The organism is Clostridium sp. N3C (assembly GCF_900095445.1).
Classification (GTDB): domain Bacteria; phylum Bacillota; class Clostridia; order Clostridiales; family Clostridiaceae; genus Clostridium_AU.
Map to the genome: position 1 here is coordinate 1 of NZ_FMJL01000012.1, position 83,021 is coordinate 83,021.

The 83,021-nt window shown below is 33.0% G+C and carries 75 protein-coding genes, 14 tRNA genes and 1 other annotated feature; of the genes, 78 read left to right on the plus strand and 11 right to left on the minus strand.

Features of this window, described 5'->3' with window-relative positions:
- Positions 1-15: 15 nt before the first annotated feature.
- Together N3C_RS05475 and N3C_RS05480 are read left to right on the plus strand one after the other, a co-directional pair.
- Positions 16-91 (plus strand) — tRNA-Phe (locus N3C_RS05475).
- Between the two features lie 119 nt (positions 92-210).
- A complete protein-coding gene (locus tag N3C_RS05480; RefSeq protein ID WP_074365061.1) occupies positions 211-957 on the plus strand; it encodes a peptidylprolyl isomerase in 747 nt (248 codons plus the stop codon).
- A 120-nt stretch (positions 958-1,077) separates the two neighbouring features.
- On the opposite strand, the gene N3C_RS05485 is transcribed toward N3C_RS05480, so the two are convergent.
- Together N3C_RS05485 and N3C_RS05490 are read right to left on the minus strand one after the other, a co-directional pair.
- Positions 1,078-1,731: an HAD family hydrolase gene (locus N3C_RS05485; protein WP_074365062.1), complete on the minus strand. Its 654-nt coding sequence runs from the start codon at positions 1,729-1,731 to the stop codon at positions 1,078-1,080.
- Positions 1,732-1,859: 128 nt separating this feature from the next.
- Positions 1,860-3,206, minus strand: a complete 1,347-nt coding sequence (locus N3C_RS05490) for a [Fe-Fe] hydrogenase large subunit C-terminal domain-containing protein (protein WP_074365063.1) — start codon at positions 3,204-3,206, stop codon at positions 1,860-1,862.
- A gap of 434 nt (positions 3,207-3,640) precedes the next feature.
- Between N3C_RS05490 and N3C_RS05495 the strand changes: the two genes are divergently transcribed.
- Positions 3,641-3,715 (plus strand) — tRNA-Pro (locus N3C_RS05495).
- A gap of 56 nt (positions 3,716-3,771) precedes the next feature.
- Here N3C_RS05495 and N3C_RS05500 read toward each other — a convergent pair.
- Together N3C_RS05500 and N3C_RS05505 are read right to left on the minus strand one after the other, a co-directional pair.
- Positions 3,772-4,086: a hypothetical protein gene (locus N3C_RS05500; RefSeq protein WP_074365064.1), complete on the minus strand. Its 315-nt coding sequence runs from the start codon at positions 4,084-4,086 to the stop codon at positions 3,772-3,774.
- A 245-nt stretch (positions 4,087-4,331) separates the two neighbouring features.
- Positions 4,332-5,501, minus strand: coding sequence for an iron-containing alcohol dehydrogenase (locus N3C_RS05505; RefSeq protein WP_074365065.1), 1,170 nt, complete (start codon positions 5,499-5,501; stop codon positions 4,332-4,334).
- A 152-nt stretch (positions 5,502-5,653) separates the two neighbouring features.
- On the opposite strand from N3C_RS05505, the gene N3C_RS05510 reads away from it, so the two are divergent.
- Positions 5,654-7,018 (plus strand): MATE family efflux transporter, encoded by a 1,365-nt coding sequence (locus N3C_RS05510; protein ID WP_074365066.1) that lies wholly within the window; start codon positions 5,654-5,656, stop codon positions 7,016-7,018.
- Positions 7,019-7,201: 183 nt separating this feature from the next.
- Here the strand turns inward: N3C_RS05510 and N3C_RS05515 are convergent, their stop codons facing one another.
- From N3C_RS05515 to murC, 3 genes are all read right to left on the minus strand, one after another.
- On the minus strand, positions 7,202-8,986 hold the full coding sequence (locus N3C_RS05515) for an ABC transporter ATP-binding protein (protein ID WP_074365067.1): 1,785 nt from the start codon (positions 8,984-8,986) through the stop codon (positions 7,202-7,204).
- A complete protein-coding gene (locus tag N3C_RS05520; RefSeq protein WP_074365068.1) occupies positions 8,986-10,731 on the minus strand; it encodes an ABC transporter ATP-binding protein in 1,746 nt (581 codons plus the stop codon). Before N3C_RS05520 ends, N3C_RS05515 begins: the two co-directional genes overlap by 1 nt.
- A 472-nt stretch (positions 10,732-11,203) precedes the next feature.
- Positions 11,204-12,583 (minus strand): UDP-N-acetylmuramate--L-alanine ligase, encoded by a 1,380-nt coding sequence (murC, locus tag N3C_RS05525; RefSeq protein ID WP_074365069.1) that lies wholly within the window; start codon positions 12,581-12,583, stop codon positions 11,204-11,206.
- 279 nt (positions 12,584-12,862) lie between these two features.
- Between murC and purR the strand changes: the two genes are divergently transcribed.
- The 50 genes from purR to N3C_RS05775 all read left to right on the plus strand — a co-directional run bounded on the left by purR (position 12,863) and on the right by N3C_RS05775 (position 57,917).
- The gene (purR, locus tag N3C_RS05530) at positions 12,863-13,678 is read left to right on the plus strand and encodes a pur operon repressor (protein WP_074365070.1); all 816 of its coding nucleotides are present in this window, start codon (positions 12,863-12,865) and stop codon (positions 13,676-13,678) included.
- A gap of 100 nt (positions 13,679-13,778) precedes the next feature.
- Complete coding sequence (spoVG, locus tag N3C_RS05535) at positions 13,779-14,072, plus strand: septation regulator SpoVG (RefSeq protein ID WP_074365071.1); 294 nt, start codon at positions 13,779-13,781, stop codon at positions 14,070-14,072.
- 190 nt (positions 14,073-14,262) lie between these two features.
- A complete protein-coding gene (gene glmU, locus N3C_RS05540; protein WP_074365072.1) occupies positions 14,263-15,630 on the plus strand; it encodes a bifunctional UDP-N-acetylglucosamine diphosphorylase/glucosamine-1-phosphate N-acetyltransferase GlmU in 1,368 nt (455 codons plus the stop codon).
- A gap of 23 nt (positions 15,631-15,653) precedes the next feature.
- Positions 15,654-16,616 (plus strand): ribose-phosphate diphosphokinase, encoded by a 963-nt coding sequence (locus N3C_RS05545; RefSeq protein ID WP_074365073.1) that lies wholly within the window; start codon positions 15,654-15,656, stop codon positions 16,614-16,616.
- A gap of 291 nt (positions 16,617-16,907) precedes the next feature.
- Positions 16,908-17,594: a response regulator transcription factor gene (locus N3C_RS05550; protein WP_074365074.1), complete on the plus strand. Its 687-nt coding sequence runs from the start codon at positions 16,908-16,910 to the stop codon at positions 17,592-17,594.
- Positions 17,595-19,013, plus strand: a complete 1,419-nt coding sequence (locus tag N3C_RS05555) for a sensor histidine kinase (RefSeq protein ID WP_074365075.1) — start codon at positions 17,595-17,597, stop codon at positions 19,011-19,013. It abuts the gene before it with no gap.
- Positions 19,014-19,042: 29 nt separating this feature from the next.
- Positions 19,043-20,332, plus strand: a complete 1,290-nt coding sequence (locus N3C_RS05560; protein WP_083604438.1) for a S1C family serine protease — start codon at positions 19,043-19,045, stop codon at positions 20,330-20,332.
- A gap of 135 nt (positions 20,333-20,467) precedes the next feature.
- The gene (gene pth, locus N3C_RS05565) at positions 20,468-21,031 is read left to right on the plus strand and encodes an aminoacyl-tRNA hydrolase (protein ID WP_074365076.1); all 564 of its coding nucleotides are present in this window, start codon (positions 20,468-20,470) and stop codon (positions 21,029-21,031) included.
- A 27-nt stretch (positions 21,032-21,058) separates the two neighbouring features.
- On the plus strand, positions 21,059-24,595 hold the full coding sequence (gene mfd / locus N3C_RS05570; RefSeq protein ID WP_074365077.1) for a transcription-repair coupling factor: 3,537 nt from the start codon (positions 21,059-21,061) through the stop codon (positions 24,593-24,595).
- 57 nt (positions 24,596-24,652) lie between these two features.
- Positions 24,653-25,693, plus strand: a complete 1,041-nt coding sequence (locus N3C_RS05575) for a peptidyl-prolyl cis-trans isomerase (RefSeq protein ID WP_074365078.1) — start codon at positions 24,653-24,655, stop codon at positions 25,691-25,693.
- Between the two features lie 192 nt (positions 25,694-25,885).
- Complete coding sequence (gene spoVT / locus N3C_RS05580) at positions 25,886-26,440, plus strand: stage V sporulation protein T (RefSeq protein ID WP_074365079.1); 555 nt, start codon at positions 25,886-25,888, stop codon at positions 26,438-26,440.
- 204 nt (positions 26,441-26,644) lie between these two features.
- Entirely contained in the window at positions 26,645-28,180 is a 1,536-nt protein-coding gene (locus tag N3C_RS05585; RefSeq protein ID WP_074365080.1) for a putative polysaccharide biosynthesis protein, read from the plus strand.
- 29 nt (positions 28,181-28,209) lie between these two features.
- Complete coding sequence (mazG, locus tag N3C_RS05590) at positions 28,210-29,664, plus strand: bifunctional methyltransferase/pyrophosphohydrolase YabN (RefSeq protein WP_074365081.1); 1,455 nt, start codon at positions 28,210-28,212, stop codon at positions 29,662-29,664.
- A 273-nt stretch (positions 29,665-29,937) separates the two neighbouring features.
- Positions 29,938-30,213, plus strand: a complete 276-nt coding sequence (locus tag N3C_RS05595) for an HU family DNA-binding protein (RefSeq protein WP_074365082.1) — start codon at positions 29,938-29,940, stop codon at positions 30,211-30,213.
- A 98-nt stretch (positions 30,214-30,311) separates the two neighbouring features.
- Positions 30,312-30,572: an RNA-binding S4 domain-containing protein gene (locus N3C_RS05600; protein WP_074365083.1), complete on the plus strand. Its 261-nt coding sequence runs from the start codon at positions 30,312-30,314 to the stop codon at positions 30,570-30,572.
- An 87-nt stretch (positions 30,573-30,659) separates the two neighbouring features.
- Complete coding sequence (gene yabP / locus N3C_RS05605; RefSeq protein WP_143312606.1) at positions 30,660-30,953, plus strand: sporulation protein YabP; 294 nt, start codon at positions 30,660-30,662, stop codon at positions 30,951-30,953.
- Between the two features lie 31 nt (positions 30,954-30,984).
- The gene (gene yabQ / locus N3C_RS05610) at positions 30,985-31,359 is read left to right on the plus strand and encodes a spore cortex biosynthesis protein YabQ (RefSeq protein ID WP_242944047.1); all 375 of its coding nucleotides are present in this window, start codon (positions 30,985-30,987) and stop codon (positions 31,357-31,359) included.
- A gap of 90 nt (positions 31,360-31,449) precedes the next feature.
- Positions 31,450-31,737 (plus strand): FtsB family cell division protein, encoded by a 288-nt coding sequence (locus N3C_RS05615; RefSeq protein WP_074365085.1) that lies wholly within the window; start codon positions 31,450-31,452, stop codon positions 31,735-31,737.
- A 60-nt stretch (positions 31,738-31,797) separates the two neighbouring features.
- Entirely contained in the window at positions 31,798-32,202 is a 405-nt protein-coding gene (locus N3C_RS05620) for a S1 domain-containing RNA-binding protein (protein ID WP_074365086.1), read from the plus strand.
- 256 nt (positions 32,203-32,458) lie between these two features.
- Positions 32,459-32,544 (plus strand) — tRNA-Leu (locus tag N3C_RS05625).
- 6 nt (positions 32,545-32,550) lie between these two features.
- A tRNA-Met gene (locus tag N3C_RS05630) sits at positions 32,551-32,626 on the plus strand.
- Positions 32,627-32,631: 5 nt separating this feature from the next.
- Positions 32,632-32,705, plus strand: a tRNA-Met gene (locus N3C_RS05635).
- 33 nt (positions 32,706-32,738) lie between these two features.
- Positions 32,739-32,824, plus strand: a tRNA-Leu gene (locus N3C_RS05640).
- Positions 32,825-32,830: 6 nt separating this feature from the next.
- Positions 32,831-32,906: transfer RNA gene (locus tag N3C_RS05645), tRNA-Met, on the plus strand.
- A gap of 5 nt (positions 32,907-32,911) precedes the next feature.
- Positions 32,912-32,988: transfer RNA gene (locus N3C_RS05650), tRNA-Met, on the plus strand.
- Between the two features lie 489 nt (positions 32,989-33,477).
- Positions 33,478-35,853 (plus strand): stage II sporulation protein E, encoded by a 2,376-nt coding sequence (spoIIE, locus tag N3C_RS05655; protein WP_074365087.1) that lies wholly within the window; start codon positions 33,478-33,480, stop codon positions 35,851-35,853.
- A 189-nt stretch (positions 35,854-36,042) separates the two neighbouring features.
- Entirely contained in the window at positions 36,043-37,458 is a 1,416-nt protein-coding gene (tilS, locus tag N3C_RS05660; protein ID WP_143312607.1) for a tRNA lysidine(34) synthetase TilS, read from the plus strand.
- Positions 37,459-37,998 (plus strand): hypoxanthine phosphoribosyltransferase, encoded by a 540-nt coding sequence (gene hpt / locus N3C_RS05665; protein ID WP_074365088.1) that lies wholly within the window; start codon positions 37,459-37,461, stop codon positions 37,996-37,998. It abuts the gene before it with no gap.
- A 143-nt stretch (positions 37,999-38,141) separates the two neighbouring features.
- Positions 38,142-39,950 carry an ATP-dependent zinc metalloprotease FtsH gene (gene ftsH, locus N3C_RS05670; RefSeq protein ID WP_074365089.1) on the plus strand — a complete coding sequence of 603 codons (1,809 nt, stop codon included), beginning with the start codon at positions 38,142-38,144 and terminating at the stop codon, positions 39,948-39,950.
- Positions 39,951-39,995: 45 nt separating this feature from the next.
- A complete protein-coding gene (locus N3C_RS05675; RefSeq protein WP_074365090.1) occupies positions 39,996-41,666 on the plus strand; it encodes a formate--tetrahydrofolate ligase in 1,671 nt (556 codons plus the stop codon).
- Positions 41,667-41,831: 165 nt separating this feature from the next.
- Entirely contained in the window at positions 41,832-43,307 is a 1,476-nt protein-coding gene (locus N3C_RS05680) for a carboxyl transferase domain-containing protein (protein WP_074365091.1), read from the plus strand.
- Between the two features lie 15 nt (positions 43,308-43,322).
- Positions 43,323-43,670 carry an OadG family protein gene (locus N3C_RS05685; RefSeq protein ID WP_074365092.1) on the plus strand — a complete coding sequence of 116 codons (348 nt, stop codon included), beginning with the start codon at positions 43,323-43,325 and terminating at the stop codon, positions 43,668-43,670.
- Between the two features lie 78 nt (positions 43,671-43,748).
- Entirely contained in the window at positions 43,749-44,159 is a 411-nt protein-coding gene (locus tag N3C_RS05690) for a biotin/lipoyl-containing protein (protein ID WP_074365093.1), read from the plus strand.
- A gap of 116 nt (positions 44,160-44,275) precedes the next feature.
- A complete protein-coding gene (locus tag N3C_RS05695) occupies positions 44,276-45,055 on the plus strand; it encodes a type III pantothenate kinase (protein WP_074365094.1) in 780 nt (259 codons plus the stop codon).
- Between the two features lie 5 nt (positions 45,056-45,060).
- A complete protein-coding gene (gene dusB / locus N3C_RS05700; protein ID WP_278281031.1) occupies positions 45,061-46,032 on the plus strand; it encodes a tRNA dihydrouridine synthase DusB in 972 nt (323 codons plus the stop codon).
- A 241-nt stretch (positions 46,033-46,273) separates the two neighbouring features.
- Positions 46,274-46,756 (plus strand): transcription elongation factor GreA, encoded by a 483-nt coding sequence (greA, locus tag N3C_RS05705; protein ID WP_074365095.1) that lies wholly within the window; start codon positions 46,274-46,276, stop codon positions 46,754-46,756.
- Between the two features lie 19 nt (positions 46,757-46,775).
- Positions 46,776-48,284 (plus strand): lysine--tRNA ligase, encoded by a 1,509-nt coding sequence (gene lysS / locus N3C_RS05710; RefSeq protein WP_074365096.1) that lies wholly within the window; start codon positions 46,776-46,778, stop codon positions 48,282-48,284.
- Between the two features lie 757 nt (positions 48,285-49,041).
- Positions 49,042-49,245, plus strand: a complete 204-nt coding sequence (locus N3C_RS05720) for a DUF3887 domain-containing protein (RefSeq protein WP_074365098.1) — start codon at positions 49,042-49,044, stop codon at positions 49,243-49,245.
- A 21-nt stretch (positions 49,246-49,266) separates the two neighbouring features.
- Complete coding sequence (locus N3C_RS05725) at positions 49,267-49,476, plus strand: hypothetical protein (protein WP_074365099.1); 210 nt, start codon at positions 49,267-49,269, stop codon at positions 49,474-49,476.
- 114 nt (positions 49,477-49,590) lie between these two features.
- Positions 49,591-50,118, plus strand: coding sequence for an alpha/beta hydrolase (locus N3C_RS05730; RefSeq protein WP_074365100.1), 528 nt, complete (start codon positions 49,591-49,593; stop codon positions 50,116-50,118).
- A gap of 97 nt (positions 50,119-50,215) precedes the next feature.
- Positions 50,216-50,290: transfer RNA gene (locus N3C_RS05735), tRNA-Asn, on the plus strand.
- 162 nt (positions 50,291-50,452) lie between these two features.
- Positions 50,453-50,595 (plus strand) — tRNA-Asn (locus tag N3C_RS14990).
- A 103-nt stretch (positions 50,596-50,698) separates the two neighbouring features.
- Positions 50,699-50,859, plus strand: a binding site (T-box leader).
- Positions 50,860-50,906: 47 nt separating this feature from the next.
- Positions 50,907-52,298 carry a glycine--tRNA ligase gene (locus N3C_RS05740; RefSeq protein WP_074365101.1) on the plus strand — a complete coding sequence of 464 codons (1,392 nt, stop codon included), beginning with the start codon at positions 50,907-50,909 and terminating at the stop codon, positions 52,296-52,298.
- Between the two features lie 303 nt (positions 52,299-52,601).
- Positions 52,602-53,978, plus strand: a complete 1,377-nt coding sequence (gene murD, locus N3C_RS05745; protein WP_074365102.1) for a UDP-N-acetylmuramoyl-L-alanine--D-glutamate ligase — start codon at positions 52,602-52,604, stop codon at positions 53,976-53,978.
- Positions 53,979-54,122: 144 nt separating this feature from the next.
- Positions 54,123-54,620, plus strand: coding sequence for a shikimate kinase (locus N3C_RS05750; RefSeq protein WP_074365103.1), 498 nt, complete (start codon positions 54,123-54,125; stop codon positions 54,618-54,620).
- 177 nt (positions 54,621-54,797) lie between these two features.
- Positions 54,798-55,469: a metallophosphoesterase family protein gene (locus tag N3C_RS05755; protein ID WP_074365104.1), complete on the plus strand. Its 672-nt coding sequence runs from the start codon at positions 54,798-54,800 to the stop codon at positions 55,467-55,469.
- A gap of 284 nt (positions 55,470-55,753) precedes the next feature.
- Positions 55,754-56,545, plus strand: a complete 792-nt coding sequence (locus N3C_RS05760) for a ParA family protein (RefSeq protein ID WP_074365105.1) — start codon at positions 55,754-55,756, stop codon at positions 56,543-56,545.
- Positions 56,546-56,959: 414 nt separating this feature from the next.
- Positions 56,960-57,035 (plus strand) — tRNA-Phe (locus N3C_RS05765).
- A gap of 5 nt (positions 57,036-57,040) precedes the next feature.
- Positions 57,041-57,114: transfer RNA gene (locus tag N3C_RS05770), tRNA-Cys, on the plus strand.
- 293 nt (positions 57,115-57,407) lie between these two features.
- A complete protein-coding gene (locus tag N3C_RS05775) occupies positions 57,408-57,917 on the plus strand; it encodes a TM2 domain-containing protein (RefSeq protein ID WP_207648608.1) in 510 nt (169 codons plus the stop codon).
- A gap of 145 nt (positions 57,918-58,062) precedes the next feature.
- On the opposite strand, the gene N3C_RS05780 is transcribed toward N3C_RS05775, so the two are convergent.
- The gene (locus tag N3C_RS05780; RefSeq protein ID WP_074365106.1) at positions 58,063-59,007 is read right to left on the minus strand and encodes a magnesium transporter CorA family protein; all 945 of its coding nucleotides are present in this window, start codon (positions 59,005-59,007) and stop codon (positions 58,063-58,065) included.
- Between the two features lie 103 nt (positions 59,008-59,110).
- Entirely contained in the window at positions 59,111-60,271 is a 1,161-nt protein-coding gene (locus tag N3C_RS05785) for a zinc-binding metallopeptidase family protein (RefSeq protein ID WP_074365107.1), read from the minus strand.
- A 259-nt stretch (positions 60,272-60,530) separates the two neighbouring features.
- On the opposite strand from N3C_RS05785, the gene N3C_RS05790 reads away from it, so the two are divergent.
- The 8 genes from N3C_RS05790 (at position 60,531) to N3C_RS05825 (ending at position 65,798) form a co-directional block, all read left to right on the plus strand.
- Positions 60,531-60,743, plus strand: coding sequence for a sigma factor G inhibitor Gin (locus tag N3C_RS05790; RefSeq protein WP_074365108.1), 213 nt, complete (start codon positions 60,531-60,533; stop codon positions 60,741-60,743).
- A gap of 44 nt (positions 60,744-60,787) precedes the next feature.
- Positions 60,788-62,221, plus strand: coding sequence for an aminotransferase class I/II-fold pyridoxal phosphate-dependent enzyme (locus tag N3C_RS05795; protein ID WP_074365109.1), 1,434 nt, complete (start codon positions 60,788-60,790; stop codon positions 62,219-62,221).
- A gap of 19 nt (positions 62,222-62,240) precedes the next feature.
- Positions 62,241-62,921, plus strand: coding sequence for a dTMP kinase (locus tag N3C_RS05800; RefSeq protein WP_074365133.1), 681 nt, complete (start codon positions 62,241-62,243; stop codon positions 62,919-62,921).
- Between the two features lie 97 nt (positions 62,922-63,018).
- Positions 63,019-63,348, plus strand: coding sequence for a cyclic-di-AMP receptor (locus N3C_RS05805; protein ID WP_074365110.1), 330 nt, complete (start codon positions 63,019-63,021; stop codon positions 63,346-63,348).
- Between the two features lie 59 nt (positions 63,349-63,407).
- Entirely contained in the window at positions 63,408-64,352 is a 945-nt protein-coding gene (locus tag N3C_RS05810) for a DNA polymerase III subunit delta' (protein ID WP_074365111.1), read from the plus strand.
- 65 nt (positions 64,353-64,417) lie between these two features.
- Entirely contained in the window at positions 64,418-65,326 is a 909-nt protein-coding gene (locus N3C_RS05815; protein ID WP_074365112.1) for a PSP1 domain-containing protein, read from the plus strand.
- A gap of 9 nt (positions 65,327-65,335) precedes the next feature.
- Positions 65,336-65,539, plus strand: coding sequence for a heavy-metal-associated domain-containing protein (locus N3C_RS05820; RefSeq protein WP_074365113.1), 204 nt, complete (start codon positions 65,336-65,338; stop codon positions 65,537-65,539).
- Between the two features lie 88 nt (positions 65,540-65,627).
- The gene (locus N3C_RS05825) at positions 65,628-65,798 is read left to right on the plus strand and encodes an indolepyruvate ferredoxin oxidoreductase subunit alpha (protein WP_074365114.1); all 171 of its coding nucleotides are present in this window, start codon (positions 65,628-65,630) and stop codon (positions 65,796-65,798) included.
- 36 nt (positions 65,799-65,834) lie between these two features.
- Here N3C_RS05825 and N3C_RS05830 read toward each other — a convergent pair whose 3' ends face one another.
- A complete protein-coding gene (locus tag N3C_RS05830) occupies positions 65,835-66,473 on the minus strand; it encodes an MBL fold metallo-hydrolase (RefSeq protein ID WP_074365115.1) in 639 nt (212 codons plus the stop codon).
- Between the two features lie 301 nt (positions 66,474-66,774).
- Here N3C_RS05830 and N3C_RS05835 point away from each other — a divergent pair, with 301 nt between their 5' ends.
- From N3C_RS05835 to disA, 6 genes are all read left to right on the plus strand, one after another.
- Positions 66,775-67,230, plus strand: a complete 456-nt coding sequence (locus N3C_RS05835) for a CtsR family transcriptional regulator (RefSeq protein WP_074365116.1) — start codon at positions 66,775-66,777, stop codon at positions 67,228-67,230.
- Between the two features lie 11 nt (positions 67,231-67,241).
- The gene (locus tag N3C_RS05840; protein ID WP_074365117.1) at positions 67,242-67,766 is read left to right on the plus strand and encodes a UvrB/UvrC motif-containing protein; all 525 of its coding nucleotides are present in this window, start codon (positions 67,242-67,244) and stop codon (positions 67,764-67,766) included.
- On the plus strand, positions 67,767-68,789 hold the full coding sequence (locus N3C_RS05845) for a protein arginine kinase (protein ID WP_074365118.1): 1,023 nt from the start codon (positions 67,767-67,769) through the stop codon (positions 68,787-68,789).
- 31 nt (positions 68,790-68,820) lie between these two features.
- Entirely contained in the window at positions 68,821-71,262 is a 2,442-nt protein-coding gene (locus N3C_RS05850) for an ATP-dependent Clp protease ATP-binding subunit (RefSeq protein ID WP_074365119.1), read from the plus strand.
- 140 nt (positions 71,263-71,402) lie between these two features.
- A complete protein-coding gene (radA, locus tag N3C_RS05855) occupies positions 71,403-72,782 on the plus strand; it encodes a DNA repair protein RadA (protein WP_074365120.1) in 1,380 nt (459 codons plus the stop codon).
- A gap of 70 nt (positions 72,783-72,852) precedes the next feature.
- On the plus strand, positions 72,853-73,917 hold the full coding sequence (gene disA, locus N3C_RS05860; RefSeq protein ID WP_074365121.1) for a DNA integrity scanning diadenylate cyclase DisA: 1,065 nt from the start codon (positions 72,853-72,855) through the stop codon (positions 73,915-73,917).
- A gap of 91 nt (positions 73,918-74,008) precedes the next feature.
- Here disA and N3C_RS05865 read toward each other — a convergent pair whose 3' ends face one another.
- Complete coding sequence (locus N3C_RS05865; RefSeq protein WP_074365122.1) at positions 74,009-74,407, minus strand: nucleoside triphosphate pyrophosphohydrolase family protein; 399 nt, start codon at positions 74,405-74,407, stop codon at positions 74,009-74,011.
- A gap of 359 nt (positions 74,408-74,766) precedes the next feature.
- Between N3C_RS05865 and N3C_RS05870 the strand changes: the two genes are divergently transcribed.
- The 10 genes from N3C_RS05870 to N3C_RS05915 all read left to right on the plus strand — a co-directional run.
- Positions 74,767-75,876, plus strand: coding sequence for a PIN/TRAM domain-containing protein (locus tag N3C_RS05870; protein ID WP_074365123.1), 1,110 nt, complete (start codon positions 74,767-74,769; stop codon positions 75,874-75,876).
- 11 nt (positions 75,877-75,887) lie between these two features.
- Complete coding sequence (gene ispD, locus N3C_RS05875) at positions 75,888-76,577, plus strand: 2-C-methyl-D-erythritol 4-phosphate cytidylyltransferase (protein ID WP_074365124.1); 690 nt, start codon at positions 75,888-75,890, stop codon at positions 76,575-76,577.
- 305 nt (positions 76,578-76,882) lie between these two features.
- A complete protein-coding gene (gene proS, locus N3C_RS05880; protein ID WP_074365125.1) occupies positions 76,883-78,319 on the plus strand; it encodes a proline--tRNA ligase in 1,437 nt (478 codons plus the stop codon).
- 101 nt (positions 78,320-78,420) lie between these two features.
- A complete protein-coding gene (cysS, locus tag N3C_RS05885) occupies positions 78,421-79,821 on the plus strand; it encodes a cysteine--tRNA ligase (protein ID WP_074365126.1) in 1,401 nt (466 codons plus the stop codon).
- Positions 79,822-79,960: 139 nt separating this feature from the next.
- Positions 79,961-80,386 (plus strand): Mini-ribonuclease 3, encoded by a 426-nt coding sequence (locus N3C_RS05890; protein ID WP_074365127.1) that lies wholly within the window; start codon positions 79,961-79,963, stop codon positions 80,384-80,386.
- Between the two features lie 52 nt (positions 80,387-80,438).
- On the plus strand, positions 80,439-81,212 hold the full coding sequence (rlmB, locus tag N3C_RS05895) for a 23S rRNA (guanosine(2251)-2'-O)-methyltransferase RlmB (RefSeq protein WP_074365134.1): 774 nt from the start codon (positions 80,439-80,441) through the stop codon (positions 81,210-81,212).
- A 193-nt stretch (positions 81,213-81,405) separates the two neighbouring features.
- Positions 81,406-82,032 (plus strand): RNA polymerase sporulation sigma factor SigH, encoded by a 627-nt coding sequence (gene sigH / locus N3C_RS05900; RefSeq protein WP_074365135.1) that lies wholly within the window; start codon positions 81,406-81,408, stop codon positions 82,030-82,032.
- 69 nt (positions 82,033-82,101) lie between these two features.
- Positions 82,102-82,175, plus strand: a tRNA-Gly gene (locus N3C_RS05905).
- A gap of 6 nt (positions 82,176-82,181) precedes the next feature.
- Positions 82,182-82,257: transfer RNA gene (locus N3C_RS05910), tRNA-Thr, on the plus strand.
- Positions 82,258-82,358: 101 nt separating this feature from the next.
- The coding region (locus tag N3C_RS05915) for a GTP-binding protein (protein WP_143312608.1) at positions 82,359-83,021 on the plus strand (663 nt) is incomplete at its 3' end.

An 83,021-nucleotide genomic window follows, 5' to 3' on the forward strand; every position in this document is an offset into this window, starting at 1 on the left:
GCCAGGTTAGTATAAGGCCAGATAGCTCAGTCGGTAGAGCAGAGGACTGAAAATCCTCGTGTCCCTGGTTCGATTCCTGGTCTGGCCACCAAGAAAGCTTGAGTTATTAACTCAAGCTTTTTATTTTATAAGATCTTTAAGTAAAATTGACAGCTCATATAGGGAATGTTACAATTAAATGGATATATTAAAATAAAGGAGATTTTTTTTATGACAAATAATAAGGTTTTAGCGGTAGTTGAAGGTATTGAGATTACAGAAAACGATCTTAATGCAACTATATCAAGATTTCCTAAAGATAGACAGCAATTTTTGGCCACTGAAGAGGGTAAAAAACAATTACTTGATCAAATGATTATTTCTGTATTGATACATACTTACGCTGTAGAAAGTAAGTTAGACCAGAATACAGAATTTTTAGTTGAGCTTGAAAATACAAAAAGAGAGTTGTTAACTAGATATGCAGTAAGTAAGGTTATGGATCAGGCGAAGGTAACTGTAGAAGAAGCAGAAGCTTTTTATAAAGATAATATGAGTAGATTTTTACAAGAAGAAAGTATAAATGCTAGACATATATTGAATGGAGATTTGGAAAAAGCTAAAGAAGCATATGATAAAGTTAAGGAAGGTATGGATTTTGCAGAGGTAGCAAAAGAGTATTCAGTTTGTCCATCTAAAGCAAAGGGAGGAGAACTAGGATATTTCACTAAGGGTAGAATGGTTCCTGAGTTTGAGAAAGCAGCTTTTGGTCTAGAGGTAGGAGAAATTAGCGAACCAGTAAAAACAGAGTTTGGTTATCATATAATCCAAGTGATAGATAGAAAGCCTGCATACCTCAAAAGCTTTGAGGAGGTTAAGGATGAAATCTTAAATGGATTATTAAATGCAAAGCAGCAAATGGTGTACACAGATTTTGTTAGTACATTAAAGAATAAGTATACTGTGGAATATAAGTAATCTGATAGGTTCATCAATTAAAAGTATAAAAATGAAAATAAGCTTGTTTTTAGCAATAAAGCTAAGAACAAGCTTTAATTATATACTTACAGAAATCCTCTTATAAGATTTATAATTTTACTAAACTGCTTCCTTTAATTCAATAAAATCTGTAATAGTTTTATCTGCAGTTTTTAATATTTCATCCCATTGGTGACGGGCAGCCTGATCTAGTACACCTACTACTTTCATTCCAGCGGTTTTGGCTCCTAATATAGCAGGGAGTATGTCCTCAAATACTATGCATTCGGAAGGATTAACAGCCAATTTTTCAGCAGCAAGAAGATATACATCAGGAAAGTCCTTTCCCTTTGAAACTTCACTAGTTGTTGTTATGGCATCGAAAAGATCAGCTATGCCATTTTTATTTAGTACTATAGAAATTAAAGGCTCATAGTTGCTAGTAGCTAGTCCTATTTTTATACCGTTGTTTTTTAAGTAGGTTAAAAACTCTTTTGCCCCTTTTTTCAATTTTACATTGTTGCTGTATTCGCCAATAGCCATATTGTGCCAATCATCCTTTATTTTTTCTAAGGAATCTTCTAAATTAAATCGTTTTTTAAAGTATACTGCTGTTTCTTCAAAGCTTAGGTGTGCTATATCGTCTCTAAAACCTTTAGGCATTTGAAAGCCTTTTGCTTGAAGGTAGTCTACGTCAATTTTTTCCCATACCCACATAGAATCGATTAAAGTTCCATCTAAATCAAAAATTGTAGCTTTAATATTTGTTAGCATTGAATCACCTCATAACTATTATAACATAAAAAGCCCTAGAGGGCTTTTTATGTTATATATGATTATTAGCTTTCATATAGTTAAGTATGAGGAAGATTCGCATTTTTGAGCATGGATAAAAGCTAAAACTAAAAGGTTCTTTCTAATATCTTAGTCTTATTTCCTTCTATAATATCATCTATGGAGTTTATACCTATTCGTTTCAATACATCTATCATACGTTCACTATCTACAGAAACTTTAATTTCAGAGTTGTCGCAAAGTTCATTTAATCTATCTCTTCCTACTTCCATAGGTATTATACGTTTAGGACCACCTACACAGCCTCCAACGCAGCCCATACCCTCTATAAAGTTAGCATCAATTTCTCCATTTTGGAGTTTTGCTAACAACTCTTTGCAGTTGACAACTCCATGAGCTTGAACAGTACGTACCTTTTCACGTTTGTTTGGGAAAAGTCTTTCTACAGCTTCACTAACAGCAGTAGATACACCGGCTGTTCTTCCATATAATCGACCACCGCGAGAGGCATATTCTTTTGTAGGTGTTTCTGGTAACTCTGCGGGGTTTATTCCTAAGGCTTCAAAAATAACCTTTAACTCTTCGAAGGTTAAGACATAGTCGATATCTCCAAGGAGATCCTTTTCCTTAGCTTCAGCTTTTTTAGCAATACAAGGGCCTATAAATACTACCTTTGCTTCAGGATTAAGCTTTTTTAACACTCTTCCGGCAGCTATCATTGGAGATACGGAAGGAGAAACATGCTTAACCATATTGTTGTATACTTTACGAATCATAGCCACCCACATTGGACAACAGCAGGAAGTTATGAGGAAGTCTTTTTTATCATTTACATGATGATTAAATTCAACCGCTTCCTTAAGGGTTAACATGTCTGCGAAGAAAGCTACTTCAAACATATCTGTAAAGCCTATTCTCTTGAAAGCAGTTCTTAATTGGTTTAAGGTTACATTTTCACCAAACTGTCCATATATAGCAGGAGCTACTGCTGCTAGTACCGGAACTTTTTCTTTTAGTAAGTGAGCGAATGGAATAAATTCAGCCCTATCCATGATATGACCATTTTCACAGGCCTCAACACAAGTACCACAATCCTGACACTTTTCTACATCCAAATAGGTTTTGCCTGTTTCAGGATTAGTTAAAATAGCGTCAAATGGACAAGTGCGTTGACAATTTGTCTTACCATCCTCGCCTTTGCAGTTACAATCGCAGTCTGATACCCTATCCACTACCTTATGTTCAAGTTGATAGGCTGAAATAGCCTTTTTTAAGTTTTCTATGTAATTTTCATCATAATCCAAGTCTACTCCGCAAAGCATAGATATAGTTTTGCAAAGCTGAGATTTGTTAATGTCTTCTTCCTCCATTATTTTTTTTATACTTTCTTCAAAGTTATCATCATAATATGCCTTAACTATTTTTTTAAACAATTCCTTATGTTTGTCATGCAATTTAATCACTCCTAATATAAGTAATAATTTAACTATATCATATTTTAAGTATATCCAAAATTATAATTTTAAATTATGGTAGCAAAAAATATTTGTATGAATAATCTCAATACTTTTATGGAAAGATAAATTAAAATACTAATACTGAAGAGTGGTGATAGCTTTGTGTTGTTTTTTATTCTTAGTATTATTTGTGACTATTTTTACAATAGCCTTATGCAAGGCTGCAGGAAGAGCAGATCAATTAGAGGAAGGAATCAAGTGCGAGGAAGAAAGATAGTAATTGGTGGTATAACTATAAAAAGTGGCGACGGACTAGGTTGCCACTATTATTTTTTTATTTACTATTCATTTATAAAACTTTTGTATATTGCATAAATAATATTGATAGTATTTTTTTGCTGTGATAAAATATTATCATTAAATTGATAAAACGGGGCGTAGCGCAGGGGTAGCGCGCGTGCTTCGGGAGCATGAGGTCGCAAGTTCGAATCTTGTCGCCCCGACCAAGAAAATTAATAATAAAAATAAAAAAGTTCAGATTTAGATCTGAACTTTTTTATTTTTAAGAGTTACTTTTCTTATCTTCTGTTCCCTTTGTCGGTACTGTTGAGGCTACAAAGCCTACTAAAACAGATACTAGGGCTGGTGCTATGATATTTATGTAAGCCATATTTCTTGTTCTGCGTAAAATGTAGGTGGTTCCTCCTGTTATTATTAGTGAAGCTAGAAATATATAGATTATAAACTTTGCAAAGGAGCTCATTATTTTTTCATATATTCGATGTCGTGTTGGACCGCTTATAATAGCTTTAAAAATAAAAAAGAAAATAAATATAAGAATTGCGTTTGCGCCAGCAGATATTAAGAAGTTAGTCATGATAAATCTCCTTCCTTGCTTAAGCTTTTTAAAATCTTAATTCTTCCTATGGCGGGAGGTTATGATACTATTAACATCATAGTAGGGCATCTTTATATTGATATTCTTTGTAATTATTAGTATTCTTATGCAATGTCTTGTTAATTATATTAGGTATGAAAAAAGCTTCAGCAAAGCTGAAGCTTATAAATTTTATCTTTTAAGCAATAATGATGTAAACATTTACCATTAATAGTTAATAAAAATTATTTTGCTAACTTATAAATATTAATTATATCCTCTCTGTTAAGCTTGACAAAGTTACCTACAGTATGTTGTCCAAAGTTAGTACACTTGTCCGCCATTTCTTCGAATTTATCATCATTGATGCCTACTTCTGTTAGACTTACTGGTAGACCGATGCTTTTGAAAAATTCTATCATTCGGTTTATTCCCTCTAAAGCAATTTCTTCAGGTGAGGAGAAGTGAATATCCACATCCCAAACTCGAGTGGAGAACTGAAGAAAACGATTTAAATCATGGGTATATACATACTTCATCCAAGCAGGGAATATGATTGCTAATCCTGCACCGTGAGCAATATCATATAAAGCACTAAGTTCGTGTTCAATATCATGAGAAGCCCAATCACCAATGCGACCAGTATTTAATAAATTATTATGGGCAATAGTAGCAGACCACATAATTTCAGCCCTGTAGTTGTAATCTTCAGGAGCTTCTATTGCTTTTGGTACATTGTTTATAATAGTTTTTAAGGTTGCTTCACATAGCCTGTCCGTAAGTTCTACATTTTCTGTGTTTGTAAAGTATCTTTCCATAATATGAGCCATCATATCTGCGGCGCCACAGGCGGTTTGATAAGCTGGTAAGCTATAGGTTAGCTCTGGGTTTAAAATAGAGAATACTGGTAAAATATAATTACTGGTTAGACCTTTTTTATACCAGCCTTCTTCATTAGTGATAACAGAGCTATTGCTGGCTTCGCTACCGGCAGCAGGTATTGTCAATATAGTACCTACCGGAAGAGCTGCTTTAACTTTAGCTTTACCCATATAAAAGTCCCATACGTCTCCTTCATAAGGAACACCTACAGCAATGGCTTTAGCTGTGTCTATAACACTTCCACCACCTATTGCAAGAATAAAATTAATATCTTCTTCTCTGCAGAGTTTTATCCCTTGCCTAACAAGGCTTAATCTAGGATTAGGCTTTACTCCAGATAATTCAATGTATTCTATCTTGTTTTCCTTCAATGAGTTTATTACTCTATCATATAATCCTGTTTTTTTAATGCTACCGCCACCATAGCAAAGTAATACTTTATTACTATATTTTTTTACTTCGTTACCAACCTTATTTTCGGTAGATTTACCAAATATAATTTTAGTAGGATTATGAAATATAAAATTGTCCATTCCATCACTCCCTATAATTCCTCTTATATTAATTATACCTGCTTTTCAATAAATATGGAATCTATCTTTATAAGAATGTCTATTTATTTATCAAGAACCTGTGCTAGAATTAAGGTATGTTTTGAGCATTCATAGAAAAAAGAGGTGGAACTTTGGATCAAAGTATAAATAATGAAAAAAAATTAAGTCTTATTGTAATTACATGGCCTATTTTTATAGAAACCTTGTTAAGAATGGTTCTTGGTAATGTAGATACTTTTATGCTGAGTCATTACTCTGATAATGCTGTTGGAGCCGTTGGGATAGCAAATCAGGTAAATGGTATGATTATGTTAATATATACCGTAAGTTCTATAGGTACATTAATAACTATATCTCAGTATTTAGGTGCTAATCAAAGAAAAAAGGCTATTGAGGCTGCAGGTACAGCTCTGCTAATTAATTTAGTCTTTGGATTGCTACTAAGCTGTGGAATAGTTATTTTTGCTGAACCACTACTTAGACTTATAGATACACCAGCAGAATTAATGGATTATGCAGCTACATATTTAAGAATTGTAGGTAGTGTATCCTTTATGCAGGCCTTGCTTACAACTGCAGCAGCAATAGTAAGAAGCTTTGGTAAAACAAAGATTGGCATGTATGTGACTATGGGAATGAACATTTTAAATGTACTAGGAAACAGCCTATTCCTATATGGTTTCTTTGGCATTCCAGTATTAGGGGTTACAGGAGTAGCCATATCTACAGCTGTAAGTCAGTCTATAGGATTTTTATTCGTATTCTTTGTAATAATGAAAAGAATAGATATAAAGATTTCTTTTAAGGATATATTCCCCTTTAGAAAAGATTTGTCAAAGCAGATAATTTCTATAGGAGTACCTTCTGCTGGTGAGTCTGCAGCCTATCAGGTTTCACAATTAGTTATAACGGCTATGATAAATAACATGGGAGCCTTAGCGGTGTCTACTAAAATTTATACTATGAATATTTTATGGTTTGTAATGTTATTTGGAATATCTTTAGGACAAGGAACACAAATAATTGTAGGGTATCATGTAGGAGCTGGTGAAAATGATAAGGCCTATAATTCCTGTATAAGGAGCTTGAGATTGAGTCTTGTAATAGCGCTTATTGTGTCAACGATAATTGCAGTCTTTGGCGAGAGTTTAGTATCTATTTTAACAGATAATAATGATATCATCCATATGTCCAGTAAATTACTATGGTATTCTATTTTGTTGGAAGTGGGAAGAGTATTTAATTTGGTAGTTGTAAATGCTTTAAAGGCATCAGGAGATGCTACTTTTCCAGCAGTGATAGGAATTATATCTCCTTGGTTTACATCGGTGCTTTTATGCTATCTATTAGGAATACAGATGAATTGGGGATTAGTAGGGGTATGGATAGGGCTTATGTCCGATGAATGGCTGAGGGGTGTCATAGCCTTATTTAGATGGAAGACTAGAGTATGGGAAACTAAGAGATTAGTTACGGATCAGAAAGCATTAGTTTAGAAAGTGAGGATGATGGATTTTTTATCATCTGCCTAAGAAAAAAAGCTTTAAGTTTTATTAATACACAGTATAAGATAACACTGTCTGCTTTTTTATTGTGCAGTGGCTTATGAAAAATAAAAAACGGGGATTGCTCCCCGTTATAATTTTTTGAAAACTAAATTATATACTACATCAAATTTTTTAAGCTCCTTCATTCAAGAACTTATACTGAGACATATATAGGTTGTAGTAACTTCCCTTTAATTTCATTAACTGTTCATGAGTTCCGGATTCAATTATCCTTCCATCGTTCACAACCATGATTCTATTACAATCTCTTATAGTAGATAATCTGTGAGCTATAACAAAGGATGTTCTACCCATAAGTAGTTTTTGAATTCCTTTTTGAACTAGTCTTTCTGTAGCAGTGTCTATGTTAGAAGTTGCTTCATCAAGAATCAATATTCTAGGGTTAGCAAGTAAAGCTCTAGCGAAGGAAATCAATTGCCTTTGTCCCACAGATAATCGGGAACCTCTCTCATTAACATCGGTGTTATAGCCCTTTGGAAGTTTCATGATAAAGTCATGGGCATTTACTGCCTTGGCAGCAGCTATTACTTCCTCATCAGTAGCATCCAGTCTGCCGTAGCGGATGTTTTCCATAATAGTGGTTGAAAACAAGAAGGTATCTTGAAGCATTATTCCCATTTGACTTCTTAAGGATTCTAATTCAACATCCTTAACGTTAATGCCATCGATTAATACTTCACCGGATGTAGCATCGTAAAATCTGCTTATTAGGTTTACAATGGTGGTCTTTCCAGCACCAGTGGCACCTACAAGGGCTACTGTCTCTCCAGCAGGGATCTGAAAGCTTACATTGTCAAGTACAGTAACATTATCTTCATAACAGAAGCTTACATTTTTAAATTCAACTTTACCTTTGATTTTAGGCATTTTAGCTGCTTCCTCAATATCTTTGATATCAGGCTGAATGTCCATAATATCAAAAATTCTATCGGCAGCAGCAAAATTAGTTATTAATGTGTTGTAGAAGCTACTAATATTTAAAATTGGTCTCCAGAACATTCCGATGTATGAGGAAAAGGCAATTACGGTACCAACAGTAACACCCATTCCTATTAATTTTACGCTGTACCAATAAACTATTACTGTACCAATACCCCATGATATTTCAACTAAGGGCCAAAAAAGGTCGTTTAGCTTTACAGCATGTATGAAGGAATCCATCATTTCTTTAACTAACACAGCAAAGGTTTTTGAGGAATCCTCCTCTGTAGCATAACCTTGAACTATTTTTATGCCTGAAAATTGCTCATGGGTATAAGCATTCATATTGGAGCGTTTCATTCTGAATTGCTGCCATCTCTTTCTGCTTATGGTCTCAATAAGAAACATGGATACAGCTAAGAATGGCAGGATTGCCATAGCTAAAAGGGATAGCTTGTAATTCATGCTGAACATTACTATGGCTACACAGATCAAGCCTAAAAGCTCTGGGATAAAGTTAGTTATACTATTGTTAAAGAGTTCCTGCAGAGCATTTACATCACCAATTACTCTAGCTAAAATCTTACCTACAGGCCTGTTGTCAAAGAAAGAAAAGGATAGCTTTTGAATATGGCTATAAAGCTCATGGCGGATGTTTACCATTATATTATTAGTAACAGAGGCCATGGTTTTAATTCTTTTCCTTGAGGCCAAAAAGGCCAGATAGTTTAGGATTAACATGGCTAATCCTATAAGAAGAAGTCCACGTAAATCATTATTTGAAATATATTTGTCAATGGCTATTTTTAAGAGATAAGGGTTTAAAATTCCTACTAACATAACGAAGATTAATAGGAAAAGTACAAAGAACACTTTAAGCTTGTAAGGACCTAAGTATTTAAGTAGTCGTTTTGTTATCTCTATTTTAGAGTGTTTTTGAATATCTTCATCTTGTCTTACTGAATTTCTAGCCATTATACCACCTCACTTTCTACATCTTCAAAGTCCTTAAATTGGTCGCAGTATATATCATAATATCTTCCTTTAAGGGCTAGTAATTCATTGTGTGTACCTTTTTCAACGATTTGTCCATTTTCAAGGTATACTATCAAGTCTGCATTTTTAACCGCAGATATTCTGTGAGCAATAATAAAAGTAGTAGCTTTTTTGTTAAGGGAATTTAAGTTCTTAAGAAGTTCGTACTCAGTTTCCATGTCTAGAGCAGAGGTAGCATCATCTAAAATCATTATGCTGCCCTTTCTCACTAAGGCTCTAGTTATAGCAAGTCTTTGCTTTTGACCTCCTGACAGGCCTATACCTCTTTCGCCTATGATGGTATCAAAACCCTCTTCTAAGTCCTGTATAAACTCCATTGCACAAGCCATTTCACAGGCTTGGGCTATTTCTTCCATGGAGGCATTTTTATTTCCTATTCGTATATTTTCTAAAATGCTGTCTGAGAATAGAAAGGTGTCCTGAGGTACTACGGACATATTCTTTCTTAAAGTTTTAAGATCTAGATTTTTTACATTTACCCCATCGATGATGATAGAACCTTCAGAGGGATCATAGTATCGTCCGATAAGATTTATAATAGAAGACTTTCCTGAGCCAGTAGTTCCCATTATGGCTACAGTGCTACCAGGTTTTATGTCTAAGTTAATGTTGTTCAACACTTCCTGATCATTATATTTAAAGGTTACATTATCAAAAACTATGTGACCTTTAATTTCAGAAGGAACTACAGGATTTTCTATGTTCTTTATATCTGAATCTGTATCTAATATGGTAAAGATCTTTTTTGCTGATGCACTGTTTTGTGCCAACATATTGGTGAGCCAGCCTAGATTTTTCATAGGCCATACAAGCATAGAAATGTATCCTTGGAAGGCCACTAAAGTGGCAACGTCTAAACCTGTTGGGTCTTTACGAATGATTAGTATTCCTCCTATTATAATCATAACCACTTGAGCTAGGTTTGTTAGAAACTCAGTTTGAGGAAGATACTTAGCAACGATACCGGATTGTTCCATGTTGAGCTCATAGTTTTCTTTATTCATTCTTAAAAATTTAAAAATTTCATGTTTTTCTCTAGCAAAAGCTTTAACTAGTCTAACACCAGCTATGTTTTCTTGGGCAGTGGTGTTTAATATTGCAGCTTGATCGCTAATCTTATCGTAGGTTGTTCCAACTTTCTTTTCAAATACTATTGCTATATAAGCTATAGGAAGCATCAATACTAGACAGGCTAGAGCTAACTTCCAATTTAAATAGAATAGCAGTGAGGTAGCTAATATAAAGTAAATTATATTTTCTACGAATAGTCTTAAACCAAAGGAAATAGTTTTCCATATATTCTCTACATCCTCATTAATTCTTGACATCAATTCTCCTGTGTTCATGTTGTCGAAGTAACTGAAGGGCAAAGTTAGAATATGATCAAAGAGATCCTGTTTTATGTCTTTATTTACTTCTGCAGAAAGCACATCAAATAGATATTCTTTAACATATCCTAAGATGGTTCTTAATACTGACACCATTAGAAGTCCTAACAGGGCACCTAACAGTAGATTGGTTTTTCCTTGCTGTATTACATCGCCAACGATGATTTTTGCAAGGTATGGATTGAACATATCAGCAATTATGCCCATAAGCATGGCGATACTTGGTATAATGAGCAATGCTTTATGTTTTAGTACGTAGTTAAAAATTCGTTTCATTGATAATTCTCCCCCTTTAGTTAAAGTTTGTAGAGCTTAAATAATGTGTATCTATATGAGCATATTTAATAAAAAAGGCCATGGTAATCCATGGCCTTTAATACTCAGACTAAAAACTGAAAATTAAAAAGGCCATAGGCATTAGCCCATGACCATAATTTAGTCAATGATAGTATATTTCTAATTAAAGCACAACCTTTTATATCAAGGCTTGCTCTCTAGAGATAGGGCTAATGTCATCTTTGTATATGTAGAGTTATTAAAGTTCATTCTATTTACATTTTTATGATTTACTGCGTAATTTACTACGTACATTATTCCTACCTCCTTTAAATAATTTATAGTGCTTTTTTAAGCATACTACTACCTTTTTACTAAGTCAATAGTTTTTTTTGCTTTTTTTAGAAAGTTTCCTTTTTATCTCATATTAAATAGACAAGTATATAGGGATTTAAGGAGCTTTTTATTATAATTACTCTCTCAAGAAAGCTTCTCCAACTTTTACTATATCTCCAGCACCTATTGTTAGCACTAGATCTCCATCCTTTGTATTTTTCTTTAAGTAATTCTTTATATCTTCAAAGCTATGCAAATTAGTGCATTTTAAGCCTTTGGATCTTATTTTATCTCCTAAAGTATTGGAGCTTATTATACCTGTATCTTTTTCACGGGCAGCATATATGTCTGCAAGAATGATTTCATCAGCATCATAAAAGCTTTCAGAAAATTCATCTAACAGAGATATGGTTCTTGTATAGGTATGGGGTTGGAATACACAAAAAATTCTTTTATGTGGGATATTTTTTGCTGTGCTCAATGTAGCTTTAATTTCTGTAGGATGATGCGCATAGTCATCAATTACTGTAATACCATTTTTAATGCCTTTTATTTCAAATCTTTTGTGGGCCCCTTTGAAAGAGCTTAGTCCCTTTAAAATATGTTCATGTTCAACCTTTAGAGTTAAAGAGGCAGCGATGCAGGACAAAGCGTTTAAAACATTATGTTTTCCAGGCACGCTAAGAGTTGCTCTAAAGAGGAAAGTATCCTTATAAGTAACATCAAAGGAAGCACAAGCTCTATTATCAAATTCTATATTATGAGCTTGTAAGGTTCCCTTATTAAAACCATAGGATATTATATTGCAGGTATTGGTTTTATTCATTATATCATAAACATGTTCATCTTCTGCATTACCTATGAGGTAACCATCCCTTGGTATTAAAGATACAAACTTTTGAAAGGTCTCTTTTATGTGATTAATATCTTTATAGTAGTCTAAGTGATCTGCCTCTATGTTTAAAATTATACCTATATAAGGATAGAATTTTAAAAAGGAAGCTTTATACTCGCAAGCTTCAGCTATGAAGTATTCACTGTCACCAGTACGAACGTTTCCACCGATTAAGTTTAATTCTCCACCTACTAATATGGTAGGATCCACATCTGCGTCAAGCAAAATATGAGAGATCATAGAAGTAGTAGTGGTCTTACCGTGGGTACCGGATACCGTTACGTTGTATTTATGACCCTTCATAATAAGTCCTAAAAATTCTGCTCTATCCATCATAGTAAGTTTTAGTTCTTTGGCTTTTATGAACTCTGGATTATCTGGGGAAATTGCAGCGGTATATACTACGATGTCTGCGGAAAGAACATTTTCTGCATTATGACCAATATAAATGGTAGCACCCTTTTCTTTTAATCTTTCTGTTATATTAGAACTTTTCATATCTGAACCGGACACTTTATAACCGTGTTTAAGTAAAATTTCTGCTAAGCCGCTCATGCTTATGCCGCCAATTCCAATGAAATGGACTTTTTTATTGTAGTCTTTATTTAAATCGAAAGTCAAAATATCACTCCTTAGAATAATTATGTACCTTTAAAAATAGATTCTTTATTAATTATATACATTTTTATTAAAAAAAACACTAGATAACTGTATTCTTTTGTAATTATAAAAGCTAAGTTGAATCAAAAAAACAGATAAAAAATTACATATATTTTATAAGGTTCGGGGTGTTGTGGCACTAATTCCTACGTTACTGTTGATATTATTCGTGGATTGAAATAAAATATGAATAATGGTATTGTTGTTTAACAAAATATTGCTTTTAGTGTAGGTGATGATATGGAAAAGTTCAGTAGAAACAATAGGGTTTCGGCAATAACAAAAATACTTGTAGAAAATCCAAACAAGGTAATTAACTTAAATACCTTTACGGAAATGTTTAATGCGGCTAAGTCTACTATTAGTGAAGATATTGTAATGATAAAAAAAGCTTTTAGTGCCCTAAATATGGGAAGAGTAGAAACCATAGCTGGGGCTGCTGGAGGAGTTAAATATATTGTAGGTGTTGGGGAAGATGAGAGCAAAAGCTTTGCTAAGGAACTTTGTGAAATGATGTCTGATACTAGTAGAATAATTCCAGGAAATTTTATATATATGACGGATATTATGTATAATCCTGAGGTTATCCGGAAGGCTGGAGCAATTTTGGCATCCCATTTTATCGAAAGTACTGTGGATTATGTTGTAACGGTGCAGACAAAAGGAATTCCTTTAGCCTTTGAGGTGGCCAAAAATCTCGGAGTACAGCTAGTGATTGTAAGAAGAGATAATAAGGTAGCAGAAGGACCTACCGTTACTATTAACTATGTATCTGGGAGCAGTGGTAGGATTCAGAACATGTCCTTGCCAAAGAGGTCTATTCCTAAAAATAGTAAGTGTGTTTTTATAGATGACTTTATGAAGGCAGGAGGAACTGCACTAGGCATATTAGATTTATTAAAGGAATTTGAAAGTGAGCTTGTGGGCATAGGAATATTGGTTGATAATGTAGATACTCCTAAAAAATTGGTGAGAGATTATATATCAATTATTGATTACGCAGGCATAAATGATGAAGGAAAGGCTGTTTTTTTACCATCTAAACTGTATAGATAAACAATTTTCAAAAAATTTTATATTTTTTTAATAAAAAAAGAGGAAATTTGAAATGAATAGAGAAATAGTATAGCATAAAGCATCACGGAGGTGGATTGTAATGCAGATAACTGATGTTAGAATTAGAAAGATTGCAGCTGATGGTAAAATGAAGGCGATTGTGTCTGTGACCTTTGATAATGAATTTGTTGTTCATGATATAAAGGTAATAGAAGGACAAAATGGCTTATTTATAGCTATGCCTAGCAGAAAAACTCCAGATGGAGAATTTAAGGATATAGCACATCCTATTAATACTGAAACAAGAGAAAAAATTCAAAAAGCAATTTTAGAAGAATATGCAAAGGTAAAAAGTGAAGAAGAATCAGAAGCTGCAGAAAAAGTAGAAGAATAGTGATATATAAAAAGGAGTGTTAACTCCTTTTTATTTTTTGGGAATTTTCTAAAAACACTTAAAAGGTTGAAAAAAGAAGTGGGATAAAATATAATATATAAGGATGTAAAAACCTTATATAAAAAATACTATAAAACAGCTACAAAAGCTATTTTGTATAGTATGAAAGATCCAAAAATGAGGTGTTATTATGTATAAATGTGCTGTTATTCTTGCAGCAGGTGAAGGCAAAAGAATGAAGTCTGATAAACCAAAGGTTCTTCACAAGGTATGCGGCAAGGAAATGGTGAATCATGTTATTGACACAATGAGAGCGGCAGATTTAGAGGAAGTTAATGTTATTGTTGGAAAAGGAGCAGAAGAGGTAAAGGCTGAAACAGAGAGCAGAAAGGTTTCTTACAGCTTACAGGATAAACAGTTAGGAACTGGCCACGCCGTAATGTGTACAAAGGATTTTTTACAAGGTAAAAAAGGAGTTGTAGCTGTATTTACAGGAGATGCTCCTCTTATTAGAGAGGAAACCGTTCGAAAACTAATTAACTTTCAAGAAGAGGGTAATTATAGCGCTGTAATTTTAACTTCTATAGTGGATAATCCTAAAGGGTACGGTAGAGTTATAAGAGAGGGAAACAGTGTAGGAAGAATAGTAGAAGATAAGGATTGCAGCTCAGAGGAAGCAAAGGTAAATGAAATAAACGCAGGTATGTATGCCTTTGACATTGAAAATCTTTTGGAAAGTTTGGATAAGTTAACAAACAATAATGCTCAGGGAGAATATTACCTTACAGATGTTATAGGTATATTAAAGCAAGAAGGAAAAGCTGTAGGAGCTTTAGTTATAGATTTTGAAGAAACTCTTGGTGTTAATTCAAGAGTAGAGTTATCTCAGGCAGAAAGAATTATGCGGGAAAGAATTAATAATAAACATATGAATAATGGAGTTACTATTATTGACCCATTAAATACATATATAGATAGCGATGTTGAGATTGAAAAGGATGTTCTGATTTATCCAGGAAATGTTCTACAAGGAAAGACGGTTATAAAGAGCGGAGTCGTTCTTTATCCTAATAATAGAATAGAAAATAGTATCATTGGAGAAGGGACCGTAGTTCAGTCTTCTGTCATATTGGAAAGCACTATAGGAGAAAATACCACCGTAGGACCTTATGCTTATATAAGACCGGAAAGTCATATAGGAAGCAATGTAAGAATAGGGGATTTTGTTGAGATTAAGAAGTCTACTATAGGGGATAAAACTAAAGTTTCTCACCTTACTTATATAGGTGATGCAGAAGTTGGCAGCAATTGTAACTTTGGGTGTGGAACTGTAGTGGTGAATTATGATGGCAGAAAGAAATATAAGACTAAAATAGGTGACAATGTTTTTATTGGTTGCAATACAAATCTTGTTGCGCCGGTAGAGCTTAAAGATAATAGTTATACTGCAGCAGGATCAACCATAACTGAGGAAGTACCAGAGGGAAGTTTAGCTATAGCAAGAGCTAAGCAGATAAATAAAGAAGGTTGGGTAAAAAGAAGAAACTCAAATAAGTAGAAAAACAAAAGGAGGCTTACTAAATGATAACCCATGGTAAGAATATAAAAATTTTCACTGGAAATGCACACCCACAATTAGCTCAGGACATCGCAGACATACTAGGCGTAGAGTTAGGCAAATCCAAGGTAGGTAAATTTAGTGATGGAGAAATATCAGTAGATATTAATGAATCTGTAAGAGGTGCTGATGTATTTGTAGTTCAGCCTACTAATTCTCCAGTTAACGACAATTTGATGGAGCTACTTATTATGATGGATGCCTTTAAGAGGGCTTCTGCAGGAAGAATAACTGCGGTTATACCATACTATGGATATGCAAGACAGGATAGAAAGACTAAGGCAAGAGATCCAATTACAGCTAAATTAGTGGCAGATATTATTGCAACTGCTGGTGCAGACAGAGTGTTAACTATGGATTTACACGCTGCGCAAATACAAGGATACTTTGATATCCCTCTAGATAACCTAATGGGAGTGCCAGTACTTGCTAAGTATTTTATTGAAAAAGGCTATAAAGAAAATGATGATGTAGTTGTAGTATCACCGGACTTAGGCAGTGTTACAAGAGCAAGAAAGTTTGCAGATAAGTTACATGCACCTATAGCTATTATAGACAAGAGAAGACCTAAAGCAAATGTAAGCGAAATAATGAACATAATAGGAGAAGTAACTGGAAAGATAGCTATTTTAGTTGATGATATGATAGATACTGCTGGAACTATAACTAATGCAGCTAACGCTTTAGCTTATTTAGGAGCAAAGGAAGTTTATGCATGTTGTTCCCATGGCGTACTTTCTGGGCCAGCTATTGAAAGAATAGAAAAGAGTGCAATAAAGGAACTTATAATGTTAAATACAATTAATTTACCAGAGGAGAAAATGATAGATAAGATAAAGACTATTTCCGTAGCGTCAATGTTTGCAGAAGCTATAAGGAGAGTATATGACGAACAGCCTATCAGTAAGTTGTTTGAAGAAGCTTAATTAAGTAAGTATAGAAGATTTAGTTTAACTAGATCTTCTTTTTTTATGCAAATTGAATAGGCTAAAGAATTGAAAAGTTTTATATTTGGATTTCATACGGTTTTTGGTTAAAAAGTTGATAATAGTTAGCTTTATAAGTAAATAATTTGTAACTTTTTTATAATACTATGTTATATTAGGATATAAATGTGATAAATTAGAATTAAGATAATAAGGATATTTATAGTTGAAATTTTTACAACTGTGTTAAATAAATTGATTTGATGACAAATGTGAATGAGGGGTGTGCACATGGATGGAAAAATAGCAAAGGTACTCATAGTAGATGATGATGTTAATATAGCAGAAGTAATAAAGATGTACTTAGATAATTCTGGCTATTCTACAAGAGTAAGTAATGATGGAAGAGAAGCTCAAGAGGCTTTTAATGAATATAAACCGGATATAGTCCTTTTAGATATTATGCTACCTAGTGTAGATGGTATAGATGTACTTAAGTGGATCAGAAAAGATAATTCCACTCCAGTAATAATGCTCACTGCCAAGGGAGAAACCTTTGATAAGGTTTTAGCACTGGAATTAGGAGCGGATGATTATATAGTAAAACCCTTTGAACCTAAGGAACTTATTGCTAGAGTTAAGGCGGTTTTGAGACGATATAATACAGATAATACAAATAAAGAAGTTTTAAGCTTTGAAGATATGACTATAGATGCTAATTCTTATAATGTTATATATAAAAATGAAGAAGTTAAGATGCCTCCAAAGGAATTTGAACTTTTATACTTTTTAGCAAGTAATAAAAATAAAGTATTTACGAGAGAGCAACTATTGTGTGAAGTTTGGGGCTATGATTATCCTGGAGATTCAAGAACTGTAGATGTTCATGTAAAAAGATTGAGAGAGAAGTTAACTGGAGGGGCTAATTGGCAAATTGAAACAGTTTGGGGAGTCGGTTATAAATTTGAGGTGAAGTAGATGGGAAGAAGAGGTCTTGCCTTTAAAACCGTAGTAGTCTATACACTAATATCTACAGTATGTATAACAATCATGTGTAGCATACTATTTATTCGATTTAAGAATCATTATTATGATCAGAGGAAATATCAGATAGACATAATGGTAGATGGGATTCGTAATTGGATGGTAGAGGAAGCGGATTATGATAGTTCTATGTATTTAACTAAGTTAAAAGAAAGAATAGAGATAATTAGTGACTCTATAGAAGAAGACATGCTTTTCGTCAATAAAATAGGATTAGTTCATATAGTTTCTGATGAAAAATACAACACATTACTATATAGAAATTTCATATCTGAGGACTTTAATAAATTATCTTCAGGAAATAGTATAGAAAAGATTATAAGTAATAATGAAATTTTTTCTGAAAAAATGTATGTTTATATAGTGCCAGTCATAGAAAATGATGCCTTTCAGGGTGCTATAGTTACTTTTACTCCCCTTTACAATATGGAAAAACCTATAAGAAATATAGGATTTTTTATGTGGATAACTGCAGTAAGTATGATTGGAGCAACGGCATTTATTTTGTATAAGGCTACAACTAGAATGGTTGTAAGACCTCTTGCGGAGATAAATAAAGCTGCTCAAAAGATAGCAAAGGGAGAAGTTGAAAGAAGAGCAAATATAAATACAGGAGATGAAATAGGAGAGCTGGCCGCATCTTTTAATACCATGGCAGATTCCTTAGAGAAGGTTGAGAATGACAGGAGAACCTTTATATCTAATGTTTCTCATGAACTTAGAACTCCTATAACTTCTATAAAAGGCTTTATTGGAGGAGTGTTAGATGGAGTTATTCCTAAAGAAAAGGAGAAAGATTATCTTTCTATAGCCTATGAGGAAATACAGAGGCTAGCTAGATTAGTAAACGATTTGTTAGATCTTTCGGTATTTGATGCAGGAAAATTTAAGTTAGATATAGGTCAAATTGATATAAATGAAATTATAAGGCTATGTGTAATAAAGGCTGAAGCCAGAATAAATCAAAAAGAATTAAGTGTTGATGTTACCTTACAGGATGAACATTTATATGCATATGCAGATAGAGATAGGATAATACAAGTAGTAACTAATCTCCTTGATAATGCCATAAAGTATGTTAATGACAAGGGCAGAATAAGAGTAGTTACTAAAACTAAGGGGGATAAGGTTCTTGTATCAATATTTAATAGTGGACCGAAGATAGCAGAGGAAGATAAGAAGCATATATGGGAAAGATTCTATAAATCTGATAAATCACGTACTTCTAAGGTTAGTACTGGTTTAGGACTTCCTATTGTTAGAAATATTCTTACTCAACATGGTGAAGATATATGGGTAGAAAATGGGGAAAAAGAAGGAGTAACATTCTATTTTACATTAAGGAAAGCGTAAGCTTATTCTAGTTTAAGGGGTGGGGCTGCATGAGTAATTTTTATAAAGATTATGATGATTTAAATAGGACTACAAGAGTTTTAGAAAATCTATCGGACATTCGTAGAGACTATGGTAGTATTAAAAGTGGCTCCAATATAAATAAGGAACAGGGTGATGAATTTATAGTAAATCATAGCAGTGGAAAAATTAATTTTAGAAAGAATACAAGAAAAGCAAAAATGAAGGCAGCCTTAAAAGGAGTTATTTTTGTTTTTATTGCTTCTTTATCTGGAGGTATTACAGCAACTATATTAATTGAAAACAAATATAGTTCCTATTTAACGGAAAAACCTAGATATATATCCGGTAATGGTGTTTATATTGGAGGAAAGCCCTTCACCTCTTCTAGTGTAATTCCTAAAAATGCTACTAATATAGTAGCAGAAACTGTAGCGCCTGCGGTAGTGGGGATTTCTAACAATGCGGATAACTTTGTTAATGAGACTATAAACAGTTATTCTGGTTCAGGAATAATTTTTGATTCCAATGGGTACATAGTAACCAGCTATCGTATAATTCAAGGGGCGGATAAGATAATGGTTAAATTACCTTTCAATACTATGGACTCTTTTCAAGCAACAGTGGTAGGAGTGGATAAAAATTCAGATATCGCTGTGATAAAAATAGATGCTAAGGACCTTCCAGTAGCAAAGTTTGGAGAAGGGGCTAATGTAAGGCAAGGGGATGTAGGAATTGCTATAGGGAATCCCTTTGGTCAAGAATATGGTAGCTTCATTACTAATGGTATAATAAGTTCAATAAATAGAAAAGTGAAATCAAAGGATAGTGAAAGTGGAAAAGAAACTACCTATAAGATATTTCAAACAGATACAGAAGTATATGCAGGGGGATACGGAGGACCTTTGTGCAATGAGTTAGGTGAAGTAATAGGTCTATTAAGCTCAAGTATACAACCTTTATCAGGTATGAACTTTGCCATATCCATAGATGAAGTTAAGAAGGTAATAAATGCTATTAATAATAGTACTGAAGGCCCTAGATTAGGCTTTGGTATAGAAGGAGTAACAGTAAATAATGTAGGAGGAAAAGGTATAAAGGGCTTTTATGTATTAGATGTAATTCCAGGTTCTGGAGCAGAAGCAGCAGGAATACAGTCGTGGGATATAATTATGGAGGTTGCTGGCGAAAAGATAAACTCTAAAGAAGAATTTATAGCTAAAGAAGAAACTTTTAGAGATGGAGATATAGTGCCTTGCAAGGTATGGCGAAATGAAAAGGTTTTTGATGTAAATATTAAAGTATCTGCAATTGAATAGGTGTTATAGTATTCTAGCTTTCCAATATCTAAAGTGGCTTTTAGCCACTTTTTGTGTTTACTTTTAAAATTAAATCGTTTAAGATAAAATATTATAATGTGAGAAAAATAGAAAGTTCCAAAAGGGGGCACGGAAATGTACTTGATAGTTGGTTTAGGTAATCCTGGTCGTGAATATGAGAATACAAGACACAATGTAGGTTTTCAAGTTTTAGATTTATTAGCGGACAGGTATAAAATAAGTTTAAGCAGGATAAAATTTAAAAGTGTATATGGAGAAGGTAGCATTAATGGCGAAAAGGTTATATTAGCAAAACCTCAAACCTTTATGAATGCTAGTGGAGAAAGTGTGGCTGAAATAACTAGATTCTATAAAATACCTAATGAAAAAGTTCTAGTTATTTATGATGATATGAGTCTTGATGTAGGTAGATTAAGAATTAGGGCTAAAGGAAGTGCTGGTGGACATAATGGAATAAAGAATATTATAGCCCATCTTTCCTCAGAGGATTTTCCAAGAATAAAAGTAGGTATTGGAAAGCCTGAAGGAGGGTGGATTAGTCATGTTATGGGAAACTTTAGCAAAGAGGAACAAGAAAAGTTAGCAGAAGTATATAAAACCGTTATACATGCTGTAGAAACCATAATAGCCAAGGGAACAGAAGAAGCAATGAATAAGTATAATAGTTTTAAAATATAAAGAAATTTTAGGATGGTGTATGTTATTATGAGATTTAAAGGACTAATGGAGAGTTTAACAAATAGCTCCATGTTTAAAGAATTTATATATGATCTGTCCTGTAATAAATACCCTGCAGCCATTTATGGCTTGTCTGAGTCTGCTAGAGCTTATGTAATAAATGGGGTTTTCGAGAAAACAAACAGCAATATTTTTATAATAGCAAACAGCGACGTTGAAGGTAGAAATATATACGAAGATCTAAGTTTATATATTCCTAATGTATATTACTTCCCTTCTAAGGAAATCGTTTTTTATAATATCTATGCGATTTCCGGTGATCTGCGATGGGAGAGACTAAAGGTTATAAAAGAAATGCTAACCCCAGGAAGAAAGGTAATAGTAACTACTGCAGAAGCTCTTGCACCGGTATATACACCTTTTGAATTATATAAAAAATATGACTTTAAGATTTCTGTAGGAGATACAATCAACTTGCAAGAACTTGCCTATAAGCTGGTACAGTGTGGCTATGAAAGAATGGAAATAGTGGATGGAAAAGGACAATTCTCTATAAGGGGAGGAATTATAGATTTATTTTCACCAATTTCCAATGTACCTTACAGAATAGAACTTTTTGGTGATGAAGTGGATTCTATTAGAAGCTTCAATACAGAGTCTCAAAGAAGTATAGATAAGGTAGAATACATAGAGGTCTTTCCTGCAAAGGAAATTTTGCTAGACAAAGAAAGTATTGAAAAGGGATATAAAAAGATTGAAGAAGACTTAACGGACATGCTTTCTAGATTCAAAAAAAGTAAGGAAAAAGAAGCCTATGATAAAATCAATGACATTACTAAAAGAAACCTAGAATCCTTAAAGGAAAATTGGACTTTTGAAACTATAGATAGTTTTCTTCCTTATTTTTACGACAAAACCTCTACATTATACGATTATATGGGAGAAGCAATTATTATAGTAGACGATGTTCAACGTTGCAAGGGAAAACTTGATAGCATTTATTTTGAATTTGAAGATGCCTACACTTCCTTTCTTCAAAGGGGAGAAATCTTACCTTTACAAGGTAAATTGCTTGTTGACAAAGAAAAAGTTATCAGTAAATTGCAAAATTCTAAAGTTATTGAGTTAAATTCTATGGCTAAGAGCCAAGATATATTGTTGCCTAGAACTACATTACATCTATCAGAAATAACTTTACATAATTATCAAGGAAAACTTGACCTATTAATTGAAGATATTAAAAATAAAAAAAGTAAAGGTTATAAGACCGTTATTTTGTCTGGAACAAGACCTAGGGGAGAACGTCTTGTAAATACCTTGAAAGAGCAAGGAATAGAAAGTGTATATAGAGATGTGGTAGGTGAAATTAAAGAAGGTGAAGTTGTAGTAACCTTTGGTAACCAACTAAAAGGATATGAGTTTCCGGAGTTAAAGCTCTGTATTATATCTGATAAAGAGGTCTTTGGAGAAGCTAAGAAGAAAACGCGAAAAAGTGCTGCCTTGAAAAAAGGTGTAAGCAAGATAAAAAGCTTTACGGATCTTAAGCCAGGAGATTATGTTGTCCACACAAATCATGGTATAGGAATATATAAAGGAATAAAGCATTTAGAAGTCCAGGGATTGAAGAGGGACTTCTTAGAGTTATGTTATGAAGGTGACGATAAACTTTACGTACCTGTTGATCAGTTGGACATGGTGCAGAAATACATAGGCAGTGATGGTAAGGCAGCTAAAATAAATAAATTAGGCGGAAATGAATGGGCCAAGGCTAAAGCTAAGGTTAAAAAATCTATAAATGAAATAGCGGAGGACTTAGTAAAGCTTTATGCTTCTAGGTCTATAGTAAAAGGACATAAATTTAGTAAAGATACCGTTTGGCAAAAGCAATTTGAAGATGAATTTCCTTATGAAGAAACTCCTGATCAAATCACTTCTCTTCAGGAAATAAAAGCAGATATGGAATCCGACAAACCTATGGACAGACTGCTTTGTGGGGATGTAGGTTACGGTAAGACAGAGGTGGCTCTAAGAGCAGCCTTTAAGGCGGTAATGGATGGAAAGCAAGTAGCATTTTTGGTTCCTACAACCATATTAGCTGAGCAGCATTATAATAATATGATAAAAAGATTTGCTGGTTTTCCAGTGCGTATAGATATGATTAGTAGATTTAGAACACCATCACAGGTAAAGGAAACTCTTAAAAACGTAAAAGCAGGGGTAGTGGATATATTGGTAGGTACCCATAGGATACTTCAGAAGGATGTAGAGTTTAAGGATATTGGACTATTAATAATTGATGAAGAGCAGAGATTTGGAGTTAAGCATAAGGAACAAATTAAGAATTTTAAAAAGAATATAGATGTAATAACCTTAACGGCTACTCCAATACCTAGAACTTTACATATGTCACTTACAGGAGTTAGAGATATCAGTGTTATTGAAACACCTCCTGAAGAACGTTATCCCATTCAAACTTATGTGGTAGAATATAATGAGCAGCTTATTAGAGATGCTATTCTAAGAGAATTAGGAAGAGATGGGCAAGTATTTTTTGTCTATAATAGAGTTGAAGATATAGGTAGTATGGCTAAAAGTATTGGGGAGCTCGTTCCTGAGGCTAGGATAGCGGTGGCCCATGGCCAAATGACAGAGAGAGAGCTAGAAAAGGTTATGATGGAATTTATGAATCATGAATATGATATTTTAGTAGCTACCACAATAATAGAGACAGGTATTGATATTCAAAATGTTAATACTATGATAATATATGATGCAGATAAAATGGGATTGTCCCAATTATATCAACTTAGAGGAAGAGTGGGACGTTCTAATAGAATAGCCTATGCATATTTTACTTACAGAAAAGATAAAATCCTCTCAGAAGTAGCAGAAAAACGACTTAAGGCAATAAAGGATTTTACGGAATTAGGATCCGGGTTTAAAATTGCTATGAGTGATTTGGAAATAAGAGGGGCAGGTAACATGATGGGATCTGCACAGCATGGTCAAATGTCGGTAGTAGGTTATGATCTTTACTGTAGAATGTTAGAGGAAACTATAAAACTTATAAAGGGTGAAATTACAGAAGAAGAAATAGAAACTACTGTAGAACTAAACATAGATGCTTATATACCAACTAATTATATTGAAGATGAAGTACAAAAAATAGAGGTGTATAAGAAAATTGCTGCCATAAGTGGTTTTGATGATTTTATGGATGTTAAGGATGAATTGGAGGACAGATTCTCTGAAATACCTCAACCAGTTTATAATCTCATGGATATTGCATACCTAAGAAGCTTAGGAAAGAAATTGGGTATTGTTGAAATAAAGGAAAAGGGAAACGAAGTTTATTTTTATTTCAAGGATAAGGATAAATTAAAGGATGTTATGATAAGAGCTTTAATGGAGAAGTATAGCAAAAAAATAGTTTTCAAACTTGGGGATAGACCAGCGGTGGCCTATAAAATACAAGATGTTAAAAAGGAAGACTTGCTAGGGATTTTTAAGGAGATGCTTCATTATCTTTTACAGTTAGATGAAGGTAAAGAAAATATTAATTGAAATAATATGCAAAAATATTTATAATGAAAAAAGATTATATTGAGTGGGGGAATTTACATGAATAAGGTTAAAAAAGTGGTTAGCATATTAGTTACCGGCTTACTTGTCTTTTCAGCTTCTGGTTGTATTGTAAAGACTCAAGCAGGAAAGGACAATACCGTTGTTGCCAAGGTTGGAGGGGAAAAGATTAAAGTTATAGATGTTAGAAATAAAATGAAAAGTACGGAAGAATCTATAAAAGAAAAGTATGGTAATCTTACTAGCGATGAAGCTAAGAAGGCTCTAGAAGAAGCTTATGTTAATGCTTTGGAAAATATGGCTCAATGGAAACTTCTTGAGATTGTAGCTAAAGAGAACTATGCAGATAAAAATATCATACCAGATCTTAATAATATAGATGAAGAGGCCGAAAAGCAAGTAAGTATGGTTAAGGAATTATATTTTGAAAATGACGACTCAAAGTTTGAAGAAGGTCTTAAAGATATGGGTATGACTGTAGATTCTTTAAAGGATCAATACAGGGAAACGTTGAGAGACAACCAAGAAATAATAATTGCTAGTAGAGTTCAATATGAAATTATAAAAGATCTAACTGTAAGTGATGATGAAATAAGTAGTTATTATACATCTAACATAGCGTCCTATACTACTAATGCCGGTGCAAACTTTTATCATATTGTAGTGGATACAGAGGAAAAAGCTAAGGAAGTAAAAGAAAAGCTAAATAGTGGTTCTGATTTTAAAGAGTTAGCCAAGGAATACAGTACTGATAGTTCTGCTAGCTACGGAGGATATTTAGGATATATACAGTATGATAACACTACTATGGCTGAAACATTTATGTCTGTAGCAAAGGCTTTAGGTGAGGGAGAGGTATCTGATCCAATTAAAACATCTGAAGGTAAATGGGAAATAATCAAAGCAGAGGGTGTAGTTAAAGAGACAAAGGTTACAGCTCTTGAGGAAGTAAAAGATCAAATTAAGGAACAACTTTTAAGTAAAAAGAGAGATTCTGAATTTGATAAAAAGGTAGAAGAATGGAAGAAAGAAAAAGGATTTAAACTGTATGAAGATAAGTTAAAGAAAAATATACTTTAATTTTAAAAGCAGTGTCAAAATTAATACTTGACACTGCTTTTATTTATGTGTTATGCAAATTGTTTCTAATTTTGCATTTGGAGTAATTATAATTCAAATAATAGCCTTTATTAGTGCATAAAATTTCATTTTAAGAAAGATAATATTAATGGAAGTAGAATATATGTAATTTAATTAAGGGAGGGTAAACGAATGAAGGCTACAGGTATAGTTAGAAGAATAGATGATCTTGGTAGAGTTGTTATTCCAAAGGAGATTAGAAGAACATTAAGAATCAGAGAAGGGGATCCATTGGAGATTTTCACTGATAGAGAAGGCGGAGTAATTTTGAAAAAGTACTCTCCTATAGGAGAACTAAGCGATTTTTCAAAGGAATATGCAGAATCCTTGCAACAGGCAATTGGACATATAGTACTTATTGCAGATAAAGATGCCATAATATCTGTAAGTGGCGCTCCTAAGAAAGAGTACTTAGAAAAACGAATAAGCGATGAACTGGAAAAGGTAATGGAAGATAGAAAAACCTTATTACTAGATGAAGCTAATAATAATTTGATATCTTTATATAAGGATGAGGAAGTAGAAGGAAAATACACCGCCGCTGTTATTTCTCCTATATTGGCAGAAGGCGATGCAATTGGGGCTGTAATCATATTATCCAAACAAAATGGGGAAAAGTTTGGAGAGTTAGAAATGAAGTTAGCTGAAACTGCATCTGCCTTCTTGGGAAAGCAAATGGAACAATAGAAGTATACATATCTTCTATGAACCGATTTGCTAAATTCAATTATAACCAATAATTGCATAAATTATACATCGATACACAAAAAACATTGTAATAATGACTGTTTACTACAAATACAAATAATTAGAACCTTAAATTTAGAACTATAAAGTTTTTTATAGTTCTAAATTTTTTAACCCTTATCAATTGCCAAATGGAGGAGTATTATGAAAAAACAGTCATTAATAAAGGGAACCTTAATTCTCGGTGCTGCTGGTGTTTTTGCAAAGTTTTTAGGTCTCTTTTTTCGCTGGCCACTTATTATGCTTATAGGAGATGAAGGTATAGGTTATTATCAAATGTCTTATCCCTTATATATGTTTTTTATAGGCATTGCTTCAGGTATTCCTGTTGCTATATCAAAAATGGTATCGGAAAGAAATGCTCTTAATGATAAAGGGGCCATACTGTTAGTAATAAAAAAGGCTTTTCTTACAATGTTGATACTAGGTGGAGGTTTTTCTGTAGTATTTTTAATATTCCCAAGGGAACTGGTTAGTTTTTTTAAGTGGGATAAAAAGGCGGTATATTCATTAATGGGTATAGGAGCGGCTCCAATCTTTATATCCTTAATGAGTGTATTCAGAGGCTTTTTTCAAGGTATGCAAAATATGACCTATACAGCAGTTTCGCAGATAATAGAGCAAATTGGACGAGTTGTTTTTGGAGTAGGGCTAGCCTTTCTTTTATTACCTAAAGGAATAGAATATGCTGCAGGGGGAGCAGCTTTCGGTGCTGCTGCTGGTGGTATTGCAGGCTTTCTTTATCTTTCTATAAAGTATTTTACTGCAAAAAAAGGGCTTAAGGTTAAAGAGGTAAAAAAGGATGATAATATACTTACAGAGCTTTTACATATAGCAGTTCCTGTTTCTTTAGGAGCAGCAGTAGGAACAATAATGAATTTATTAGATTCAATAATAGTACCTCAGCAGCTTTTGAGGTCTGGATATACCTTTAAGGAAGCGGCTATACTATATGGTCAATTAACGGGAAAAGCTATGGTGCTTATAAATGTTCCATTAACCATGTCTTCAGCCTTGTGTGCATCTTTGGTGCCTATTATAGCAGAATCTCATGTATTAAATAGAAAAGGAGAAGTTGATAATAAGGTTGGAATGGCAATGAAAGTTTCTATGGTTATAGCTCTGCCCTGTACCCTAGGCTTATCTTTTATGGCTGCACCTATTTTAAACTTATTATTTCCAGGACATGCAGAAGGGTTTAAGATCTTACAATATGCTGCCTTTACTGTGCCTTTTATAATACTTACTCAGAGTACTACATCTATTCTTCAAGGCACAGGCTATTATATGGAACCAATAAAAAATATGTTGATAGGATGTATTGGTAAGATTCTTATTACAGTGTTATTGGTACCTATTCCTTTTATAAATATTTACGGAGCCATTGTTGGAAGTGTGGTAGCCTATATTATTACTGCAGCAGCTAATATCATAACTCTGAAGGTTAAACTAGGAGTAAGGATTAACTATTATGATATTCTTATTAAACCTGCTTATTCAGCGGTGTTTATGATATTAAGTGTTGTTTTTGCATATCAATATGTTTATAATAATACAATGAGTAATACCTTAGGTGTTTTTATTTCTATAACCTTAGGTGCTATTGTTTATATGGTATTGATCTTTTTATTTGGAACTTTTGATTATAAATATGTGAAAAGTAAATTTGTTAGAGGTTGAGTAAAAAATAAGGTAAAGGAGATAAACACATGATTAAGATTATCGGATTAGGCCCTGGAGCGCCAGAAGCATTAACCATTGGCACTATAGAAGCTTTGAAAAATATAGATAAGGTCTATTTGAGAACTGAAAAGCATCCTACAGTTCAGTATATTGAATCTCTTGGTGTTAAATTTGAAACTTACGACAATGCTTATGATAACTTTGATACCTTTGATGAGGTTTATAACTTTATAGCAGAGGACTTGATTAATAAACATGAAAAAGAAGGAGATTTAATATATGCAGTTCCAGGCCATCCTTTTGTGGCAGAAAAGTCCGTAAAGCTTTTAGTGCAATATTGCAAGGAAAAATCCATTGATTTTGAGATAGTTCCTGCGGTAAGCTTCGTGGATGTAGTTATGGAAAGACTACAACTAGATCCTATAGAGGGACTAAAGATAGTGGATGCCTTTGAATGTAAGGATCACATCTTTGATAAGAGAATAGGAACAATAATAACTCAAGTATATGACCAATATATTGCTTCAGAAGTAAAACTAGCCTTATCTGCTTACTACAAAGATGATACTATGGTATACTTTGTGAGAGCTGCAGGAATAAATGGTCAGGAGAGCATAAGGCCAATGGCCTTATACGAAATTGATAGACAGACGGATATTGATTATTTGACCTCCATATATATACCTAAAGACTTAGATAACTATAAAGATTTCTATGATCTTGTAAATATTATGGAAAGGTTAAGAGGAGATAATGGATGTCCTTGGGATAAGGAGCAAACTCATGAATCCTTGAAAAGATATTTAGTAGAGGAATGTTATGAAGTACTAGAGGCTATAGACCAAGAGGATGAAGATAAGATAACAGAAGAACTAGGAGATGTGCTTTTGCAGGTAGTATTCCACAGTGTAATTGCTGAGGAAGAGGGATACTTTACTATAAGAGATGTTATAGAAGGAATATGCAATAAAATGATACAAAGACATCCTCATGTATTTGGAGATGTAACGGCAGAAAATTCAAAGCAAGTATTGAAAAATTGGGAAGAGATTAAAAAAGAGGAACAGGGAATGACTACCTTAACAGAGGAAATGGAACACATAGCCAAAAATCTACCGGCCTTAATGAGAGCAGAGAAGGTTCAAAATAAGGCAAAGAAGGTAGGATTTGATTGGGACAGGGTAGAAGATGCCTTAGATAAGGTTTTAGAAGAATTTAAAGAACTTAAAGAGGTATATAATGGAGAAAGTAGGGCAAGAATACTAGAAGAAATGGGAGATTTACTCTTTTCTGTGGTAAATGTAAGCCGTTTTTTAGAGGTTAATCCTGAAGAGGCCCTTAATAGTACAACTAAGAAATTTATTGATAGATTTAAATTCATAGAAGAAGCGGCTACTGAAAAGGGGCTTAAATTAGAAAGTATGACCTTAGAACAGATGGATGAGCTGTGGATTAAGGCTAAGAATTTAAAAAAGCAATAAAAAGTTATAAGCGATAGAAGGAATTTAGAAATAAACGTTGAATATAGTAGTTAAAGTTAAAGATTTGTGGTTTTTATTGGTATTAATTCATAAATATTATCAAAAAATATCTATATATAGGATTTTTTTTAACCAAAGGTATAGACTAACAAAATAAATAGATATATAATAGGTTCTAGAATCATGAAAGTAGCAATATATCTGATTCCAACAAGTTAACACTTATTGTGTAACTTGATAATCTATACTGTTATTTTAAGGAGGAAATTAAAAGTGAACAAGGCAGATTTGATTTCAAGTATGGCTGAAAAGAGTAAGTTAACAAAGAAAGACGCAGAAGCAGCTTTAAAGGCATTTATAGAAAGTATTGAAGAAGCACTTGCTAAAGGTGAAAAGGTTCAATTAGTTGGTTTTGGTACTTTTGAAGCTAGAGAAAGAGCAGCTAGAGAAGGAAGAAATCCAAGAACTAAAGAACCAATCAAGATTCCTGCAACTGTAGTACCAGTATTCAAAGCAGGTAAAGAATTCAAAGAGAAAGTTCTAAAGTAATTGAAAGCCCGGCATAGTCCGGGCTTTATATATAGTATCTATAAAAGTACTCGTTAAAAAACAGTATTGATCTTATTACGTATATAGAGGTGATTATTATGAGATTAGATAAATATTTAAAGGTATCAAGAATAATAAAAAGAAGAACTGTGGCTAAAGAAGCCTGTGAAGGCGGTAGGGTTTCTATTAATGGTAAGGTAGCAAAGCCTAGCACAGAAGTAAAAGTTGATGATATAATTGAAATTCAGTTTGCAGCAAAGATCTTAAAGGCTAGAATTACCAGTGTAGCAGAACATGTTAGAAAAGATGATGCAAAAACTATGTATGAAATATTAGAAGGGGAAGAAGATAAGGAATAATAAATAAAATTTAAATAAAGGAATTTAGTATTTGTAATAAGTTAACAGGCACCTTCATATATTATCATTAGTAGGGAGGGATGGCCTGTGGAAGTTAAGAAAGAGTTAAAAATAGAAGAAAAGAAAAGCTATATGACCCTCGAAAATAGAAAAAAGTTATTTTTAACCGGTGTTATGGAGGTTATAAGCTTCAATGAAGAAAAAATACTGTTAAATACCAGCTTAGGTGTGCTTACTATAAAGGGTAGTGGGTTAAAAATGAATAAATTAGATGTACAAAACGGAGAGGTAATGATTATAGGTATGGTAGATTCTTTTGCATATACTGGCTCAGAGGCTAAGCAAGATAAAGAAAGTATTCTATCAAAATTATTTAGATAGAGGTATATAGTTTATGGTTATTCCGTTGACAATGCAGGCAAAGCTTGTTTTGTACAGTATTTTAGCTGGAATCTTAACAGGATTTTTGTTTGATTTTTATAGAACTTTTAGAGGGTTTGAAAATGTTCATAAGGTCATAATTATAATTGAAGATATTTTGTTTTGGATCTTGGCGGGTATATTAATTTTTGTTTTTCTTCTTTACACTAACCAAGCAGTAATGAGTGTATATGTTTACATATGGATGATTTTTGGTGTATACTTATATATGAAATTAGTTAGTAAAAGTTTTAGAAAGATTCAATATACCCTAATTAGTAACATTTCAAAGTTCTTTAGAATACTTATAAATATATTGATATATCCCTTTAGGTGGATATTTTACAAAATTGGATTTAAAAAATAGGAGTAATTTAAAAGAAATCTCTTGAATAAAAGTAAAAACCTAATTACAATAGATTTAAGCCTATGTAAAATAAAAAGGAGAAAGTAGCTTATGAAAAAAAAGAAGTTTAACATAAAATCCTTTTTTATAGTGTTGCTAATAGTGTATTTTGCTGTTGTTTTTGTTAGGCAGCAATTTATATTTGCAAGGCTAAGTAAAGAAGAAGCAAAACAAACACAAGAACTTAAGGCTTATCAGGATCAGGAAGAAGAATTAAGGGAGCAACTGGAGTTGTCTGAAAGCAATCCTAAAGCTTTTGCGGAAAGACAGGCTAGAGAGAGATTGGGATATATAAAAGAAAACGAGACTCCTATTAAGTCTATGCCTGAAGGACAATAGTATAGTTTAAATTTTATATTTAAATAAACATATTTATTTTTAAGGAGGAGTCTTTTTAATATGACCTTAAAGGCAGGAAACATTGTAGAAGGTACAGTAATTAACATCACTAATTTTGGAGCATTTGTCGATGTAGAAGGCAAGACAGGATTAGTGCATATCTCTGAAGTAGCTGATACTTTTGTTAAAGACATCAGAGATCATTTAAAAGAACAGGATAAGGTTAAAGTAAAGGTAATATCTGTAGATGATAATGGCAAAATAAGTTTATCAATAAAGCAAGCTATGCCAGCAAAAAAATCTGCAAGACCAATAGAAATAGATTGGTCAAGTGAGAGAAATAAAAATACCTCTTCAAATTTTGAAGATATAATGTCAAAGTTTCTTAAAGACAGTGAAGAAAGACAACAGGATTATAAGAGACGTCAGGAATCAAGGGGAAGAGGGTATAGTCGAAGAAGTTAATAATAAATTTAGATATATTAAGCTGTCTTTAAATCTTAAAGACAGCTTGTTTAATATAATTATAGTTAATGGATTATAAATAAGAATGAAAAGTATTATAAAATCTAAATTAACTTCCGCTTTATTTTAGCTTAGAAGAATTGCTATGACTTTTATGAATAAATTATATAAAAAATATATAATAAAATAGTTGACATTAAGATATTCATCATATATAATAATCTATGTCGCTAAGGAATACAAATTCCCGACCCGTGCTGGAGTGGCGGAACTGGCAGACGCACAGGACTTAAAATCCTGCGGTGCTAACACACCGTACCGGTTCGATTCCGGTCTCCAGCACTGTATCGCGGGGTGGAGCAGTTGGTAGCTCGTCGGGCTCATAACCCGAAGGTCGTAGGTTCAAGTCCTGCCCCCGCAACCAAACGTGGCGGAATAGCTCAGTTGGCTAGAGCATTCGGTTCATACCCGAAGTGTCGTAGGTTCAAGTCCTATTTCCGCTACTTTTCCTAAAATTAAATTACATTAAATTATATGCTGGAGTGGCGGAACTGGCAGACGCACAGGACTTAAAATCCTGCGGTGCTAACACACCGTACCGGTTCGATTCCGGTCTCCAGCACTGTATCGCGGGGTGGAGCAGTTGGTAGCTCGTCGGGCTCATAACCCGAAGGTCGTAGGTTCAAGTCCTGCCCCCGCAACCAAACGTGGCGGAATAGCTCAGCTGGCTAGAGCATTCGGTTCATACCCGAAGTGTCGTAGGTTCAAGTCCTATTTCCGCTACCAAAAGTAAGAACTCACATTTTGTGAGTTCTTTTTTTATGCAATAGAACTGATTATAAGTCTAAAAAGTGAGTTTTGGATATTTAGCAAAACCCCTTTTGCTTTATGTCTTTCTTTTTGACAAATTAGTGTGGAAGCTTAAATATGACTAAAAGTTTTCATCAAATACCCTTAATTATACTGTTAACACGACAATTTTGAATGGCTAATAGAAAGTATTGAAAAGTTAATTAGAGATTCTTATCCACAATATATATTGAATTTGTGAACATAAGCTCAATATATTGTGGATAATTTAATTTTACAATTTAATGTACAAATGTCCGTTTATAAAAATAAAAAGGGATTGTTGTCCTATGAAAAATTGCCTTCAATACAGCAACTGACATTTATTTACAGTTGATTTTGCTATAATAAAGCTACCCTTTAAAAGTTAGGGTTAGGTCATATTTAGATAATAAACAGACAATTTATTAGTAAGGGGGTATTTCGATGCAGTATGGTATGGAAATTACATCATATAAAAGAAGTAGAAAAGTTGAAAAAAGTGAAGGGGTAAGTAAGTATAAAGATTATATAGAAGTGCTAACTTATTTTGGAATGGCCTTCTTTATTAGTAGGGTTATCTTAATAAATAATTGGACACCTTTTGGTATGGCCTTTGTAGTTTCCATGGTCTTAAGCAGAGTGGATAATATACCTATAATAGCTGCTGCTGGATCCCTATTAGGATATTTATCTATATTTAACAATGCAGATAATGTACCATACTATATATTAGCTCTTGGCAGCATAATTTTTGGAGCTTATTATTTTAGAAATATAACAAAGTCAAAAAGATTAGTACTCTTTGTTGTAATACTTTTAATTGAAGCTATAGGCTATAATATGTTTTTATATTCAAATTCTGCCGCTGGTAATATTTTTTCTAACGTGGCTGAAGTGATATGCATTTTGCCAGTATATTATATTATCCAATGCGCTATGTTATGCCTAAAAAAGGTAAATACCAAGTATGTATTTAGCAATGAGGAGATTATAAGCATAACTATGGTAATGGCTCTAGTTATATCCGGAACTTGGGGAATAAGCTTTTTTGGCATATCTTTACAGAATATAATTACTTTTATTTTTGTTGCGGTATGCGCTTACATAAATGGCAGTTCCACAGGTGCCTGCATTGGTGTAGCTGTAGGCTTAATAGTAGGCATGACCAAGGATGATTTAGTTATGAATATAAGTATTTTTGCATTATGTGGATTTGCTGTAGGATTGTTTAGAGAAGCTAGTAAACTGTTAAGTGTTTTGGGATTTATAATATCTTTTTTCATTTTGAAATTGTATTCAGATTCAGTGTTAGATTTCAAGCTAATAGAAGTTCTTATATCATCTGCAATTTTAGTGAGTCTGCCGGATAAGCTTTATAATATATTAGCCTTAGAGTTTAATTGGGAAAGAAAGAGTGACGTTATTAACAGTAACCATACTGAGGCTATGAGAGATGTATTTATTGAGAAGCTAAGTAGCTTTTCAGATATACTATTTAGTATGTCCTATACTATTAAAAATTTAGTTAACAATGATAAGCTACAATTAAAAAATAAAAGTAGCGCCTTAGTTGAAAATTTGGCGGATAGGGTCTGTGCCGGTTGCAGTATGAATTCTATGTGTTGGAAGAGAGAAATATATTATACTTATACAGCCTTTGGTGAGTTGATTCAAAATTATTATGAAAATAGAAAAATTTTTCCCGACGAGCTAGAGAAAAAGTGCATAAATAAATCTTTGCTAATAAAAAACACTGAAGATATAATTAATAACTTTATTAATAATGAAATTTGGAGAAATAAATTAGTTGAAGGAAGGCAACTTATTGCTAATCACTTGGATAATATAGCGCAAAGCGTACAGGAAATGGTGGAGGATTTTGATGCTAATATAGCTTTTAAGGATCAGACTGAAAAATATATTAAGAAATCTCTAGAAAAAGCGGGAATACAATTTTTAAATGTTTTCTGCATGCAAGATAAAAATAGAAGGACCAATGTAAAAGTAGTATTACGTAATAGTTGTAATAAAGAGTTTTGTGATAATAAATTGTTGCCTCTAATTAATAGTGCTACAGGATTAAAAATGAGTATAGCAAATTATGATGATGTTGGGGAAAAAGAGCAGGATTATAGTACGGTGGTTTTTGAAGAGACTCCAAAGTTTAATGTATTAACTTACGTAGAGAGTGAATGTAAATATGGAGAAAACTTTAATGGAGATAGCTATGGTTATGGAAAGTTAAGAGATGGTATGTACATGATAGTTCTAAGTGACGGCATGGGATCTGGTCCGGAAGCAAGTGGTGAGAGCAAGGCTGCGGTAAAATTAATAGAAAAATTTGCAGCAGCAGGTTTTTCTAGAGAAATTGCTGTAAATACAGTGAATGCTATAATGACTATGAAGTTTTCAGAGGAAGAGAAGTTTTCTACATTAGATATTGTAAATATTGATAGTTATACAGGAGATTTAACTATGATGAAGGTAGGAGCTGTATCCACCTTTATTAAGAGGGCTGGAAAGGTAGATGTTATAAATTCAAAAACCCTTCCTATGGGAGTTTTAGATAAGGTTGATATTGATGTTATTGAAAGAAAAGTATTTGATGGAGATCTACTAATTATGTTTAGTGATGGGGTATTAGAATGTGAAGGCAACAGTGATTTGATGGAAAATTGGATAATTAACTACTTAGAAGAGAATGAGGAAGATGATATTGCAAATATAGCTAAAACAATTATTAGTAGAGCTAAAGAAGTTAATAACGGCAAGGCTAAGGATGATATGACTGTAATAGTATCAAAGATTTCTACCTGTTAAAGAAGGATGGCCGGCGGCCATCTTTTATTATGCTTTTAACACAATAAGAAGTCATAAAGTGAGTCTTATTTTAGGAATTAAGGGACAAATTTTAAAATATATATTATAATATTGACAGAATATTAAAAGTAATGGGTATAATCTATTGTATTTGAAATTAATAAAGTAAGATAATTCGAGGTGTGAGCTTTGCTTCAAAAGGTAATTAATTATATTGACCAGTATAATATGCTCCATAATGGTGATAAGGTTATTGTGGCCCTTTCCGGTGGGCCTGATTCAATGTGTTTAGTACATATATTAAAGAAACTGCAGGAAAGGTACAATATAAAATTGTACGCAGCTCATGTAAATCATTGCCTTCGGGGAGCAGAGGCAGATGCGGATGAAGAATATGTAAGGGGTTTTTGTAAAAATGCTAATATAGATTTTTATTCAAAAAGAATAGATATTAATGAATTGGCTAGGATTACCAATACATCTACAGAAACTGCAGGCAGAGAAGCAAGATATGCTTTTTTTAATGAGTTAAAAGAAAAGCTAGGTGCCAATTTAATAGCTTTAGCTCATAACGCCAACGATCAGGCTGAGACCATTTTGATGAGAATTATAAGAGGTACTGGTATGGAAGGCTTAAGAGGTATAAGACCCGTTAGAGATGGAATATATATACGACCTATATTAATACTTACCAGAGAGGAAATAGAGGAGTATTGTCGTATTAACAAATTGAATCCAAGAATTGATAAAAGCAACTTTGAAAAGATCTATAATAGAAATAAAATAAGACTGGAGTTAATTCCTTATTTACAGGAAAATTTTAATAAAGACATATTAAATACTGTTAATAGACTTTCAGAAATAATAAGCAAGGATCAGGATTATTTAGAAGAGGTTGCAGAGAAAAAATATAAGGAGTATTGCTCAATCATAGGTGAGAAGATCGGCTTAGATCAGCAATTAATAAATGAGCATGAAGCTATTGTTACTAGAGTTATTAGAAGAGCTCTTAAAGATATAAAGGGAGATCTAAAGAATATAGAATTAGTACATATAAATGAAATTATGGAGCTTTTTTCTATGGGGACAGGTAAAATGATAACTTTACCAGAAGGGATAATAGCGGAAAAGGTATATACAGAGATTTTCTTTTATAAGAAGAAGGGTAATAATCTTAGTAATGAGCTAAAAGATGAGATTATTATTTTTGATAAGGAAAAATTTCAGCAACCTTCTATAGTTAAAGCCATTGATGGAATGAATGTAAAAATATCTCTTAGAATAGTAACAAAGGATGAAGTGGTAGATTTTTCACAAGATCCATATAAAAAGTATTTTGATTATGATAAAATTAATAGGTATATTTCTATAAGAACAAGACAGGAGGGTGATAGATTTACACCTTATGGCATGAAGGGGAGCAAGAAATTAAAGGATTTATTTATAGACTTAAAAATTCCAAAGGAAGAGAGAAATACATTACCATTGGTATGCTTCGATAAAGAGATAGCTTGGATAGTAGGATATAGGGTTAGTAATAAATATATAGTTACCAAAAACACCAATTATATTTTAGAAATAAAAATTGAGAAAGGGGAAAACTAGATGATAAAGGACATTAAAGAAATACTATTGGACGAGGAAAAACTAAAAGAAAAAATTAATGAACTTGGGGCTCAAATTAGCAAAGATTATGAAAATCAGGAATTAGTACTTATTGGCGTTCTTAAAGGCTCTGTTATGTTTATGTCAGATTTAATGAAGCGTATAACTATTCCATGTTGTATGGATTTTATGGCCGTTTCTAGTTATGGAAACTCTACTGAGACTTCAGGTGTGGTAAGAATACTAAAAGATTTAGACTACGACATTGAAGGAAAGGATGTACTTATAGTAGAGGATATTATAGATTCTGGTATTACTTTGAAGTATTTAATAGAGTACTTAAAGGCTAGAAAACCTAGTTCTATAGAAGTTGTATGTCTTCTAAATAAACCAGAAAGAAGAAGAGTAGATATAGATGTAAAATATCAAGGCTTTGAAGTGCCAGACAGTTTCTTGGTGGGCTATGGGCTTGATTATGCTGAAAAGTATAGAAATTTACCTTATATTGGGATACTTAAGGAAGAAGTATATCAAAAATAATAACTGAAGAGAAAGGTTATTGTGCTTTAATGAGCCAAAAGGGATAAGTAATTTGCTGTAATAAAATTATTGTAAAGAAAATACCTATATGATACAATTTTATAGTATCAAATAGAATAGTATTATTGAAAGGGGGGCCAGAATTGAAGAAATTATCTAGTGCAACACTCTGGCTTGTAGCATTAATAGTCATAATTTTAGTAGCAGTTGCCGTAGTGGGTGAAAGCAAGAGCTCCAACACATTAACTGTTAACGAGTTCGAAAAGGCGTATAAGGAAGAAAAACTTAAATCTATGGAGATTTCTGAAGATAGAATGATCGTAACCGGCCTGCTGAAAGATAATAGAACTTATCAAGCAGTAGTACCATATGAAAGATTGCTTCAAATAATAGAAAAATACCCTGATGTAAATGATATACAGGAAACATATATAAAACCAACTAGTGTTCCATTTTGGATACAATATCTACCTACAATATTACTTATCGTTATGTTAGTGGCATTTTGGTTTTTATTTATGCAGCAGTCCCAAGGTGGTGGAGCTGGCCGCGGAGTGATGAACTTTGGAAAGAGTAGAGCCAAGATGGCTTCTCCAGACAAAAAGAAAGTGACTTTCGCAGATGTGGCTGGAGCTGATGAAGAAAAAGCAGAATTAGCTGAAATTGTAGATTTCTTAAAGAATCCTAAAAAGTATACTGATATGGGTGCCAGAATACCTAAGGGGGTACTTTTAGTAGGACCACCAGGAACTGGTAAGACTTTGTTGGCAAAGGCAGTATCAGGAGAAGCAGGTGTTCCTTTCTTTAGTATATCTGGTTCTGACTTTGTGGAAATGTTCGTTGGTGTTGGTGCATCAAGGGTAAGAGACTTGTTTGAGCAGGCAAAGAAGCATCCTTCAAGTATAGTATTCATCGATGAAATTGACGCAGTAGGTAGACAAAGAGGTGCTGGTTTAGGTGGCGGACATGATGAAAGAGAACAGACACTAAATCAATTATTAGTTGAAATGGATGGGTTTGGTGTAAATGAGGGCATAATTATTATAGCTGCTACTAATAGACCAGACATACTTGATCCAGCTTTATTAAGACCAGGTAGATTTGACAGACAAATTGTTGTAGCTGCTCCAGATGTTAAAGGTAGAGAAGAGATCTTAAAAGTTCACTCAAGAAATAAAAAGCTTGAGAATGATATAAGATTAGATGTTTTAGCTAAGAGTACTTCAGGATTTACTGGGGCAGATTTAGAGAATTTGATGAATGAAGCTGCATTATTAGCAGTTAGAAACAATAAAAAATCAATAGGTCAAGCAGAGTTAGAAGAAGCTGTAACAAGAGTTGTAGCAGGACCAGAAAAGAAGAGCAGAGTTATTCATGAGTATGATAAAAAGATTACTGCTTACCATGAGGCAGGTCATGCCATTGTAGCAAAGCTTCTACCTAATGCGGACCCTGTTCACCAAATAAGCATAATTCCAAGAGGAATGGCTGCAGGATATACTATGAGCCTTCCTAAGGATGATAAGACCCATGTTTCCAAAGGCTATCTTTTAGACCAGATGGTAGTTTTACTTGGTGGTAGGGCTGCAGAAAAATTAGCTTTAGAGGACATTTGTACTGGAGCTCAAAACGATATAGAAAGAGCAACAGCCATAGCTAGAAAGATGGTTATGGAATATGGTATGAGTGATGAAATAGGACCTATGTCCTTAGGAACAGACCAAAATGAAGTTTTCTTAGGAAGAGACATTGGTAGAGGAAGAAACTTTAGTGAAGAGGTTGCTTCAGTTGTTGACAGAGAAATTAAGAAACTTATTGATGATTCCTATAATAAAGCTCTAAAGCTATTGGAAGAAAATATGAATAAACTTCATGCGGTTGCACAAGCCTTACTTGAAAAAGAAAAGCTTGAAGCAAACGAATTTGAAGAAATATATAATGCTACAGTTTAAGGATGACGAAAGTCATCCTTATTCTATAAGGAGGGGGAATTCTTAATGAAAAGCGATATAGAAATTGCACAAAGTGCATCTATGGACAAAATAGTAAATATAGCTGAAAGAATAGGCCTTACAGAAGATGACATTGACTTATATGGAAAATACAAATGTAAAATTAACTTAGAAGTGTTAGAGAAAAAGAAAGAAAGACCTGATGGAAAGCTTATACTTGTTACTGCTATTAATCCTACTCCTGCAGGAGAAGGAAAATCTACAGTTACAGTTGGACTTGGGCAAGCATTGTGTAAATTGGGGAAAAATGCAATTATAGCTTTAAGAGAACCTTCTTTAGGTCCTGTATTTGGTGTGAAGGGAGGAGCTGCTGGTGGAGGATACTCACAGGTAGTTCCTATGGAAGATATAAATCTACATTTTACTGGCGATTTTCATGCTATCACCGCAGCTAATAATTTATTATGTGCAGCTATAGACAATCATATTCATCAAGGAAACGCCTTGGATATTGACGCAAGAAGAATTACCTTTAAAAGAGTAATGGACATGAACGATAGAGCCTTAAGACAAACGGTTGTTGGTTTAGGAGGCAAGATTAATGGATTTCCAAGAGAAGATGGTTTCATGATTACAGTAGCCTCAGAAATTATGGCTATTCTTTGCTTGGCAAAGGATTTGATGGATTTAAAAGAGAGATTTGCCAATATTATTGTAGCTTATAATACTAAAGGGGAGCCTATATATTGTAGAGATCTAAAGGTAGAAGGTGCTATGGCTCTATTGATGAAAGATGCCATAAAACCTAATCTAGTGCAGACTCTAGAACATACACCAGCTATTATTCATGGAGGTCCTTTTGCTAATATAGCTCATGGTTGCAATAGTATAATAGCTACTAAAATTGCTCTAAAGCTTGGAGATTATGTAGTTACAGAAGCAGGTTTTGGTGCTGATTTAGGTGCTGAGAAGTTCTTAGATATTAAGTGCCGTTTTGGTGGATTAGTTCCAAATTGTGTTGTTATAGTAGCTACAATCAGAGCCTTAAAACATCATGGTGGAGTAAAGAAAGAAAATTTAAATGTTCCAGATGTGGATGCTTTAGCTAGAGGGGTGGAAAACTTACATAAGCAAATAGAAAACATTCAAAAGTATGGAATTACTCCAGTAGTAGCTATTAATAAATTTGTTACCGATAGTGAAGAAGAAATTAAATTTATTGAAGAATTTTGTAACTCTTTAGGAGTAAAGGTTGCTCTTGCAGAAGTTTGGGAAAAGGGAGGAGATGGAGGTATTGACTTAGCAAAGGCAGTACTAGATGTAGTAGAAAACACTGTTCCTAATTTCAAATATTTGTATGATGACAAATTAAGCATTAAAGAAAAAATGAACATTATAGCTAAAGAAATATATGGTGCTTCTGAAGTAAGATATAGCAAGAATGCAGAAAAGCAGATAGAAAGCTTGGAAGCTCTTAACTTAGATAAGAAGCCTATCTGTGTAGCTAAAACTCAGTATTCTTTATCTGACAACCCACAGCTTCTTGGAAGACCAGAAGGATTCATTGTAAATGTACAAGAGGTAAGAGTTTCTAACGGTGCAGGTTTTATTGTAGTTTTAACTGGTGATATAATGACTATGCCAGGACTACCAAAGGTGCCTGCAGCAGAAAAAATGGATATATTACCGGATGGATCAATTGTAGGATTATTCTAATTCTTATCCACCAATATTTAACCTTGTATAGGATATTCTATACAAGGTTAAATTATTTATAATAATTTTTTTATTAACATAAGTTTTACTAAATACACAAATGATCTTGCTTGTGTTAATATTGTAAGTGTATCACTTATGAAGTTAAACTAGGAGGGGATATATATGGAGGGCTTTGAAGAGTTAAACTTAAGAAGATCCATGATAAACTCTATAGAAAGCTCTGAGGAAGCAGGAGAACAGTACAAAAAGTCCGTTGCTAGAAAAAGGATTGAAAAGCTGTTGGATGAAAACTCCTTTGTAGAGATAGGTTCCCTATCTCAGAAGAAGGGAGTAGGGGTAATAACCGGTTATGGAACTATTAACAATAGATTAGTATATGTGTATAGTCAAGATGCAGCTAAAAGTGGAGCTGTTATGAATAAAAGAAATTGTGAGAAGATATTAAACATATTAAAGCTTTCTCTAAAAATGGGTGCCCCTGTGATTCAAATTTTAGATTCTGTTGGGGGAGATATAGAGGAAGGTATGCAGCTATTATCTTATTATAGCTCTATATTTAATGTTCAGACTAAGCTAAGCGGTGTAGTGCCTCAAATTTCCGTAGTTTGTGGAGCATGTATAGGGGCCGCCGCTTTATCAGCTTGTATAAGTGATGTTGTAATTATGACAAAGGAAGCAGAATTAGCCCTTAATTCTAAAGAGAGAATTGAAAGAGTTAGCGGTACATATTCTGATTTATATACTTATGCCAAGGGTGGAGCTACAGGAAAAAGTGGTAGTGCTGAAATGGTAGTTGAAACAGATGCAGAAGCATTAGAGATGGTAAGAAGTGTTTTATCTTATTTGCCTCAAAATAATTATCAAGTTCCAAGTTTTCAAGTTATGCAGGCAGAAGAAAGTGTTAGTGATGAAATAGATAGTATATATTTATCTGGAAAGCTTAGCTATAAAGAGTTGTTGGAGTATATTGCAGACAAGGACAGTATATTAGAAATTGATAATAAGATGGGTACAAAGATATATACTGGCTTTGTTAAATTGAGAGGATTAAGCTTAGGTGTTATAGCAAGTAAAGATTTAGAAGATGGCTATATTAGTATTAAAGATTGCGAGAAAGTTACGAGATTTGTAAAAATTTGTGATGCTTTTAACATATCCATACTATCTATAGCAAATTGCAAGGGATTTTTGCCTAATCATCAGGAAGAAGCTAAAGGGGAAGTGCTATATGCTTCTAGACTTTTATATGCTTTAGCACAAGCCTCTGTTCCAAAGGTAGCTCTAATTATGGGTAATTCTATAGGTTTAGGTCATATTGTTTTTGGCAGTAAAGTGAATTTTGATATTTCTCTTGCCTTGCCAAATTCTAAAATAACAGTGGCAGAGCCTTCAGAAATAGTAAAAGAGCTTTATAGAGAAGAAATTGTTTCTGCAGATAATCCAAAGGAGAAGGAAAAGCAGTTACTCCATCAATATTTATTAGGGGAAGCAACTCCCTTTAAGGCTGTAGAAGAAGGGATTATAGATGATATTATCAAACCTTCAGAAACTAGGATTACTTTGATAAAAATCTTTGATATGCTTCAAAGCAAGAGAGAATTAAAGCCTCACAGAAAGCACGAAAGCGGCTTGATATAGAATGGGGGCCTTAAAATGATAGAACTAATTCAAGAAAATTTGATCTTTGTAATAATTTCCATATTGGCTATTTTAGCTTTGCTTATTATAGCTACTATTTCTATGGCAATTAAGCTAAATAATATAAAAGCTGAAAAAGAGCAGGAAAAGGAACAAGCTTTAGATAGGGCGGAAGTATCTTTAGATATCAGTACTTCTGATAAAAAAGGCTATGAAGAAGCTGAAGAGGAAGAAGTAGTGGCGGCTATTATAGCAGCTATTTGTGCCTATAGTGGAATGTCAGCTAATGAGTTTACTATAAAATCTATAAAAATAATAAACAGTGGTAATTCGGAATGGAGAAGACAGGGGCTGATACCTTAGATTTTTCTATTACTTGGCTTTGGAAAGATTATACATTTGGATAATATCAATTAAAATCATACATGGGAGGATTTTTATATGAAGAAATACTATGTTACTGTAAACGGCAAGAAATATGCTGTTGAAGTAGAAGAGGTAAAGGGCGATTTAGTAATACCGGAAACCTCGAAGGTAAGTGCCAATACAGAAAAGCTTATAGATAATACAGAGATTCAGACTAAAGTTGAGGAACCTAAAGTTGTAGAAAGTACTGTAGTATCAAAGGAGCCTGTAGAAGGAGAAAAAATAGAATGCCCAATGCCAGGAACCATTATTAGAATACCTGCTACGGAAGGAAGTAGCCTTAAGAAAGGCGATGTAATTATGATTTTAGAAGCTATGAAAATGGAAAATGAGATTATGGCACCTAGAGACTGTAAAGTTCTTAGTATAAATGTTGCAAAAGGTGAGCAGGTTAATACAGGGGATATATTAGCAGTGATAGAGTAAATTCTTGGTGCCTTGACAAATGCAAATTAGTTGATAAAATTATATTGTTTAGGCAATAGGAAATTTAAAAGCAGCTAAGAGGCTGCTTTTAAATTATATTAAGGGCGGTGTTATACATGATATTTGTTGTAGATGTTGGAAATACTAATATTGTACTTGGTGTTTATAAGGAAAAGAATCTTTTAGTAGATTGGAGATTATCAACAGATTCAGGAAGAACAGCAGATGAATATGGTGTTATGGTTGGACATCTTTTTCACATGAATAATCTAAATATTTCCGATGTAGAAGGAGTAATAATATCATCTGTTGTACCAAATATAATGTATAGTTTGGAACATATGATTTGGAAGTATTTTAATTTAAAACCTATGGTAGTTGGACCAGGAGTGAAAACTGGCATCAACATTAAATATGATAATCCTAAAGAGGTAGGAGCAGATAGGATAGTTAATGCAGTGGCCGCTCGTGAAATTTATAGAAAACCTTTAGTGATTATTGATTTTGGAACAGCTACTACTTTTTGTGCTGTTACAAAGAGCGGTGATTATCTTGGAGGGGCAATATGTCCTGGGTTAAAGATATCAGCAGAAGCCCTTTATGAAAGAGCTGCTAAACTTCCTAGAGTAGAAATAATACAACCGCCAACAGTTATTGCTAGAAATACTGTTACTAGTATGCAGGCTGGTTTAGTTTATGGATACACAGGGCAAGTTGATTATATTGTAGAAAAAATGAAAATGGAAATGCAAGAATATGATAAGGAATCTCCCCTAGTAGTTGCAACAGGAGGATTGGCAAAGCTTATAGCAAAAGGTTCTAAGTATATAGATATAGTAAATCCTGATCTCACATTGGAAGGATTAAGAATAATATACGAAAAAAATAAGGAGTAGATAACTTGTTCAGGATATCTAATCTAACATTTAATAATAATGTTTTTTTGGCACCAATGGCTGGATTTACAGATATAGCTTTTAGAGGACTGTGCAAGGAAATGGGCTGTGGTTTAGTTTATAGTGAAATGGTTAGTGCTAAAGCTTTATTTTATGGAAGCGACAATACGGAGAGCTTATTAAAAACTTCAGAGGAAGAAAGACCAATTGCGGTGCAGGTTTTTGGTAATGATCCTTATATTATGGCTAAGGTTTGTGAGAGATTCAATGAGGATGATAGTTTTTGTCTAGTAGATATTAATATGGGGTGTCCTGCTCCTAAAATAGTGAAAAACGGTGAAGGTTCTGCCTTGATGAAAAATCCAAAATTGGCAGCAGAAATTGTAAGAGAAGTAAAAAAAGCATCTACTAAGCCTGTAACGGTAAAGTTTAGAAAAGGTTTTACCGATGATAATATTAATGCTGTTGACTTTGCTAAGGTTTTAGAGGAAGCTGGTGCCGATGCTCTCACAATACATGGTAGAACCCGTCAGCAAATGTATGAAGGTAGGGCTGATTGGGATATAATAGCTAGAGTTAAAGAAGCTGTGACAATTCCTGTTATAGGAAACGGTGATGTGAAAACTGTTGAGGATGCTAAACTAATAACTGAAATTTCAAGCTGTGATGGTATTATGATTGGTCGTGGAAGTTTAGGAAATCCATGGATCTTTAAGCAAATAGAAGAGGCGCTTAATAACAAGCCTATCACTTGTCCGGATTGGGGACAAAAATTAGATTTATGTATACGGCATTATATGTTGGCATTGAAGTATCATGGAGAATATAAAGCGGTAAGAGAGATGAGAAAGCATCTTGCCTGGTACATAAAAGGAATGCCAAATTGCACAGAGGTAAAGAACGCTATAAATTTAGAAAATGACAGTGAAAAGGTTGTAGAAATATTACGTAATTATAAAGAGCAAATTTTGTCGTAAGCTATAAGTGTATATTTTATATTTGTAGGAATAAGTTTAATAATTTGTGTAAATATATAATAAACTATAATAATATAGTTTTGATATTCTAGTATAGGTTGACAATGATTGCTTTGCTGATTTATAATAACTTTTAAACAATTAAAAGGAGTAAATTGGTAAACTTTTGTTTATAAATAGTATTAATTCTTTTTTGTGTGAATAATGATTTAGTAGTTATAATTATAAAGGGGAGAAAGAAATGAGCGATTCAAAAAAGTATTTAATGACTTATGAAGGGGTTAAAAAGCTAGAAGAGGAATTAGAATATTTAAAGACAGTAAAAAGAAAAGAAATAACTGAAAAAATAAAAGTTGCACTTGGATATGGAGACTTAAGCGAAAACTCAGAATATGATGAGGCAAAAAATGAACAGGCCTTTGTAGAAGGAAGAATTATAACTTTAGAAAATATGCTAAGAAATGCTACTATTGTAGATGAAAGTGAAATACCATCAGATGTGGTTAGTGTAGGTTCAAGGGTAAAGGTAAAAGATTTTGAATTTGATGAAGAGGTAGAATATACTATAGTAGGTTCTGCAGAAGCGGATCCAATGAGCTATAAAATCTCTAATGAATCTCCAGTTGGAAAAGCTCTTATAGGCAAGAAAGTAGGAGAAATAGTAGAAGTGACTGTTCCAGGTGGAGTAAACAAATTTGAGATATTAGAAATCAAAAGAGATTAATCATAGGAGGGATATCAGAATGGCCAATGAGGAAACAAATATTAATGTAGAAGCTGAAGAACAGGCCTTTAATGAGCAAGTTAGACTTAGAAGACAAAAGTTAGCAGATGCTCAGGCTAATGGAAAGGACCCATTTGATGTGTACAAGGTAAACAGAACTCACACATCCGGTCAAATCAAAGAAAACTATGATGAATTAGAAAATCAAACTGTAACTGTAGCTGGAAGAATAATGTCTAAGAGAGTTCAGGGTAAGGCTGGCTTTACAGATATTCACGATAGAGACGGTAAGCTTCAATTATATATAAAAATCGACGATGTAGGTGAAGAAAGATTAAAGGAATTTAAAACTTTTGACTTAGGAGACTGGATAAGTGTTACCGGTTTTGTTTTCAAGTCCAGAACCGGTGAAATAACTATACATATAAAGGATTTCCAACTTATTTCTAAGGCTCTAAAGCCATTACCAGAAAAGTGGCATGGACTAAAGGATCCAGACCTAAGATATAGACAGAGAGAGGTTGATTTAATATCAAACCCAGAAGTTAAGGAAACCTTTATTAAGAGAACAAAGATTATTAAAGCTATAAGAGAATTTTTGGACAATAGAGGATATTTAGAAGTAGAAACCCCAATACTTTCTCCTATAGCTGGTGGTGCAGCAGCAAGACCATTTATAACCCATCATAATGCCCTTAATATAGATATGTATCTTAGAATAGCTACAGAACTATACTTAAAGAGATGTATAGTAGGTGGACTTGAAAAGGTATATGACATGGGTAAGAACTTCAGAAATGAAGGTATAGATATAAGACATAATCCAGAATTTACAATGATAGAGCTTTATGAAGCATATGCTGATTATTATGATATGATGGAAATAATGGAAAATATGGTAGCATATGTTTGCGAGAAAGTAAATGGTACTACCAAGGTTACTTATCAGGGAACTGAAATAGACTTTACTCCACCATGGAGAAGACTTACTATGGTAGATGCTGTTAAGGAATATGCAGGCATCGATTTCAACGAGATAAAGACTGATGAAGAGGCTAGGGCAATTGCAAAGGAAAAGAATCTTGAGTTTAAGAAGGATTTGAAGGACTGCACAAAGGGAGATATATTAAATGCTTTATTTGAGGAATATGCAGAAGAGCATTTAATACAACCAACCTTTATAATGGATTATCCTATAGAAATTTCTCCTCTTACAAAGAAAAAGAGAGGAAATCCTGACTTTACAGAAAGATTTGAAGGCTTTGTCTTTGGTAGAGAGATTTGCAATGCTTATTCAGAGTTAAATGATCCAATAGTTCAAAGAGAAAGATTTAAACAGCAGGCTAAGGAAAGAGAGCTAGGGGACGATGAAGCTTATGTAATAGACGAAGAGTTCATGAGTGCCCTAGAAACTGGTATGCCTCCAACTGGTGGTTTAGGAATAGGTATAGATAGATTAGTAATGTTCCTTACTGATTCTTACTCAATCAGAGACGTTATCTTGTTCCCAACTATGAAGCCACTATAATTTAGAACTTACAACTTAGAAGTAATTTAAAATCAAAGGGCTTTTTCCTAGGTATGCTAGGAAAGGCTCTTTTTATTTATCAGTGTTATTATTATATGCAGTTTTTGTGCATACTTACATATATATTAGTTGGGGATTTTAGGTAAAATGAGTAGTTTGACCAATAGAGATTATTAATTTGTAATGTAATTTATATATATTGTAAAATATTATACCTAATTACATTTGTGAGTTGTATTAAAGTATTTTCAAAAAAACTTATTATTAGTTGCGAAAACGGTTACTATAATGATGTGCTATATAATATTTAAATTATAAAGATGATGGAAGTGGTCATATGAGCAAAGCTAAAGTGATTAAAAATATTAATTATAGATAAGATAGCAGTGGAAAAGAATAATGAGTTGCATCACTGTATAGTAAATCTTATTGATACATTTATAAATATTGTCATAATAATATCAACTGTAGATATTGTACAAAGATCAATATATGAAAAAGTTATTAAAATATCAAATTACATTTTAGTATTATTGACTATATTTATTTTTCTTATTGCTGATATATCCATAAATATAGCTGTAAAGAAAAAGAAAGGATAAGGAGCTATTTATAATGAAAAAATAAAAAGTTTATAATCATTATATTTCTTTGTAGAATCTTATCTGCCTGCGGAAGTTCTAATAACAATGAAGATAAAAAGCCAGTTGTCAATGACAAGGAAGTTATCGATGTTGAAGAATATAGTATTAGTGAATTGAGCAAAAAATACTGCATAGTTATGGCTTATGGTGATTTTGATAGCATTTCTAATAACTTTTCCCATGAATTGAAAAAAGCTTTAACAAAACAAGAACTAAAAAAAGCATGGAATAGTACAGTTGAAGGTGTTGGCTACTATATTGATATCAATTCTGTAAAAGAAGAAGGTAATAATGTTCAAGTTATATTAGAATACTGAAATAGAGGGTTAAGGGTATCTTTGTCCTATGCAGAAAGTGAGTCTCTTAGAGGAATCTACTTAATTTATGCTGCTATTGAAAAGCAATTAAGCGATGAAGAGAAGAAGAATTTAAGTTATACTGAAATTAAGTTAACTGTTAGCAAATATAAGTTAGATGGAATATTAACTATTCCTAAGGATACTGAGAATTCAGCGGTAGTGGTGATGCTTCAAGGATCAGGATCCTAAAATTATAATGAAGAAGTAAATGGATTTACTCCTTTTAAAGATATATCTATAGGTTTATCATAATCAGGTATTGCAAGCTTAAGATTTAATAAGAGATTTTATCAGTTTCCAAACTTGTATAACGAAAATTCCACAATCAATGATGAAATTTTGGATGATGTTAATGATGCAATTAAAGAGCTGGGCGAAAATAAATCTTATAAATTTGACAAAATATCTATATTAGGACATAGTTTAGGCGCTATGTTAGGCCCTAAGATAGCCTATGATAATAAGGAGGTAAGTGGTTTTATTTCACTGGCTGGCTCACCAAGAAAACTAGAAGATATAATATCTATAAAGTCTACTTCAAAGGAAAAATATTTTGATCTTAGTGCTGTTTATTGGAATAGTTTAAATAATATAAAATATGAAGAACTAGTTAATAGTATAGATATTCCTGTTTTAATTTTGCATGGGACAGAGGATAAACAAGTTTTTGCAGATAATGACTATAAACTTTTGAAAGAAGTGTATGCTAACAAGAAAGCTACCTTCAAATTATATGATGGACTAAATCATTTGTTTATGAAGGATAAGGAAGAAAATGTGGATAATCAAGTAATTAATGATATTACCAATTGGATATTGGACATAAGATAAATACCGTTAATAAAATACTAAAAATAATTAAAAAATAAATATAAAATACTATTGCATTTTTATTAAAAGTTGATATAATAATTAATGTACTAAGCGTTCCGCGATAGCTCAATGGTGGAGCATTCGGCTGTTAACCGAAGGGTTGGAGGTTCGAGTCCTCTTCGCGGAGCCATTTTTATTTTTTGAAAAAAGATAATTAAAATAAAAGAAAAACAGGCTTTGCCTGTTTTTTATGTAAAACATAAAAAATAAATTAGCCTTTGTGAGTGTAGTGCTGACGTTAGTCAGCAACGGAGCCTTTATGTCACGAAACTGGATGTTATTGAATAGATATTCCGCGATAGCTTAATGGTGGAGCATTCGGCTGTTAACCGAAGGGGTTGAAGACCTAAATGGTCTTCAACGGGTGGCATGCCGATGGTAATCGGCGTTTTATGACACCCCGGACGGAGTGTTCGAGTCCTCTTCGCGGAGCCATTTTTATTTTTTGATAATTGGGCAAGGATTACAGCAGGCGATAGCCTGTTTTTTATATTGACAAATACTATTAGTTTGATAAAATTATACTAAATTGAATATTTGTTATACGATGATAAAGAGGAGTAGCTTTATTAATTTTTCAGAGAGATGGTGTTTGGTGCGAACCATTAAATTGTAAAGTGAAGGGCGCTTTTGAGTATGTGTTTATGAGAGCAGGGCTTATGCCAAAAAGGGTGGAACCGCGGTAAAACCGTCCCTTATGGTATAAGGCCTTTTTTAGTTTATAAATAATGAAGGAGGATTAGAAAATGGCTGTTGAAAAAACTATGGATAAACTTGTAGCGCTATGCAAAGGTAGAGGTTTTATATATCCAGGTTCTGAGATCTATGGAGGATTGGCTAATTCATGGGATTATGGTCCTTTAGGAGTAGAATTTAAAAATAATGTTAAGAAGGCTTGGTGGAAAAAGTTTGTTCAGGAGAGTCCTTATAATGTAGGAGTTGACTGTGCTATACTAATGAACACTGAAGTATGGGTTGCTTCAGGACACGTTGGCGGTTTCTCCGATCCTTTAATGGATTGTAAAGAGTGTAAGGCTAGATTTAGAGCGGATAAATTAGTAGAGGATTATATGACTGAAAATGGTGCTGAAGTGGCATCAGCTGATGGATGGACAAATGAGGAGCTAAAGCAATTTATAGATGAAAAAGGAATAGTTTGTCCTAAGTGCGGTAAAAAGAACTTTACAGATATCAGAAAGTTTAATCTTATGTTTAAAACTTTCCAAGGTGTAACAGAAGATGCTAAGTCTGAACTATATCTTAGACCAGAAACTGCTCAAGGTATTTTTGTAAACTTTAAAAATGTTCAAAGAACTTCAAGAAAGAAGATTCCTTTTGGAATTGCTCAAATAGGAAAGTCCTTTAGAAATGAAATAACTCCAGGTAATTTTACTTTTAGAACAAGAGAATTTGAACAGATGGAACTAGAATTCTTCTGTGAACCAGGAACTGATTTAGAATGGTTCAAGTATTGGAAGGATTACTGCTGGAACTTCCTTTTAAGCCTTGGCATAAAGGAAGAAAATTTAAGAATTAGAGATCATAGCCCTGAAGAACTTTCTTTCTATAGTAATGCAACATCTGATATAGAATATTTATTCCCATTTGGATGGGGTGAGTTGTGGGGTATAGCAGATAGAACTGACTATGACCTAAAACAGCATCAAAATCATTCAGGAGAAGATATGAGCTATTTAGATCCTAATACTAATGAAAGATATATACCTTACTGTGTTGAGCCTTCATTAGGAGCAGATAGAGTAGCTTTAGCCTTCTTGGCAGATGCTTATGATGAAGAAGAATTAGAAGGTGGAGATGTAAGAACAGTATTAAGACTACATCCAGTACTAGCTCCATTTAAGGCTGCAGTATTACCTTTAAGCAAGAAGCTTTCAGAAAAGGCCTTAGAAGTATACGATAGATTAAGAAAGAGCTTTAATGTAGACTATGATGAGGCAGGAAGTATAGGAAAGAGATATAGAAGACAGGATGAAATAGGTACACCATTCTGTATAACTATAGACTTTGATACTTTAGAAGATAACACTGTAACTGTTAGAGATAGAGATTCCATGAATCAGGTAAGATTAAGCATCGATGAATTAGAAAGCTTTATTAATGAAAAGATGATCTTTTAATAAGAGGGTGTCGCAATACTACTCATTGAGTAGTTTGTGACACTCTTATTTTTGAGGTGGAATCTGATCTATACAGGAATACTCAGATTCCAGTTATATATATTTCTTATTTTTCTCTAAAAAATCTTCAAAGAGAATAAGTATAGCACGTATTTCAATTCATATGGGATTTCCTCTAGAAGGAATATTTCTCAGTATATACTTAATTATTATTTTCACATTTTTACATCTTGGTGTTATAATAAATTATAAAAAGGACATTATTAGTAAACAGGTAGGTTTGATTGGGAGGAATAGTTTGATATGAAAAAGGATTTCAAAGAGTTTAAGGCTTTTATTAAGAATAAAAAAACTGCGGTGGTAGGCATTGGTGTTAGCAATATTCCGTTGATTAATTTTTTAATTGAATTAGGAGCAAAGGTTACTGCCTTTGATAAAAAGTCTCTAGAAGATTTGGGTGATGTAGGAAGAGATTTTATAAATAAAGGCGTAGAGCTTTCTTTAGGAGAAAATTATTTAGATAGTTTAAAGGGTTTTGATGTAGTGTTTAAAACTCCTTCTATGAGGATCGATAGCCCAGCGCTACAAAGAGCTAAAGCAGAGGGAGCTTATATAACATCAGAGATGGAAGAGTTTATGAGATATTGTCCAGCTAAAATTTATGCTGTCACCGGCAGTGATGGCAAAACTACAACTACATCTATAATTTACAATCTTTTAAAGGAACAAGGTTTTAAAACTTGGGTAGGTGGGAACATAGGAACACCTTTATTTTCTAAAATTGAAGAGATTACACCGCAGGATAGGGTTGTTCTGGAGCTATCCTCTTTTCAATTAATGACCATAAATGTATCTCCAGAAGTTGCTGTTATAACAAATATAACTCCTAACCATTTGGATATGCACAAGGATATGGAAGAATATATAGATGCTAAAAGGAATATCTTTAGGTATCAAGGGCAAGAAGATATATTAGTCCTTAATAGGGAAAACGACATAACCAATTCCTTCCAAACAGAGGCGAAGGCTAAAATCAGACTTTTCAGTAGCAAAACAGAAATAACTGATGGTGGATTTTATAAGGATGGAGCCTTATTTATAGATGGACATGAAGTTTGTAAGAAAGATGAAATTACTATTAAAGGAATGCATAATGTAGAAAACTACTTAGCAGCATTTTTAGCAGTTAAAGACGAAGTTTCAAGAGAAGTAATGAAAAAGATAGCTGTTGAATTTAAAGGTGTAGAACATAGAAATGAGTTAATAAGGGAAGTTAAAGGAGTAAAATACTATAATGATTCTATAGGAAGTAGTCCTACTAGAACTTTAGCTACTATATCTGTTTTTGATAAGCCTGTAATTTTGATTGCTGGAGGATATGACAAGCATATACCTTTTGAGCCCTTAGCTGAAAAAGGTTGGGACAAGGTAAAAAGCCTAGTCTTGCTAGGGGACACTAAAGATAAAATAAAAGAGGTATTCTTAAAGGTTATAAGGGAAAGAAATATAAATATACCTATATTTATGACAGGTTCTTTAGAAGAAGCAGTTAAGAAGTGTCAAGAGATTGCTGAAGCAGGAGACTATGTTGTTTTATCACCAGCTTGTGCTAGCTTTGATATGTTCCCTAATTTTGAGGTAAGGGGCAATAAGTTTAAAGAAATAGTTAATAGCTTATAAAGTTTTTCTAAGTTTAATTATAGCTATAAGCAAGTTATTATACATTATATTGAAAGGTGGCTTTAGCCACTTTTCTTACTCTTTATAAAATAACTTAGCTGTAAAACTATGACTATATATTAATTAACAAAGGGGCTAATATTAATGAATATAGTTTTGATAGGTATGCCAGGTGCTGGTAAAAGTACTTTAGGAGTGCTTTTAGCAAAGGCTCTTGGTAAGGCTTTTGTAGATACGGACATTGTAATACAGCAAAATGAAGGAATGAAGCTTTATGAAATAATTGAAAGGTACGGCTTAGAAGAATTCTTGCGTATAGAGGAAAGGAATATTTTAGAGTTAAAGATAACTAATTCTATTATTGCAACTGGTGGTAGTGTTGTATACGGAAACGAAGCTATGGAGCATCTTAAAAGAAATGGATTGATAGTATATCTTAAATTAGATTACGAAGAAATTGAGAGAAGATTAAAAGATATAACTACAAGAGGAATTGCTATGGATAAAGAAACAAGCTTAAGAGAATTATATAATCAAAGAATATTTTTATATGAAAAATATGCAGATCTTATAATTGACTGTAATAATAAGTCCATAGAAAAGCTTGTAGAGGAAATAGTTAAAAGTACAAAAGACTATTAAGTTTTAATGAATGAAGTTTTTACATATTACATATAAGATGTTATAATGTAGGTAAGAAATGTTTATTTAAAGAATATATTTATTACTTGTGACATATCTTTATATAATGAGTCTTTTGAGGAGGATTTTTGATAGGATCTATATATAGTGCAATTGTATACATGAAGGAGAATTACTATGAGAGTTAGTAGAGTTGCAGTAATAGCGGATATACATGCAAATATTCATGCCTTAGAAGTGTTTATGAATTATTTGAATGCAAGGCCGGAAATAGAAATGGTTCTTAATTTAGGTGATTTTCTTCAATTGGGACCTAATCCGGCAGAAGTTTTTGATGTGGTAATGGAAGATAAGAGATTTATAAATATATTAGGGAATAACGAGATAGAACTAATAGAAACTTTAGATAAAAATGAGGATGTTGAAAGGGTACAGCATATAAATTGGACTAAGGAGAAAATAGGTACCCATAGATTAGAAAGGTTGAAAAAGATCCCGAAATCTAAGATGGTAGATTTGTACGGAAAAAAAGTTATGATGGTTCACACTGTAACAGAACAATATATTCAACAAGATCAATTTGAACAGTGTGAGTATGTGTTTATGGGTCATACACATCAACAGGCTTTAGGAAGCTATTGGAAGGAAAGAAGGGTTATGAATCCTGGATCCATAGGCTTCACTCCTAAGGGAATAGTAAACTTTGCAGTTATTGAAATTGGCGGAGGTATGATAAATTTTGTATTTAAAAATATGAGATATGATTATTCAATTCTTCAGAAGGAATTAGTAAGTTCAGATATGCCAGGATCACAAAAAATAATGAAGTATTTAATACCACCGGGTTAAAGCATAACCCGGTTTTTTATATATAAAATTAAAAAAGTATAAGAAAATCCATTAAAAGTTATATAATAAGCAAAGATAGTACAGTTATGCTTTACTATAAAAGATAAAAAAATCAATTTATCTTATATCTGTTTTTAAGTATAATATAATTTGAAGTAAGTATTAGGTTGATTTGTGATATTTTTTCTAGAAATGCATAAGGTTGAAGGAGATTAATATGGGTCATAGAGTGAATATAAGCGAGTGAAAAGGTATAAAGTGCCTATTCATAAAGGGGGAATAGAATGCGAAAGATTATAACCTTTGGAACATTAAAAGGAGGAACAGGAAAGTCTACCACGGTTTTTTCAACTAGTGGTATATTAGCTGAAAGAGGTTATAAAGTTCTAATAGTTGATGTGGACCCTCAGGCTAATATTACGTCCAATGTCGGCATAGATGAAACTATGGAAGGTTATATTGGTATTAAAGAGTTATTTGAAGATGATAGAATTCATCCTGAAAGGGCTATTATAAAAGGACCTATTCGTGAACTTCCTACTTTAGATATAATTGGGGCGTCTATGGCTTTAACTTCAACAGATATGAGAATTGTTAGTTTTCCAGGTAGAGAATATCTATTGAAAAAGTATTTTAGAAAATATAGCAGTGTTTTTAATCAATACGATTATATAATATTCGATACTAATCCTAGTATGTCAACAATAAATCAAAATAGTTTTGTAGTTAGTGATGCTATTATCATTGTATCGGACATTGGTATTAACTCATTAAAGGGGCTGGAACTATTTATAGCTCTTTGGGAGGATATAGTAGACAGGCTTAATATTGAAAATAATATTAAGGGGCTTTTAATAAATAAGTATAATCCAAAGAGTAGTATTTCTAAAGAGTTTGTAGAATATTGTCAAGAAGAAGAGGAGATTAGAAAGCTGTTATTTAATAGTTATATACCGTTAGATGAAAAAATATCCGAATGTGAGCTGTCAAGAAAACCAGTTAATATACTTTTTAAAAATTACGATATTTACAATAAATATAATGCATTTGTAGATGAATTAATTAGTAGAGTTTAAAAAGTTAGAGAAGTGAAAAAATGACAATATGTTTAGGCTAGTGATAAAAGGAACTAGCCATTAATTTTTATCTATTAGGAAAGAGATCTTTCGTTAGAGTAGCAGTTAATTGTAAAGTCCATACCGGATAGCTGCAGCAAAAATGCCACAGCCTAAAAATATTGGAGTTAATTTTGTATTGAGAAACTACAAAAATGAATGCATATTGGAAATAGGCAAATACTTATCCGGGCGTATCAATAGTAGTAAACTTGAATAAGTAGAAGCTAGATGAAGATTTTAAGAAATAATCTCTTGAAATAGAAGATGGATTTATGAAATTATTAAATATATATGATAATATATCACTTGTCTTTGGGGAACATACACAAAACAAAAAATTTATTTCCTTAGCCTAAAGGCTTTAATACATATGGCTGGATAGCTCAGTCGGTAGAGCAGAGGACTGAAAATCCTCGTGTCCCTGGTTCGATTCCTGGTCCAGCCACCATATATGGCGCTATAGCCAAGTGGTAAGGCACGGGTCTGCAACACCCTCATCCCCAGTTCAAATCTGGGTGGCGCCTCCATATAAAATTCCTTGAAAATGTGAATTTTCAAGGAATTTTTAATTATGATAAGGCGGTTTGCTTAGGTATTTATATGAAAATAGACCATGGATGATTGTTTTGCAAATAAAAACTTATCTTTTGAAAATATTTTATTGTTATAGATATATTAATGGAGCAATTTAAGTTTACTTGTAGAATAAGTAAAATAGGTTCTTTGTTTCAATCAATGGCAGTTCTTAAATGTATAGTAGTTTAACTATATACATTAAGGTGATATTTTTTCGAAGTACAACTTAATATGGAGGGGTATAATGGAAGGACAATTTTCCGGAATGAATAATTCAAATGAATTTAATCAAAGTGTTCAGAATCAGTATATGCAAAATTCGTATACTAACGGTCAGGGTCAAAATATGAATAATTTTGATATGCAGAGCCAAAATCTAAAATTTTGTAAGTTTTGTGGCGAAAAGATACCTATGGATGCGGTTATTTGTGTAAAATGTGGTAGACAAGTAGAAGAACTTAAAACTTCTAGTTCACAACCTAATATTGTAATTAATAATGATAATTCAAGTAGAAATACAAATGTATCGGCAGCATTTAATATGGGCAATCAGTACATGTACCCTGGAACTCCAAAAAGTAAACTCACTGCCTTACTATTATGTCTTTTCTTAGGTGTTTTTGGAGCTCATAAGTTTTATGAAGGAAAAGTAGGAATGGGACTTCTTTATATATTTACTTTAGGTTTATGTGGCTTTGGAGTTTTTATAGATTTTATTCGTTTGCTTTTTAGACCATCTATATATTATGTATAACTAAAAAAGCAATGAAGGAATGGAACTTAATTGAAAGGCTTTGTTTCTTTAGTGAACATAAAATAAATTATAAAAAGAAGCATGAAGTATTTCACCACTTTTGAAATACTTCATGCTTCTTTTTATGTGCTTTTACCTATATTGGTTAGAACATATCTTTCTTGTTTAAGTAATAGGCAGTAGCTGCACATAAAACCCCAATGATACCACATATAATCCAAAAGCCATTGTTACTAGTAGCTAAAGGCATTCCTGAAACATTCATACCAAATAGACCAGATATCATATTTGGAATTGACATAACTATAGTGATAGAGGCAAGTAATTTCATTACTATGTTTAAGTTGTTAGATATTACAGAGGCAAAGAAATCCATGGTGCCAGTAAGGATATTGCTGTATATGTTAGCCATTTCTATAGCTTGTTTATTTTCTATAATAACATCTTCTAGTACGTCTCTATCTTCTTCATATTTAGTTATAAAGTCTAGTTTCATCATTTTTTCTAGTGTAATTTCATTGGATTTAAGAGAAGTGGAAAAATACACCAGGGATTTTTCCAGGGAAAGAAGTTGAATTAACTCCTTATTTCTCATAGATTTGTGTAGTCTTTTTTCAACCATAAGGCTTTTCTTATCTATCTGCCTTAGATATAGCAAATAGTATGTTGCAATTCTATTTAGTATCTGCAAAATGAATCTAGAACGCTTAAATGTGAAGAAGGATTTTACCTTTCCTTCTACAAAGTCGGTAAGAATTTTGCTGTTTTTTAAGCATATGGTAATAATCTCGTTTTCTGTATGAATTATTCCTAGAGGGTAAGTATCATAGGTTAATGAGTTTTCTTCCATTTCTGTAAAAGGAATGTCAACAATAACAAGTACGTTGCTATCTTCTATGTCGAGACGGGAGGTCTCTTCATCGTCTAGAGGTGCTCTTAAAAATTCTATTGGAACCCCGGTCTTTTTTGAAACTAATAATAGCTCTTGGTCTGTAGGAGATACGAGGTTTATCCAACAGCCATTTTCTATGCTATCTATTTTCTGTAGTGAATTATTGCTATCACTTATGCTCTTATAAATGTTAATCATAGGACACACCTCCTAAATCTTTTTTTACAAACCTTATTATACATTTTAATTTGAAGGGTGTACAGGAAAAATTAAACACATAAAAAATAGAGAGTTGCCCTCTCTATTTTTTTACTTCGTTATAGAATTCTTCTTTAATTTCTGAAATTATATTTTCCTTCTGAATAATATCAAGGGCGGTTAAGGCTAAGGCGGAGGCAGCATCTATTGCTCTAGCTTGTGCAAAATCAGACAAGGTAGCAAGGGCAAAATCCTCTGTACCATAGGGTATATCATCTTTTTCTGTGATTTGAATATAAGGATGAATGCTTGCAGTACAATGACTGACATTTCCCATACTTAAGCCTTGCTCTATATCATAAATCCCACAACTGTCAATAATACCAAGCTCCTTGAGATTATGGCTAAAGATACGAGATAAGGTTTTGTTTGTAATCATCTCGCTATAGGGGAGTTGATAAATTTTAATTTCGGAGCTTACATTTGCTATAAAGGAAGCGGTTTCAACCAATCTTTTAATTTTACTTTCAACATCTTCAGCAATGGTATAATTATTAGCCCTTATATATAGCTTTATTTCAGAAACATCCTTAGGAAGAGATGGCGTATTACTATGATTGTTTAATATAGCGTCGATTTGTAAAGCATCCTTATAGCTCTTTATTAATAAATTCAAATTATTTAGGATAAAAAGACTAGCATCTATAGAGGATATACAATTGGATTTTAAGCAAAGAGTACCAGATGCCTTTGAAAATTTAATGCTTAGGGGTAAGACTGCCTTTGAAGTACCACCTTCCGCAGTAAGTATATCTGGATGTACCATCATAGCTACATCTATGTCATTAAAAACTCCTTGCTTTGACATGGTAACTTTAGAACCACCTCTATATTCGCCAGGGCAACCTAGAATGATTACAGTGCCACCAGTTTTATCTATAACCTTTGAAAGGGCCAAAGCAGCACTACAGGATATAGCGGTGCTTAAGTTATGACCATGAATATGTCCCTTCAATGGATCTGCATCTAAGTCGCAAAGAAAACAGATCTTTGGATAGTCTTTTCCATATTCAGCATAAAAGGCTGTAGAGATATCCAAAAAATTATTTGTTATCTTAAAGCTGTTATCGATTAATATTTTGGTTAAATATGCTGAAGCTTTTTCTTCCTTATAGCTTTCCTCTGGATTATCATAAAGAAACTTAGTTATATTGTAAATTTCAGACTTAATGCTGTTTAAGTATGATATAATTTCTTGTTTCATAAAGTCCTCCAAATAATAAGTATTATCTATTTCTTAAAAGAATTATAAAATTATTTTTCCCAAATATGATAATTGAATACGTATTTCTTATGATTGAAAAAAACTTAATTTTAAAAAGGTGGACAAAATAAATTTTGCTACTTTCCTGAATACAATATAGTATATGAGGCAATAATTTAAACAGTTTAAACATGTGTTAAGGAGGTGCATATCACCCTTCTAGATATAATTATTTTAAAGGAAGGGTGAGTGTAAGCTTATGACAAAACAAAGATGTATTATTTGTAGAAAGGAATTAAGTAATGGTATAATTATCAATGGGAGAATCATATGCAAGCCTTGTGAAAGTCGAGTGGTAAACTCAAAGGTAGATACAGATTTTTATAATTACTATAGAGATTGCATTAAAAAAAACTTAGTAGATTTATTACTAAAGGATGGAAGAATCCATAAAACAGAAAGCTATAGATAAAGCGTTTTTTGATACACTTTTTATTAGGAAAGGTCGGAATTTAATTGAAGAACTTACCAGTAGTAGAAGGATTGTTAAATTATATAAAGGAAAATAATGCACCTTTTTCAATGCCGGGGCATAAGGGTGGAAGAGCCTTTATGAATAGAGAAGAAGGTACGGGCCTTCAAAAAATCATGGTACATGGCGACATAACAGAAGTAGAAGGCTTGGATAATTATCATGACCCAAAGGGCATTATTAAAGAAGGACAGAATTTACTTAAAGAATTATATGGTAGTGAGGAATCTTATTTTCTGGTAAATGGTAGTACCAGTGGCAACTTGGTAATGATTTTTTCAACCTTTAAGGAAGGAGATAAAATTCTGGTTGAAAGAAACTGCCATAAGTCCATATTTAATGCTATAATATTGCGAAAGTTACAACCTATTTATATAAAGAATCTTTATAGTAGTATATATAATGCTCCCATATCTATAGATATGGAGCATTTTTTACGGCTTATAGAAAAGCACAGTGATATTAAAGGTATAATATTAACCTATCCTAATTATTATGGAACGGCTTGTGATTTGGCTACTATCATAGAAAAGTGCAAGGAAAAAGGTATAAAGGTATTGATAGATTGTGCTCATGGAGCTCATTTTGGAATAAGTGAAATGTTGCCTGAAAACCCTATGAAGCTAGGAGCACATATGGCGGTAATGAGTGCGCATAAAACCCTGCCAAGTTTAACTCAAACGGCATACCTACACCTTGGTAGAGATGTGGATAAGAATAAGGTAAAATTTTACTTAAGCGCCTTTTCCTCGACCAGTCCATCCTACATTTTTATGGCATCTATGGATTATGCAAGATTTTATTTAAGTGAGTATGGAAAAGAAGAGTTTGAAAACTGTATTAGTTTAGTAGAGAAATATGGCGAAAAAATAGATAAGTTACAAGGTTTTTCTGTTTGGAAAGAGGAGGATATACACCAAGAATATCCTAAGTGTCAACTAAAAATGGATCGAAGCCGATTGGTTATCCATGTGGATGAGGGATATAGTGCCCACCTTATACTTGATTATTTAAGAGAAAAAGGCCTTCAATGTGAGATGAGCGATGGGTATAATCTGGTGCTTATTGCTTCACCTTTTAATAGTTTAGAGGATTATAAAAGGTTGTATGATGCTTTGAAACAGTGTCCTTTGGATAAGTTTAAAGTAGATTTTCATATGAATTGGAAAAGTAATTTACCAGAGGTTGGTCTTTTGCCTTGGGAAGCTTTAGAAAGTGAAGTGGAAGAGATGAATCTTAATGATAGCGTGGGTAGAATAAGTGCTGCTAATATAGTACCTTATCCACCGGGTATTCCTTTAATAATGATGGGGGAAATTATAGATAAATTTACTGTGAATATGATACAATATTGTATAAGAAATGGAGTTACAATATTAGGATTTGAAGGAAATAAGATAAAGGTTGTTAAAAGATGAGAAAAGAGGTTTATTTATAATGAAGGGAAAATTAATTATAATAGATGGTTCAGATGGTAGTGGAAAGGCTACCCAAAGCTTAAAGTTATTTCATCGTTTACAGCAAGAGGGGTATAAGGTTAAAAAAGTAGAGTTTCCTGATTATGATAGTGACTCTTCTGCTCTTATTAAAATGTATCTTAATGGTAGTTTTGGCAGTGATCCTAATGCGGTTAATCCTTATGTAGCCTCTTCTTTTTATGCCGTTGATAGATATGCTTCCTATGTTATGAAATGGAAGGACTTCTATGAAGAAGGTGGAATTATCCTAAGTGATCGCTATACTACCTCAAATATGGTACACCAAGCAGCAAAGATTGAGGATGATCAAGAAAAAGAAAAATTCTTAAATTGGTTATGGGATTATGAATTTAATTTATTCGGTTTGCCTGTACCAGATGCAGTAGTTTTCTTAGATGTACCGGCAGAATATAGTAGAAAGCTTATGGAAGAACGTTTAAATAAATTCACTGGTGAAGATAAAAAAGATATTCATGAAAGTAATATAGATTTTCTTCAGAATTCATATAATAATGCTAAAAAAATTGCTGAAAAATACAAATGGATAAGAATAAATTGTGTAAAGAATAATACTATGTATTCCATTGATGAAATCCATGAAAAGATCTATGAAAATTTAAGAAAGATTCTTGAAAAATGATGTCCATAAGCTGTTTGGGTAAATTTTATAAATTACTATTTTACCTAATACATATGTGATAAAATATTAATAGGTGTAGCATATAAGGAGGGATTATATGAAACTTATAATAGCAATTGTTCAAGATGATGATGCAGGGGACTTAATAGATTGTTTAACAGATGAAGGCTTTAGAGTTACAAAATTAGCAACTACCGGTGGATTTCTAAAATCCGGTAATACCACATTAATGATAGGCGTAGAAGAGGAAAAATTAGATAGCGCATTAGGATTTATCGAAAATATTTGCAAAACAAGAAAACAGGTTGCTACATCTCCTTCTCCTATAGTAGGATCTACTGGTATGTATGTACCTTATCCTGTGGAAGTACAGGTAGGAGGAGCAACAGTATTTGTAATAGATGTGGATAAATTTATTCGTTACTAGTACATAAAGTGATTTATATATAGAAAGGGTTAATAAGCAAATTTACAAGGGGTGATGACATGAGTAATAATAAAATAATAGGGCATGAACTGATAAGACAATACTTTCATAATGCTATAGGACAAGGGGCTTTATCTCATGCACACCTGCTTGTTGGCGATGACGGCATTGGCAAAAGCTTAATAGCTAAAGAGGCCGCTGTTAAGATTCTTGGTAAAACTGAAATAAAGCAATATGTTGATATTTTGGAATATAGAATTCTAAAAGGGAAAAAGCTAATAGGAGTAGATGAAATAAGAAATGTAATAGAGGAAGTAAATAAAAGACCCTATGAAGGAGATAAAAAAGTAATAATTGTTCATAATACAGATAAGTTAACCACTCAGGCTCAAAATGCCTTTTTAAAAACCATTGAGGAGCCGCCAAAGGGAGTGTACATATTTCTTTTAGTTGAAAATAACGAAGCTATATTGGATACCATAAAATCAAGATGTCAGATACATAAGCTGAATAGTTTGACTTCTTTAGAGATGGAGGAGTTTATTAATAAAGTTTATCCAGGCTTAGAGGAAAACAAAAAGAAAACACTATTGGCTTTTTCTAATGGCATTCCAGGAAGATGCCAGCTTTTTATGGAAAACGAAGATTTTAATGATATTAGAAATACATCAGCTCAGATGATACTTGATATGAACAGGATTTCTGAAGAAAAATTTCAAGAGTACAGCAAGTTTTTATTAAAGTATAAAGATTATAGTGATGAGGTATTGGATACAATTCTCTCCTATATAAGAGACATAATAATTTATAAGGATACGGGAAAATTAAATTTATTGATGAATAAGGATAAAGCTAGTTTTGTAGAGGATGCCTCTGCTTTTTTCTCATATAAAAAGTTAGAGGCGGTTATTGGGATAATAAAAGATGTAAGAAGTAATTTAAACAGTAATGTAAATCCTTCACTAACCTTTGATGTAATGCTAGCAACAATGCTAAATTCTTAGTATTCAATAGATTAATTAAGTGTTAGGAAATCAAAATATTTTGAAAGGCTCAACTGGAGGTTAATATGGTAAAAGTAGTTGGAGTACGATTTAAAAAAGCTGGAAAGATATACTATTTTGATCCTGCAGATATTGATATAAATAAAGGTGATAATGTTATAGTAGAAACTGCTAGAGGTATTGAATTTGGCCAATGTGTTATAGGCCCTAAAGAAATTGGTGAAGAAGAAATGGTAGCTCCTCTTAAAAGTGTATTAAGAAAGGCTACAGAAGAAGATGTTAAAATACATTATGAAAATAAGGAAAAAGAGAAAAAAGCCTTTGATATATGCTTAAATAAGATTGCTGAGCACAATTTGGAAATGAAATTAATAGATGTAGAATATACCTTTGATAATAATAAAGTTATTTTTTACTTTACCGCTGATGGTAGAGTTGATTTTAGAGAATTGGTAAAGGATCTTGCGGCTATATTTAAGACTAGAATAGAATTAAGGCAGATAGGTGTTAGAGATGAAGCTAAGATGGTTGGCGGATTAGGGCCCTGTGGCAGAGCCTTATGTTGTTCATCTTTCTTAGGAGATTTTGCCTCTGTTTCTATTAAGATGGCAAAGGAACAGAATTTATCTTTAAATCCTACAAAGATTTCAGGTATATGTGGCCGATTGATGTGCTGTTTAAATTATGAACAGAGAACTTATGAGCAAATAAGAAGAAAACTTCCTAAGGAGGGTTCTATAATAGATACACCTAGTGGAAGAGGAGAAGTTATATCTAATAGTGTTGTAAGAGAAAAGGTTAAAGTAAAGATTAGTAATCCAGATAGTGAGGATTTAATAGAGGAATTTAGTATTCATGATGTTACATTAGTATCTGGTAGTTATGAAGATACCATTACTGAGGAAGAAATTAAAATAGAAATTGATGATGATATTCAAGAAGAAGATGTGAAAGGCCTTTTTGAGGAGAATTGAGGTGGTTCTATGAAGGAAATTCTTAAAGTATGTAATATGAAGAGCATGGAAGATGTAAACCATGTTAGAAGAGCAATTTCAAGCAACGAAGGAGTAGTTGCTTGTGAAATTAATAAGGATAAAGGTGAAGTGAGTGTAGTTTTTGATAGTTACTTTGTTAACATAGATCAAATTATCCAGTCTATAGAGGATTTGGGGTATACGGTATTGTAAAGTAAAAAAGGACTTTTAAAAGTAGAATAAACGTGGTAAAATATAGCTTGGACACAGAATGTTTAAGAAGGTTAAGGAGGAGTTTGTCATGGCATATCAGATTGCAGACACATGTATTAGTTGCGGAGCTTGTGCTTCAGAATGTCCAGTTAGCTGCATTTCAGAAGGAGATACTCAGTATCAGATAGATGCTTCTTCTTGCATAGAATGTGGCAGCTGTGCAAGTGTTTGTCCAGTTGGAGCACCTGCTCAAGAGTAATTGGGCATAAAAAAGACCGTAGAAATATGGTCTTTTTTATTTTTTGATAGTTAGCAATTTGACATTGTTATAGCTTGTAGGCAGAGAAGTGATTTCTATAGTTGAATCATTAATTTTTTCAACAGTATTCATTTTTATAATAAAGTCTTCAGCCCCTTCTAAGCTAATAGGGGTAAAATTGGTTTTATAGTGCATTGGAAAAATAATAGGACTCTTTATAGCCCTAGCCACAAAAGCTGCTTCCTCTGCATTTATTGTGAAGTTCCCACCGATAGGGATCATGAGTATATCTACAGTGCCTATATCCTTCAAAGTTTTTTCGTTTAGTATATGACCTAAATCTCCTAAATGACATATGGTGAAACCATTCATTTCAATTACAAAGATTATATTATTTCCTCTTTTAGCTCCATATTCTCTGTCATGGAAGGAGGATATTCCCTTTATCTTGATATTGCCCACCACATGGCTACCCATAGAATCGATTATCCTAGGAATTCCAGGTAGGTCTTGTGAATTATTATGGTCAAAGTGATTATGACTTATGGTTACTACATCGACTGATTCGTTAGGCAGAGTATATCCAAGAGTTTTATCAAAAGGATCTGTCAGAAGCTTTGCGCCGGAACTGTCTTGTAAAAGAAAACAAGAATGACCAAACCAAGTAATTTTCATTAACATCATTCCTTTAAAAGATTCTATATTTATTAATATTAACCTTCTAATAATAAATTATGATATAAGGATTAAAGAGTAATTGATGGTAAGGCGACTTTGGATTTTTGATAGTAATTTAGGAGAAGATATCAGTTACAAAAAATGTATGTAGTTGTGTAAAAAATAAAAAGTTGGACATAATATGCAATAAGCAAAATTGTACAAGCAATTTTAACATATTAGCAATTGAATTTTTTATTAAAATGATTTACAATTAATATAGGTCAAAGAAAGTCAAAGTCTGTGAGGTGGTACAAAAGTGAGATTGTCTGATATTATCGAAGAATTTATAAAAGATTTGTTGAATGAAAATGTAGATAATGAGTTAATGATACAACGTAATGAATTAGCAAATCATTTCAGTTGCGCTCCATCTCAGATAAATTATGTTTTAACTACTAGGTTCACAACGGATAAAGGTTATTATATTGAAAGTAGAAGAGGCGGTGGGGGCTGCATAATAATAAAAAGGATGAATCATAAAAAGGGAAAGAACCTTTTAGATACCATAAATGAAAGAATTGGAGACAGCATAACTAATGATAAGGCTGTTCAAATTATAGAAGGATTGCAGCAATCTAATTTAATAACAGATAGAGAAGCAGCTATTATGAAGGCCACTGTTAATGATAGAACTTTATACGGATCTGAAAATAGAAACGCTCTTAGAGCTGATATTCTTAAGTCTATAATGATGATTTTGTGTCATCAGTAAGGAGGGATTATATGTATTGTGATAAGTGCAAGACTAACATTGCCACAGTTCATATTGTAAAGGTGATAAATGGTGTTAAGCAGGAGTTTAATTTATGTCAAGATTGTGCTAAAGAAAGTAAGGAAATTGACTTAGGCGAGTCTTTAAGTTTTCATAATTCCTTTTCCTTTCAAAATATATTAAGTGGCCTAATGGATTATTTTGATCAATCCCATAGAACTAGTACTGCAAGGGAGGCTATGTGTCCTACTTGTGGAACTACTTATGGAGAATTTAAAAAGACTGGTGTTTTGGGATGTAATAATTGCTATAGTTATTTTAACTCAGTGATAATGCCGGTAGTAAGAAGGGTTCAAGGAAATGTAGAGCATACGGGAAAGATACCAGTAAGAGCAGGGAAAGATATACTTGGTAAGAGAAGATTAAATCATTTAAAAGAAGAATTGCAGAAAGCTATTTTAATGGAGGAATATGAGAGAGCTGCGGAATTGAGGGACAAAATTAGAGAGCTTCAAAAAAGCGAGGGGGAGATATAGATGAGAAATTGGCAACATTATGCTGAAAATACCGAGGATTTAGTAATAAGCAGCAGAATTAGAGTGGCCAGAAACTTAAATAATAGAAACTTTTCCCACAAGCTAAGAGAAGATGAGGAAAGAGAACTTGTAAAAGAAGTAGAAGATTCACTTTTTAAATCTTCACATATAAGGCAGAATTATAAGTCTATACATTTATGGGAGTGTAGTGATCTACAAGCTACAAGGTACTTAGAAGAGCATTTAATAAGTAAAGAACTTATAAAAAATAAGGAAGGTTCAGCATTTGTTTTAGGTGAAGAGGATACGGTAAGCATAATGATTAATGAGGAAGATCATATTAGATTGCAATGTATATCTGCAGGCTTTAATCTAAGAGAAAGTTATGCTTTGGCCAACAAGATAGATGATCTTATAGAGGAAAGTGTTGAATATGCCTTTGATGAAAAAATAGGATATATCACAGCTTGTCCCACTAATTTAGGTACTGGCCTTAGAGGTTCTGTTATGATTCATCTCCCAGCTTTGACAATGAATAATGAAATGAATGGAATACTTAAAGCCTTAACTCAAGTAGGTATGACTATTAGGGGACTGTATGGTGAAGGTAGTAAAGCCTTAGGCAATATCTATCAAATCTCAAATCAGATTACCTTGGGACTATCGGAAGAAGATATAATTTCAAATTTAGAAGCAGTAGTAAATGAAATTATAGGCCAAGAAATTGCTACAAGAAATCGGCTATATTCCACTTATAAATATGAATTAGAGGATAAAATATACAGATCCCTAGGAATTTTAAGAAGTGCTGCTTTGTTAAATTTAAATGAATGTTTTGAATTATTATCTAGTGTAAGGATGGGGGTTGAAATGGGTATAATTAAGGATGTAGATAAATGCTTGTTAAACCAACTATTAGTAGCAACTCAACCGGCGTCCTTACAGTTAAGTTTTAATGCTAGGTTAAATGATAAGGAGTTAAATATAAATAGAGCAAGATTGGTGAGAGAAACACTAAAATAGTGCATAGTTTTTATATGGAGGTGTAGAGAATATGATGTTTGGTAGATTTAGTGAGAGATCACAAAAGGTCCTTGTTTATGCTCAAGAAGAAGCAAGGGATTTTAAGCATGGATATGTAGGAACAGAGCACATTCTCTTAGGACTGCTAAGAGAAGATGATGGTATCGCAAGTAGAGTACTAAATGATATGGGAATAACCTTAGAAAAAGTTAAAAAATTAATTGATGATTTTGAAGGTAAGGGAGATTTTGAGTTCTTTAAGAATGAAATACCTCTTACTCCTAGAACAAAGAGGTTATTAGAGCTAAGTCATATTGAAGCAAGAAATTTAAATCACAACTATATTACTCCTGAACATATATTACTAGCTTTAATTAGAGAGTCTGAAGGTGTAGCCTTTACTATATTAGCAAACCTGAATGCTGACTTTGAAAAAATAAGAAAAGAAATACTTCAGAGCATGGCAGGACAACAGCAAACTGCATCAGTTTCAGGGGGTAGAAGTAAGGATCAGTCTACACCAAACCTAAACCAATTTGGACGTGATTTAACAGAGATGGCTAGAGAAGGAAAGCTAGATCCTGTTATAGGTAGAAGCAGTGAAACTCAAAGAGTATTGGAAATATTGTGCCGTAGAATTAAGAACAATCCATGTTTGATTGGAGATCCTGGAGTTGGAAAAACAGCTATAGCAGAAGGTTTAGCTCAAAGAATAGTGGAAGGTAGTATACCAGAAATCTTAAAGGATAAGAGAGTAGTAACCTTGGATTTATCCTCTATGGTAGCAGGTTCTAAGTATAGAGGAGAATTTGAAGATAGATTAAAAAAAGTTATGGAGGAAATTAGAAAGGCAGGAAATGTAATACTCTTTATAGATGAAATCCATACTATAATTGGCGCAGGTGGTGCTGAAGGGGCTATTGATGCTTCTAATATTTTAAAACCAGCTTTAGCAAGAGGAGAAATTCAATGTATTGGTGCCACTACCATAGATGAATATAGAAAATATATAGAAAAGGATTCTGCTTTAGAAAGAAGATTTCAACCGGTTATGGTAGGAGAGCCTACTAAGGAAGAAGCTATTCAAATATTAAAGGGTTTAAGAGATAAGTATGAAGCTCACCATGGAGTAAAGATTACTGATGATGCTATAGAAGCGGCAGTAAATTTATCTGATAGATATATAACCGATAGATATTTACCAGATAAGGCCATAGATTTAATTGATGAAGCAGGAGCAAAGGTTAGGATTCAAAATCTTACTGCACCACCGGATCTAAAAGAAATGGAAGAAAAATTAGAAAAGATTACAAGAGAAAAGGAAGATGCTATTAGAGTTCAAGACTTTGAAAAAGCTGCCCAGCTTAGGGATTTGGAAAAGGAACTAAAGGATAAGCTTGAAAATGAGAAAAAGAATTGGAAAACTCAAAATGATGTAACTAAATATATAGTTTCAGAAGCTCAGATAGCTAGTGTAGTATCAAAATGGACAAATGTTCCTGTAGAGAAATTAACAGAAAAGGAATCTGAGAGATTGCTTAAACTAGAAGAAATTCTTCATAAAAGGGTTATAGGGCAAGAAGAAGCAGTTAAAGCAGTGGCTAGAGCCGTAAGAAGGGCTAGAGTTGGTTTGAAAGATCCTAATAGGCCTATTGGTTCCTTCATTTTCTTAGGGCCTACTGGTGTTGGTAAAACAGAACTTAGCAAGGCTTTGGCTGAAGCTATGTTTGGTGATGAAAGTAATATAATCAGAATAGATATGTCTGAGTATATGGAGAAGCATGCAGTGTCTAGGCTCATAGGATCCCCTCCAGGATATGTGGGATATGATGAAGGTGGTCAGCTCTCTGAAAAAGTAAGAAGAAATCCTTATTCTGTTGTATTGTTTGATGAAATAGAAAAGGCTCATCCAGAGGTATTTAACATACTATTGCAGATACTGGAGGATGGAAGATTAACAGATGGAAAGGGAAAAACCGTTAACTTTAAAAATACTATTGTAATTATGACTTCTAATGTAGGAGCTTCAACTATTAAGAAGCAGAAGACCTTGGGCTTCAATGTGGATGGAGAAAAAGAAAGAGAAAATGAATATGAAAAGATGAAAGAAAATGTAATGGATGAGTTAAAGCGTAACTTCAGGCCTGAATTCTTAAATAGAATTGACGATATAATAGTATTCCATCAGTTAGAAGAAAAAGATCTAAGAAAAATAGTTTCCTTAATGCTAAATTCTGTAGCAAAGAGACTTGAAGAGCAAGGTATTAGTATTAAGTTTGATGAATCTGCAGAAGAGTATTTAGCTAAGGAAGGCTTTGATAGTCTTTATGGGGCTCGTCCTCTTAGAAGGGCAATTACTAAGACTGTAGAGGATAGATTATCTGAAGAAATATTGAAAGGTAATATTAAGGCTGGCGAAAGTATTAAAGTTTATGTAAAAGATGGTGAACTACAATTTGAAAATGTTGTATAATAAGAAAAGATATTAATGCTTTTAAAACTATAAGATATTTCTCAGCCTTGCTGAGGAATATCTTTATTGATATTAAAATATGGCTGTAGGATTTAAAAGCTGTATTATTGGCTTTTTTACTTGAAAAATAGGAGATGCTTATGAAAACAAAAACTATTTATATATGCTCAAATTGTGGCTATGAAAGTCCTAAATGGATGGGAAAATGTATAGATTGTGGAGCTTGGAACACCTATCAGGAAGAAGTGGTGGAAGTAAAAAAATCCTCAGGGACAAAGGCTGTTACAGCTAGGAAGACTGTAACAGCTAAAAGATTGACAGAGGTAACCGGCAGCAATAGTGACAGGATTATTACCAGCATTAGTGAATTTAATAGGGTTATGGGGGGAGGTATAGTTAGAGACTCCTTGACCATAATCACAGCTAAACCAGGAGCAGGTAAATCAACCTTGCTATTGCAAGTGGCAGATGATGTAAGTACCAAGGGATATAAGGTTTTGTATGCCTCTGGAGAAGAAAGTGAGAGTCAGATAAAGAACCGGGCTGAAAGAATATTAAAAAAAATAAATAATGATATTTGGGTAGTATCTGATTCTAATATGAACAATGTGCTTCATTCAATAAAGGAAATAGATCCAGATCTAATAATTATAGATAGTATTCAAACCTTTGCCTTGGAGGAATATAGTTCTAGACCAGGTTCTCCTACGCAAACCATGGAGTGTGCTAATGAATTATTGAGAGTAGCTAAAAACGAAGCAAAACCTAGGGCTGTCATAATGGTTGGTCAAATGACTAAAGAAGATGAAATTGCAGGACTTAGAGCTTTGGAGCATCTAGTAGACACGGTACTTATAATCGATGGAGAAAGTGGCGAGGAGCTTAGGTCTTTGATAGCCTCTAAAAATAGATTTGGCAGTACCGGAGAAATGGGTTTCTTTTCCATGACGGAAGAGGGGATGGTCCCTATCGATAATCCTTCTGAATTTTTTATGACCAAAAGAGAACCGGGACAATTAGTTTCTGGCAGTGCCTTAACAGTTATAAAAGAGGGAACAAGGCCAATTATTGTAGAAATAGAAAGTTTAGTTTCTCATTCCTTTACTCCATATCCATCTCGAATAGGTGAAAGTATAGGGAGAGAGCAATTAAATACTTTAATTTCTATCTTGGAGCAAAGAGGCAAAATTCCTCTGTATGATAAAAACGTGGTTATTAAAAGCACTGGAGGTATTAAACTTCGAGAACAATCAGTAAATTTGGCTGTGATTATGAGCATAGTATCTTCAACAAATAATACACCTATTGATAGTGATACTGTATTTGTTGCAGATGTAGGTTTAACGGGAGAGTTAAAGAAGGTACCTTCCTTGGAAACTAGAATAAGAGAACTAGATAGAATGGGCTTTAAAAGAGTTTATATAGCTAAAGATGCAATTAAAGATAAATCTAAATTCAAAGACATTAAAGTAATAGAACTTAATAATATTCAGCAAGTAATTGGCAATATATTTAAATAATAAGTATAAATATTGTAAAAAAAGTTGACAATATAAAAGTATATTTGGAAAGCGCTAAGATGGTGATGGTATGAGGCAAGATCATGATAAGGAATTAAAAAGTATTTTAAAGGTAGTAGCACCGGGCACTCAGCTTAGAGAGGGATTAGAAAACATTTTAAGAGCAAAAACCGGAGCTTTAATAGTTCTGGGAGATAGTGAAGAAATTATGAAGCTAGTTGATGGCGGTTTTATGATAAATGCCGAATATAATTCTTCATATATATATGAATTAGCAAAAATGGATGGAGCTATAGTTTTAAGTAGCGATTTGAAAAGGATACTTTTCGCTAATACTCAGTTAGTTCCCGATTCTTCTATCCCAACCTTTGAAACGGGAACAAGACATAGAACCGCTAATAGAGTAGCTAAACAGACTGGTGCTATAGTAATTGCTATATCTCAAAGAAGGCATATTATTAGTATTTATAAAAATGATTTAAAATATGTCTTGAGAGAAAGTAGTGTTGTATTAGCTAGGGCTAATCAAGCTATTCAAACTTTAGAGAAATATGTATCTGTACTGGATAGAGTTTTGAATAATTTAAATACTCAAGAGTTTCAGGATATGGTTACCTTAATGGATGTAACTACAGCAATACAAAGAACCGAAATGGTCATGCGAATTGTAGCAGAAATAGAGAGATATATATGCGAACTAGGCAATGAAGGAAGGCTTATAAGCATGCAGCTCAATGAGCTAGTTAAGTTTATTGAACAGGATGGAGTTTTGCTCATAAGGGATTATTGTAGGGTGGATTTAGACTATAACGAAGTGTATAAAGAAATTCAAAATTTATCTTCTGACGAGATTTTAGATGTGGATTTAATAGCTAAATTGCTAGGATATAGTGGTGTGCCACTGATGGATACCTTAATATCTCCTAGAGGCTATAGAATACTCTCTAAAATTCCTAGAATCCCATCTACGGTTATAGAAAACTTGGTAAAGAATTTTAAAGAACTGAAAGCAGTTATAGAAGCAAGCCATGAGGAGTTAGACAAGGTAGAAGGTATAGGTGAAGCTAGAGCTAAGGCTATTAGAAGAGGATTGAGAAGAATAAAGGAGCAAATACTTCTTAAGCAAAATCATTAATATGTAAATTTTAAATCACAAATAAATGCAAAAAAAGAACAATAACTAACTACATAGCTATTGTTCCAAGTTTATATTATCTACATGTATATTATCTAAAGGTATATTTACCTAGTGTATCTATTTTGTCATATTCTTTTATAAATACATCATAAACGCTTATATCAAGGAGATTGCATAAAGCAGTTAAGTAAAAAATATTGTTACCAAGTTCTCTTTCTATAACTTCTCGGCAACCCTCACATAGGTTACCTTCTATATGAGTTTTCATACAATCCGTTAAGGATTCTATGGAATCCCCATCGCAGGGGACTTGTTGTTTTGAAGCCTTTATAGTGACACAACCACAGTTAGTTACAGCTTTCACTACTGCTCTGTTTATTCTTGCGTTTGATTCTTGAAACTTAGTCAAAATATCTAAAATGCTTTTATGCCTTAATAATGATTCGTTAACCTTAATTTGAAGTTCGTCTAATATAACATCTTTCATAAGTTTCAACTCCTTAAACTATTTTCATAAAAGTTATCTAATATATAAGATATCTTTTAAATATGGTCAAACAAAGCAGATTAACTTTATGTCCATATTTATATAATATATTCAAATTATTTTATTTCATAGGGGGTAAGTGAAAGCGTGTATAATAAAAGTTGAAAATGACCATTAATTAATATATATTAAATATAAGCTAAAACCCAATACTAATATATGAAACTTGTATTCTTAATTTAAGAATACACGACGATTTCTAAATATTCAATTAAATTCTTAAATTGGATATAAATAATTGACAATATTTTCATATAAAAAATTTAAATTATACTTTGATTTATAAAGGAGGTGAAAATATGCTCAAAAAAATATTAAGGGCACTTTTTACATTTATGGGTAGTACCCTTGGATACTTTATAGGGCATATTCTATTAAAGACTGAATATGTTTCAAGTAATGCTTTTATCAATGATAAGCCCTTGAATCAAATTCTACTTTTGCTCTTTTCAATATTTTTATTTGGCATTATATTTTTCTTAATATCACCATTATTTAATGCTATCATAACTAATGCAATGGAATATGTAGAGAAGAGTATTCAAAAGTTGCCGGCAAATGTCATTCTTTTTGGAGCATTTGGTGCCATTTTAGGATTGGCTATATCAACAATGATTGTTAATGTATTAAGTCGTATACCCTACATTGGAGTGCCTTTGTCAGTAGTTATCAATACAATATTTGCGGTATTAGGTGCTGATATAGCTGTTAAAAAGAGAGATGAATTAATGAGCTTATTTTTTAATATCAAGAAAAAAAGTAATTCTAAAGATAAAAAATCAAAGAATTCTTCTAGTGCGAGGGTAAAAATATTGGATACATCTGTTATAATAGATGGAAGAATTTTCGACTTGTGTCAAACTGGATTTATTGAAGGAGCTCTTGTTATACCTAATTTTGTACTGGAGGAATTAAGACACATTGCAGATTCATCTGATTCCTTAAAAAGAAACAGGGGACGAAGGGGTTTAGATATACTCAATAAAATTCAAAAGGAACTTAGTATGGAAGTAATAATTACTGAAAAGGACTTTCCAGAGATTTTAGAAGTGGATAGTAAATTATTAAAGCTTTGCCAAACAATGAATGGTATGGTAATTACAAACGACTATAATTTGAACAAGGTAGCAGAGGTTCAAGGAGTTGCTGTACTAAATATAAATGAATTGGCTAATGCAATAAAACCTGTGGTTTTACCTGGAGAAGAAATGACAATTCAAGTTGTAAAGGATGGAAAAGAGTCTGGTCAGGGAATTGCTTATTTGGATGACGGAACTATGATCGTAGTGGAAGATGGGAGAAAGTCTATAGGAGAAACTATAGATGTGGTAGTTACTTCTGTGCTTCAAACCGCTGCAGGTAGAATGATTTTCGCAAGGCAAAAAGACATTTTAGAAAAAGCAAATTAGGAAGGTAAAGTATGGATAAAGATAATATAGCTTTAATAGTAGCCGCAGGAAAAGGTAAAAGAATGGGCAGTGAAATTAGCAAGCAATTTTTAACCCTTAAGGGAAAGCCTATTTTATATTATACTATTAAAGCCTTTTCTCAATGTGAAAAAATTGATTCTATAGTTTTGGTCTTGGCAAAAGAGTATATGGATTTTACAAGAAAAGAAATAGTAGAAAAATATGATTTCAAAAAGGTAAAGACTTTGATAGAAGGGGGTAAAGAGAGGCAGCAATCTGTATATAATGGACTGAAGGCTATTGATAATTGTAATATAGTAGCTATACATGATGGTGCAAGACCTTTTGTTACCACTGATATAATTGAAAAGGGAATAATTTATGCTGAAGAGTATGGCGCTAGTGCCTGTGGGGTTAATCCTAAGGATACTATTAAAGTGGTCAATGAGCAGGGTTTTTCAGTGACTACACCGGATAGAAACACATTAATGGCGGTACAAACTCCCCAATGTTTTAAATTTGATCTTATAAGGCAGTGTCATATGAAAGCGGAAATTGAAAAGTTTACTGCAACAGATGATACTATGATTGTTGAGCATTATGGTCATAGAGTGTATTTATACGAGGGCGATTATAAAAATATTAAAGTTACTACTCCGGAAGATATGCTCTTAGGGGAAGAGATTTTAGATAAACTTTAAGGAAATATTGACACTAAATTGTGTAGAAATTATAATTATGAGGAAAACAATGATAAATACATTTTCAAACTAAATATATGCGATGAGGAAGAATATTAGAAAAGTATACAGAGAGAAAATCCATGGCTGAGAGATTTTCAAATTTTCGAACCCGCTTCTGAGCAGTAGCTAATAACTACCGGTAATACCGTTATAGATAATGAGTACAAATTTAGGTGGTACCGCGACCAAAACTCGCCCTAATAGGGTGGGTTTTTCTTTTTTGATGATAGATTTTGGTAAAATAAATTTGGGAGGAAGAGATTATGTCAAAAAATAAGAAGAAGGTAGAAGCAATAACAAGCATGGATGTTGATTTTGCTCAATGGTATACAGATATAGTAAAGAAGGCAGAGTTAGTGGATTATGCTAGTGTAAAGGGATGTATGATTCTTAGACCTTATGGTTATGCCATTTGGGAAAATATACAGAAGGATTTGGATAGAAGATTTAAGGAAACAGGTCATGAAAATGTGTATATGCCTATGTTTATACCAGAATCACTTTTGCAAAAGGAGAAGGATCATGTAGAGGGATTTGCTCCAGAGGTAGCCTGGGTTACTCATTTTGGAGAGGAAAAGCTTACAGAGAGACTTTGTGTGAGACCAACTTCTGAAACTTTATTCTGTGAACATTATGCTAAGGTTGTTCAGTCTTATAATGATTTACCAAAGCTTTATAATCAGTGGTGTTCTGTAGTTAGATGTGAGAAGACTACAAGACCTTTCTTAAGAACTACAGAATTTTTATGGCAGGAAGGTCATACTATTCATGCTACTGCAGAGGAAGCTCAGGAAGAGACCATAAGAATGTTAAATATATATGCTGATTTCTGTGAGGATGTTTTAGCTATTCCAGTGGTAAAAGGTCAAAAGACAGAAAAAGAGAAATTTGCAGGAGCTGAAGCTACTTACACTATAGAAAGCTTGATGCATGATGGAAAGGCTCTTCAGTCAGGAACTTCCCACTACTTTGGAGATAACTTTGCAAAGGCTTTTAACATACAATACACAGACAAAAATGGTAAGTTGCAATATGTATATGAAACCTCTTGGGGTATGACTACCAGACTAATTGGTGCAGTTATAATGGTTCATGGAGATGATAATGGTTTAGTATTACCACCTAAAATTGCACCTATTCAATTAGTTATAGTTCCTGTAGCCCAACATAAAGAAGGAGTACTAGACAAAGCGGAAGAACTTAAAAATAGATTAAAAGGACTTGTTAGACTTAAGTTGGATTCTAGCGACAAGACTCCAGGTTGGAAGTTCGCAGAGTATGAAATGAAAGGTGTTCCTGTAAGATTAGAAATTGGACCAAAGGATATAGAAAATAATCAGTGTGTATTAGCAAGAAGAGATACTGGTGAAAAGATTATAGTTTCATTAGATGCAGTTGAAGAGGTTGTTGTAAAACTTCTTGAAACTATTCAGAAGGATATGTTAGAGAGAGCTAGGGGAAATAGAGATAATAAAACCTATACTGTAACAAGCCTTGAGGAATTTGCTAGCACTGTAGAAAATAAACCGGGCTTTGTTAAGGCTATGTGGTGTGGAGAGAGACAGTGTGAAGATATAATCAAGGAAATGACAGGAGCAACATCTAGATGTATTCCTTTTGAACAAGAGCAAATTACTGATACTTGCGTATGTTGTGGAAAGCTTGCTAAGCATATGGTATACTGGGGAAAAGCTTATTAATTGTTAGTAAAGATTTTTAACTAGATTAAGAAGAATGTTTACCTTTAAACAAATGTGGTATAAAATAGATAATAAATTAAGCGAGCAAGGAGGGATAGATAATGAAAATATATAATACCTTAAAAAAGGGTAAAGAAGAATTTGTACCCTTAAAAGAAGGGGAAGTAAACATGTATGTTTGCGGACCTACAGTGTATGATTTGTTCCATATAGGTAATGCAAGAACCTTCATCGTGTTTGATACTATAAGAAGATACTTTGAATATAGAGGTTACAAAGTAAATTTCGTTCAAAACTTTACAGATATAGATGATAAGATGATTGCTAGAGCTAATGATGAAAATACAACGGTTAAGGAACTTGGAGATAGATATATAGCTGAATATTACAAGGATGCAGATGGCTTAAACATAAAGAGGGCTACTGTGAATCCGAGAGCTACTTTGTTCATCGATGAAATAATTAGCTTTGTAAAAGACTTGATAGACAAGGAATATGCTTACGAAGTAGATGGAGATGTTTACTTTAGTACAAAGAAGTTTGAAGAGTATGGTAAGTTATCTGGGCAGAATCTTGAGGATTTACAAGCTGGTGCTAGAATAAATGTGGATGAAAGAAAGAAGGATCCTATGGATTTTGCTGTTTGGAAGAAGCAAAAACCAGGTGAGCCTGCTTGGGAAAGCCCTTGGGGGCTAGGAAGACCAGGATGGCATATTGAATGCTCATGCATGGCAGATAAACTGCTAGGTAAGACTATTGATATTCATGCTGGTGGTACAGATTTAATCTTTCCTCACCATGAAAATGAAATAGCTCAAAGTGAAGCTAGAAATAGTGCGCCTTTCGCCAGATATTGGATGCATTCAGCCTTCATAAATGTTAACAATCAAAAAATGTCTAAGTCTCTAAATAATTTCTTCACAGTTAGAGAGATATTAGAGAAGTATGATGCAGATGTGTTGAGATTCTTCATGCTATCTGCCCACTATAGAACTCAGTTAAATTTCAGCCTTGAGTTACTGGATTCAGCTAAAGCTTCTGTAGAAAGATTGTATAATACTATAGGAAATCTTGAACGATATCTTGATGTAGCTGAAAAAGAAGAATTACAAGATAGGGAGCAAGCTTTTGTAGACACTTTGAATTCCTATAGACAAAAGTATATAGATAAAATGGACGATGACTTTAATACTGCGGATGCAATAGCAGTTATATTCGATCTAATAAGAGATATTAACATTAATGTTTCTGCTAATTCATCTAAAGAACTTATTCAATTGTCTTTAAATTTGATTAGGGAATTAGGAGCTCCTCTTGGTATACTTCAAAAGTCTACAAAGGTAAGCTTGGAGGAGGAAATAGAAAAGCTTATAGAGCAGAGACAGCAAGCTAGAAAGGAAAAGAATTGGGCTCTAGCTGATAAAATAAGAGATGATCTTAAAGCTAGAGGAATAATTCTTGAAGATACCCCTCAAGGAGTAAGATGGTTTATAAAGAAGTAATATAAATTTTAGTAAAAGGTTAAGCTAAAATTATAAAGCTTAGCCTTTTTTAGCTATATTGAAATTGCTTGTAAAGTGATGTATATTTATCCTGATAATTTAGCAAAAAGTATATAAAGCTAAGATAGGAGAAGAAAGAATGCTTTTTAATTATACAGGAAAAACCATAAAGCCAGAAGAAGCTAAAAGGGTTAATGCCTTGTCTTTAGCTTTTATTGGTGATGCGGTTTTTGAAGTTATGGTAAGAGAATATTTAATTATTAATAATTTAAATTTATCAGCTCATAAATTGCACTTAAAGGCGGTATCTTATGTTAAGGCAAATTCACAAAGAGCGATTTTTAGGCGTTTACAAAAATATTTAACGGAAGACGAGATATACATATATAAAAAGGGACGCAACACAAAGTCGCCTACTATGCCTAAAAATGCTACAGTGTCAGATTACAGGGCTGCTACTGGCTTTGAATGCCTTATAGGTTATTTATATATAACGGGGCAAAGCCATAGAATACAGGAAATCATGGATATAATATTTGATGAAAATAAAGCTGCTGAGGAGTGATGATATGAAAAACAATAGAGAATTTAACAAAAGAAATGATAAGGGTGCTGCAATGGATGGAAAGGAGTATAGAGCTTTAAGAAATAATGAAAATAGAGAAGATCTTATTGAAGGAAGAAATGCGGTAATAGAAGCTTTACGTAGTGGTAGAACCATAGAAAATATTCTAATAGCTAAAGGGGATAGAGAAGGGGCTGTAAATGTGATAACTGCTTTAGCTAAGGAAAAAGGTATAGTTATTAAGGAAGTGGATAGGAGAAAGCTAGATAACATGTCTTCAACTGGAAGTCACCAAGGGGTTATAGCTCAAACAACTCCCTATAATTATTGCGAAGTTGAAGATATAATCCAGTATGCAAAGGAAAAAGGAGAAGATCCTTTTATAATTGTGTTAGATGAAATAGAGGATCCACATAATTTAGGATCTATAATTAGAACTGCTGAGGTCTGTGGCGCTCATGGTATTATTATTCCTAAGAGAAGAAATGTAGGAGTAACAGCAGCGGTGTATAAATCCAGCGTTGGAGCCGTTGAATATGTTAAAATTGCCAAGGTTACAAATATAAATAATGTTATTGATACTTTAAAGGATCAGGGAATATGGGTTTATGGAGCTGACATGGATGGAGAGGAATATTGTTATGAGGCTGACTTGAAGGGACCTATAGCCTTGGTTATCGGTAGTGAAGGTAGAGGAATGTCTAGACTAACTAAAGAAAAATGCGATAAAATTGTTAAGATTCCAATGCGTGGTAATGTAAATTCCTTAAATGCTTCTGTAGCGGCGGGGATTATTATGTATGAAGTTTTAAAAAATAGGATATAAAAATTTTTTATATATTTATCTGAAATATAAAGTGGAAAAATGTTGGAAAATGTAACTTGGGAAAGAGTATCTTGAAAAAATAGGAAAAAACCTGTAGAACCCGTTGATTTATCTTGACTTGCATATTTATGCTAGGGTATAATTTAAAATGGAACGTATGAATAAGGGGGGGATACTCTTGGAAGTAAGGAGAATGCATTTAAAAACGTTTACGAATTTTGAAGACAAACTTGACGAAGAAATTGTTATGGAAGCGAAAAAAGGAGATACTAGAGCACAAGAGTATCTTATAAATAAGTACCAGAATTTTGTAAAGTCTAAGGCTAAATCTTACTTTTTGATTGGTGCAGATAAGGAGGATATTTACCAAGAAGGAATGATTGGGCTTTATAAGGCCATTCGTGACTTTAAGCCAGATAAGTTATCTTCCTTTAAGGCTTTTGCTGAACTTTGTGTAACTAGACAAATTATCACAGCAATAAAAACAGCTACCCGACAAAAACATATACCTCTAAATACATATGTTTCTTTGAATAAACCTATCTATGATGAAGAGTCTGATAGGACTTTGCTAGATATATTATCAAGTATTAAGGTTTCTGACCCTGAAGAGTTGGTAATTAGCAAGGAGGAAATGAATCATATTGAGGCTGAAATAGGAGAGGTGCTTTCCGATCTAGAGATGGAAGTTCTAATGTCCTATTTAGATGGTAAATCCTATCAAGAAATTGCCTGTGATTTGGATAGACATGCGAAGTCTATTGACAATGCTCTTCAAAGAGTAAAGAGAAAATTAGAAAAATGTTTAAGTAATAGATAAACTTTCATATTGACAAATTGAATTATTAGTAGTAAAATTTCTAATTGTTACATGAAAAATTGAATGAAAGCGGGTGTAACTCAATGGCAGAGTTCTAGCTTCCCAAGCTAGCTACGAGGGTTCGATTCCCTTCACCCGCTCCATATATTGCCCATATAGCTCAGTAGGCAGAGCGTCACCTTGGTAAGGTGGAGGTCACCGGTTCGATCCCGGTTATGGGCTCCAATTAATACATACAACACGCCAGGCAAAGTTTATTTGTAATAATTAAATATATACTTGTGAAATTAGGAGTATATTTAAAGATTCATTAAGGAGGAAACGTAATGTCAAAGGCAAAATTTGAAAGAAGCAAACCCCATGTTAACATTGGAACAATTGGTCACGTAGACCATGGTAAGACAACATTAACAGCAGCAATAACAACAGTATTAGCAAACAAAGGATTTGCAGAAGCATTTAAGTATGACGAAATAGATAAGGCACCAGAAGAAAAAGAAAGAGGAATCACAATCAACACTACACACGTTGAGTATGAAACAAACAACAGACACTATGCACACGTTGACTGTCCAGGACACGCTGACTATGTAAAGAACATGATTACAGGAGCAGCACAGATGGACGGAGCAATCCTAGTAGTAAGTGCAGCAGATGGTCCAATGCCACAGACAAGAGAACATATCTTGCTAGCATCAAGAGTAGGAGTTGACTACATCGTAGTATTCTTAAACAAGGCAGATATGGTAGACGATCCAGAATTACTAGAATTAGTTGAAATGGAAGTAAGAGAATTATTAAATGAATACAACTTCCCAGGAGATGATATTCCAGTAATCACAGGATCAGCATTAAAAGCATTAGAAAACCCAACAGATCCAGAAGCTACAAAGTGCATAGATGAATTAATGGCAGCAGTAGACAGCTATATCCCAACTCCAGAAAGAGCAACAGATAAGCCATTCTTAATGCCAGTAGAAGATGTATTT

What these genes read in the sequence shown, in the direction of transcription:
- N3C_RS05480 (WP_074365061.1), top strand. Translation starts at nt 211, where the DNA reads ATGACAAATAATAAGGTTTTAGCGGTAGTTGAAGGTATTGAGATTACA.
- N3C_RS05485 (WP_074365062.1), bottom strand. Translation starts at nt 1,731, where the DNA reads ATGCTAACAAATATTAAAGCTACAATTTTTGATTTAGATGGAACTTTA.
- N3C_RS05500 (WP_074365064.1), bottom strand. Translation starts at nt 4,086, where the DNA reads ATGACTAACTTCTTAATATCTGCTGGCGCAAACGCAATTCTTATATTT.
- N3C_RS05505 (WP_074365065.1), bottom strand. Translation starts at nt 5,501, where the DNA reads ATGGACAATTTTATATTTCATAATCCTACTAAAATTATATTTGGTAAA.
- N3C_RS05515 (WP_074365067.1), bottom strand. Translation starts at nt 8,986, where the DNA reads ATGGCTAGAAATTCAGTAAGACAAGATGAAGATATTCAAAAACACTCT.
- N3C_RS05520 (WP_074365068.1), bottom strand. Translation starts at nt 10,731, where the DNA reads ATGAAACGAATTTTTAACTACGTACTAAAACATAAAGCATTGCTCATT.
- purR (WP_074365070.1), top strand. Translation starts at nt 12,863, where the DNA reads ATGGAAAAGTTCAGTAGAAACAATAGGGTTTCGGCAATAACAAAAATA.
- spoVG (WP_074365071.1), top strand. Translation starts at nt 13,779, where the DNA reads ATGCAGATAACTGATGTTAGAATTAGAAAGATTGCAGCTGATGGTAAA.
- glmU (WP_074365072.1), top strand. Translation starts at nt 14,263, where the DNA reads ATGTATAAATGTGCTGTTATTCTTGCAGCAGGTGAAGGCAAAAGAATG.
- N3C_RS05545 (WP_074365073.1), top strand. Translation starts at nt 15,654, where the DNA reads ATGATAACCCATGGTAAGAATATAAAAATTTTCACTGGAAATGCACAC.
- N3C_RS05550 (WP_074365074.1), top strand. Translation starts at nt 16,908, where the DNA reads ATGGATGGAAAAATAGCAAAGGTACTCATAGTAGATGATGATGTTAAT.
- N3C_RS05555 (WP_074365075.1), top strand. Translation starts at nt 17,595, where the DNA reads ATGGGAAGAAGAGGTCTTGCCTTTAAAACCGTAGTAGTCTATACACTA.
- N3C_RS05560 (WP_083604438.1), top strand. Translation starts at nt 19,043, where the DNA reads ATGAGTAATTTTTATAAAGATTATGATGATTTAAATAGGACTACAAGA.
- pth (WP_074365076.1), top strand. Translation starts at nt 20,468, where the DNA reads ATGTACTTGATAGTTGGTTTAGGTAATCCTGGTCGTGAATATGAGAAT.
- mfd (WP_074365077.1), top strand. Translation starts at nt 21,059, where the DNA reads ATGAGATTTAAAGGACTAATGGAGAGTTTAACAAATAGCTCCATGTTT.
- N3C_RS05575 (WP_074365078.1), top strand. Translation starts at nt 24,653, where the DNA reads ATGAATAAGGTTAAAAAAGTGGTTAGCATATTAGTTACCGGCTTACTT.
- spoVT (WP_074365079.1), top strand. Translation starts at nt 25,886, where the DNA reads ATGAAGGCTACAGGTATAGTTAGAAGAATAGATGATCTTGGTAGAGTT.
- N3C_RS05585 (WP_074365080.1), top strand. Translation starts at nt 26,645, where the DNA reads ATGAAAAAACAGTCATTAATAAAGGGAACCTTAATTCTCGGTGCTGCT.
- mazG (WP_074365081.1), top strand. Translation starts at nt 28,210, where the DNA reads ATGATTAAGATTATCGGATTAGGCCCTGGAGCGCCAGAAGCATTAACC.
- N3C_RS05600 (WP_074365083.1), top strand. Translation starts at nt 30,312, where the DNA reads ATGAGATTAGATAAATATTTAAAGGTATCAAGAATAATAAAAAGAAGA.
- yabQ (WP_242944047.1), top strand. Translation starts at nt 30,985, where the DNA reads ATGCAGGCAAAGCTTGTTTTGTACAGTATTTTAGCTGGAATCTTAACA.
- N3C_RS05615 (WP_074365085.1), top strand. Translation starts at nt 31,450, where the DNA reads ATGAAAAAAAAGAAGTTTAACATAAAATCCTTTTTTATAGTGTTGCTA.
- N3C_RS05620 (WP_074365086.1), top strand. Translation starts at nt 31,798, where the DNA reads ATGACCTTAAAGGCAGGAAACATTGTAGAAGGTACAGTAATTAACATC.
- spoIIE (WP_074365087.1), top strand. Translation starts at nt 33,478, where the DNA reads ATGCAGTATGGTATGGAAATTACATCATATAAAAGAAGTAGAAAAGTT.
- hpt (WP_074365088.1), top strand. Translation starts at nt 37,459, where the DNA reads ATGATAAAGGACATTAAAGAAATACTATTGGACGAGGAAAAACTAAAA.
- N3C_RS05675 (WP_074365090.1), top strand. Translation starts at nt 39,996, where the DNA reads ATGAAAAGCGATATAGAAATTGCACAAAGTGCATCTATGGACAAAATA.
- N3C_RS05680 (WP_074365091.1), top strand. Translation starts at nt 41,832, where the DNA reads ATGGAGGGCTTTGAAGAGTTAAACTTAAGAAGATCCATGATAAACTCT.
- N3C_RS05685 (WP_074365092.1), top strand. Translation starts at nt 43,323, where the DNA reads ATGATAGAACTAATTCAAGAAAATTTGATCTTTGTAATAATTTCCATA.
- N3C_RS05690 (WP_074365093.1), top strand. Translation starts at nt 43,749, where the DNA reads ATGAAGAAATACTATGTTACTGTAAACGGCAAGAAATATGCTGTTGAA.
- N3C_RS05695 (WP_074365094.1), top strand. Translation starts at nt 44,276, where the DNA reads ATGATATTTGTTGTAGATGTTGGAAATACTAATATTGTACTTGGTGTT.
- greA (WP_074365095.1), top strand. Translation starts at nt 46,274, where the DNA reads ATGAGCGATTCAAAAAAGTATTTAATGACTTATGAAGGGGTTAAAAAG.
- lysS (WP_074365096.1), top strand. Translation starts at nt 46,776, where the DNA reads ATGGCCAATGAGGAAACAAATATTAATGTAGAAGCTGAAGAACAGGCC.
- N3C_RS05740 (WP_074365101.1), top strand. Translation starts at nt 50,907, where the DNA reads ATGGCTGTTGAAAAAACTATGGATAAACTTGTAGCGCTATGCAAAGGT.
- murD (WP_074365102.1), top strand. Translation starts at nt 52,602, where the DNA reads ATGAAAAAGGATTTCAAAGAGTTTAAGGCTTTTATTAAGAATAAAAAA.
- N3C_RS05750 (WP_074365103.1), top strand. Translation starts at nt 54,123, where the DNA reads ATGAATATAGTTTTGATAGGTATGCCAGGTGCTGGTAAAAGTACTTTA.
- N3C_RS05755 (WP_074365104.1), top strand. Translation starts at nt 54,798, where the DNA reads ATGAGAGTTAGTAGAGTTGCAGTAATAGCGGATATACATGCAAATATT.
- N3C_RS05760 (WP_074365105.1), top strand. Translation starts at nt 55,754, where the DNA reads ATGCGAAAGATTATAACCTTTGGAACATTAAAAGGAGGAACAGGAAAG.
- N3C_RS05775 (WP_207648608.1), top strand. Translation starts at nt 57,408, where the DNA reads ATGGAAGGACAATTTTCCGGAATGAATAATTCAAATGAATTTAATCAA.
- N3C_RS05780 (WP_074365106.1), bottom strand. Translation starts at nt 59,007, where the DNA reads ATGATTAACATTTATAAGAGCATAAGTGATAGCAATAATTCACTACAG.
- N3C_RS05785 (WP_074365107.1), bottom strand. Translation starts at nt 60,271, where the DNA reads ATGAAACAAGAAATTATATCATACTTAAACAGCATTAAGTCTGAAATT.
- N3C_RS05790 (WP_074365108.1), top strand. Translation starts at nt 60,531, where the DNA reads ATGACAAAACAAAGATGTATTATTTGTAGAAAGGAATTAAGTAATGGT.
- N3C_RS05800 (WP_074365133.1), top strand. Translation starts at nt 62,241, where the DNA reads ATGAAGGGAAAATTAATTATAATAGATGGTTCAGATGGTAGTGGAAAG.
- N3C_RS05805 (WP_074365110.1), top strand. Translation starts at nt 63,019, where the DNA reads ATGAAACTTATAATAGCAATTGTTCAAGATGATGATGCAGGGGACTTA.
- N3C_RS05810 (WP_074365111.1), top strand. Translation starts at nt 63,408, where the DNA reads ATGAGTAATAATAAAATAATAGGGCATGAACTGATAAGACAATACTTT.
- N3C_RS05815 (WP_074365112.1), top strand. Translation starts at nt 64,418, where the DNA reads ATGGTAAAAGTAGTTGGAGTACGATTTAAAAAAGCTGGAAAGATATAC.
- N3C_RS05820 (WP_074365113.1), top strand. Translation starts at nt 65,336, where the DNA reads ATGAAGGAAATTCTTAAAGTATGTAATATGAAGAGCATGGAAGATGTA.
- N3C_RS05825 (WP_074365114.1), top strand. Translation starts at nt 65,628, where the DNA reads ATGGCATATCAGATTGCAGACACATGTATTAGTTGCGGAGCTTGTGCT.
- N3C_RS05830 (WP_074365115.1), bottom strand. Translation starts at nt 66,473, where the DNA reads ATGAAAATTACTTGGTTTGGTCATTCTTGTTTTCTTTTACAAGACAGT.
- N3C_RS05840 (WP_074365117.1), top strand. Translation starts at nt 67,242, where the DNA reads ATGTATTGTGATAAGTGCAAGACTAACATTGCCACAGTTCATATTGTA.
- N3C_RS05845 (WP_074365118.1), top strand. Translation starts at nt 67,767, where the DNA reads ATGAGAAATTGGCAACATTATGCTGAAAATACCGAGGATTTAGTAATA.
- N3C_RS05850 (WP_074365119.1), top strand. Translation starts at nt 68,821, where the DNA reads ATGATGTTTGGTAGATTTAGTGAGAGATCACAAAAGGTCCTTGTTTAT.
- radA (WP_074365120.1), top strand. Translation starts at nt 71,403, where the DNA reads ATGAAAACAAAAACTATTTATATATGCTCAAATTGTGGCTATGAAAGT.
- disA (WP_074365121.1), top strand. Translation starts at nt 72,853, where the DNA reads ATGAGGCAAGATCATGATAAGGAATTAAAAAGTATTTTAAAGGTAGTA.
- N3C_RS05865 (WP_074365122.1), bottom strand. Translation starts at nt 74,407, where the DNA reads ATGAAAGATGTTATATTAGACGAACTTCAAATTAAGGTTAACGAATCA.
- N3C_RS05870 (WP_074365123.1), top strand. Translation starts at nt 74,767, where the DNA reads ATGCTCAAAAAAATATTAAGGGCACTTTTTACATTTATGGGTAGTACC.
- ispD (WP_074365124.1), top strand. Translation starts at nt 75,888, where the DNA reads ATGGATAAAGATAATATAGCTTTAATAGTAGCCGCAGGAAAAGGTAAA.
- proS (WP_074365125.1), top strand. Translation starts at nt 76,883, where the DNA reads ATGTCAAAAAATAAGAAGAAGGTAGAAGCAATAACAAGCATGGATGTT.
- cysS (WP_074365126.1), top strand. Translation starts at nt 78,421, where the DNA reads ATGAAAATATATAATACCTTAAAAAAGGGTAAAGAAGAATTTGTACCC.
- N3C_RS05890 (WP_074365127.1), top strand. Translation starts at nt 79,961, where the DNA reads ATGCTTTTTAATTATACAGGAAAAACCATAAAGCCAGAAGAAGCTAAA.
- rlmB (WP_074365134.1), top strand. Translation starts at nt 80,439, where the DNA reads ATGGATGGAAAGGAGTATAGAGCTTTAAGAAATAATGAAAATAGAGAA.
- sigH (WP_074365135.1), top strand. Translation starts at nt 81,406, where the DNA reads ATGCATTTAAAAACGTTTACGAATTTTGAAGACAAACTTGACGAAGAA.